This window comes from Moraxella oblonga NBRC 102422, assembly GCF_001598275.1.
GTDB lineage: Bacteria > Pseudomonadota > Gammaproteobacteria > Pseudomonadales > Moraxellaceae > Moraxella > Moraxella oblonga.
Genome location: NZ_BCYQ01000005.1, coordinates 1 through 115343 on the forward strand (window position 1 = coordinate 1; position 115343 = coordinate 115343).

Below are 115343 nucleotides of genomic sequence, written 5' to 3' on the forward strand. Positions count from 1 at the left end.
TGAAACAATCATTCTGTTTTTTATTAAACACAAAAAAACACCCCACACATCGCATGGGGGTGTTTTATCAACCAATCATAAGTTTACTTTAACAACAGTTTATTGATGCGTTTTAGATAACCTGCTGGGTCAGTCGGCTGTCCACCGTCTGCAATCAATGCTTGGTCAAAAATCACTTCTGCCAAATCATCAAAATCGCCAGTGCTTTCTAAACGGTTGATGAGTGGGTGCGTGGGGTTGATTTCTAGGATTGGCTTGACATCAGGCACAGGTTGCCCCATGGCTTTTAGCATTTGTGCCATTTGAGGGGTTAGCTCGCCATCACCCACAACTAGGCAGGCAGGAGAGTCCACCAGACGGCTGGTAACTCGCACATCTTTGGCTTTATTGCCCAATACGCCTTTTAGACGCTCAACCACAGGTTTAAATTGCTCTTCTTGTTTTTTAACTTCTTCTTTTTCACTTTCATCGGTCAAATCACCCAAATCCACCGCCCCTTTGGCGATGTTTTGTAGTGGCGTGTCATCAAATGAGGTCAAAAAGTTCATCGCCCATTCGTCCACTTTGGAAGTCATTAGAATAACTTCAATGCCTTTTTTGTTAAAAAGTTCAAGCTGTGGCGAGTTTTTGGCAGACACAAGGTTGTCAGCGGTTAGATAATAAATCGCTTTTTGACCTTCTTTCATGCGTGCTTTGTAGTCGGCAAAACCTGTGCTGACACTATCGTTTTGGCTTGTGGCATAGCGAAGTAGCTTGGCAATACGCTCTTGGTTGACTTGGTCTTCGCCCAAACCTTCTTTGATAACATCACCAAATTCACGATAAAAATCGGTAAATTTGGCTTGTTTGCTTTCGTCCTCAGAATTTGCCAAACTTGCCAAGAGTGTCAAAACACGGCGAGCATTGCCCTCACGAATGGATTTGACATCACGGCTTTCTTGCAAGATTTCACGGCTGACATTAAGTGGCAAATCTGCACTGTCAATCACGCCCTTGACAAAACGCAAATACATGGGCAGTAGCTGTTCGGCATCGTCCATGATAAAGACACGTTTGACGTAAAGTTTTAGCCCACGTTGATGTTCACGAGCATAGAGGTCAAAGGGGGCTTTTTTGGGAATGTACAAAAGTTGAGTGTACTGCACACGTCCCTCTACTCGGTTGTGCGTCCAAGTGAGTGGCTCATCAAAATCATAGCTGACTGTTTTGTAAAACTCGCTATACTCCTCATCGCCAATCTCACTTGGGCTACGAGTCCAAAGGGCGGATGCTTTGTTGATGGTTTCCCACTCATCGGTCAAAATCATCTCGCCGTTTGGTACAGGGGCGTTTTCGTCCTGCTCAACGTCCTCTTGCCAAACTTCTTTACGCATTTGGATAGGTAGACTGATGTGGTCGGAGTATTTTGAAACCAATGATTTGATTTTGTAGCGGTCAAGATAGCCATATTCACCCTCTTCACGCTCTACATATTCATCTTTTAGGTGAAGCGTGATGGTTGTGCCACGAGTAGCCTTGTCAATACTTTCAGTTGTAAATGACCCTGTACCATCTGATACCCAACGTACACCGCTATCGCTTGGCTCGCCTGCTTTACGGCTCTCAACACTGATTTTGTCCGCCACAATAAAGCCTGAATAAAAGCCTACGCCAAACTGTCCAATCAGATGACCGTCCTTTTTGTCAGCGTCCGACAGTTTGTCCAAAAAGGCTTTTGTGCCTGATTTGGCAATCGTACCTAGATTGTCAATCACGTCCGCCTCGTTCATGCCAATGCCATTGTCAGAAATGGTCAAGGTTTTGGCATCTTTATCAATCTCAATACGAATGGCAAGCGAGCCGTCATTTTCGTACAGGCTGTCGTCCGATGTCGCCAAAAAGCGTAATTTATCACACGCATCAGAGGCATTGGAAACCAGCTCACGGATAAAAATATCTGGGTTTGAGTACAAAGAATGAGTAACAAGGTGTAGAAGTTGATTAACTTCGGTTTCAAAGGTATGATTTTTTACGGTCATAAAAATATCCTGCTAATGAAAATTAACAGGATAAAAATAGGGATAAGGGCGAATTTTTCAAGGGTGAAAATTGTCCAAATTCAATCCATATCATTTAAGTTTGCACGTTGATACAGATGAACGCATCATATCCGCCAATTCATCATCAGCCGACAAGGTGGCAACAATGTTGCTTTGAAGGTAGCTGGTGATGACAGGAATGAACTCTTTGTAGTCCGCCTCATTGTGCTTAGTGGAGTCAATACTGCGACCAAACGACCTAAGGTCGCCCACACGCAACTCTTCAAACATTTCTTGACCGAGCGGTGTGTCAAAGAATTTATCCAAGAGTTGTTGCTCGCTTTTGTTTATACTACCCTCTATATGTGTTACCGCCAGTCTGTCCATGATGGGTTTAAGTGCATTGCCTACGCATTGTTGTTTTGTGGCATTTACATCCTCAAAACTTTCCTTAACAGCAACGGACACCGCTTGATTAAGCATCAACTTAGTAAAATCAGTGGTCGCCCCTGTATAGGCAAATGCTTGTGTGGACAAAAACAGGCACGCACCGAGCAGATACTTTTTCATGATAACTCCGACATGGAAAAATGTTTAAACCATCATAGCACAATCATGGGGGCGGTGCAATGTAAAACACCCCAAAACTCATTTGGGGTGTTTTTTGATAGGACATCAATTCAATTTTAATTTCTCAAAACCAAGTCGCCCATTATCCACCACAACAAAAATGGTATCGCCTGATACAAATTCGCCTGCAATAAGCTTTTGGGCAAAGAATGGGTAACAAGGTGTAGAAGTTGATTAACTTCGGTTTCACAGGTATGATTTTTTTACGGTTATAAAAATATCCTGCTAATGAAAATTAACAGGATAAAAATAGGGATAAGGGCGAATTTTTCAAGGGTAAAAATCACCCAACTTTTTTACCATTATTTATCACTAAAATCCATAAGTCCACAAGTTATGGTATACATCAACATATCCGACAGCAACTCCTTATCAGCCGATAAAGTAGCAACAACATCGCCCTTGCCATATTTTGGAAGAACCTCTTTATATTGGCGATAGTCTGCCTCATTGTATTTTTCAAGGTCAATACCGTCACCAAAATCATCAAGATTACCTGCACGCAACTCTTTAAACATCTCTTTACCAAGTGGCGTATCAAAAAAGTTATCCATCAGTTTTTGTTCGCTTTTGGTCAAAACCTTATCAACGTGTACAACTGCCAACCTGCCTAGTGTAGGTTTGAGTGCATCGCCCATACATTGCTGTTGTTTCGCATCTACACCATCAAAACTCTCTACAACGGAGGCTGTCATGGCTTGGTTAAACATCAGTTTGGTAAAGTCCACCGTCGCTCCTGTATAGGCGAACACTTGGGTAGACAAAAATAGACACGCACCCAGTAGATATTTTTTCATGATAGCTCCGACATGGTAAATTTTGAAACATCATAACACAATCATCAACATTGTGCAATGCAAAAACACCCCAAAACTCATTTGGGGTGTTTTTGATAGGACATCAATTCAATTTTAATTTCTCAAAACCAAGTCGCCCATTATCCACCACAACAGAAATGGTATCGCCTGATACAAATTCGCCTGCAATGAGCTTTTGGGCAAGGGGATTTTCAATCTCTTGTAAAATGGCTCTTTTGAGTGGTCTTGCTCCAAAGACAGGGTCATACCCCACCGACACCAGTTCACTCATCGCCTCATCTGATAGTACAAGGTCAAGCTCTTTTTCTTTGAGTCTGGCTCTTAGGCGGTCAAGCTGAATGCTGGCAATGCCTGCCATTTGTGCTTGCCCAAGTGGGTGAAAGACCACAATTTCATCAATGCGATTGATAAACTCTGGGCGAAAATGGGCATTAACCGATTCCATTACCGCTGATTTGATTTCATTGTATTCATCGCCTGCCATTTCAAAGATTTTATGACTGCCAAGATTTGAGGTCATAATAATCACTGTATTTTTAAAATCCACCACACGCCCCTGAGAGTCGGTTAGTCGCCCATCGTCCAAGACTTGTAGTAAGATATTAAAGACATCGGGGTGGGCTTTTTCCACTTCATCAAACAACACAACACTATAAGGCTTACGCCGTACGCTTTCGGTCAAAACTCCGCCTTCTTCATAACCGACATAACCAGGAGGTGCACCCACCAGACGGCTGACGCTGTGTTTTTCCATAAATTCACTCATATCAATGCGAACCATTGCGGTTTCATCATCAAATAAGAAACTTGCTAGGGCTTTGGTTAGCTCAGTTTTGCCAACCCCTGTTGGTCCAAGAAACAAGAACGAACCACTGGGGCGATTTGGGTCAGAAAGTCCTGCACGGCTACGGCGAACGGCATTGGCAACCGCCTTGAGTGCCTCATCTTGACCAACTACCCGATGGTGCAAAACGCTCTCCATCGCAAGTAGTTTTTCTTTTTCGCCTTGCATCATTTTGGCAACAGGAATGCCTGTGGCTGCCGAGACAACTTCGGCAATTTCATTGTCGGTTACTTTGTTTCTAAGTAATTTTGGCAAGCCTGTTTCATCGTGTTGTTCATCGGCAATCTTCTTTTGTAGTTCTGGAATAACACCATATTGTAGGCGACCTGCCTCAGCAAAATCACCCTCTCTTTGTGCCTTGTCCAAAGCAATGCGTGCCTTATCAAGTTCAACTTGGGCGGTTTTGGTGCCTTCTACTAGGGCTTTTTCGCTTTTCCAAATCTCCTCTAAGTCATTGTATTCACGGCTTAGTTCATCAATTTGGGCTTGTAGATGTTTTACTTGCGATTGTGAACCTGCATCGTCTTCTTTTTTGACCGTTTCTAACTGCATTTTTAATTGGATAATACGGCGGTCAAGTTTGTCAAGGCTTTCAGGCTTGCTATCTAGTTCCATTTTAATCCTAGATGCCGCCTCATCAATCAAATCAATGGCTTTATCGGGTAGTTTACGGTCGGTAATGTAGCGGTGCGACATTTTGGCGGCAGCGATGATGGCACTGTCAAGAATTTTGACACCGTGATGAAGTTCGTAGCGTTCCTTTAAACCACGCAAAATGGCAATGGTATCCTCCACGCTTGGCTCATCAACCAAAACCTTTTGAAAACGGCGTTCTAGTGCTGGGTCTTTTTCAATGTATTGGCGGTATTCATCAAGCGTGGTTGCCCCAACACAGCGTAACTCACCACGAGCAAGAGCGGGTTTTAGCATATTGCCTGCGTCCATTGCCCCTGATGTTTTGCCAGCACCAACCATTGTGTGCAATTCATCAATAAATAGGATAATGTTGCCATCTTGCTTGGCAAGGTCATTTAATACCCCTTTTAGCCGTTCTTCAAATTCGCCGTGGTATTTTGCCCCTGCAATAAGTGACCCCATATCCAAAGATAGGACTTCCTTATTTTTTAGGCTTTCTGGTACTTCGCCATTGATAATTCGTTGGGCAAGCCCTTCCACAATGGCGGTTTTTCCCACGCCTGGTTCACCGATGAGAACAGGGTTATTTTTGGTGCGTCTAGATAATACCTGTACAGTACGGCGAATCTCATCATCTCGTCCAATCACAGGGTCAAGTTTACCTTCACGGGCTCGTTCGGTCAAATTAATGGTATATTTTTCTAGGGCATTTCTAGTTTCTTCAGCATTTGCACTTTTCACGGTGTTGCCTCCTCTGATGTGGTTGATGATGGCTTGTAGTTTTTGGGTATTTAGCCCTGATTGTTCTAAAATGGTTTTGCTGTCGGCAGTTTGAGTTAGGGCAAATAATGCCCATTCACTTGCAACATAATCATCGCCTGCTTCGCTGGCAAATTTTTCGCTTAAATTTAAAACTTGCACCAAGTCAGGAGCAAGATTTGCCTGCCCTGTTGGTGTGGATAAGGTTGCCAGTGCCTCTAACTTTTTATCAAGTGCCATTTGTAAATTATGAAAATTTACCCCTGCTTGGGTAAGCATAGATTGCACGCTTTCATCATTAAGCATTACCGCCAGCAAATGCACAGCAAAAATGGCGGTGTTATTGCGACTCACGGCAAGAGATTGGGCGGATTGTAGGGTTTTTTGCAGTTTTTGGGTGTATTTGTCAAAGTTCATCACGTTCTCACTGTTTGATTTACTTGTCAAATATATGCTTGACAAATGCAAAATTTTCAATAACAAGTTTTCTGGCAAACCATTAAAATTTTATAAATTATTGATTTAAAATAAAATTTTTAAATTTTCAAAAAGATCTTGTAATTTTGATGGTTATTCCCATATAGAGTTCATGTATTAAATTGGTATGTTGCCCAATCAATACAAATAAAAATCATTATCTAAAATAGTTACTTTGACAGGAGACCCATCATGACTCGCCTCACCCTACACACCCTAGACACCGCCCCAGAAAAAGCCAAAGAGCGTGTAGAAGCTGTCCAAAAAGCCAATGGCTTTATCCCAAATCTCATTGGTGTACTTGCCAACTCACCACAAGCTCTTGAAATGTATCAAGAAGTAAGCAAAATGAACAGTAAAAACTCACTCACTCCTGAGGAGATTGAAGTGGTACAGATTACTGCTGCCGCCCACAATGGCTGTGATTTTTGTATTGCTGGACACACCAAGATTGCTGAAGCCCGCCTAAATATGTCGCCTGCGGTGGTAGAGGCATTACGCACTCGCACCAATATTGACGAAAACGCCAAATATCAAGCCTTAGCCCAGTTTACTATGGCACTCATTGACAAACGTGGTCAAGTGTCTGATGAAGAATTGAACGCCTTTAAATCAGCAGGTTACAACGACCAAAATGTCCTAGATGTTATCATGGGTGTGGCACTTGCCACCTTGTGCAACTATGCCAACACAGTGGCTAAGACCGACATCAATCCAGAACTTGCTCCTTTTGGACCAAATCGCTGATTGACTTGTGGGTCAATATCTGCTAGAATGGGCGAAATTGGGGATGTTCTGGCTTCGACGCTGGTAATGAAACTCAATGATGCATGTCAAGAGCGTATGTCTCTTGTAAATAAACATACATTTAAAATAGTCGCAAACGACGAAACTTACGCACTAGCAGCCTAAGGGCGCTTGGGTCGGCACAGATTGCCTTTGGTCTGGTTGCTCACCCCGATGCGAACGCACAAAGGATAGCATCTGTTAGCGTTGCGATGGCAGGTGCGAACTCTTAGCAAATCGTCCAAGCCTACCTGACTGTCGGTTCGGTGCGGATTAAAGCCATAGACAGATTCTAAGCATGTAGAGTCATGGGCGTAGTGCTGGCGGACGCGGGTTCAACTCCCGCCATCTCCACCACTTTATAACAATCACCAAAATTATCAGCAATTAAAGAACCCCTTGTAAATTAGAATTTATAAGGGGTTTTGCTTTGTCTAAATCATCAACGAACACCACGAACAATGACAACCAAACAAAATCACGCACAATCCACGTGTCCATTAACCTAAAAATTGGTACAAAATTCGCCATTAAATCGTAGGGGGCATAATTGCAATTGACCCCCACATCACAAATCGTACCAAATTTTAGTTCGTTGTGATAGATGGCTTACATCAAGCCATCTTTATCTTTGGCAAGCCCAAGTACCCAATTGAGCAAAATTGCTACAAAGGTTGCCGTGCCAATACCACCCAAATCAAATGAACCTATCATCAAGCCAAAATTACCAGTACCCAAAATCACGGTAATTGCTCCAACCATGAGATTTTTATTATCACTAAAATCCACGTTATTATCAATCCAAATTTTTGCCCCAGCAATGGTAATCAGACCAAACACCACAACAGAAGCTCCTGTCAGCACAGGTGTAGGAATGGTTTGGATTAATGCACCAAATTTTGGTGATAAACCCAAACAAATGGCAAATACACCCGCCACCACAAACACAAGCGTAGAATATACACGAGTGATTGCCATAACACCGATGTTTTCGCCATAAGTCGTCATGCCTGTACCGCCCACACCTGCCGATAGAGCGGTCGCTACACCGTCTGCCACAAATGCTTTGCCAAGTTGCGGGGTCAAATTTTCACCCGTCATTGCCCCTACCGCCTTGATGTGTCCTAAGTTTTCAGCAACAAGGATGAATGCCACAGGAGCAATAATAAGTATGGCGTTCACCTCAAAAATAGGCGTGTGAAAATTTGGCACACCAAACCAGCTTGCTTGTCTAATCACCCCAAAATCAATCGGCGTCCCAAGCTCCATACCATTAGCAACGATGGCATAAATCACATATGCCATCACAAGCCCCACAAGTAGCAGCAAGCGTTTTAAGAAACCCTTAGCAAATACTGCAATACCACTCATACATAGCACCGTAACAAGTGTCATGGCAAGCTCAAAAGGCTTACCTGCTACTGCCGACACCGTAACAGGGGCAAGATTTAACCCAATAATCATCACCACCGCACCTGTAACCACAGGAGGCATGAGCTTTTCAATCCAGCGAGTGCCTGTCCCCATGACAACAAAACCAATAAGTGCATAAACCACACCACAAGCGATGATACCACCCAACGCCACACCCAAATTAGGATTTGCCCCACTTCCTGTGGCGTGAGCGGTGGCAGCAGCAACCACACCGATAAATGCAAAGGACGACCCCAGATAGCTAGGCACTCGCCCACCTGTCATGACAAAAAATAAAATGGTACAAATCCCACTCATCATAATGGCAAGATTGGCATCAAACCCCATCAAAATAGGAGCAAGCACAGTCGCCCCAAACATTGCCAGTACGTGCTGAATGCCAAGCATGACGGTTTGGGCAGGGGGAAGGTATTCGTTCGTGGCGACAGGATGCGTGGCGATGTCGCCTTGATAGGGTTTGAATTTGGGGAAAAACGACATAACAACTCCGTTAAATTTCGCTATTTTGTTGGTTTAACTGTGAATGATTTGGACTGATATGAAAAATATCAAAATAGGCAATGGATATGCCCATGAGTGACATTGGAAAAAACACCAAAAACAACATCAACGCAAATAATGCCAAATAACCAGTGGCATATAACAGCACAAAGGAAATCACAAATTGTATCAATACATAAACTGTCAAAGGCGTGATGTTTTTTAGATAAGATTTAAAACTTAATCGCAAGGCAGGTTTAATTTTATAATTATCAAAAATTACCAGCAGGGGCATAAATAACGTTGCCATAATCACAGGTAAAAAGATGACCCAATAAATCGCCAACACCAAATAATTGTTGAGTAAATTGGTTAACGCAAAAGATGACCAATTGGTATTTAAATAAAAATAAACCTGCTCATAATGCGAAAACTTGACAAATAACATCATCAATCCTGTGATGACACCCCACAACATCAAGCCATACACGGCATAAATGACGGCGATGATAGCAAATAATAAGGTGAATGATTTGAGATTTTCTGACATGAATACCATGCCGTCCGCCATATCCACAGTGCGTGCGGTGTATTTTGCTTTGGCAATAAAAACCACGCTACCATAATAAATAAACAAAAAGTATGCCTGCACCACCAACGCCAATACTGGCAATACACTAAATGCCATTATCATGGCTAATAATACCACCACCCACCATAAAAAGGTGGATATTATCCACATAAATGGTTTTTGCCAAAACAATCCCCACGCCAATCTCACCCAATCAAAGGCATGGCGAATTGATAGGGAGTGATTGGGCGTGGTCAAATCGCTATTTGGCGTTTGGTAGGGATTATGTTCGTTCATTGGGTTCATTGATGATATAGTTAAAGTTAGCAATCATCACCGCGACAACATACCCAAATAAATCAGCTGCAACGGTGCGGTGACCACATCAGCCACAAAGGCAAAAGGCATTAATAAGGCTCGTTTGGCTTTATCGTCTCTTAGATGCGTGATGTAAATGGGATAAGTGCCTTTGACGGGTTGTAAGGTGGCGTTGGGCGGGGTGGTTTTATCATAAACTGCCACCGAAAATGTCATTTTACAACCACCATAGGGTTTAGGGAAGTCGGTGTAACAATAACGGTCTAATAACTCTTTTTCTTGGGCAGTAATGAGATTTTCTGGTTTATCATAAGAAAAATGAAAAAAGACATGATTATCTGTGGTATCGTGCCGATCATGGCGAACTGTAAACTCAATCGGCTTGGGCTTAAAATGCTTTAAATCCAGCACTTTGCCAATGTTGTTTAGATTATCCAGATTTTTGCCATCATCATAAGTATCATTGAGTTCATAAGTGTATTTATCACCCAAAATTACCATCAAATCACGTCTTGGCGTACCATCTGCCGAGACGTAATTTAACATATAACGCACGTGGTCGTGTTCGGTGGTTTTGATGCTTATGTTGGTTTTACTATTCACATGGGAAGTGACACAGCCTTGTAACATGAGTGCTGTCAAACCAAAGATACCAGCGATTTTAACCATATTCATGACATACTCCAATGAGATTTTATTTTCCACAAAAAAGCGACAATTAAACAATCATCGCTTTGTGATTTTATTGGGATTTTAAAGGGTTGGCAATTAACTCATGTTTGTTTAAAAGATAACACTCCTTTTTATGGGTGATTTTATCAGCATGAGACATAACTACAAACAACCAAAACATAAAAACCCTTTGCGTGTTGTGATTACAATTAAGATTAATTATTATTTATTGCAAGGTTCAAGATTAACTTTTGCAATGATACTATCATCACCATGAAAGGCTTTTTTGAGCCAATGGCAAGATTTTTCGTGGCTTTTTTCAAAGCGATAAGCACCCAATTTATAAGCATTACCCAACGCAATTTGAGCAGGTCTGTGGTCTAGCTCGGCTGATTTTAATAACCATTTTTCAGCTTCTTGGGGGCTGGTTTGAATCACCCCTTGCATGGGGGACGGCTCAATGTGCAACTGTCCTACTTGGTACATGGCGTCAGGATTGCCTTTTTGGGCAAGTTCCATAAGTTCATCAAAGGCTTTTTGTTGCACTTTGGCATTGCCTTTATTGTCCAAAATTTGCATGACGGCTTGATTGATGATTTCGGTTTGTTGCTCTGGCGATTGTGTGCCACACGCCACCAAAAATAGCGTGCAAGCCACCACCAAACTCATGCAACTTTTTTTCATGATTACCTCATTAAACCGTTTTTCTATTTAACAAGTCTTCTTCAGTCAGTCGCCACCGCCCCTTTTTTTTGCTTGCCGAGCGACCTGTTAAGGCACTATTGCCCAAAAGTTTGTGCATTGAATGGCTAGAATGGGCATGGCAAATGGCACACGCCAAGCCGTCCGATGCGTCCGCTTGTGGCACGACCGACAGCTCCAAAATACGGCACACCATCGCCGTTACTTGTTCTTTATCCGCTGCCCCATAACCACAGACGGCTTGTTTTATTTGGCGAGCGGTATATTCAGACACCGTCAAGCCCTGTGCGGTCAAAGATGCAATCGCTGCCCCACGAGCCTGCCCTAATTTTAAGGCACTGTCTGGATTGGTTGCCATGAACACCTGCTCAATGGCAGAATGTATCGGTTCATCATAGTATGTCTGATAATGCTGAACAATACGAGCAACACCCCCAAAAATTTGGCTAATTCGTATCGGCATATCCGCACCATCAGTGCGTATCGTACCTGCATCAATAAAAGTTAAACGGTCGCCAACAGCACGAATAATGCCATAGCCTGTCATACGAGAACCGGGGTCTATACCAATGATAAGCGTCATGTCAAAAAGGTGTTTGGGGTAGATAAATGTTAAAATTTGTTATTCATGCCTTTAAAAATTTGGCGTTCGCACAAACTTTTGGTATTATAAACCATTTTATGTTAAATTTCATCAGTTAAGTGTTTTGAGGAATGGTTATGGGCGTGGTTGTTGGTATCGCTTTGGTTTGGTTTATTATTGAAATGCTTGTGTGGTATCTGATTGCTCAATTTGTGAGTGGTTGGTTTGTGTTTATTTGGTTTGTTGTGGCGATTTTTATCGGACTTGCTCTCATCAAAAAATCCGCCAGCACCCTAAATCCTATGGCTCAACAAATGAAAGCCATGCAAAATGGCGTTATCCCCAACCCTGCCAATCAACCTGCAGAATCCGCCATCACAAAATCAGTGGCTATGGGCATTGCGGGCATTTTATTGCTCATACCCGGACTTTTGACAGACGTAGGGGCATTTTTGCTACTTCTTCCCGCCATTCAAAAAACACTAACCACCAAAGCCAAAAATTATGCCATGAAAAACCAAGACAAAATGATGGCAATGATGGCAAAACAAATGGGTGGTCAAAGCCCCTTTGGGGGAATGGGTGGACAAAATCCATTTGGGCAAAGTCCATTTGGACAAGGTGGTTTTGGCAAAAAAGGCACAACCATTGACACTACCGCCAAAATCAAATCCGCCAATGATGATTAACTATTGCAAAAACTGATTTGATGTAAGAGCCAACGTTTTGACGTTGGTTTTTTCATTTGGAAAATATATCTTATTCATCAAATAAATCAAAATTTCTCACTTTTTATCAAATTTAGGCTATAATAAGCGATTAAATTTGATTCATTAGGTGTATTTGTGGACATTGTACAGTATTTGCATGGCTTGGTTTCTCACCCTTTGGGCATTTCCAATGAAGATGTCAGTGCAGATTTATTAAAACAATACTACGCATTAAGCGTCATTCATATCGCAGAACATAACATTGACATCAAAGATAAAAAAAACCACAGCATTTTAAATGTCTGGGAAAAACAGACACTGCCATTGGCTAAACGATTGGCACGCAGTTTTCATATGGACGAAATGCAGACACTAACCTTGTTGCGCACAGTAACGCCACCTATGATGGTTGAATTAAATGGCGTGGTGGGTAATTTAGGTTTGTCCGAATTCTTAACACAGCATTTTCATCGCAGTCGCACGCATTTACCAGCGTGGTCATCGCAGTTTATTCGTGCTGATTTTATCAATCTTGATGAAATTATTGAAGTTGAAGAAACACCCTTCACCGAACCATCACCCGAACCTGCACAAGACAGTGATAACCCCATAGAACCCACCCCACACACTAAAAACCACACAGAGCCTGCCCCCAAGACCACCAAAAAAACTGCCAAACCTGTCAATAAACCCTTATGGATTGCAGGTGGGGTCGTGTCAGCATTGGCAGTGATTGGTGTGGGGATATGGCTTGCCCTATCGCCTACCGCCAATGACACGGTTACCTTAGAACCCAATATTGCCACACCCAATATTCAGCCATTGAGCGTTCCACGTGTTTCTATCACATCAGGAGATAATCACACATTGTACGCCTGTCAAGCCGAAGTCGGTAACGAAGACCTTCACAACCAACTTATGCAAATTTTACAAAAAAATTTCGGGCAAGTCAGTTGTATCATTGACATCAATAGTAATTTTGGCGTGTCTTTGGCAGGACTTGAACGCCTAGAAAGCATCATCGCCATGCTTAAAGCTGAACCATTTAGTAGTATTGAGATTGTTGGTGATGAGATTGTGGTCAATACACCCAATTCACAAGTGCTGACCCGTTTGGTAAATGACATTGCTTTGCTTGCACCCCAATTTAAAGTATCTGCCATGCCACCTTTGGATATAGGGGTTGCCACCAATCAAAGTCTAGAAAAAGCCACGCACGCCCTAAATGCTTTGGGCAACCCACCTGATGTGTATGACTTGGCACGAGCAATGAGTTTGCAAGTGCTTGATTTTAATGGTACAGACCAAGTTCCAGCACAAAACCATGCTGTTTTGGCTTTATCTGCCAAAAAATTAGCTCAAAACCCCAATGCCAAACTACTTATCATTTCCCATACAGACAACAACGGCACAGATCGTGCCACTAGCGTAAGTTTGGCACAAAATCAAGCCGAAGCGGTGCGTGCCTTTTTGATACAAAACGGCGTTAGCGACACCCAACTGGTTGCCAAAGGTGTGGGAGATGCTTTCCCAATTGCAGATAATGTGACGGCAGTGGGCAAATTTAAAAACCGCCGTACCGAATTTTTGGTCTACGATGAGTCAATTTTGCAAGCGTTGTCAGACAATCTGATTCCAGCTACCATGCCCCAAGACATGACAAATGTCGTAGCAAGTGGTGGTATGCCAAATAACGATGCCACCCCTGTTTATGTACCACCAATGGGGTCGGAAGCTGTCATGCCTACTGGCAACGCCATCACGCCAATGCCAGTACAGGGAATGCCTAATGCACAGACATATGCACCACCACCCCAACCTACCCAATTGGCTTCGCCCTACCCAAACGAAGTTGTCTACAACGCACCTGCCATCATGTCAGAAGTGGCACCACCTGCCATCACCATCACATCTGGCTCGTCATTGCCATCATCACCATCATCACCATCATCAGCCACGACATCTGTGGTTTCTGATGAGCTGTGGGAATTATCAAAACCTGTTCATGTTGAGACTGGCAAGGGGATTTCACATGAAATCATCGCAGAATAATAATGCTAACTTTACCAAAACACTCATGACGCTCGTGGCAATGGTGGTGATATCGGGACTTGTATGGCTTGGCATTCGCCAACTACAAACAGACGTAAAACCCGTTGCCAAACCTGTACCAAAGACGGTGCCTCATGAATAAAGTGGTGATATTCAACAAGCCCTACAACGTCCACAGTCAGTTTCGTAAAGACCATGATGAGATGGCAACGTTGGCGGATTTTTTTGATGATAAAAGTTTAAGAGTGGCAGGACGACTTGACAAAGACAGCGAGGGCTTACTCATCTTGACCGACAGCGGAGAGCTAAACCACGCTCTCACCACCCCTGCCCACAAAAAGGGTAAAATTGGCAAAACTTATCTGGTACAAGTAGAAAACACGCCCACGCAGATACAGCTTGATGCACTTCGGGCAGGCGTGCCACTCAAAGATGGCAAGACCTTACCTGCCAAAGTGAAACTGCTTGACACATTACCCATCACACTGTGGGAGCGACACCCACCCATCAGAGAACGCAAAAGCATTCCGACCGCTTGGCTATCCATCACCATTTTTGAAGGTAAAAACCGCCAAATTCGCCGTATGACTGCTCATGTGGGTTTGCCTTGTTTGAGGCTGATTCGTCATGCGGTGGGGACGTGTGTGCTTGGCGAGTTGGCGGTGGGGCAATCACGCACGCTACACCTAAATGACGAACAGACACGGCGAATTTTTGGGTTGTAGGGCATATCACAATTTAAGCCCACAAAAAAACCCTTTAATTGGTCATTAAAGGGTTTTTATTTTTACCAAATTTACCAAATATTTGATTTAACTTTGTTTTTCATGTTGGCATGATTATCCAACTTAAAAACTGGCTGATCCACACCTGCTTTGAGTTGTCCTGTATAATCCTTAATCATCACAAAAACATATTTGGATAACAGTACAATCACAACAATGTTGATAAACGCCATCACACCCATCGTAACATCACCCATATCCCAAACAATGGCAACTTTTGCCACCGCCCCAAAATACACAAAACCAAGCACCGCCATACGAAAGATGGTAAGAACGATGGGGTTATTTTTCAAAAATTGCATATTAGATTCAGCATAGGCATAGTTGCCAATGATGGTAGAGAACGCAAACAAAAACATCATGACCGCTAGAAAATACTGACCCCAATCACCGACGTGCATTTCTAAGGCTTTTTGGGTAAGCTGAATACCCGATAAATCACTGGTATTTTCTGGAAAAGTCGCCAGCAAAATCACAAAAGCTGTACAGGAGCAGACAATAATCGTATCTACAAACACCCCAAGCATTTGGATTATGCCTTGCTCCACAGGGTGCTTCACGTCCGCAGCAGCAGCAGCGTTGGGAGCAGAGCCTTGACCTGCTTCATTAGAATACAGACCACGTTTGATGCCTTGCATCATCGCCACCGACACCATAGAACCAAAAATACCGCCACCAACTGCTTCAAATTCAAAGGCCTTACTAAAAATAAGCCCAATCACACTTGGTACTTGTCCAATGTTAGTAACAATAACAAACAAAGCAATGGCGATATAAATGATTGCCATCACAGGCACAATCATTTCAGCGATTTTTGAGACACGAGCAATACCACCAAAGATAATGGGAGCACAGATGATAACCAAAAACGCCCCAACAATATGTTTATAAATCTGCCAATCTTGTTGGCAAGCATCATCTGCCCCTACACAACCAATCGCTGACTGCATCGCTTGGGTGATGGTGTTGGCTTGAATGGATTCATACACAAAACCAAAGCACACAATGAGTGAGATGGCAAAAACTGTACCAAGCCATTTTTGCCCAAGCCCTTGCTCAATATAGTAAGCAGGACCACCACGAAATTTACCCGTAACAGGATCTTTGATTTTAAAAAGTTGGGCAAGACTGGATTCGGCCAATGCCGAACACATACCAATCAGAGCAATCAGCCACATCCAAAAGACCGCCCCTGCCCCACCAATACCGATAGCAAGTGCCACACCGACGATGTTGCCCACACCGACACGGCTTGCCAGACCCGTTACAAAAGCCTGAAAGGCAGAAATACCTTCGCTTTCGTTATGTCCCTTGCGACTTGACAACATGACTTTAATACTGCGTCCAAACAGACGAAACTGGGCAAAGCCAGACATGATGGTAAAAAAGACACCCACAAAAATCAACACCCATAAAAGCACGTCCCAAAGTGGTGAACTTACCGCATTCACCACACAATGCAAATCATCAATCGTAGTGCTGGCGGACGCCACACAAGTAGAAAAATCTGACATTTTTATCACCTGTTTATTGTTAAAGTAATCAATGGTGGTACAATATAATTTTTACTTATATATTACCAACCAAATATTATATATTACTTTTTCATCATCTGATGATTTTTTTAACATAAATTTAATCATATAAATAAAAAACCGCCCTATTGAGCGGTTGATAAAAGCATTTGTTTAGACCTTGTCGGACGACATAGCGATAAAATGTCCCATTTTCTCACCTTTTACTTCCAGATACTCACTATTGTGCGGATTGACCCCCACAATCAGTGGCACTCGCTCCACGATGTCAATGCCCAATTCCTGTAACCCACTCACTTTATTGGGGTTATTGGTCAAAAGTTTGGCTTTTTTGATACCAACCGATTGTAACATCACCTCACACATCTCATAGGTACGAGCATCGGCTGGTAGCCCAAGTTTGAGGTTGGCTTCTAGGGTGTCGCACCCCTCATCTTGTAAGGCATAGGCACGGATTTTGTTCACCAGCCCAATGCCTCGTCCCTCTTGGCGAAGGTAGAGAATCGCCCCACAGCCGTGAGCGATGATTTGTTTCATTGCACTGTTTAATTGAGGGCCGCAGTCGCATTTTAATGAACCAAAAGCGTCTCCTGTCAGACACTCTGAATGAATGCGAATGAGTGGAATGACGTTGCTATCGTCACAAGGTAAGCCATGCGACAACAATATATGCTCCTGACCGTGTTCGTTTTCAAAGGCATGAATGACAAAATTGCCATGAGCGGTGGGTAGGTTGGCTTTGCTGATGAATTGATACAAAATTAACCCCAGAAATCCTAAATAGTGGAATATGAATTATTTGTGAATTAAATGGTGCTACTATGGCAAATTAAAAGGCTATCTTGTAAAATAAGCCACTTGCCAAAGTCTGACGGTTTATTATACCGTAAAATTTGTTATAACTTAACATAACTTTTCAAACACTACTTTTAAATAATTAAAACTTGGAACTAAGCCCCATGCCAACGCCCGTCCACACACCCAAAACATTTACCGCCCTACCCACCACTCGCCCACACACGCCCACGCTTGACCGTGTGGATTTGCCATCTGATTTAAAGACTCTAAGCCATGATGAGCTGTGCGTATTGGCGGACGAATTGCGTGAATTTTTGCTATATTCGGTAGGGCAATCTGGCGGTCATTTTGGGGCGAATTTGGGCGTGGTGGAGCTGACGGTTGCCTTGCACACCATTTATAACGCCCCTTATGATAAACTTGTCTGGGACGTCGGTCATCAGGCATACGCTCACAAGGCTTTGACAGGGCGTAAAGATAAGCTCACTAGCATTCGTAGTCGGGGTGGACTGACCGCCTTTCCTGAAAGAAGCGAGAGCGAGTACGACACTTTTGGCGTAGGGCATAGCTCCACATCTATCTCGGCAGGGCTTGGCATGAGTCTTGCCAGTCGTATCAAAGGTGAACATCGCAAAGTCGTGGCAATCATCGGTGATGGAGCGATGACAGGGGGTATGGCGTTTGAGGCGATGAATGATGCGGTGCAACAAAATGCTGATTTGACAGTGGTTTTAAATGACAATGACATGTCTATTTCGCAGGCCATTGGTGGATTTAGTCGTCATTTGGCAAAACTGTGGCAACGGGGGTTGGCATTTGACATTGATAAATATGGTAACATTCTTATGGTTAAGCGAGAAATCAGTGCTGATGACCGCCGTGTCCGCCACTATTTACACATGGCAACGGACGCTAAGGAAACCTTGGAGAAAATCCCTGCCAAACTTGGTACAAATCTTGTCCAAAACATCGGCAATCTTTTGGGCAAAAACGCTCCACCCATGCCCCTATCAGATAAAATTGCCGAAAAAGTGCACGACCACATTTTTCCTGACAATCTGTTTAAAGCAATCGGCTTTACCTATCTTGGACCTTTTGATGGGCATGATTTACCAAAACTTCTACAAGTTTTTGAGCGAGCCAAAAACCTAAGTGGGGCGGTACTGATTCATGTGCATACGGTCAAAGGCAAGGGCTTTTTGCCTGCCGAAAATGACCCCATCACCTATCACGCCATTGGCAAAATTCCAAAGACCACCACACCAAAAAGCGATAAACTGACACCCAAAAAATACTCCGATGTCTTTGGTGAGTGGCTTATGGATAAAGGTAATGACAAAGAGCTGGTTGCCATCACTCCTGCCATGTGCGAAGGCTCTGGCATGGTGGATTTTGCCAAAACTTATCCTACCAAATTTTTTGATGTAGCGATTGCCGAACAGCACGCCATCACTTTGGCAGGTGGCATGGCAACAGGTGGGCTAAAACCTGTGGTAGCAATTTACTCCACTTTTTTACAACGGGGTTATGACCAATTTGTCCATGATGTCGCCCTACAAAATTTGGACGTAACTTTTGCCATTGACCGAGCAGGGCTTGTGGGTGAGGACGGAGCAACGCACGCAGGGGTGTTTGACTTGGCATATATGCGTTGTATACCCAATGTCATTATTGCTACCCCATCAGATGAGCATGAGTGCTATCATCTATTGAACGCTTGTTATGAGTATCAAGGCACATCTGCCATTCGCTATCCACGAGGGGCAGGCGTGGGGCGTGAGATTATCAAAGATGATAAAAAATTCGCCATTGGTAAGGCCAATGTTGTTTGGCGGTCGGATAATTTTACCAATAAATCAGACAAAAAAGTGGCGGTTTTGGCATTTGGTACACGTCTACATGACGCTCTATCCGCCAGTCAAGAGTTCGCTCATACCACCCACACACCCATCACGGTGGTGGACATGAGATGGGTCAAACCGCTTGATACAGCATTGATAGATGAGCTTATTCACCAAAACATCACGCACATCATCACAGTAGAAGAACATCAGCTCATGGGTGGGGCAGGCTCTGCGGTGAATGAATATTTGGCAAGTCGTGGCATAACTTTACCGATTAAAAATCTTGGCATTAAGGACGAATTTATCGCTCACGGCTCGCACGCCGAGCAGTTAGCCGAATGTGGGCTTGATGAACAGGGGATTTTGGGGACTTTAACCAAATTTATCAATAAAAATCAGGAATGAATAATGATAAAAGTCTCTGCTTTATTGAGTTTGGCACTTTGTCTTGTGGCTTGTCAGCAAACCAATGATTTGTCTAAAACATCCAAACCTGACTATTGCCACCATATACAAAAAGTAGATTATAATCTGTACGAAGTACTAAAACTGGGTATGAATGGCGATTTTTCGGACATGGTGATTGCCAATCAGCCTTTATTGTCAAAAAATGCTTTTAAGAACATTGAACTTGTTAATGACCCCATCATCACTGAAAACATCAGCTTAAACATCAAAATCAAAGATGATGGCATCATTAGATCACAGCCTAGCACACCTTCTATTGCATTGGTGGTTGATGGCAAAAAAGTACAGTTTTTTAATGTGTACGATTATTTACTTGAAAAAGAAATGACATTGTCTTTTGCCAATAATGATTTGGCATTATCCACTTTTGAGCAATTAAAATTTGTAAATTGCCAACAGTAAACTGACTAAAAACCACGAAAAATCATGGTAATTTGCCCTTAATTTTTGTATAATGACGGATTATTTTGCACGATGAATGCAAAATCATTCTTTAATCAGTAAACGTTTGTAAGGTGTGTTATGGAACCTATGGTGGTGATTGCCTCTCAAGTGGCAAAAAGAGTCGGTCATGAGATTTTCAAAGCCCATGAAAACCGTCATCGCATTGATTTGGGCGTAGAATCCAAAGGGGTAGATGGTCTTGTTACCAAGATTGACCGTTATGCCGAAGAGCTGACCATTTCTTTGTTAAAAGAAAGTTATCCCAAACATTCATTTTTGGGCGAAGAATTTGGGCTCCAAGAAGGCAAGGGAGCAGATGCTGATTGGTGCTTTATCATTGACCCCCTAGACGGCACTCAAAATTTTGTGCATGGTTTTCCGCATTTTTGCGTTTCTATCGGCATTCAACACAAAGGCATCACACAGCATGGCGTGGTCTATGACCCTGTGCGTGATGAGTTGTTTACTGCCAGTCGTGGTCGTGGAGCAAGCCTAAACCAACGCCGTATCAATGTATCATCTCATACCAGCGTTGCGGACGGTTTATTTACCACAGGACACCCCTACGAACGTATGATTGATGGCGTACGTACCAGTTTTGCTCGTCAGCATTTTGCCAGCCTACAAGCCATTTGTGAAAATGGTGGGCAAGTTCGCCGTACAGGGTCAGCAGCCCTTGATTTGTGCCATGTTGCTTGTGGTCGTTTTGACGGCTATTTTGAAATGAGTATCAAACCGTGGGATATTTGTGCAGGTGAGCTGATTGTTACCGAAGCTCGTGGTGTGGTGGTAGACCACAAAGGTGGCAACAACGCCATGAATATTGGCTCAATTTTTGCCTGTAACCCCAAAATGCTAAAATCACTCATGCAAACCGTTATTCCTACTTGGGAAAACGTGCTGGGCTAAATCTTCAATTTTTTAGGATATTTATCATGAATAAAACCCTCCTCACCACCGCAGTTGTGGCAGTATTTGCACTCACAGGTTGCCAAACTACCGCTCAAAGTGCCAAACAAAGCACCACCTCAGTTGTCAAAAAAACCCAAACCACTCAACCTAAACAAGCCGTTCAAACTCAGGCAAAACAGCAAGTACAAACCCAAGCTGTACAAGCCCAAAGCCAAGCAGAAGCTTATCAAGCCGAACTTGCTAGAAAAATTGAACTGTCTAAACAACAAGCCCAAGCCGAGATTGAACGCAGAATGGCATTGGATAAACAAATGGCGGAGCAAGCCCATGCTCGTGTTGCCCAACAAGCTCAACAACACACCAATACCGCCCAAACTCAATATATGTACATGTGCAATATGGGTGCAACCGTCAAAGCGGTCTATGATTCAAACAACGACACCGCCAAACTCAACGTATATGCCCCAATTTTGAGCCTAAGTAATCAAGATCTCAATCTCAAACTTGCACCGTCTGGCTCAGGTTCGCTATACACCAACGGTAAATATGAATGGCACACCAAAGATGGTTTGGGTATATTTTCAGCCAAAGGTAGTCCACATCAGCTCAACTGCGAAGGCGATGTGATGCCATAAGCCACCACACAAGCATATTAAAAAAGCGTATGTCATCATACGCTTTTTTATTTACATCGCCTGTCCTTGTGCCAACTGACTCATCAGCGACCCCATCGCAAATATAAATACCACAATATACACACCCATCATGATAAAAAAGCGTTTCATGGTGGTTACTTGGTCATCATCCATTTCGTCCCGCTGACTAAAAAAGTAGCCAATTTGGACAAAGGGTGAAAAGAAAATCCCCAAAATCAAAAAGAGCGTATTGCTTGACATGATAATCAAGGATTTTACCCAATAAACCAACACTGCAATTGACACAATTGCCAAAAGTGTCATTATCAACATAAACATGTCTCCATGAGTGAACTGTTGTCATTATAAACAAAACATACTCATCGGTCAATGTATAATTTTACAAGATAGCAACAAAACGGTAAAATTTTTCACCCTGTTTTGCCTCATTTGCAAATCCGCATAACTTTTAATGAATTCATACCATAACGCTTGGTTATAAGTCAATGCCATATTAATAATTAATTTTACAAAATGTACAATGATGTAAAATCAATTTAATATAAACCCATAAATAAATTGTGAGTATATTTATTGGCTTACTTGCCTTGACTGAGTTCGCCCAAGTGCCAAGTCAAGCCGTTACCGCAAGCGAGCAAGTGCAAGCTAGCCAAACAAGTGGCGGAGCAACGACTGCCGACAGCTTAAAGCTAATGACATCACTTGAAAGCAAACGCCCTGACGAACCCATCAAACCCATCGCCATTCCCACCGTTGACAACCCAAAAGCGGTCGCACTTGGGCAAAAATTGTGGTTTGACACTCGCCTTTCTAAGTCTGTCGTGCAACTCCTGCCACAACCTAGCCATGGGCGGTACGGACAACATGACCACGTCCATCGGACACAAATGGGCAGAAGGTCCGATTAACTCACCCACCGTGCTAAACAGCGGTCTTGCCATCGCTCAGTTTTGGGACGGACGAGCCAAAAACTTACAAGAACAAGCAGGTGGCCCGATTGAAAACCCACTTGAAATGGCGTCCACCCACGAACATGTGGTGGCGGTGTTAAACAGCATTCCTGCCTATCAAGACAAGTTCAAATCGGCATTTAGCGACTATACGGACGCCATCACCATTGAGCAGGTTACCAAAGCATTGGCAAGTTTTGAAGATACGCTAGTTACGCCAAACAGTCGTTTTGATAAGTGGCTTGCTGGCGATGACAATGCCATTACCGAGCAAGAATTGCGTGGCTATCAGACCTTTAAAAGCTCAGGCTGTGTGGCGTGCCATAATGGCAAGCTGCTCGGCGGTGGCTCATTCCAAAAATTTGGCGTGTTTGAGTAATACACCACCAAAAATCTTGCCAAAGGTCGCTTTGCGGTAACGGGCAACCCTGATGACAAACTCAAATTTAAAGTGCCAACCCTGCGCAACATTGAGCTGACTTACCCCTACTTCCATGATGGTCAAGTCAATTCACTCGAAGAAGCGGTTAAAATCATGGGTAAAATTCAGCTCAACAAGGACTTTACCGATGAAGAACTTGCTGATGTGATGGCATTCTTAAAAACTTTGACAGGCGAACAGCCCAAATTCCAGCACCCAATCCTACCACCATCCAACCCCAACACCCCCAAACCCAATCCGTTTAGCAAGTCCTAAGGACGGACAACAAAAAAAGATAATCCTGTGGGGTTGTCTTTTTGTACAAAAGTTCACCAAATTAAATTTCCCACCCCCAAATTTTATGTTATGATATAGGGCGTGTTGAACCTTGATAACACTTTTTACAATTTGACAATATTATAGAAATAGATTTGTCGTTTTTGCATTAAAAATGGCTACCCGACCACTTAACGTAAAATTAAGATTGGTCTAAATTTCAGGCGATGAGTGGTCGGGTGTTTTTCATCGTCAAAAGCTTGTTTGATAGAATGACTATCAAACTTCACTTTTTCCTTGAAAAACGTGCGATTTTTCTCATTTTTAATGGCAAATACAAAAGTTCAACACACCCTAACAAAAAACTTGGAGCGTGGCAAATGGCGTTTTTGGTGATTGTGGTCATTATTTTGTCTCTAATGGTGTGGGGGCATAAAAGTCAGCTGAATGAGCTTAGTGAACAGCTTGATGAGTTGCAAAATGAATTAAGTCGCCTACGCAAAGAGCTGGACAAACAAAAACATACCAATCATGTTCAGTATCATAAAGACCTCATCAATGCCATTGGCAACAAACTTGACATGCCCTATGGCACGCCTGCCGAACCAACCACCCCACACCAATCACCCCAATCTTTACCCAAGCCATTATCCGAGTCATCGCTCGACTGGACTGCCACGCCTTTAAACCCCACAGCGAACAACGTCAGCGAAATTCCAACTCACACAACCACACAAACCGAGCAACCAACCGAGCCTCTCGTTGAGCAACCGCTCGAACAAACCGCACCTATTGCCACACAAACCCTACCCACCAATACAAAAGAAAATACAAAAGACCAAGCACGCCCCAATTTTAAGAAAAAAATCAAACCAAGCCACAATTCACACCACAATCCAAGCCCAATGTCCGCCATACAGCCTATGCTAGCGTGGTTTGGCAAGGGCAATCCGATTTTAAAAGTTGGCATTGCCCTGCTGTTTTTGGGCTTGGCGTTTTTATTAAAATTGGCAAGCCATTATATTGAGACCCCAATTTGGCTACGCTATTTGGCGGTGGGCGTATCAGGGCTTGTGGCGACAGGCGTGGGACTACGCCTAACCCAAAAACGCCGTGAGTATGGCTTGATTTTACAAGGCTTTGGCTTGGCGGTGATGTATTTGACCACTTTGGCATCGCTCAAACTGGCTCATCTGCTCTCGCCTACCACCGCCTTTGTGTTAATGGTGCTGGCGGTCGTTGCCAAAATCGCCCTTGCCGTGCGTCAAGATGCCAAAATCTTGGCACAAATCGCCCTAATTGGTGGCTTGGCAACACCCCTACTGACCGCCACAGGCAGTAACAATTATCTGGCATTATTTACTTATTTGGCGGTGCTTAATACAGGCATTGCCGTCATTGCCAACTGGCGGGCGTGGCGTAGTTTGAACGCCATTAGCGTGGTCGGGACTTTTGCCCTTGCCTTTTTGTGGCAAGGTGGGCTTGACGATGGGCAAAGGCTTGGGGCATGGTTTGCCAGCAGTGTGTTTGGCGTTTATCATTTGGTGTTGTATGGCTATATGGTGTGTGCGTACAGTCGCACTTGCACCAGCGAACAGTTGCCGTCCCTTGCCAATGACGCACCGCTTGCCGTGATTTTTGAGCATTATATTAAGTCGGGCTTGCAAGCGGGCAAGGTGGACGCAGGCGTGCTGTTTGGCAGTGCTTTTGCAGGCTTTTTGTTTTTGTACAATGCTGTAACGCTGTTGGGCGATAAGACGACAATGCTTGTGGCGTGGGGTTTGGCAGGGCTATATGCAGTGTTTGCTTTCATAACAAAAACCGATAAGGACAATGAGCCAACCCTTGCCTATGCCTTATGGCTGTTGGTGGGCTTGTTTGTGGCACTTGGTGTTGGGCTTGGTTTTGATGATAACTTGGCGATTGGGCTGTGGGCATTGCAAGGGGCGTTGGTTTATGCCTTTGGACTGCGTCAAAAAGCGGTGCAGGTGCGTTGTTTTGCCTTATTATTGTTTGTGTTAAGTGCGGTTTTGTGGTTTGGCGAATATCACGGCTCGTATGGCGAACACATTTTGGCAGGCAATGGCTATGGCTCGCTGTGGCAAGTGTTGGCAGGGTTTTTGGTCTATGGGCTGTGGAGCAATTGGCAAGGCGAAACCAACTCTGCTCACTGGGAAACGGGTGCCCAAAATACAGGCTTGGGCTTAACCCTAACGCACGCTCTGATTTTGCCAAGTTTGTGGTTTAATGAGCTTGTTACCACTTGGGTGCTGATTGTTGGACTTATCCTGCTTGGCGTGTGGGCGTATCGGACTTATCATAAAGTGGTGGCGGTGTTTGCCCCTGTTGCCTGTGCGTGGACTTTGATTTATGCCATTGATTTACTTAATAATATTGGCATTGTTAGCCTAAGTGCAGGGCTTGCCATACTGATTTTGGCAGGGGCGTTACACCTTAATCCACACCAAAACAAAAGCCCACACCAACACAAACCGTCATCTTTATTAACAAGCTCTGGCGTTTTGGTAATTTTATTTGGGTTAATCGGCTTAATGGCAGGCTTTGGCTCGCTTTTGGAAAATCGCATTATTGATAATAACTTGCATTTTGGTTGGTCTTTGTGGGCAAGTTTTGCCGTACTTACAGCCTTTATCAAACTTGCCAAAGTTGCCCTAAAACGCCATTGGCACGCCCTTGCCGTGATAAGTTTGGGCTTTGAGCCATTGATGGCATTAACCCTTATCAATGCGATTTTGGAAAGTTCAACCACGCTTGCCCTTGCCGCGCTTGGTGTGGCAAGTGCCATTTTGGGGGCGATAATCATTGCTAGCCAAGCACTACGCCCCTTATGGGTAAGCCGTGTACATTTTGCCAACCTTGCCATTGTACTGATGGTGGCAAGTCTAATGCTTGTCCAAAGTCCGCTGACTGCCCTTTCTCATCTGTGGGGCGTGGCAAGTTTGGCGGTGCTTGGGGCGGTTTTGTTCGTGCCGTATTTTGGGCGGTTTGATAAGGCATATGGACAATGGGACGTGCTGTCGTGCCTTAGCGTGGCAAGCGTTTGGCTGGTTGATGTGGCGGTTTCACAACCTGTGGCGATTGGTAGCAGGTTACCCCTTATCAATGCGGTGGATATGGTGCAGGTAGGCTTGGGAGCATTATTTATCAAGGCATTAAACACCCAAGCAATGAGCGTTTACCGCTCGCTCCTTATCAAAGCAGGGGCGGTGCTGGTGTGGCTTTGTGTCAGTGCGGTGGTGGTGCGGACTTGGCATTTTTATGGCGGTGTGGCGTGGGATTTTGGGGTGTTGTTTGGTGATTTTGGCATTCAGACCAGTTTGTCCCTGCTTTGGGCGGTGATGGGCATTGGGCTGATGATGGCAGGCACAAAACGACAGGCTCGCTCGCTGTGGGTGGTGGGTGTCAGTTTGATTGGCGTGGTGGTGGTCAAATTGTTTTTGGTTGATTTGGGTAACAGTGGGGGCGTGGCTCGCATTGTGTCGTTTATTGGTGTGGGGCTTGGGCTTTTATTGGTGGGGTGGTTTGCTCCTGTGCCACCAAAGGTTGATGATGAGAATGAATAGGTATTTGGGTTGGATTTTTAAAGTCCAACCCATTTTAACCTATGCAATAAAAAATACAAACAAATAAAGACAATAAAATAAAGTCATAAATACACAAGTTGCACCGTCCGACAATTTAGAAAAAGTTGCTTTAAATGAATGTCTTATCTGAATATCATAACTGTATTTAATATATAATAAAAATAACATATAAATGTTTAAGGAAATTAAAAATAAATAAATGCTTTTAAATTCATCATTATATTTTTTGATAAAATACGCTTTGTCTGTAATTGTATCTTTATGATGAATATGATAAGCCACACCAACGGCATTATACCCCAAAATTATTTGACGAAAATTGCGTCTGGGCGTGATGAATTCTACATAAATATTGTCTTGATAGCTGTCATAATGCGGGCAATTCCCTGCGTGAATAAAAGAACAAACAACCGCTTGTCCGCCCTTGTTGTTTTTTAATAACAATACCGAATCAGACCTTGTACGCACTGATTTGTATTCTGGAATATAATAACTGCCTTTTTGTAATTCTTGACTTTGAATGAGCTTGTTGGTATTTGGTATGGATAAATATTGCACCATAAAAACAAAATAAGAAATCCCAATGATTAAAGTTGTTTGGGCAATAAAACGATAATCTTTAAAAGCACCGCCTTTCTCATCTGAATTATTTTTTGATTGAATAAAGAGTACTAGGGGAAAGCCGACAAAACAGAGAGTCGCACTAGAAAAGTCCAAGCCCCAAAATACAGTAAACCCCAAAAATACCAATGAAAATAGTACTTTTTTGTTAAACAACTTTATGAAAAATTCATTCATTACTTTCCATGCTAAAATCAATGATGATATAAAATGATGATTTCTTAACAATTCAATCATCATTTGAGTCGTAAAATCATCATTCATTTTACGACTCTACGATTTATCTATTTATTTCTCTTTTTCTTTGTTATTCCTTAATCCACCCCCCATTTCGCCACACCAAAGCAAATTTTGTCGCCTTGCCGTCTTTTTCTGAACCGATATACTGCTCGGATGATTTACGAGACCAGCGGACGATGGTTGGGTTGCCGTCTGTGTCGGTTTCTGGGGCGGTCAGTAGGTAGTGAAATTTGGGGTCAAGCTCACCTTGTACGGTCTTTAACTCACTCACCTTTGGCGGACGAGTTTCACGCACTTTGGGGAATTTGCTGGCCGCCAAAAACAAGCCTGCCGCCCCCTCACGCAAGACAAAATGGTCGTCAAATTTGTTTGAACGCAAATGAGGCATAGAAATGGCGGTCATTCTAGGCGGAGCAGCCTCGCCATTTTTGAGAACTTTTCTGGTATTGTCGCATTTTTGGCAGGCAAAGTACGCCCCAAAACGACCTGTTTTTAACTCCATTTGCCCATCGCATTTGTCGCAGTCAATGGTTGGCACATCGGACTTGGTAGCACTATGAAATACCCCTTTTTCCAAAAGATAGCCATCGCAATCAGGGTTATTGCCACAAATATGCAATTTAAGCCCACCGTCCACGATATAGCCGTCCATTGCCGTGTGGCACTTAGGACAGCGTTTTTTGGTCAAAAGGTCGGCAATCTCATCGGTGGTGTCGTCCTCGTCTAAGTCTTTTAAGGCTTGATTGGCAAAGGCCTCCACCGCCATTAGGTTTTTGGTGCCTTTGCAACGCTCGGCAGGCGGTAGGTTGTAGCCTGTACAACCCAAAAACACCCCTGTACCACCTGTGCGAATCTGCATTGGACGACTGCATAAATCACAATGAATATCAGGCACATCGGTGGGGTCGTTGGGTTTCATACCGTCCTTGCCCTTTGCCTTATCCAATTTACCCTTAAAATCGCCATAAAATTCATCAAGCACTTTTTTGTAATTTTGCTCGCCATTGGCAACATTATCCAGCTTATCTTCCAAACTTGCCGTAAAGCTATAATCCATCAAATCAGGAAAACTCTGTGTCAAACGGTCGGTAACAATGTCGCCCATTTTCTCGGCAAATAGCCGTTTGTTTTCGGTGCGAACATAGCCACGCTCTTGAATGGTGGAGATGATGGAGGCATAAGTGGACGGTCGTCCAATGCCTCGTTTTTCAAGCTCTTTGACCAAACTTGCCTCGGTGTATCTGGCAGGTGGTTTGGTAAAATGCTGGCTTGGGTTTATGCCATCCACCACCAAAGTATCGCCCACCTTGACATCAGGCAGTATCACATCGTCCGACTTGGCAGGGGGGTTGACCTTGGTGTAGCCGTCAAAGACCATCACCCGCCCTTTTGCTTTTAACTCCACATCGCCTGATTTGACTGTGAGTGTGGCGGACTGGTATTGGGCAGGTGTCATTTGGCAGGCGACAAATTGTTTATAAATTAGCTCATACAGGCGTTTGGCGTCCTGTTCCACATCTTTTAAATCCTTTGCTTGCACCAGCACATTTGATGGGCGAATGGCTTCGTGGGCTTCTTGGGCATTTTGTTTGTTGCCATAGACATTGGGCGTTTTGGGCAAATATTTTTCGCCAAAGTTTGCCAAAATATACTCACGCACACTACCAACGGCATCGGCAGACAAAAAGGTGCTATCCGTACGCATATAGGTAATATGCCCTGCCTCGTACAGACGCTGGGCAAGGAGCATTGTTTTTTTGACATTAAAGCCAAGACGAGTGCTTGCCGACTGCTGTAAGGTAGAGGTAATAAAAGGGGCAGACGGCTTGGATTGGGTGGGCTTCTCGTCCCTGCCTGAGACAATAAAGGGGTTGTGATTTAAAATTTCAACAACCTTTAAGGTATCTGTTTCGTTTTTTAAATCAAACTCTTTGCCTGCTTGTTTGACCGCCTCCAAGCTAATGCCATCCTTAAAATTGGCGTGGTGCGTATCGGCAAAAATCTGCCAATATTCGGTTGGCACAAAGGCACGGATTTCTCGCTCTTTTTCCACCACAAGGCGAGTTGCCACCGACTGTACTCGCCCTGCCGACAAGCCCCTTGCCACCTTTGCCCAAAGTAGAGGCGAGACCATAAAGCCCACCACACGGTCAAGAAATCTGCGAGCTTGCTGGGCATTGACCCTATCCATATTAAGGTCTGATGGGTGTTTGAAGGCTTCGGTGATGGCGTTTTTGGTGATTTCATTAAAGACCACACGGCGGTATTTGCTATCCGCCCCCCCAATCACTTCACGCAAATGCCACGCAATCGCCTCCCCCTCACGGTCAAGGTCGGTTGCCAAATAGATGGTATCGGCATCTTTGGCAAGGGATTTTAATTCTTTGATGACTTTGGTTTTGTTGGGCAAAATCTCATAAACCGCCTGCCAGCCGTTTTCAGGATTAACCCCCATTCGTCGTACCAAAGACTGCCACGCCTTTTGTTCACGAGACAGTTTTACACCTGTATCCTTTGTTTTTTCTTTGTCCGTACCGCCCGCTGTTTGTGAAGAAGTAGGCAAATCACGAATATGTCCCACCGATGAACGCACGATATAATCCGAGCCTAAGTATTTATTGATGGTTTTGGCTTTGGCAGGGGATTCTACGATGACCAAAGATTTGCCTTTGGGGGCAATTTGATCGTCTGTGGTTTTGGTTTTTTTGGGGGATTTTGGGGTGGTTGCCATAGCTTGCTCTTCATAATCATAAAAATATTGGCGTAAAAATAGGGGGCAAAAGTGATTTTGTCAAGTATTTTTTTAAAAATTTTAAAAAATTTACCCCACCATTCACGCCATAAAATGCTTTTTGGGCAGATAACCAATCACAAACTCGTCCGCCATATCATCATCGCACGGCTGGATTTGTAGGGCGTATTTGGCTTTAAATTCATCATTTAAGACATCAGATACTTTGTGAATATCATCAACATCCACGCCATATTTATTGTCAATGTGCGACACAGCACGCCCACCTGCATCAAATTCTTGATAAAAGGCACTTTGTTTGGCAAGGCTTACCGCCCCTGCCAAATCGGACGCCACCACCAGCATTTTGTGATGAAATTCCTCAAATTCGCCTGCCTTGTAGCCACCCATATTGATGAAGTACAAATGTAGCCCATTATCCACAAAGTCCTCACGTTTTACCACACGGACAGCATACTCACCCACACGACAGACTTTGCGATAAGCATCAATGTGCCAAATATCCTTAACCTCAACCCACGCCTGCTCAAAATATGGTATGAGTTGTGCGACATTTTCACCAATACCAAAAAACACATCGTGCTGTTCAATCAAGCGACCTTTTGGTGTTGCACCCAGTTTTATCATATATAAATTCATGTTACTATCCTTTAAAAATAAAAAAAACCAAAACCGCCCCATGAGCGGTTTTAGCCATCAAATCAATCATTTACCTTTTAATCTGTCTTCCCAAAAAGTGGCGTTTTTAATGCCCAGCTTCACAGGATCAAATGTGTACTCCTTGACACCGGCACGACGCTGGTTTTCGTAGTCTTTTAGAGCATTCATGGTAGGTTTTAACATAAAGAACATGATAAGAATACCCACGATATTAAGCCATGCAGTCATACCTACGCCCACATCACCCATATCCCAAATATAACCTGCACTGTTAAGACTGCCATATACAACAACCGCCACAACGGTAAATTTGGGGATAAAGCTAGTAAGTTTTTGGGTGCTTAGACTCATACGGCGAGTTAGATAAGCAATGTTTACCTCCGCAATATAATAATAAGCAAGCACGGTGGTAAAAGCAAAAAAGAAAATAGCAATGGCAATAAAGTAGTTGCCAGATGTACCAAAAGTCTGCTCCAATGCCATTTGGGTAAAGGCAGGTGTGCCAATTTCGTTGATGGGGACACCTTCTGCATTGACATGGGGAATATTTTGAATGATAAAGGCATCTTTGTCTGTGAGCGTGCCTTTGACATTATAAGTACCCATCGTCAAAATCATAAAAGCAGTCGCCGAACAAACAAGTAAAGTATCCACATAAACGGAGAACGCTTGTACCAATCCTTGTTGGGCGGGGTGAGCCACTTCGGCAGCCCCAGCATGGTGTGGACCTGTACCTTGACCTGCTTCGTTGGAATACACGCCACGTTTGACCCCCCAACCAATCGCTGCACCAAAACCTGCCATGGGGTTCAAAATATCGCTCATAATCAGAGAAAATACCGCAGGCACTTTATCAATATTCATAATCATGACAAGCACAGCCAACAAGATATACCCCAATGCCATAAATGGCACGACAAACTCCGCCACACGAGCGATACGTTTGATACCACCAAACACAATCAGGGCGATACCAACAGAGATGATAGCCATTGTGATGACACGATATTCACCAACTTCCATGCTCAAAAAGTTCACAAGTTCGCCTTCGCCTGTAATGCGAGTAACTGCACTTACCACACCGTTAGCTTGCACACCGGGCAAGAAAATACCGCACGAGATAACCCCTGCCAACGCAAATAAAATGGCATACCACTTTTGACCCAAGCCTTTTTCAAAATAATAAGCAGGACCGCCACGGTATTGACCTGTGATGGGATCTTTTTCTTTATAAATTTGAGCAAGTGTACTCTCAACATAAGCGGTAGAAGCACCCAAAAATGCCACCACCCACATCCAAAACACCGCCGAAGGTCCGCCAAATCCAATGGCTGCTGCCACCCCTGCAATGTTACCCACACCGACACGGTTGGCAAGTGCCACCACAAAAGCCTGAAAGGATGAGATGCCGTCCGCACTTTTGACACCACTAAACATCAGCTTAATCATCTCACCCAGCAGTCGCACCTGCACAAAGCGAGTCATGATAGAATAAAAAAGTCCCGCCCCAAGACACAAATAAATGAGGGCAGGACTCCAAATTATTCCATTGAGTTGGTCAATCACATCTTTTAATGACATTAAATACTCCTTTTGCAATGGTTTATTTAAAAATTTTATCAATGCTTTTGCATTAATGTGTAAATTTTTTAAATCAAATGACCTAAATTTAAGGTTTATAATTTGCCATATTTTTAAAATAATTGCTACAAAAAATCACAATTTTCACAGATTTTTTGTGTTTTTGTGAGAAAAATATCCAAATGGTTGCAATTTTTGCCAAAAACTGCCATGATGATAGCCATTTTACAAAAAAATAGTTATTGAGAACACATCATGAAAAAAATCATCATTGCCATGTTGTTGGGCAGTACCTTGACATTATCAGGCTGTGGCTACAACCAACTCCAAGCCCTAGATGAGGATACCAATGCCAAATGGTCAGAAGTGGTAAACCAATACCAACGCCGTGCTGACCTTGTACCAAACCTTGTGGCGGTGGTAGAACGCTACGCCCAACACGAAAAAGAAGTGTTGACCGAAGTGGCAGAAGCTCGCTCAAAGGTGGGAAGCGTACAGCTCACGCCAGAAGCACTCAACGACCCCAACGCCATGAAAGCGTACAGCGAAGCCCAAGCAGGCATGACATCAGCATTATCACGATTAAAAATGGTCGTGGAAAACTACCCAGAGTTAAAAGCTGACACCATGTTCCAAGATTTGCAAGCTCAGCTTGAAGGCACAGAAAACCGCATTGCGGTGGCTCGTGGCGAGTACATCCAAAGCGTGCAAGGCTACAACACCACCGTCCGCCAATTCCCTACCAATCTGACCGCCAAAGTGTTTGGGTTACAAACCAAACCGAATTTTAATGTAGAAAACGAAAAAGCAATCAGCACCGCCCCAACCGTCAATTTTGGTAATAGCAAACAACCATGATGATGGGTTTAATCAAAAAAGGCGGTCGGATTTTTACCATACTTGGCTTGGGTGTGGTGATTGGGGTTGGCACGCCTGCGATGGCAGGTGAGCGTCTGGACGATACCACAATTAGCACACAAAACACACCCAACACCATTGCTCACGAGACGTTATCACTAAACAGTCCCATCATTGACAAGACAGGTATTTTAACTCACCGTGAAAAAGACCATTTAGAATCACAACTTCGCCAAATCTATGACGATAAACTGGCTCAAGTAGCAATCGTCATCGTCCCCACCACAGGTAGTGTGGATATTTTTGATTATGCCTATCAAATCGCCAAACGATGGCAGTTGGGCAGTAAAGAGGACGATGATGGCATTTTGGTGCTGGTCGCCCTTAATGACAGAAAAATCCAAATTTTGACAGGTTATGGCGTTGAGGGTGTGTTACCTGATGCGGTACTCAATCGCATCATTCGTGAAGACATCACCCCAAGTTTTAAAACAGGGGCATATGCACAAGGTCTGTCATCAGGAATCAGTCGCATTGACGAACGTCTACGAGCTGACCCACAAACGCTTGCCAAGATGGATAAACGCACAAGCAACACCCAAGATGAGTCCGAACCTGCCCTACCCTTTTTGATATTTTTTGGGATTGTGTTTGGCAACATTTTGATGTCCATGCTAGGACGTATGGTGGGGGCAACGCTTGCCACGATAGGCATAGGCGTGATTGGCAGTATGATGGGGCTTAGCCTACTATCCATCATGGTGGGCTGTGTGGCAGTGTGGCTATTTGTGATATTTGGCTTTGGTAAAAACACCCGCATCAGCACAGGGGGCGGCTCAATCTATGTCGGTGGCAGTCGCATTGACAGAAACTCTCATCGAGGCGGATTTGGCTCTGGAGGTTTTGGTGGTGGCGGAGGTTCCTTTGGTGGTGGTGGTGCAGGCGGTTCTTGGTGAGATTTCACACAACCCATTTAAAAAACACACCCAATTCTCAACTTGTATCAATGTTCAATCAAGGGGCAATCACCACCCACCCCAAACAACCATGATACAATCTATCAATCATCTTATCATTTTAAGTTGAGATTAGCAAAGCATGGATAATATTAGATAACTCATGATAACACACACTTCCCAAAAAAGCCTAGCCAGACTATGTCGCCAAATCCTATTTGTGCCGTTTTTACACAATCGCTGGCTTACGCCCACACTTCGCCAAGAGCTTGCTGACCACATCGCTAGGGCGGAGCGTGGTCATCGTGGCGAGATACGTCTGATTATTGAAAATCATCTACCCACAAACCTTGCCTATCACACCGACTGCCGTGAGCGAGCATTGAGGTTGTTTGGTGAATATGGTGTGTGGGATACTTCCCATAACACAGGGGTGCTGATTTATGTCAATCTGTGCGAACATGGACTTGAAATCATCGCCGACAGAGGCATAGACACTCATGTCTGTGATGAATGGCAATCACTGTGTCAAAACACGCTTGATACATTTAGACAAGGTGACATGGCACAGGGACTTATGTGGTTAATTGGTGAAATTGGGCGACTGCTCAACCATTATTTTCCCTGTGATGACATAAACGGCAATGAACTGCCCAACCAAATTATTCATTTAAAGTAGAATCACCATGAATGCAACACAATTATTTTTTGGATTAATTGGACTGTTTTTGGCATTATTTGGCATCGCTCTTGCCAAACCATATATGACCAAAAAGCCTACCAACATTCATACCTTTAAACAAACTTTAACCAAATTATTGCCCAGTCATGATTTACTGGTCAAAGATGGTACACCTTCTCGCATTATCATAAGTTTGGACGGCATTCAAAAAGCCATTATCATCATGGACAGACCCAGAGCTGATTATGTCATGGGTGGTTTACCGATTTTTACCACCAATAAACTTGGTAAGCTAACCGCCATCGCCCACAAAATAAAATCATTGGATCGCACCATTCATTAATTCAATCAAAACTTAAATACATTAAAAAAAATCAATCATAAAAGAATGCCATTATCACAACCAAATCACCATATCTTGGATAGATAACCAAAACGCCTAAAAACTCATAAAAAAACTTGACTTTATATGGCGTAACGTGAATAATATCCAGCGTGATTATAAAAATGCACAATCCATTTTGTTTTATTGATTGAATAAAACAATTGTTCATTTTAATTTCTATCATCGTTTTATTCGTAGTTTGATTGTTTATTTTTATTTGCATTAAATACCTTAAAAACGAGTACCAATCATGAAAATCCACAAATTGACAACCCTAGTAAGTTGCATTCTTGCAGGGGCTTTTTTGCTAAGTGCGTGCAGTCCACCAGCCCCACAGCAAGCTAACAGTATCCCCTACCCCACCGCCAATGTCGGCGTTAGTATCGCCAATACTACCAACCCATTTTTTAAAGCACTTTATGATACCTATGAATCACAAAGCCAAGCACAACCATCACTAACGCTTCACCTTGAAAGTGCGAACAATGACCAAGCCACCCAATACCGCCAATATGACACGATGATTGGTCAAGGAGCAAAGGCACTTGTCATTAACATTGCTGATGTTGCAGAAGGCGAAGCGGTAATCAACCGATATTGCGGTAAGGTGGGCTTGGTATTTGTAAACCGTAATCCAGGAGATAAAGCACTAGCCAAATGTGAAAAAGCCTATTTTGTAGATGGTGATGCCGTACAAGGCGGTACATTACAAGGATTAAAAGTGCTAGAACTTTGGAAAGAAAACCCATCTTGGGACAAAAATCATGATGGCAAAATCCAATTTGCCATGCTACAAGGCTTGGTCGGACACGCAGGGGCAGAAGCTCGTACAAAATGGTCAATCAGTACAATGGACAACTATCCCGTCATTGGTATTGATGTAGAGCAAATTTTTTCTGACCATGCCAACTTTGACAAAGAACAAGCTCGCACGATGGTAGCCAAATGGCTGACAGACCCCAATTTTGAGCAGGTAGAAGTGATTTTGGCAAACAACGACACAATGGCACTAGGAGCAAGCGAAGCCCTAAAACAAGCTGGCGTGAAGTTGCCCATTTTTGGCATTGATGCCACCGCCGAAGCATTAAATGCAGTTCAGTTAGGGGACTTAACCGCTACCGTCCTAAACGATGCCGCTGGTCAAGCCGAAGTGTCGCTACGCATGGCGTCCAACTTAGCTTCTGACAACGATGTCATGTCAGGTATTGACTATAAACTTGACCATAAAACCGTTAGAATTCCTTATCAAACGGTCAAATAATACCACAAAATCATGTTTTCTGACACAGGTACGTCTCACCAACTTTGGAAATTACCATGACAAACTCAACTCACAAGGAAAATGCAACCAAGCCCGAAGGTTTGGCAAAATATCGCTCGCTCATCATGTTGGCAACGAGCTTTTTTGGCTTGGTAACTTTACTATCTGGGGTAACATACTTCGCCTCACATAAACTTGCCAATGCCACCAAAGAGCTTGAAATCGCCTCCCAACAAACTGTGTTGGTACAACAAATGTCCAAAAATATGTTGGACCTAAACCTATATCTTGATGAAATCATCTCCCATCAAGCAAGTGATGAGCATGCCCATGACGCACATGGTACAGCACATACATTGCCACAAGGCACCATCTCGGTGGATTTGTTGCCCCAAACGGCGATTTATCAGTTAGAAGAACTCACCCAACAAACCCAAACTTTTACCAATGTATTAAATGCCCTAAAAGTGGGTGGTACAGTCAAGGACGCATCGGGTAGGGATGTAGAAATTCATGCTGTAACCGACCCTGCTCTCCAAAAAACTTTGGCTGAGATTGAAACCATCTGGACACCGTTTTTAGGTTTGTTAAACAACTTCTCCCAAGACACCAAACAAGGCGTGGTCAAAAAACGAACATCGGACTATTTGGTGGATTATTCACGGTTGTACAACTCATCTTTACAAGCCCAAACCATTGATTTTTCTAGTCGTCAGAACGATTTGATTCAGTTTGTGGCAAACCAGTTGCGTATTGGACAAATTGCAGGTATTGGCGTAGCCTTGCTCCTATTTTTAGCAATGGTATTTGGTTCGCTTCGCCGATTGGTAAATGCAGATAGAGAACTTGCCATCGCCCAAAAACAAACCGACAACATCATGAACACCGTAAACGAAGGCTTGTTCTTGATTGATAAAGACTTTGTCATTGCTGATACTTATTCCAAAAACCTAGAAACCATTTTGGCACAAAAACACATTGCAGGTTTAACTTTGTTTGAACTGCTCAAAAACATGATTAGCCATGACGATGTGGAAGCGTCCAAACTATTCATTGAACAGCTTTATAACTCATGGGTTGTTTCTGATTTGATTGAAGATTTAAACCCACTCAAACAAGTCAAACTTGCCTTTTTGGACGAAGATGGCAACCCTGTGGTAAAATATCTGTCGTTTAACTTTTTGCGAGTACACGACAACAACAACGAAGAAGTAGATGAGATTTTCGTGAGCGTGGTAGATGTTACCAAATCCGTCTTGCTTGAACACAGTCTTGAAAAAGAAAAAGAACAGCATGACCGCCAGATTGAGATGATTGGTCATATCCTAAACGTAGATGCCCAAACTCTAAACACCTTCATCGTCAACACCTATGAACGTGTTGAAGAAATGAACGAAATTCTTAAATCTGATGGGCAAATGCACAACAAAGCCCAATCTCTATTTAGAAAAATGCACAGCCTTAAAGGTGAAGCGTCTGCCATCAACATGGCAAGTTTTGTAAGTTTGGCAGAACAAGGCGAAGACAAACTCACCATCATTCGCAAACAAAGCACAGTTTCGGGTCAAGATTTCTTGGGTCTGACTGTGATTTTGGACAACATTTTGGATTTGAACCAATTTGTTGAAAGCCTTATCAAGCGTTTGCGTGCAGTCGCCCAAACCCAAGAAAATGCCGTCATCAACACCGCCAAAACGACTGACTGGGAACACTATTTTAGTGAATATGGCAAACAAATTGCCGACCGTCAGGGCAAACAAGTCAAAATCAATTTTACAGGTTTTGATGATATGCCACTTAGCGACAAAGCCACCAAATTCTGTCAAGATGTCGGCATTCAGTTATTAAAAAATGCCATCGTACATGGTATTGAAGCTCCCAATGACCGCTTGGCAATGAACAAAAGCGAAGTAGGCAACATTACTTTGATGTTGTCATCTATCGGCAACAAACTACGTTTTAGTATTTTAGATGATGGTGCTGGCATCAATCTGGATAAAATCCGAGATAAAGCCATTCAAATGAATTTATTAGATGCAGAAGAAGCCCAAAACGCTCCAGAAGAACAGCTATATGCCTTGATGTTTAGTTCTGGATTATCTACCGCTAGCAGTGTTAATGAAGATGCAGGTCGTGGTGTCGGCATGGATATTGTGCGTGATTGGGTAGATGGCATGAATGGCAACATCAACATAGAAAGCACCTTAGGGCTACGCACCAAAATCGTCGTTGATTTTGATGCCCAATAATTGTTAATTTGACAAACCCAAAACTTTTTTGGGTTTGTTTCTAATTTAGGAAAATAAATTATGTCTTATCGTTTAATGATTGTTGACGATTCAAACATCATTCGTAGTCGCATTGAGCGTTGTTTTGCAGGAACTAATATTGAGATTGTTGCTACTGCCAGCAATGGCGTTGATGCGGTACTCAAATTTGAAGAATATCAACCTGATTTCATCACAATGGACTTGACCATGCCCCAAATGGATGGTCTAGAATGTATCAAACGCATTGTTACCAAAGGTACAGGAGTGAGTATTTTGGTAGTATCAGCACTGTCTGACCGCATGACAGCTCTCCAAGCTCTCCAAGCAGGGGCAAGGGGCTTTATCTACAAACCATTTAATGACGAAGAACTCAAAATCGCCATGCAACGTCTGATTGATTTGACCACAAAAGCCAAAAAAAGCTAAAAACCAAAAAAAACCGCCCTTGATAGGCGGTTTTTTATCATAGATTATTTTGCCAAAGCATCTAGATATTTTTCGGCATCAAGTGCCGACATACAGCCTGTACCAGCTGAAGTGATGGCTTGACGATAAATATGGTCAGCCACATCGCCACACGCAAATACCCCTTCTACGCTCGTGGCAGTAGCATTGCCATCAAGTCCGCTTTTTACTACGATATAACCATCTTTCATGGCAAGCTGACCTGCAAAAATATCGGTGTTCGGTTTATGTCCAATCGCCACGAACATACCCATCACATCCAAGGTCTTTTGTCCGTTTGGCGTGTCAATCACCACACCTGTAACACCCATCTCATCGCCCACCACTTCAACAACAGTACTGTTCCATTCAATGCTGATATTGCCGTTTTTGACTTTTTCAAATAGCTTATCTTGCATGATTTTTTCGGCACGCAAGCTATCACGGCGATGAACAAGCGTAACGTGACTGGCAATGTTGGATAAATACAAGGCTTCTTCTACGGCAGTATTACCGCCACCAATGACGACTACTTTTCGGTTTTTGTAAAAAAAGCCATCACAGGTTGCACAGGCAGATACGCCACGCCCCATAAAGGCACTTTCACTTTCTAAGCCTAGATACTGAGCCGTTGCCCCTGTTGCAATAATCAGAGCATCACAGGTATAAGTTGCATTATCACCGATGAGTTTAAAGGGGCGACTGCTTAGGTCGGTAGTGTGAATGTGGTCGTAGATGAGTTTTGTACCAAAACGTTCGGCATGAGCTTTCATGTTTTCTACAAGCTCATTGCCTGTCAAACCTTCATGACCGCCCGTCCAATTATCAATCTCGGTAGTGGTGGTGAGCTGTCCGCCCACTTGTAACCCTGTAATGATGACAGGATTTAGGTTGGCACGAGAAGCGTACACGCCTGCTGAATAGCCAGCAGGTCCTGAACCCAAGATGATGAGCTTGTGATGAATGGTCATGATGTTACCTTAGTGTTTTAAAATTTTTCTTATAATAATGCCATTTTTTAAAATTACAAGCAAACAAGCGATAATCGCCCTTTTTCTTTGATAAAATCCCCATTATCCCCTATAATATAACCCCCAAAACAATCACCAAACATCATGAAGCAATCCAAAGACACTAGCCTACTTTTCAAAAAACTCCTAGAACACGACAACGTGGTGGAATTTATCAAAAAAATGCCCACCATCAAACAGCTTTTTTTTAGCGTACTTGGCTCAGTGTTGTTTGCTTTTTTATTTTTATCCCTACTCTCATACAACCCAGATGACCCTGCTTGGTCGCACATTGGTGGCACAGGCGAAATTACCAACATTGGCGGACGACTTGGTGCGTGGGTGGTAGATATTTTTCGGGTATTTTTTGGGTTTGGGGCTTGGTGGCTTGTCATCACCATTGGTTACGAAATCCTACGCCTATGGTGGCAAAGAGAGGTGTTAGCATGGCAACTTAGGTTTGTGGCTTATGGCGTGTTACTCATCTGTATTAGTACCATTTTGGCACAATTGGGGCGTGATGCACAGCAAGCCTTGTATTTTGGCGGTGTGGTTGGCTTTGAAATTTATAAATTCATCGTACCCATCTTAGGGTTTACAGCAACCGCCTTGCTCCTTATCCTACTGATGGTGGTGGTGGCGACATTTACTTTTCATATTCGCTGGAAATCACTATTTGGCAAACTGCTTGGTTGGCTTGACAACACTCAAAAACAAAAATCTACCCCCCAAGAAGAAGTGCCAGACACCCCCCAAGAAGACACACCGCTCTTTAATGTCGTGCAAACCCCCACAGACAGTATAGACACCGCACAGCCACAACAACACTCAGATTCGTTGGAAAACTTCCTGAACGATTCGGGCATTCGTAGTGATTTACTCAAAAAACAAGAACGTCTTGCCAAAGAAGAAGAACGCCGTCAAGAGCGTTTGGCAAAACGCCGTGCCAAAGAAGAACAAAAACAAGAAGAATCACAAAAGCAAGAACAACCCAAACAGACATCAAGAGCCAAATTTTTCACCACCATACTAGATACGGTTGCACCGTCAGAACCCAAACCATCGGCACCGCCACCACCTAGCCCGCCCAAAAGCCATGCCATGAGTACGCTAGAATACCGTCTAAGCCTGACACCCATTCCTGAGCTAACCTTGCTTGATGAGCCAGCACCCAGACGCTCGCCCTATACCGACAAAGAACTCATGCAGTTGTCTGAACTTTTGGAAATCAAACTTAAAGAATTTAACATTTCTGCTCGTGTCATGGATGCAACTGTCGGACCTGTAATCACACTGTTTGAAGTGGAGCTTGCTGCTGGCATAAAAGTCAGCCGTGTTACCAAAATTGCCGAAGACTTGGCACGCTCAATGTCCATGACCTCACTGCGTGTACTACCCATCATTGCAGGCAAACCCTACATTGGCATTGAAGTGCCAAACCGCCATCGCCAAATGGTGAGCTTGCTTGAAATCCTAGACACAGACGAATTTAACGACCCAAATCTAGCCATCAGCATGGCAATCGGCGTAGATATTAGCGGTCAGCCCATCATTGCTGACCTTGCCAAAGCCCCCCACCTGCTCGTGGCGGGCATGACAGGCTCTGGTAAATCAGTGGTGGTAAACTCATTTTTGATGTCAATGCTCCTAAAACGCTCGCCAGAGGAGTTAAAACTCATTCTTATCGACCCCAAACAGGTTGAGCTTGAACCTTATGCTGACATACCACACCTACTCACGCCCGTCATCACAGACATGACAGACGCTACCGCCAGTTTGACGTGGTGCGTTACCGAAATGGAACGTCGTTACGCTCTGCTTAGCAAGCTAAGAGTACGCAACATTGCAAGCTTTAACCAAAAAGTCATGGAAGCTGAACAAAACGGTGAACCTCTCACTGACCCCCTATGGCGTGCATCCGACCATGTAGGAGATACTCCACCCAAACTAAAACCACTACCATTCATCGTGGTCGTGGCAGATGAGTTTGCTGATATGCTCATGCAACTTGGCAAAACTGCCGAAGAACCCATCGTACGACTTGCCCAAAAAGCAAGGGCAGCAGGCATTCATCTTATCTTAGCCACCCAAAGACCTACCGCCAACGTGGTAACAGGACTCATCAAATCCAATATCCCATCTCGTGTGGCACTACAAGTCAAAACCGCCATTGACAGCCGTATCATCATAGAAGAATCAGGGGCAGACAACCTGTTGGGCAATGGCGACATGCTCTTTTTAGCTCCCGGCAAAAATAGTACCGAACGTTTGCAGGGGGCATTTGTCAGCGATGATGAGGTAAACCGTGTCTGTGATGCGTGGCGTGAGCGTGGCAAGCCCGATTATATAGATTTGTCCACCAGCTACACCTTTGAAGGTGAAGGCTCTGGCGATAGTGCCACAGGGGGAGATGATGAGTATTATAACCAAGCAGTCGCCTTTGTCATGGAAACTCGCAAAGTCTCCACATCCGCCATTCAACGCAAACTTTCTATCGGTTACAACCGTGCCGCTCGCATCGTGGACATGATGGAAGAAAACGGCATTGTTAGCCCAATGGACAACGGTGGCAAACGCCAATTATTGATATGAATATTGAGCTAATTGTCATTGTAGTGGTGGTTGCCCTTGCTGTGGGCAACTTCATTGGAGCAAAACCCAGACCACACGAAACACGGCTTGGGGATTTTAGGCTACTGGCTCGTAAGCTGGGTTTGTACCCCAAATTTACAAGCCCTGATTGGTTAGAACCCCAAAAAAGTCTGATACAATACACACTCATCAACGATGACTGGCGACTGGCAATGACATACTTTCGTGCCAAAGATGATGTGTGGCAAAGTGATATACCCCACCCCTTATCAGGTCAAGCCATCACCCTACCTGCCCAAATATTACCTCACGTCAAAGGCATGATGTTAAAATCCAACAGTATTAGCCTATATTGGCATGACGAAGCCTACATCAGAAGTTTTGGTGTACAAGCCAAAGATATCAACAATGCCAGCACCCAAGATTTGGTTGCCATAAAAGAGTATCTTACTCACATCGCCAACACCTCCAACCAACCATAAGAAGCGACCACCAAAAAGCCCCAACATGGGGCTTTTTATCAAATTATTCGGCTTTGGGAGTTTCACTTTCTGTGCTTGTAGGTGCAGGTTCTTCTTTGGCAGTGTCAGTCGCTTCGGCGGTTGCTTCTGCTGTATTTTCTGATGGCTCAGCAGGTTTGTCAGTAGCTTCGGCACTGTCAGTTTTGGTGGTGTCAACAGGAGCAGAGTCAGATGCACCTTCAGCGGCTGCGTTCTCTTCTGCTTTTGGTTTTTCAATCGCTTTTAGAGCCTCTTCAAGTTTTTGACCTGCCTCAGTAGCGGACACGGTTGCCACCTCATGATTGCCTGCAGGGCGTAAAAACCCAGAAATACCGATACCAAGAACTATCACAAGAAACGCAGTTATGCCAACCAATGCAAAAGCGATTTCTTTTTTTGGGTTATTTTGTGAAGCATCATGTGCCATAATTCACCTGTCGTCTTTGATGGGGATTAGAGTGTGTCTATTATATACCAATTTTTAGCTTTTGTGTAAATCCTTACATACAATAAGCATTATTTTTGTGTATTTTCTTGGCGATCTTGCACTCCCATCGCATCATAATGTATTTGTTTGGTACTGTCATAAGCACCTTGTTTGCGTGCAATAAAGCTAAGCAAAATCAACATCATACTGATAAACAAGATGGGATAATTCCCCATTCTCATAAAAGGTGTCGCCCCCACAAAGCTTGGTACATCATGACGCAATATAGCAGGCTCAAATTGGGGAGCTTGTTTGACAATTTTGCCCTTTTCATCAATAAATGCCGTAATCCCTGTATTGGTCGCTCGCATGAACCACCGCCCCATCTCAAGACTACGCATCTGCACCATTTGTAAATGTTGATGTGGACCTGTACTTGTACCAAACCATGCATCATTGGAGATGGTGAGTAAAAATTCGGTATTTTTGGCATTTTTGCGAGTAGTATTAGGATATGCCACTTCATAACAGATGGCAGAACCCATGTTTTTGCCTTTGACCATGAGCGGAACCTGTTTATCATCGCCACGACTAAAACTTGCCACATCTTGCATATTTGCCAAATTGGGCAAAATGTTGAGCATGCCCTCAAAAGGCACATATTCACCAAAGGGAACAAGGTGTTGTTTTTTATATAGACCGACTTGATTATTGCCAACCGCCATCACAGTGTTGTAAAAGTTGGGATATTCTTGTTTGGCAGGGTCAAAATTCTCACCATCACGATACGGAATGCCCGTTATCCAAGTACTACCCTTTTTCTTGGCCTCGCCATAAATCGCCCGCAAAAATCTATCCGCTTCGTCCTGAAACATCGGAATGGACGCTTCTGGCCACACCACCACGTCCTGACCCCATTCGGTGCGAGATAGGCTGGCGTAGATTTGGAGAGTCTCATAGCGAAATTCGGTAAGCCATTTCATCTCTTGGGGGATATTGCCTTGTATGAGTGATACGGATAAAGATTCGCCTGTGGGCTTTGTCCAGTTTGGATTGATTAAGTGTAGCACCACCCCCACAAAGAGCAATCCAGCACTAATGTACAAATAGTTGATTTTTTGGCGAATTACCTCCACCAAACTTGCCCCAAACAGCACCGCCAAAAAGCTCACCCCAAACACCCCCAAAACGGGTGCAAAACTGGCAAGCCACGCCACTTCGGTAAAGGCATAACCCACAAACAGCCAAGGAAACCCTGTCAAAAACCAAGTTTTCATCCATTCTTGGATAACCCATAATGACGCAAAGGCGAGTGGCTGGCGACCAATAAACCGCACAAACACCCATGCCATCACTGCATGAAAAAGCCCCATGATGAGTGCCAACACCCCAATCATAAGATAAGCCAGCCACGCAGGAATATTGCCATACTCATGAATGGACGTATAAAGCCAAAACGCCCCCACCAACCATACACCAAAACCATAAATTTCACCCACCCAAAATGCCCGCTTAGGACTGGCAAGCTGAATGAGTAACGCATACAATGCCATCGGAGACAAAATCGCCAACGCCCAAAATTTATAAGGTGCTAAGGCAAAACTAAAACACGCTCCTGCAATAAATGCCAACAACAAATGAACTCCAAACGGTAACTTTGGCTTGTTGGTGTTTTTTTTATTTTGGCGAGTGGCACGTTTGGCGATGTGTTTTGGCTTTTTGGGAATTGGCTTACTAATCATGTTGGTTGTCTTATTGGGTCAAGTTTGGCTTGCTTATTGTAACAAATTTTTGTCAAAAATGCTTGGGTGATTAAAACCCAAAATGTAGTTATCTACACTCTTTTGTCATTTAAATTGCCATTTTTCATGATCGTCATTACTCATATGACATAATGTTTACATTTGTTCATTTTATCTTATCGCATTTATAAGTAAGATTTGTTATAATATATTGGCATTCATTACCATTGAGATTTTATCATGACACAAGACCCACTCATCATCGCAGGACGCACCTTTTCATCACGCCTTTTGGTTGGAACAGGCAAATACCAAGATTTAACCCAAACCAAAGACGCCATCAGTGCTAGCGGTAGCCAAATCGTCACGGTTGCCATTCGCCGTACCAACATTGGTCAAAATCAAGGCGAGCCAAATCTACTAGACGTCATTTCTCCCAAAGAATACACCATTTTACCAAATACCGCAGGGTGCTTTGATGCTGATAGTGCCATTCGCACCTGCCAGCTCGCTCGTGAATTGCTTGATGGGCATAATCTGGTCAAACTTGAAGTTTTGGGTGATGAAAAAACACTCTACCCAAACGTAACTGCCACCCTAAAATCCGCCCAAGTTCTCATTGAGGACGGCTTTGATGTCATGGTATATACATCAGATGACCCCATAGTCGCCAAAGAGCTAGAAGACATGGGGTGTGTGGCGATTATGCCTTTGGGTAGCTTGATTGGTTCTGGGCTTGGACTGTTAAACCGCCACACCCTAAGCCTCATCATTGAACAAAGCAACGTGCCTGTACTTGTTGATGCAGGCGTTGGTACAGCGTCAGATGCCAGCATTGCTATGGAGCTTGGTTGTGATGGCGTGCTGATGAATTCAGCGATTGCTTATGCCAAAAACCCTGTACTTATGGCGTCAGCCATGAAAAATGCCGTCATCGCAGGTCGTCAGGCATTTTTGGCAGGTCGCATGCCCATGAGAAAAATGGCGGTGGCAAGCTCGCCCCAAACAGGCTATTTTTTCCAATAATCTTCAATTCATGACCACAAATGGCATTCACCATGCCATTTGTTTTTGTTCATCAACCCAACCTAAGGAAGAACCGTGCGAGCTTTATCTGCTGTTGACCATGTGCTTTTGTTACTAGAAAACCGCAAACAACCCATGAATGTGGGGGGATTGTGCATTTTTGAACTACCCAAAGACGCACCGCCCACTTTTTTGTACGACTTAGCCAAACAAGCCAAAACCAGCCCCATTAAGCCCACATTTCCTTTTAACCAAATTTTACACAAAATGGCATTTTGGCGTGCCAATGATGATTTTGACATTTCACACCATCTACGTCATATCGCTTTGCCCTATCCAGCCGACATCAAGGAACTGATGGCATATATTTCTCGTGAGCAAAGTCATTTGATGGATCGCAGTTGCCCCCTATGGGAATTTCATCTTATTGATGGATTAGCCCCCGAAAAAGAAGGTGCACCCCACAGATTTGCCATCTGGCTCAAAGTCCACCACGCCATGACTGACGGCATTTCTGCCATGCGACTTATCCAAATATCGTTATCCCCCAATCCAGATACACGCATGACCAAACCATTTTGGTCGTTATCAAACATCAACAAAAACCAATTTGAAGAATTAATCCCCAAGCACAAATCGCTCACCGCCATCATCAAAGAACAACTTGGTGGTGTCTATCCTGTGGGGCGTGAGATTTTAAAGGTTTTACAAAAAAAATGGCAAGGCGACCCCAATGTTGTCAGTACGTTTGACGCACCCAAATCCATCTTTAACCAACCCATTGGTAGCTCTCGCACCCTGCTGGCTCGTTCGTTTGACAAAAATCGCTTTGTACGTCTTGCCAAACACTTTGGTGCAACCACCAACGATGTCATTTTAGCGGTATGCTCTGGGGCATTGCGTCATTATCTCATCAGCCAAAACGCCCTACCCAAAAAACCACTCATCGCCTTCGTTCCTGTGTCGCTTCGCCGTGATAAAAGCGTCGCAGGCAACCAAATCTCTTTTTTACTCACCAATCTAGGCACACACCAAGCCACGCCCGAAGCTCGCCTTACCACCATCAAAAATAGCATTGATGATGGCAAACAACGCTTTGGCAGACTTAGCCAATCCCAAGTGGTCAGTTATAGTGCTTTAACATATGGGTGGGCAGGCATCAACCTAGCCACCGCCATTGCTCCAACCCGCCAAGCGTTCAACCTCATCATCTCAAACGTCCCTGCCGAAAAAAACCCCCTATACCTAAATGGTGCCAAACTCACCAACATTTACCCAGCTTCTGTACTTTTTGACGGTCAGGCATTAAACATCACATTTATCAACCATCTAAATACCATTGATTTTGGTATCGTTGCTTGCCCAACAACTTTGCCAAATATTGACACACTGCCCAACCTTATCAATGAAGAATTAGAAGTGTTTGAAAAGTTATTGAACGATAACCCCAAAACTTGACGCCATTAGACTTCCTAAAAACTTGGAATTGAGACAAATCATAGCACTTTGCCACTTTGTCGCGTATGTCATTCGTTTGTATTTTAAAAAATAATTACACCAACAGAACTAAAAACTGGTACAAAATCTGCTTTGGAAGCAAGGTGCGTACCACGCACCATTAAAGAGATTAAATAAAAATGGTGCGTAATACACCCCTTACGGTTTGCAACAATTTTTAGGTTCATTAGGTATAGATTATGTTAAATAAATTTTTATCATAAAAAAACGGCAACTTTTTTCGTTACCGTTTTTGATTGATTTAATCATCATTTGGGATTTTGCCGATGTCAATATCAGGATTTTTGACAAGGTGAATTACCGAAAAAATCAGACCACCCCAAATCAACACCATCGCAACCAACATCACAACCAATGCACTACTATTCACAGCATTTCTCCTTATTTATCTTCATGATGAGTGGGGTGTCCTTTGATTTTTGGCAAAATCAATGCCGATAACGCAAACAAAGCCACCACGCCCCAACCAAACACCAAAAGCGTGCCTGTGGTGTAGCCTTCGTAGTTTTCTTGCAACAACTTAACAAGTGCCAATACAAATGCCACAATCAAAGAAATAGGTGTAACTACGGTCAGCATGAATGTCCACATACCACCCAGTTTGACACTTGAAATGCGGTTGTTATGCTCAATAAGTCTTGGCAATAAACTGCGATGTATCCATGTAACCCAGATGATTGACAAAATTGCCCCTGCAACGATACCAATATTGTTGGAAAAATGATCAACAATATCCACCAATATTAATGCACTTTTGGTTGAGAATAAAGCGATGGAAACAACTGCACTGCCACCGCCAACAATGGTAACTGCTTTGTTTTTAGACCAACCAAATTTATCTTGCACCGCACCGATTGGCACTTGTAGGATACTTGCCATGGAGGTCACACCTGCCACAAAAAGTGAGGCGAAAAACAAAAAGCCCACTAAGTTGCCTGCACTGCCCATCGTAGAGATGATTTTGGGAAAGACCATAAAAGCAAGACCCGGCCCACCTGCTGCCACATCTTTGATACCAACACCTTGAGTATGAGCCATAAAGCCAATGGCAGAAAATATACCAATACCAGCAAGTAGCTCAAATGATGAGTTGGCAAAACCAACCACCAATCCAGAGCCTGTCAAATTGGCATTTTTATTAAGATAAGAAGCATAAGTTACCATGATACCAAAACCAATGGACATGGAAAAAAAGACGTGCCCATAGGCAGCAAGCCATACTTTGGCACTGGCAAGACCTGACCAATCGGGTTTAAAAAAGCTATCCAAGCCCAATGTTGCCCCTTCTAGTGAAACTGCTTTGACAACCATAACGCCAAACATGACGATAAGCAGAGGGATAAAGATTTTGTTGCACAGCTCTACGCCCTTTTTGATACCGCCATACATGATAAATAGCACAAGCACCCACACCACAACCAAACCAACAAACAGGTTTGGCAAGTAGGTAAATTCAACCGCACTTGCCATTTGCAGATACTGGTTTAAAAAGAAATCTTTTGGGTCATTGCCCCAAGATTGGTCAAGGGCAAATATGGTATAATTACCCGCCCATGACAATACAGACGCATAATAAATGCCAATCACAGTACACACTGCCACCTGCCACCAACCAATACCTTCGGCTGATTTTACAAGACGGCGGTAGGCAGTAGGCGGAGCACCTCTATACTTTTGCCCAACAATATAATCCAAAAAAAGAAGCGGAAAACCTGCTGTCAAAAGAGCAATCAAATAAGGCAAAAAGAACGCCCCACCACCATTTTCATAGGCAACATAAGGAAAACGCCAAATGTTACCCAAACCAACAGCCGACCCAATCGCCGCCAAGATAAAACCTGACCGAGCCGACCAACTTTCACGTTGTGCCATAAATATATCTCCTCAAATAATTGATTAGATAAACTGATTTAAATAACCAATTTCATTATTGTTTTGTTGTTAAACAACATCCATACCTACAAAATTTTAATCAGATGTAGGAATCAAACTGTAATTAAATACCAATGGGTTTTTAGCAAAATAAAATTTGGTAATCATCAATGGATAATGATATTTTTTGACTAAAATATCACATAAAATAGACTGTATAATATTTAAAAAAACAAATACTTATAATATGCCATAACAATCACATTAAACAAACCCAAAACATAAAAGTACGAACAAATGTCCGTACTTTTATCCCTCATATTGACATCATTTCATGCCCACAAAACCATAAACATGATACAACTCCACTTTTATCACTTAGGGCAGATAGCAACTTACCATAAATATCTTATCATATTTTGGGTTTGATAGGTTTGTGACTATTCGTTTTTGACATCGTCAAGTGCTATGTCAGGATTTTTTATCAAATGAATGACCGATAAAATCAGCCCACCCCAAATCAGCACCATCGCAATGAGCATGACAATCAACGCACTGCCGTTCATTTATTTTCTCCTTATTCGTCAAGTTCATGAGTTTGACCACCTTTGATTTTTGGCATAATCATCGCACTTAGGGCAAATGCCAAAATAAATCCACCACCCAACACGGTCAAAAGCCAAACAGGATAGCCCTCATAACCGTCTTTAAACAATCCGATTAATGATAAACCCAACGTGATGATGAGCGAAATGGGCATGACCAACGTGAGCATAAACGCCCAACCCTTGCCCAATTTGAAGCTAGAGATGTGATTGATGTGTGTGGTAAGTTTTGGCAAAATATCACGATGAACCCAAGTAACCCACACAAGCAAGGCAATCGCCCCTGCCACCACACCAATATTTAATGTAAAATGGTCAATAATATCCACAAAAGTAAGTGCATTATTGGTTGAAAATAACCCAATAGACACCACCGCACTAAAACCTGAAACAATCAGTACGGATTTGTTTTTTGACCAACCGAATTTATCTTGGCAAGCTGAAATGGGCACTTGCAAAATACTGGCAAGCGATGTTACCCCCGCCACAAATAGCGACCCAAAAAACAACACACCCACAATCGTACCAGCCTCACCCATCGTAGAGATGATTTTGGGAAAGACCATAAAAGCAAGACCTGGTCCACCTGCTGCCACATCTTTGATACCAACACCTTGAGTATGAGCCATAAAGCCAATGGCAGAAAATATGCCAATACCAGCAAGTAGTTCAAATGATGAATTGGCAAAACCAACCACCAATCCAGAGCCTGTCAAATTGGCATTTTTATTAAGATAAGAAGCATAAGTTACCATGATACCAAAACCGATGGACATGGAAAAGAAAATATGCCCATAAGCAGCAAGCCACACCTTAGGGTCAGCCATCAATGCCCAATTGGGGGTAAAAAACGCCTCAATCCCCATTGATGCACCTGACAAAGATACCGCTCTTGCAACCATCGCCCCAAACATCAACACCAAAAGCGGAATACAGATTTTGTTGGCAAGCTCAATGCCCTTTTTGATGCCCCCAAACATAATCAAAAACATCAATGCCCATACCACAATCAATGCCGTGAATAAATTGGGTGCAAAATTTAGGGTTATCTCACTTGAATGATGCAAAAAACCATTTAAAAAGAAATCCTTAGGGTCACTGCCCCATGCCTGACTAAAAGCAAAAACCATATAGCTTCCCGCCCATGACAGCACCGAACCATAAAAAATTCCCACCGCCATACAAACTGCCACATGCCACCAACCAATACTTTCAGAGGATTTGACCATACGCCGATAGGCGGTGGGTGGTGCTCCTTTATATTTTTGACCAATCACATAATCCAAAAATAGTAGCGGAAAACCTGCTGTTGCCAATGCAATCAAATAAGGGATAAAAAACGCCCCACCACCATTTTCATAGGCAACATAAGGAAAACGCCAAATGTTGCCCAAACCGACAGCCGAACCAACTGCCGCCAAGATAAACCCAGAACGTGCCGACCACGTTTCTCGCTGTGTACTCATCTCTTATCCTTGTTTATCATTTAGTTTAACCAATTAAGAACTGTTTTATCCAGATGTATTCATTACAAAAAATAGTCCAACACAAGGACATTTTAAAAAGTTCCATCAGTATAGTTTGATAGACTTACCCTAAAAAGTCAAGCAAATAAAATGAAATTAACCCATAACCAACCATTATGGGTTTTTATATGCCCAACTTTTATATTTGTCATTATCATTACAAAATAGGCATTTTTATTTATCGCCACGCCATCAACGTTTAGCTTGACCAAACATTGATAACCCAACCATTGCTAACGAATCAAACCACGTTTGCTATTTAGCAAAGAATCAATAAAAAGCTGAACTTTGGGCTCATCTGCCACCCATGAAGCCAACTCATCAATCACGTCTGCTTTGATTTTTCCTGAACGAAACACCAAATCATAAGCTTCATCAAGTTTGGCAATGGTTTCCTTGCTCCACCCTTTACGTTTCATACCTTCTTTATTTAAACCATGTACTTTGGCAGGGTTGCCCGACACAGTAGTAAAAGCACAAACATCTTTTAAAATAAGGCTAGCACCACCAATCATGGCATAATCATCAATGCGACAAAACTGATGCACGCCCGACTGTCCACCCACAATCACATAATTACCGATGTGGGCATGACCTGCCACACCGACATTGTTGGCAAGCACATTATAATCACCAATCATGCAATCATGGGCGATGTGGGTATTTACCATCAATAAATTATCATTGCCAATTTTGGTCAAGCCACCGCCATCTGCCGTCCCACGATGCAAGGTGCAAGATTCACGAATTTTATTGTTATCACCGATGTGCAAAAAACTCTCTTCGCCTTGATATTTTTTGTCTTGGGGGTCTTCGCCAATACTGGCAAATTGGTAAATTTCGTTATTTTTGCCAATTTTGGTATTTTTGCCCACAATAACATGTGAGCGTAAAACCGTACCTTCGTCAATTTCTACATTTTCGCCCACGATACAATACGCTCCAATGATTGCCGTATCAGCAATCATGGCGTTTTTATCAATAATAGCGGTTGGGTGAATGATTGCCATAATAACCCCTTATGCTACCTTTTGACGAGCAATCATAATTTGGGCACTACACGCCAATTTGTCATCTACATGGGCACTGCATTCAAATTTATAAATCTCACGTTTGGCGGTAACAAGCTTTGAGCGAATGACGAGCGTATCGCCTGTACTAACAAGCTTTTTAAAACGAACATTATCCACGCCTGCAAATAGGTATAAATAGCCATCTTCGCTAGACTGTCCTGCACTGACAAAACCCAAAATGCCAGAAAGCTGTGCCATCGCTTCCACCATCAAAACGCCGGGCATGACAGGATTGTCAGGAAAATGCCCATTAAAAAGCTCTTCGTTAATGGTGATGTTTTTGTAGCCTGTAATCCAGTTATCCGCCGAAACTGCCGTTACTCGGTCAATCAGCATAAAAGGATAGCGATGTGGCAAATAACGCTTAATGACATCATAATAAAAAGGCAAGGTCAAATTTTGTTCGCTAAGACGAGCGTGGTCTTCTTCGGTCATTAATGCTAAATCTATGGTGCTGTTCGTCATTGGAATTTCCTAAATGTAGACTTATAAACTAAATTAGACTAAAAAAGGTTTGTGGTATATGTCATGGTAAACAATTGTCATCAATATCCTTAATTTTCTAAAACCTGATATTGCTCGCAAGCCATGCTCTGATTGGCAAGTTTTTGCGTCCAATAAAACTCTTTTTGATAATCGCCATTATCATGATAATGATTTGCTACCAATGCTTGCAACCAACCACCCCCATCATTGACCCGCTTAATAAGTTCGTCAATGTCATGGGCAAAACTTGAAGCAGTCATAAACATTCCCAAAATCAAAATAAAAACTGTTTAGACATCATTACAACATCAATAGGCATTTTAATGCTTACCCAACTGGCGAAATTTGACCGTTGCCCTACGCCAGTCAGAGGTTGGCATTGCCACTGTGTCTGATGAATATGAGCCTGCTTTGTCAATGCTTTGGGCAACAAAAGTTCGCCCTGTCAGCGTTACACCATCTACAATCGTCAAATGTCCAGCAATGCCCACACCGCCACCAATGATACAATTTGACCCAATGTGTGTGCTACCTGCCACGCCCGTCATAGAAGCAATTGCTGTACCACGCCCAATGTGAACGTTATGAGCGATTTGGACAAGATTATCAATAATCACATCATCACCAATGATGGTATCGCCCACCGCTCCCCTATCCACACAAGTATTTGCCCCAATACGCACACGATTGCCAATCATCACACGTCCAAGCTGGTGGATTTTTTGCCAAGATATGCCGTCTGCCCCTACTTTTGGGGCAAAGCCAAAACCATCCGCCCCAATGCTAGCATGAGCATGAATCTGAACACCATCGCCCAACACACAATGATGATGAATGACCACATGACTGCCAATCTGACAATCATCGCCAATCTCCACAAATTCGCCAATCACCGCATATGCTCCAATTGAGGCATTTTTACCAATCTTGGCGGTGGAAGCAACGACGGCAGTTGGGTGGATTTGGAGGGTAGGTTGGTAGGCAAACAATCCACTCACAGACGCATATGCCAAATAAGCATCTTTGACAACGATGATGACTGTGTTTGGCAAATTTGGTAGTTCATGAGCAAACTGCTTAGAAATCAACACCACCCCCGCCTGCGTGTTTGCCAAGTCAGACAAGTAGCTAGCCTTTGACAAAAACGCCAAACTTTGCCCATCTGCCATCGCCAAATCCGCCACACAACTCACCAAGCAAGTTTTATCTGCCAAATCGGTTTTATTGATGATTGGTTGGCAATGCTCAATGGCATTGATAATTTGGGATAATTCAACCATTAAAATACGCTACCGATTTGGAATTGGAGTTTTTCGGTTTTATCGCCTTCTTTGGCATTAAGTGGCTTAGAATAGCTTAGTGAAATCGGACCAATAGGTGTGTACCACGTTGTACCAAAACCCACACTATAACGAAGCTCTTTATCTTGTTCAATGTAGGTTACGTTGTTGTTTGTCAAACCTAAGGTGGGTAGATTGACCGTTTCTTTATCCAAATTGGTCGTATCAAACACCTGCCCTGCATCAAAGAATAACACAGGACGCACCTGTTGAGCCCAATCGCCTTTGAACGGCACAGGCAAAATCAGCTCTGCCCCAAAAGTTGCTACTGCATTACCGCCAATCTCTTCGCCACGTGCAGTACGCTGACCATTTGCCAAATAGGTATAAGCCTGAGATTGAGGCCCTAGACTTGATGATTCAAAACCACGCACCGAGCCATAGCCCCCTGCATAGAAGTTTTCATAAAATGGTAGGTTATTACCATAACCTAGGCGAGCATGACCACGAAGCACCATACCCTTCCACAATGGATAGTAGGCATTAGCACGATAGACAACTTTTTGATAATTTTTATCACCAAGACCAAGCGTTACGTCCACGTTATGACTCACGCCCTTCGTAGGAAAAATCCCTCTATCAAGGCTAGAATAACTCCACCCCAATGTCGCACCATAAGTGGTGTATTTTTTATCAAAACTGACCGAATTGGTGGCATCAATGTTACCCTCATCATCAATCATCTCTTTGATGTTGGCAATGCCCATATATGGACCACCACGCACCTTGGTGCTATCAGCAAAAAAACCACCATTTAGACGCTGTTTTTCGTCAATGGGATAGCCATAGTTTAGACCCAAACCATAAGAATCTAGCACATAGTTTGAGATGTTTTTACTGTCATATTTGGTTTTACGATAATAGGCATTGGCACTTTGAGAGACGCCATTGACCGTAAAGAAGGGGTCAGTTACACCCAAACTATACACATCACGGGTTTCAGAGCGTGCAAATGAGGCATTGACACGGTTACCTGTACCCATAAAGTTGGATTGGGACAAATCCACTTGGAAAGTCATACCGCCACTTTGCGAATAACCTGCGGCAATGGTTGATGAGCCTGATGGTTGCTCTTCTACCTGATAGACCAAATCTACTTGGTCAGGACTGTTTGGCACAGGTCGCACTTCTACTTTAACATCTTTAAAAAACCCTGTTCGCATGAGACGTGCTTGGGAAAGTTGGATTTTTTGGTTAGATGTCAAAGCCCCTTCTAGCTGACGCATTTCACGGCGTAACACCTCATCTTTGGTTTTGTTGTTGCCAGAAAAGCTAATACGACGCACATATACAGGACGGGCAGGGTCAATATAATAGTCAATATCCACCGTCAAATTTTCATCATCAATGCGGTTGATAGGACGTATTTGGGCACGGTAATAACCATCATCGCCAAATTTATTGGCAATCTGTGCTGAACTTTCATCCAGTTGTTTTTGAGAATAAACCGTACCTGATTTGAATTTTATCAGCTCTTTTAGCTCTTCTGACTCATAGGTAGGCTCACCCAAAAACTGCACCTCACCAAATTTATATTGCTGACCTTCGGTGATGGTTGCCTCAATAAATGCCTTTTGTTTTTCATCATCAACATTCAAAGTGGCTTTATCCACATTGAATCTCACAAAACCGTTATTGAGGTATTTGGCTTTGACTGCTTCTAAGCTCGCATTCATCTTTTCTTGGGTGTAGCGGTCTCCTTTGGATAAGGGGTTAATTTTGTTATCTTTGATGATAAACTCATCTTTAAGTTCTTTGTCGCTAAAATGCTCATTGCCGATAAAATTGATGTCCACCACACGAGCAGGTTTACCCTCATCAAATTTGATGTCTAGTTTGACACGGTTGCCATCAAGCTCTGTCTGTGTAACTTCCACATCAATGTTGTAGTAGCCCTGCGAGATGTATTGATTTTCAAGCTCACCCTCAATCATCTGCACGGTGGATTGTTTTAGCACACTGCCTACTGCAAGTCCTGCTTGTTTTAGACCTTGCTCCAAACCGTCCTTTGGAATCAGACGATTGCCTTCAAACTTGACATCAGCAATCATCGGACGCTCGGTTACATAAAAAGTGATATTATTATTGTCAATCTTGGCTTGGACATTGGAGAATTGACCTGTTGCATATAAAGCACGGATACTGTTTGCCAACTCATCATCACCCACCAACTGCCCAGAAGTGATGGGTAAAACAGATTGCAAACTGTCTGGCGTAACACGCTGTAAACCCACCACATTGACAGAGTTTGCCACAACATCTTCTGCATAAGAGGTTGTTGCTGTCATGGCGGTTACCATAGATAACGTCAATGTTTTAAGACCAAAATTTGCCAAAGATTTGCTCATAACATTCTCAATTGTGATATTAATAAATTTAGTGGTGTAAGTTAAGCCAAAAAAGTGATTTTGGCAAGTAAAATTATCATTTTTTTGAAATTTTTATGCAAATTTTACCCAATTCTTACCAAAAACCGCTTTTAACCAAGTATTCGCAAAATATCGTTACCAGTCGCAAGCACCATGAAACCAAGCAGTAATAACATACCTACTTGCATGGCTTTTATTTGCCATTGTTTGTTGATGGGTTTTCCCACAAGCCATTCATAAGTATAAAACACCAAATGCCCACCATCAAGCACAGGAATGGGGAGCAAATTTAGCACCGCAAGCGATAGGCTAATCAGTCCTGCAGTAGATAAGGCTTGTAGCCAACCCATCTGTATGCTATCTTTTGACACTTCTGCTATCGTAATAGGTCCTGACAAGTTATCAATACCAATCAACCCAGAGAGCATTTTGCCCATGGCATTAAGCGTCATTACTGACAAGTCATAAGTTTTAACAAATGCTTTTGTGAAGGCTTCTTTTGGGGTGTGATGTACCGTCATCTTGTAATCGTCTGGTACGTCAAAGTTGACGCTTCTAGGGCCAACACCAATTTGTCCTATCGTACGACCGTTTGCCTTGACAGCTCGTGGCATGACCTTAACTTCTACATTTTCGCCATTTCGTACCACGCCAAATACAAGCATTTTTTCAGGATTGTTTTGTACTATCTGCGTCATAGATAACCAATCATCAATCACCCTGCCGTCAATATGAGTGATTTTATCACCCACCTTCAAGCCCATCAGCTCGCCTGCCCCACCTTTTGTCAATTTATCAATCACAGGCGGTACGATAGGACGATAAGGCAATACCCCAATTGCCGTCAAAGGGTCTTTGCCCTTATCCGCCCCTTGCATAAAATCCACAACTTCTATACTGTATTTGCCCTTGTCGGTACTGATATTAACCACACCGTTCTCACCCATGCGGTCAGCCAGTGCAAAATTGACATTTTCCCAAGTGTTAATAGGCTTGTCGTCAATGGCGATGATTTTTTCGCCCACCGTTAATGTGCTTTTGGCAACAGGCGTATCGGCAATGATGCGACCAATTCTGGTGTTAAGTTGTTCGCTTGGATTTAAAAAAATCACAAAAAACAGCCCAATGGCAATCAAAAAATTCATCACAGGCCCTGCGATGACGATGGCAATCTTTTTAAGTGGGTGAGCATTGTTAAAGGCCAAATGCTTCTCACTCTCGGCAACCTCGCCCTCTCGCTCGTCCAGCATTTTGACATAGCCACCCAAAGGCAGGGCGGATATGCGATAGTCAATGCCTGTTTTTTTGGAAGTCCAGCCAAAGAGGCGTGGACCCATTCCAATAGAATAAGTCAAAACCTTCACCCCGCACAAACGAGCAACAATATAATGCCCCCATTCGTGCAAAGCAACCAGCGGTGTCAAAACACAAACCGCCGCCAAAAACATAAGTAATCCGTTCATTTATTTGCCTGCTTGCTCTCTATGCTAATCTCTTTTGCCCACGCAAACAATTCTTCTAAATCATAATCGCCACTGTGTCCTTGTCCAAACGGCACAGCAAAATCCACCGTTTTACCCTGTGTGTTTTGCAGTTTTAATGCCAAAAGTGCAGGTATGGCAAGCGAGGTGTCTTTGTCATTTTGACCGTGGCGAATGCGGTAATGAATTGCTCCTGTGTCTTTGGAAACATAATTCATTGCATTCATCATTTTAACGCTATTATCGCTAACACGAGTGGCATTTGGGGCGGTGTTGTGTGTCATTGAAAATAAAGTAAAATGCTGATTATCGGTATGGGCATTGCCAAACAAATTATTCTCACCTGTACTTAAATCCACGCCATCAAATGCAGGAGTGACTTTTTGTCGTCCAATAAATTTGGCATAATCATCAAAATTGACACTCACAACCTTATTATTTTGTATTTTTAGCCAAGTTTGTTTGGATAAATCGGTGCCGTTATCAAGTGCCGTTTGGGCAGACTTTATCAATAAATGTTCAAGATGTGTTTTAAAAGTGCCATTGCCATTTTTATCAAGGCTTAATAATTCGCCATGGTGATTTTTTAAGTTTAAGCCATTGACATAGTTTGCAAATAAGGGTTTTAATTTATCCGATAATTGTATTTGTTCTTTTGTTTGCGTGCCTTTAATGAGTTTTCGCTCTACATTATAATCAAGCATTTGAATGCTCACTTTTTGATAATCATTCACGCCATTAAATTGCCATTCATACGCCATATCCGCATTTTCCAAATTGGTAATAGGGGAATATGCCGACACCGCAAAAATCTTATCACTTGCCTTTAATGCCCCAAGCTCATTTAAATACGCTTCATAATCGCTACTATTGCCACTTGCTCCCAAAAGTGCCGACAATGCTCCGCCTGCTGATGTGCCATTAGAGATGATTTTATTAGCATCGCCCATCATCGCCTTGTCATTGGCTTTTAAATAGCGTACTGCCGCCTTTAAATCCACAATCGCACTTGGGGCTTTGCCGATATAGTCGCCAGTTTCATTTTTGAGCGTGCGTCCTCTTGCACCAGCACTTGCTACCACAAAGCCTTTGGAGAGTGCCACCATTAGGCTGTTGGACTGATTGTTCCTTTTATTGATTTCTACCTTTTGGGCTTTGGCGGGCATATAACCGCCCACGCCATTGGGGAAAAAAATTGGGGCGGTGTCTTGATTAAAATCGTTGATGGTTTGGTTGTTAAAATAGCCTTCTGGAATATAAATATTCATCGTCTGATAGGCTTTATCCACAGGATTTGCCACATAAACGATATTTTCATAAGCACGATAAAAAATGGTCTGCCCACCCAATTCAAATGAGCGTTTTTCGCCTGTTAATTTAGAAAAATCCAAATGCTCTGGAATGGTATTTTGCTTCATTGTTTTTGTTTGATTGTCATCATTAGAAACGGCTGGTATTTGACAAGCGGTTAAAGTCATTAACAGTGCTGTGCTTAATAATCGTTTTTTCATAAAAAACCTCATTATTAAAAAATATTAACTCTTTTTGCCCTTTAAAGTCATCATCATCTCTTTCACCAATGGCGAAAATTGATTAAAAAATTCATTGTCACGATTTTCTAATACCACCTCGCCAAACATTTTTAATCCAATCAAAAAACGCGTTAAATCCTCTTGGTTTATCTCTGGGCGATTTTGTTTGACTTTTTGTAAAAGCATAAACAAATCATCGTGATTGGGGGCATTAAATGTAATGACTGATTTTCTATTTTATTGCCTTGTGGGTCGGCAATATGTTCTATACTCATATGGTATTGATGTTGTTTCATTATTTACCCTTTGTTGTCAAATTTGGTGATTAAATTTATCAATTGCAAGGTGCGTATAATGCACCGTTTTGGGATTGGTGCTTTTAATGGTGCGTGGCACCTGCTTACACCCAAAAACAAACTTGTAGCACTTTTTAAGTTGTTTGGGTATAAAATAATCTTTGGTGGTCAAAATTGTGTTTATCGTTTCTTAATTATTTTAAAATCAAATTTTCTCAATAGGCTGATACATTTTGGCAAATTTTAAAACATTGGGTGTATTTTCTATTGTCATTGGATAAACAACTGCACAACATACATTGCCATTTAAAATCGTACTCTCGAATGCCAAATGACAATTTAACAAACTTATTTTTTCAAATTCTTTTTGATTAACACTAACAACAACTTTACGAAAAGAGTTTTTTAACCAATCTTGATAGTCATCATTATTTTCTTGGCTTGAAAATTTTAAATGTGCTGACAAAACGGCGTGAGCCACCAAAGTTGGCACCATATAATTTGGCACACTGTCTAAAATAGCAATATACATTTTATACATTTTTTTATCCTGTCAAATATGATAAATCATCAATTGAGCAATTTTTCTAACCCTTTTATCCAAATCCAAAATATCCGCCAAATTCTCAAAACTTTTTGTTAATTCATTTGTCAATTCATCAACATTCAAACAGTTTTCTACAATACTGGCAATATCGGTTAATTTAATTTTGCCTTTTAAAAATGCCTCCACCGCCACTTCATTAGCCCCATTTAAAATAATGCACGCCCCATTGCCAAGTTTCATTGCTTGTTTGGCAAGGGCTAGGCAGGCAAACTTTTGTTCATCAGGTTTGATAAATTCCAATGCCGACATTTCAAAGAGATTTAATGGCTTAACCCCACTTTTGATTCTATTGGGATAAGCCAGTGCATAGCCAATCGGTGTTTTCATATCAGGTGTGCCACATTGTGCCAAAAACGAGCCGTCCACATACTCCACCATTGAATGCACCACACTTTGAGGGTGAATGACCACGCCCACATCGTCCACCCCCACACCAAACAGATGACAAGCCTCAATCAGCTCCAAGCCCTTATTCATCATCGTGTTGGAATCCACCGTAATTTTTGCCCCCATTGACCAGTTGGGGTGATTGACCGCCTGTGCGACACTTGCCGTACGCATTTGGTCATAAGATTTATGCAAAAACGCCCCACCGCTTGCGGTTAGCCAAAGTTTTTTTATGCCAAAATTTTCTTGATACATCAAGGTATTATCATCTTGTAGTGCCTTTGGCAAACATTGAAAAATGGCGTTATGCTCACTGTCAATGGGCAAAATGGTTGCCCCTGTCTCTTTGGCAGTTTTGATGACCAAATCGCCTGCCATCACAAGGGCTTCTTTGTTGGCAAGGAGCACTTTTTTGCCTGCTTGTACCGCCGATAAAGTGGAGCTAAGCCCTGCTCCGCCCACAATGGCACACACCACCGTATCAGCCTTGTCGTGCCGTGCAATAAAATCTAGCCCATCACTTACTTTTAAAATTTGGGTGGATAGCTTTAAGGCATTGATTTTGCTTTTAAATTCCTCAAAATAGGCATCGCCAATCACCGCAAATACTGGGTTAAATTCTTGACAAATGTCCAAAAGCTTTTGTACATTAGAAAAGCCAGAAACAGCAAATAAACGGTAACTGCCTGAATGCAGACGGATTAAATCAAGCGTGCTGGCACCGATAGAGCCTGTGGCACCTAGCAGAGTAATGGATTGGGGTTTGGGGGAAGTGGTCATTTTCACGATTTATTAAGATTGGAGGAATTGTAATACTTAGTCTCATTTGCCATTTATAATCATCAACAGCAAAAGAATAGGCGGTTAATTTAACACGCCTATCATATTACACCAAATCAATCATTGTATCAATGTGCGAGCAGAATTTTGAGTGATAAATCCATCAGGAAGACGCCCATTATCCGCCTGCCAACGAGCAAAGGCACGGCGAGTATTCGCCCCTGCGATGCCATCAGGTGTGCCTGTATTGTAGCCTTTTTGATTGAGGTTTTGTTGTAATCTTTTGATTTGTTCAGTAGATAAAGGTTTCTCTTGACGAGGCCAACCTGCCACAATACCGTCTTGGTGATTGATACGTTTGCCAAGCAGTGCTACACCCAACGCATAGTTGGTAGAGTTGTTATAAACTTTAATCACTTCAAAGTTTTGGGTAGTCAAAAGTGCAGGTCCGTTGATACCAGCAGGCAACCACAGTTCTGCCAAAGCTTGACCTGCCATATACTCACTACCCACTGGCGACACACCATAAGCACGCCATGTATCCAAGGGCAATCTTTGACCGATAAGCTGTGGGTTTAAATTGCTTGGTAAACGTACCTCATAATAAGCCTCCAAACCACGCACCCAACCGCTATTTGCCAGATAGTTGGCAGTTGACGACAACGCATCAGACACCATCCAAGGATTTTTACGTCCATCATTGTTGCCATCAACACCGTATTGTAGCCAAGTTGATGGGATAAATTGGGTATGCCCCATACCACCTGCCCACGAGCCTTTTAGCTCACTTCTGGCAACATCGTCTCGCTGAATCATCTGTGTCATAGCCAACAGTTCACCTTCGGCAAAGGCACGTCTACGACCATCATATGCCAAACTGGACAAGGCATCAACCAAATTCATGCTACCTGTACCAGCACCATAAGAGGACTCCAAGCCCCAAATCGCTACCACGATTTGCTTGGGTACACCATACTGCTGCTCTAGGCGACTTAGAAGCGATGGATACTCGCTCACCTGTTTTCTGCCTTGTGTGATGCGGTTGGTTGAGGCAGCACCCTCAATATACTCCCAAGGCATTTTAGAAAATTCGGCTTGTTTTTTATCCAAAGCAACCACTTGGCTATTTAGGCTTACCCCATTCATCAGGCGGTTGACGCTATCACTAGAATAGCCAGAGGCTATGGCACGGCGGATAAAGTCATTTTTCCATTCGTTAAAACTGCTGTATTGATGAGTCGGAACAGTTGATGCCTGCATAGGAGTGGTAGGCGTTGCCGTCATAGATGGCATTGCAATGGGGGTATGATAAGAGGTCGTTGTGTTAATGGTGGTACTAACAGGTTGGACTGGCATACCCGCCTGATTATGAATGATAACCACCGATGGATTTGGGTTATTGGCATTGATAACCCTAGTAGGCTGATTATTGGTTCTTGGAGCAGAACCGCACGACATCAAGACACCTGCCACTAATGCTGTCACACCTACGCGAAGTGCAGTATGTTGATATGGTTGACTCATATTAAATCCAAAAATTAAATAAATACTCAATTATACTACTTTTTAAATAAAAAATCAATTAACATTGACTAAACCCATGACCAACAAACACACTAGGAATGCGATTATCGGCATGGATAGCAAGTCCGCCCCGTGCCGTCTCTTTGTATTTATCCATCATATCAAGCCCTGTCTCTTTCATGGTCAAAATCACCTTATCAAGCGACACATGATGTATGCCATCACCACGCAAGGCAAGGCGAGCAGCGTTGATGGCTTTGACAGATGCCATTGCATTACGCTCAATACACGGCACCTGAACCAGTCCACCAATGGGATCACAGGTTAGACCAAGATTATGTTCAAGTCCGATTTCGGCAGCATTTAGGCATTGAGCCACCGTTCCACCCAGCACATGAGCCAATCCTGCTGCTGCCATTGCACAAGCAGAGCCAACCTCGCCTTGACAGCCCACTTCTGCCCCAGAAATAGAAGCATTCTGCTTGATTAACGCACCAATTGCCCCAGCCACAAGTAAAAATTCACGCACACCCTGATAGCTAAACGTTGGAATAAACCCACGATAATAATGAAGCACCGCAGGAATAATCCCTGCCGCTCCATTGGTGGGGGCAGTAACGACACGTCCACCTGAGGCATTTTGTTCATTGACGGCAAGAGCATATAGGTTCACCCAATCCATCGCCAAAAGCCCGCCATCTGATTTGCCATATTCTTTGGAGAGTTGGTCATATAGATTTTTGGCACGGCGTTTTACGCCAAGTCCCCCCGGCAAGATACCATCTTTTTGGCAACCTTCGGATACACACGCCTGCATGACTTCCCAAATTTCGTTGAGATATTCTTTAATCTCATCTTCTGTCCGAACCGCCAACTCATTTTTCATCATCAGCTCACTAATAGAGCACCCATGCGTTTGGCACAGTCTGGATAAATCGGTCGCCATTTCAAACGGATAAGGATAAGGCGAGGTTGTCTCTGTTTGAGTTTGTAAATTTTCCTTAATGCCAACATCATCTAACACAAAACCCCCACCCACCGAAAAATAAGTGCGAGTATGCGTTTTGCCATCTGCCAAAATCACTGTCAAGCTCATGGCGTTGGGGTGTTGAGGCAAGGTTACATCGCTGTACCACAAAATATCTGTTTTTTCATCAAAATCAATCAGATGACGACCACCCAAATTCATCTTTTTGTGATGATAAATGAGCGATAGATACTCATCAGTACGTGTCGTATCTATCGTGCGTGGCTCATGCCCCAAAAGCCCAAGCAGTACCGCCGTATCGGTGGCGTGTCCTTTGCCTGTGGCAGACAATGAACCATACAGAGCGATTTGGATTTTTTTAATACCGCCAAACTCACCTGCAAGCACTTCATCAAGATACACCAAAAATTGTCCGCTCGCCACCATAGGTCCAACCGTATGCGAACTTGATGGTCCAACACCGATTTTAAACATATCAAATACACTAATCATTTTTTAACACTCCACGTTTGTGCCTTTTTTGTTAATACACAACTTTGTACCGTCATGCAAATTGGCAATCCATGCTTTTCCTTGATAAAAAGTCAATGGCTCTTTGTATTTGGGTAAATGTTCACTGCCAAAATCAAACCCATCCACCTCAAACCGAAACGGCACGACCAAGTTACCCCCCACATCAATAAACCCCCATTTATCACCCTGTCGCACACCTGCCAACCCCTCGCTATATGGCTTGACCTCATCAAAGACATACCGAATCATCGGCACGCCATCGCCATCAACAAACCCCCATTTACCATCCACTTGTCTAGGAAACAACGCCATCTGAACAGTAGGTTTTGGCAAAGAGGTTTTGGTGTCAGTAGTTTTGGTGTTTGGCGTATACTGTGGCATGGCAGTGGGGGCAGAGGGCAGTTTTTGACCTGATTTATCAATAGCATACGTACCGCTTTTGGTAACGACTGTTGCACGACCACCAACAAAATCACTAATGGACGTGATGCTTTTATCGGCTTTGACGATGGTTTTGCCTGTCGTATCAATCACGCCAAACCCACCATTTTGACGCACCACAATCCGTCCCTCATGCACGCCCCTTGCCCACGCACCGCCGTTCATTGGCTGGTAATTAAAATTAACCACCACTTTACCTTTTTCGTTGATGTAGCCAACTTTACCGCCCTTTTTGACTGGCAACAATCCTGAGTGAAATTCACCACCCAATGCCCGCTCATAAGCGAACAAATCCGTCATTTTTTCACCCTTTTTATCAAGAAGAGCCACAGGTGCACCATCATCTTTGACCGCCAAATACACGCCTGCCCGAGCGGTGCAACTGACGTGTTTATAATAACTTTTGGGAATTTGGCAAGCATGGGCAAACACACTCACGCCCAAACCTGCCACCAATAATGTTAATTGCCGTGTTATTTTCATAAACTTTTATCAACCAATGTCAAATATTTATCATGTAGTATTGCCAACTGTGCATACAACGCCTCCAAATCTCCTGAATTATCCACCACATCATCGGCATAAGCAAGACGAGTTGCTCGGTCAATTTGGCGGCTGATGATGTCCAAAATCTGCTGTTGGCTTTGACCGTCTCGCTGACTGGCTCGCTTGATTTGAACATCAACAGGAACATCTACCACCAAAATCCGCTGACACAACGCCGTCAATCCCTTGTCTTCACCCTTAATACTCTCCAACAAAAGTGGTACGGATAATATCACATAAGGACTCTTTGTCTTTGATAACTCCTTGTGGATACCAGCACGAATGGCAGGGTGAGTGATGGCGTTTAGGCGTGCCACTGCATTTGGGTTATTAAAAATACGCCCACGCAATGCCACACGGTCAAGTTCACCACCAACCACAATATCTGCCCCAAAGGCTTTTTGCAATTCTGTCAAAATCGGTGAGCCTTTGGCAGTAATGGTTCGGCTAATCACATCAGCATCTACGATGTCAATACCTTGTGTGGCAAACCAGTTGCTCACCGCCGTTTTGCCACTACCAATACCGCCTGTCAGACCGATGATAAATTTGTGTAAAAATGGTTGCATGAAAAATTTGTCCGATATTTTGGCAAACTTTACGCCAAAAATTTTAGAAAATCAAGGCATAAATGATATAATGATAATTTTTAAATCAAGAATATCATGAAAGTATTAGGTTTAGAAACATCATGTGATGAAACAGGACTTGCTATTTATGACAGCACACTCAATGACGGCAAAGGGGGCGTACTCGCCCAAGTGCTATATAGCCAAGTGGAGTTGCATGCCACTTATGGTGGGGTTGTGCCAGAGCTTGCCAGCCGAGACCACATTCGCAAACTGACACCACTTTTGGACGAATTACTAAAACAGGCCAACATCACCAAAACAGACATCGATGCAGTCGCCTACACCAAAGGGCCGGGTTTGATTGGGGCACTCATGACAGGGGCGTTGTTTGGGCGGACACTTGCCTATGCCCTAGACGTGCCAGCGATAGGCGTACACCACATGGAAGGGCATTTGCTTGCACCACTTTTGGGTGATGACAACATTAATTTTCCTTTCGTGTGCCTTTTGGTGTCAGGGGGTCATACCATGCTTGTGCGTGCAGACGGTGTGGGGCAGTATGAGATTTTGGGAGAGAGCATTGATGATGCGGTAGGCGAATGTTTTGACAAAACTGCCAAAATGCTAGGATTGCCCTATCCTGGGGGACCAAATGTGGAAAAACTTGCCAAAAATGGCAACCCCCACGCCTACACCCTACCCCGCCCCCTACTCCATCAGGGCTTGGATTTTAGTTTTAGTGGCATGAAAACAGCAGTGCACAATCTCATCAAAGACACAGCAGGTTCGGACGATGACCCTACAGTGCGAGCAGATATTGCGTCTAGTTTTCAGTATGCGGTGGTGGACACCCTCACCAAAAAATGTATCAAAGCCCTAAAACAAACTGGGCTTAAAAAACTCATCATCGCAGGGGGCGTATCTGCCAACCTAGCCCTACGCACCCAATTGGAACAAGCATTACAAAAAGTCAACGCCCACGTTCACTATGCTCCCATACACCTATGTACGGATAATGGAGCGATGATAGCTTATGCAGGATTTTGTCGGCTCAACATGGGACAAACGGACGATTTGTCAGTGGCGTGCGTACCAAGATGGAGCATGGAGAGTCTGTAAATGACTAGGGGTTGGTGGATACCAGCCCCTGTTTATTAGTCTAAGTCATACGATATAAGGCTTTGTCTTTCAATGCGTGTTAATGTCTTAGTTTTTCTAAACCACCCTCAAACAACATGAGTTCCCATTGGCAGACTCATCGCCCAATCATTACGGCTCATCACCCAATTCTATACCCTCCAAACTCTCGGCACTCGCTTCACCTTGCCCAAAAAGTAGGTTTGACAAAATGCCTAGATATTTATCATCACTATTTTCTAAGGCTTTTTGCAACTTATCTTGATAATCAAACAAGTTGACGGTATTATCAGCAGTGGGGCGTTGTAGATGGGTTGGTAGTCGTTCAAAACTCATAGAATGATTGGGCAGAATCTGTGTAAATACATCAACCAATACTGGCTCATCATACGCCACTTTGGGACTACTTGGATAATAACGCTGATGAAGCCAAGCAATCTTGGTACCGTTTAGCCCATAATGTGTAACAGGCGTGTATTGACTTACTTTTTCATCTTTATCCTCTTGGCTAGCAAGTTCGTCTTGGTATGCCAAGGCTTGATTTTGCAAACTTGACATCAACATTGTCATAAAAAAACGACTGTTAAAGGTTGGTTTAACCTCTTTATCTTCCAAGGTGGTTTCGGTATTTTTGACGTGAATCACACTTTCACCATCAACAATCTCACGCTCCTCATGGTTGATGTCTTGGGGGGCAAGCATGGGATATTTTGCCACGATGGTGTGATACAAATTATCCTTAAAGACATAGTCGGCATACGCCTTGTCCTTAGGATTGCTTGTAATGGCAATGATGTGAGGCGTGTTTTTGATGAGTGTTTGCTTGTCGGTTGGTAAGTTATCAAAAAATGGCAACGCTGTCATGCCCTGACCAAAATTTTGGGCAGGTAGCACCATGAATCGCTCTTTTTGAGCCTCCTTTATCGCCATGATAAAATCTTTGGTAAAATTTTCTGGCAAACTGCCGTCATTGATGGGCAAAAATAGCCATTTATCTTTCCATTTATCACCCAACGTTTTATCCAACGCTTGACTGTTTGCCAACGCAAAATTATCCGCCCAAAAATAAACCCCGCCCGCATTCAAATCCACATAAACAGGCTGATTGATGTGTAGTTTGATGTTTTTGGCATGATAATTGGCACTTGGTAATGCGGTAATGACCCCCTTTAACGGCTCATAGCTACCCACCATAGAGATGGCGGTTGGTTTGATGAGGTATTCATGAACCAATGTGGCTTTTTTTGCATCTAGGGCGGTATGGTGAATGTCGTGTGCTTTGGTGTTGTTTTTCATGTCATGTACTGCTTGCATCACTTTTTCAAGTGTCTTGCCACTAACCCACGCATCATGGTCTTTACCCAAAGCAAAAATATCATCTTCGGCAATCAAGCTGTTTTGACATGCCAAAAACTCTTTTTTGATTTGTTTTTTTTGCTTGCTGTATTTATCATCATCAATATCACCATCATCAGCTTTGACCGTTTTTAGGAGTGCCACATAAGCCTCATCATGCGTGATGTTGCACTTTTCACTCATATCATCATAAGCCGACAGTTGTTCAGGCGTAGCATTTGCCAACACTTCACGGCGGATTTGGTTGGATACATAAACTTCTGTACGATAATCAAATGATGAACGCAATTGTGATTTTAGGGCTTCTTGCAAGATTTCTTTGGGTTGACCGTGTGGGCTGTGCTGAATTTGAGTAGACATCACAGGTGCAATATCAGAACTTTTGGTGGTGGCACACGCTGTCAATATCATCACACCAACCACCACACTTAAAGGTTTTAATAAAAATTTCATCTTGTATCCTTTTATATCTATACATCAATCGTTGGTTGTCGCTTCGTCATCATCGGATTCATACTCATACCAATCACGAGCTTCACGAGCCTTATTTTTTAGGCGTGTTTCTTCAATGGCATTTTTTGCCCATGTTGCACCATCAAATCTTGGCTTGGTAGCAAAAGTGTTGGCAAATTGGGTAGACAGTTCATGTTTATCAAATGCAGATTTGTCATAACGAACTTGACTGACCGTCTGCATACGCACACTTTGTATATTTTCATCAATGGTGTTTAAGTTTTGCATGGCAATGATGTTGCCTGTGGCATCCAAATACACATAGTTGATGTTATCCATGCTAAATGGGGCAATACCTTCAATGATTTGAAACAAACCACCCACATCGCCTATGCGATATGCCCCGCTCAATGTCGCAAAGTCATCAATGGCTTTTTTGATTTTGTCAGTTTGGGGCTGACCTTTTTTGACATTATTGGCTTTGTCAGATTTTTTGGCAATGGTGTCAGGATAATGCTCGGCATGATTATCCACATAGGTCTTTAAGTCTTGGGCAACTGTTTTAGCGACCGCTCCCAAAAATCTACCAAGTTCTTTTGAACCAAGTTCAATCTTGATTGCACGTTTTGCTCCCACGCTTTTGGCAAAATCATCACCACTGATATCAATGGGGGTAAATTTTTCATCAGGCAAACCTTCATAAGCCATCAATACACCACGCTGTATCGCCCCATAAATCACGTCCGTGGGGATTTTTTTGGCAATTTCATCAGGCAATTTAAATGCCATCTGTCCATGTGGCACATCTTTGGGCAATGGGGCGTGTTTGGGAGCAACCGCCGCCACGATGGGTAGTAGTGCAGATACATCAGCATTCATCACACCTGCCCCAAAGTCAAGCGACACAGGCAACTGTACCGACTGAACAGCAGTTGGCGATTCAAAATCATACGACCAAAGCACATCTAAACGCTTAGAGGCAGGATTGTGATGGCTTAGGTTTGTTAAAGTGGTGTGGTTGTACTGGTAGAGATTTTGGGCAATGACTTGTTCAGGCGTTTGTTTTAAATGGTCAAGCATCATCGCCACCATATTGCCACTTGACCCCATGATGGGAGGCAGGTCTATTTCTGACTCGTCATCTTTGCCTTCGTGTTTGTCATTCTTATCAGTATTTTTTAGTTCACGGTAGGCTTGTATCCACCCCGACAACCCACGATATTTTTTGTATTCATCTTCGTATTTTAATTCATAAGCCAACGATTCTTGTTCATCCTCACGCTCACGCATACCTTCAATATTAGTTACAGGTTTTGGCAATTCGTCTGTTTCTAACATCTCATGCAAATGCTCATCAATACAGGTTAAGCTATCAAAATGACTCTGTAAGAAAAACTGACCGTCCGTTCTATAACTTCTATCACCAGTCTGCTGAACATTGACCGCTTGCACTTTACATGCTTTGGTGCCAGCAATCATGTCCAACACTCGCTGATTAGTACCATTTTCAACATAAGAGCGTGGCTCTAAAACAACGCTATTTTTATAAACATCTGTACATAAACGATAGTTTTCATATACGATGTCATAGTGGTCATAATCATCGCCAGAGAGTGATTTTGGTATGCGAGTAGGCTTTAAAATGTCATTAATGCCTTTTTGGTAATGACTGACACACATTTGTAAATGTTTGATGTCGCTTTTTTGGTAGCCTTGTGCCTTTGTTGTCAATTCACGAACTTGTTTGTCAAAATCGGTTTGGCAATTTTTGATGTTTTGTTTGATTTTTTTGACTTTGGCGTTTTGGTCGGTGATGTTTGGGTTTTCTTTGATGAGTTCGTCAAGGTCATGAGAATTAGAACCGATACATTCTCTTGACTGAGTAGCCAATATGTCAATCTCATCAGAAATCTCTCCATATTCTTCACTCATGCCCACTTCACGGCTGACCGTGGCAACTATTTTGCCTGACTTTTCATCATCATAACGCAAATAAAGTTCGGCATTTTTATCCACTTCCACCCCATCTATCTTGGGGTACAAATAATCCCCTGCGGTGCGATAGGGTTCAAATAAGGGATTGCTTGCTGGGTTACGTTTGTACTCTGAGACTTTCATGGCACTCGTCCAAATACTCTCAGAATCTTTGTCCGCCCCTTCGTTTGACATGGGTAAGGCTTGATAATAAGATGTGGAGACGGCATAACGCTCCTTTGCCAAATGCGTTTCTAAGGCACGTACAAATTGTGTTTTTGCTCCATAGGATAATGATTGTTTGTTGTTGCTAAATAAGGCTTTTGCCCCAATCTCCGTCTGCCCCTGCTGTTGTGGTGCAACACTTTGACAAGCTGACAACATCGCAACCGACACAAGCAATACACACGGTTTTAAAGAAAATTTTGACATAACTTCCCCAGTCATTAAAATAAACATAACACATTACAATTATACACAATTTTAATCACGAAAAAATACTTTTTACGATAACTTTTTAATAAAAAACACCCAAGCGGTAAACTTGGGTGTTTTGGGTTGAAAGCGTATTATTTGATACGCATATCGCCTGTTTCTACAAAGCGTTGGTGCCAAGACAATGCTTCAAGCAAGATGTGTGGTGTATGTACACCGCCTGCTTTTTCGCTCACTGCCAATGCACGGTCATAGTAATCACGGAGCATATCACGATAATCTGGGTGTGAACAGTTTTCAATGATTAATTTTGCACGTTGTTTTGGTGATTTACCACGCAAATCTGCCATACCTTGTTCTGTTACAATAAACATCACATCATGTTCTGTATGGTCATGATGGCTGACCATTGGTACAATCGATGAAATTTTACCATCTTTGGCTGTTGATGGACTGACATAGAAAGAGAAGAAACCATTACGGGTAAAATCACCTGAACCACCAATACCGTTCATCATCTTAGTACCCATGACATGTGTTGAGTTCACATTGCCATAGATGTCAGCTTCAATCATCGCATTCATGCCGATAATGCCTAGACGGCGGATAATTTCTGGATTGTTACTAATTTCCATTGGACGTAAAATCAACTTATCACGCAAGAATTCGATATTGTCGTTAAAGCGTTGCAGAGCGTCTGGACTGAATGATAATGCAGTTGCTGATGCGTGTTTCATTTTGCCTGCCAAGATTAAGTCAAGCATACCATCTTGTAATACTTCAGTATAACCTGTTAAATCTTCAAAAGGAGCATCTAAAAGACCAGCCATGACCGCATTAGCAACATTACCCACGCCTGATTGCAATGGCAATAAGCTCTTCGGTAAACGACCTGCTTTTACTTCATGGTCTAAGAAATCGATGATTTGACTTGCGATACGTTTAGATGTGTCATCAGGGTCAGCAAACTTAGAGTTACGGTCGCCACCATTGGTTAAAACAATCGCAAGAATTTTATCTTCAGGGCATTCCATATAAGGTGAACCAATACGGTCAAACGCACCAACCAATGGAATTGGCTTACGATGTGGTGGTAAACCTACTTCACCATACACATCATGCATACCTTCTAAGCCTGCATTTTGAGCAGCGTTTACCTCAATGATGACTTTATCTGCATTTTTAATTGCTTCGACACCATGTCCGATGCCCATAGCAAAAATTAATTTACCATCTTCAGTAATACCTGCAGTTTCTACAATTGCAATATCAAATTTGCCATAGAAACCTTGACGCATTTGTTGTTCAACATGCGATAAGTGCATATCTTGATAAGCGGTATGACCTGCGTTAATACTATTACGCAACGTTGGGTCAGATTGGAAAGGTGAGCGGAATTTAATTGCTCCTGCTTCAGCCAAAACACCATCACACTCTGGAGCAGTTGATGCACCTGTAACCATGCCTATACCAAAACTTTCACCACGAGCATGAGCTGCTTTGGCTTTATTGGCAATAGCAGTAGGTAATGCTTTTGGATAACCTGCACCTGTAAAACCAGTAATAGCAAGGTTCATACCATCTTTAACAAACTCAGCTGCTTGTTCAGCAGTCATGACTTTTTCACGCAAAGAGGCGTGGCGGATACGTTCAATAGACATAATCATTCCTTAGTTTAAGATTTAGAGGAAAAACTTTGCAAAACCATTTTGCATAAGTGATAAGATTTTAACACCTATCTGACATAAAATAAATAGCAAATGCTAATTTTATCAATAAACAAAATCAAATTTTAACATCAAAACCAACCAAAACAAACCACACCTCAACAATACTCATATGTTGGGCTAAGCCACCCTTTATAAGTATAACAATATTTACAAAATAGAAATAATTTAGAAAAATAAGTCATTTGATATAAAAAAACACCCCAAATTGGGGTGTTAAAAATAACCACATCACCACTTACTCTCCACCGACAACACAAAATTGCGTCCTGCACCAGCGTATTGGGCAGGCAAGCCTTGATTGTGAGCGTTGCCAGAGGTGATTGAAGTCTGACGCAGTGCCTCCCAAGGGCTGTAACGATGATTTAGGGCATTATGCACGCCTGCTCTTAGGGTAAAATGCTCATTTGGGCGATAAAAGGCAGTTAAATCCAGCGTGTTCCAACCATTAGAAGTAATTTTGGTGGCTTTTTTCTCATACGATTTGCCGTTTGGCGATAGCACAAGTGTTGCCACTTCATTGCTGTCTTTGGCATCGCTGATAATCCAATCCGCTCCAACGCCCCATTTGTCATTATCAGCAGTATAATCAAGCCCAAACACATAACGAGTTGGCGAAATGGTATCCAAAAAGTAGCCAGATGCCCACACAAAATTGTCCTTGATTGCATTGGACTTGACATTGGTTCGTAAATAGCTAAATTTACCTGTCAAACCGTCTGGCATTTTATCCCAAAAAGAAGCAAAATACAATTTACCGCCAACTGTTACCCCCGTTAATCGCACATCTTGATAATTACGATAGCCCCACGATTGATAAGGCAAGGCTTGTCCTGATTGTGGGACATTTTTTAGGGTTAAATCAATCAAATCTTTATACCGATTGTCAAAATAACTGACATCCACATTGCCAAAATCGCCCTTGAACGACAAACCAATTTCTTGATTGAGTGCTTTTTCTGGACGAGCATTGGTGCGATAATGCTGATTGTCATTTTCGCCCTTAACCAAACCATCTAGGCGATAACCAAACAACTCCTTAAAACTTGGCACACGATAACCACTAGACGCACGATAGGCAACATCCAAATAGTCGGTAGGCTTAACCACAAGCCCTGTATGCCACGACCAATTGCCATAATCGCCCCCACCTGTCCAATCGTCATCGCTTTTAAAGGTGTGCTTATCATAGCGAACGCCCACACTGACATCTGCCAAAGAGCCAATATACATCGTGTCCTTGATATTGGCATACAGATTATGTCCTGTAATCAGACGGTCGCCACATTTTCGTGCCTCACCCACATAAGCCCCAAAATCACGGCACACATCCAGCTTGTCATAGCGGTTGGCGGTTTTATAAATGTCAATAAACCCCCCTTTGGGATTGGAAAAATATTTTTCTTCTTTAAAATCAGTGTGATAATACTCTTCCAACACATCGCCAATCCACAAATTAGACGAAAATTTGTCATAGCCTACCCCACCAGCAAGACGATGACGCACTTTGTCGCCATTTAGGGCTTTGGCAAAATCGGCTTTGAACAATTGGTGGTCTTCGGTGTAGCGTTTGCGGTTTTGCATCTGGGCAGAATTGGGTTTATCAAACCCTGCGGTGCAATGTTTGTCCACAATCGGATAAGGCGAGCAGTATTTTTCTAATTGCAAATGGTCAATGCTCACTTCTTGTTTGTCAAAACTTAGCCCAACTTCATCAAACACGCCTGCTTGTTTGTCATTTTTAAAACGATAAGACAACCCAAACCGCTCTTTTTGGTGCTGTTCATCAAAAAACTGGCTTTGTGTCCAATTTGCCCCAATGCCCTTATCGGTTATCAAGCCTTCTGCCAAATGTTGTCCACGATACACAAAAGGCGATTGTGCCAAATTACCCTGCCCCTTATTTGGCACAAGATGATAGGCGTGTTTGGTCATATCTTGGGTGTTGTACTGTTGGGTGGTTTTTTCAAAAACACCCTGCCAACGGTGCAAGCCAGATGTATAGCCCAATTTGGCAAAATATGAACCAGAAGTGTAGCCCATTGGGTCGCCCAAAACCCTTTTGTTGCCTGTATAATCTTTGGCGGAAACATTCTCTTTGACTGGGGTTAATTTTAATTTGGGTTTGGCACAAGGCAGCACGCTATTAACATCATTGGGGTCATAACTTGGGCATTCGTCCATCATCACAAATTGGCGTTTTGGGTCATCATCAGCCACGCCTGCCCACCGCCAAATTTCATAATTGGTCTTATAAATGTCCTTGTGCGGTGAAACCGCCTCTTTTTTGCGGTCGGTGTATTGGAATAAAGCATCAAATTTACCAAACCTTGCCCCTATCCCAACCGAATGTAGCCACTGTTTATCACGACTAGAATATGCCGATTTGTGCGTTAAACCAAGCGATTTGTCTTTATCCACAACATCATCAATGCTTTTGGTCATAAAGCTGACCGCCCCGCCCAATGCCCCAGAGCCCGATTCAGAACCACTTGCCCCTTGACTGATTTGCATACCACTGATATTTTCAATTTCAACTTCGTTAATCGCCCCAGAGCCTTCTCGCCCATCACCAAATTGGCGTTTTTGTACCAAATATGACTGGATTTGGTTAATACCATCCACACTAACCGCCACACGGTTTTTGTCCATTCCTCGAATGGTAAAACCAGCACTTGCCCCTCGTCCTTGCTCCACCACTGCCACACCGGGGGTATCCTTGACCAAATCTTTAACCGACATTACTTGATTTTCACGAATATCGTCCATTGTCTTGATGGTTTTGCCAAGCCCTGTACTTTCTTCGCTTTTTTTGTGTAGGCGTTTACCAATACCAATTTTCATCGCTTCCAATTGTACCGTAGGTGTTTCTGCTTGTTGGTTTATTTGGTCATTGGCAAAGGTGGGCGTTAATGCAGAAAAAATCATCACAAGACTAAGCGACAATGCCGTTGGGCGAAACATTTTACACCCAAAAGAAGTATGATTACCCATCATTTATCCCCCTCTTTTGTGCCATAAAATACCGCACCACCAACCACCTTTTTATCAGTGCCTTGCAAAGTATTTTCAAAACTAAATGCCCCACCCAAATGCTTGGCATCATCGCCATAAAATCCACCAGTCAAATTGGTGCTGACTGTTTGGGGTAAAATTTGCACATTTTGTTGTTGTCCTTTGTCAAGGTTAATGCCATCTGCTCGTGAAGTTGCCGTGCCTGTAAAACCATTACCGTGAATATTGGCATTGATAAGAAAGGCTGGTGTAAGACCGCTTTTTTCAATCAATTCACCTGATAGGCGTTTTTTACCAAAATCTACCACAAATGACGATTTACCATCGTATTTGCCATAACCTGCCTCGCTTTGGTAATGGTCGCCAATTTTGGCGTGCCAAGTCCCTGTGTAATTGACCTCGCCTTGTTTTGGCATTTTGTCAAGATTGGTTCGTTCGCCCAAAAGATACAAACTTTGTAAACTTTCATTGGCAGTAACGGGCGTGGTTTTGGGTGGTTTGGTTGGTAAAAATGCTTGCCAATTGGTCTGTACATTGACATCGTATTTATCGCCTTGTTTGACCAATTGGGTAATTTGCTCTGGCACTTCTTCGTTTTCGCTGTCGTCTTTGAGTGTATTAAGATAGTGTTCCAATTGGGCTTTGGCATTTGTTTTACCATCACCATCACTGTATCCTGCTAGGGCTTGGGTGATGATGTTCTCTTTTAGGCGAGCAATTTGACGGGTTTTGTTTTCGTCAATGGCATCAATGTATTGTAATACCAACTCATCAACTTTATCGGCTTGTGCTTCTTTTTGATTTTGCAATTTGGTTTTGGCTTTGGCAATCTGTTCTGGGGTGGGCGTATTTGAATTGTTGGCAGGTGCTGTTTTTTGAATAGACCCCAATCTAAGCACCCCATCAGCCGTCCCAAAACTTGTGATAACCGCTTTTTGTCCTGATGACAACTCTATGTTTTGACTGCCAACTTTATTGGCAGTCTCTGGCAACAGGTCAATGACCTTGCCATTGACCACCAACTGATTGACATTGGCAAAATTGGCAAGGGGCAGTATTTGGGCGATTTGTTTGGGGTTAATGTCTTTGTCTTGGGTAACTTCTACCAAAAGACCATCGTATTTTTTGTCAAGCACCGCAGGCGTGCCATCTTGTTTGCCTGCAAATACACCAAACAAAGAATTATCATCGCTCAAAAACTTACCAGCCAACTCTTGCCCATTGTCGCCAAAAAAGCCTCCTTCTAGGCGGTTGGTAGCGTGTTGGCTAAACAAATTAAAATTGGGGTCTGTGTTTTTGGCAACTGCTGACCCCACAAAACGATTGCCAGTAATGGTAGCACGAATGCCATAGCGGTCTAGGTAGGTTTCTGGCGTGGTAACGGTTGCTTTTTTCTTGGTGCTTAAAGTCCCTGTTAAGGTTTTTTGGTCAAAATCTGCTTCAAACACCGCCTTATGATTGCCCTGCCTTGGTGTGGTTTGACCAATCATCTGTTCAGAAAAACTGGTTGCCCCAATCTTGTCGCCAAAACGGTCGTCCATACCAAAACTATGCCCACCGCCAAGCCATTGTCCTGATGAGCTTTGGCTTCTTTTTCGTTTGACATCGCTGACAAAATCCCAATGCCCTGTATAAGTTGCCTTGCCTTTTAACAGTCCTGTTGTTGGCGTGTCGCCATAATAATACAAAAAGCCATCGCCCTTGACATAACGGGCAGCTTTACCATCTTTGGTCTGGCTAACCGTCTCATCAGGAAAAATCCCTGCAAACAACCACCCTGCTTTGACAAACTCATATTGGTCATCGCTTTGATACAGGGGCTTACCTTGATAAGTTTTGCTTAATTGTGCTTTTAAATCGGCAAGACTGTCCGCCCCCATTTCGCCCAAATGTTGGGGGTCAAGGGGGGTATGTTCTTCTACAAATACCCCTGCATTGGCATCATAAACCTGATTTCTTTTGGGAATGGGCATAAAACTGCCCTGCACCGCTTTGGTTAATGGGTCGCTTGGGTTGGTAGGAGGTGGCGTGGTAGGGGGTGTTTGGGTGGTAGGTATCACAGGAGCAACTTGTGAATGCCCATCAACGATTAAATTTGGGTTATTAAAACCGCCAGACCCGCACGCTGTCAATAACGTCAAAATCGCCATCGTCAATGGCAAGTATGTAAATTTGTAAGATGGATTTAAAGAACCAATCAACATAAACAATCCTTTTGAAATGTTAAGGGATTTTTAGCAAATGTTCTTTATTGTAATTCAAAAATATAATAAAAACAATAATTATTATCAATAATTGGTCTATACTAAAAACCAATAACTTTTTATTATATATTTCTATGATAAATATTATTGGTTAAATCAATCAATGCGTTCACCAGTTGCCCACCTTGCTCAACTGATTGATTTTTATTGGGCAGATTATCATTTTTATCCCAATAACGAAAAACAAGTGTTTAAATAAATCGTTTGCAATGCTAAGTGAAATCTCATTCCCAACTTAAAATCACATCTTATTGATTCAAGTTATGGTAAATTCTATTCAAAAACAAAGTTTTTTCGTGGTGAGCTTGTCAAGCCATGACAAAAAACCGTCTCACCCAAAGGCTTAGCTTAGGGCGAACGGTTTTTGTACCAGTTTTTAGATTCGGTTGGTATATTTGTTTTTAAGATGTAAGGGCGAATTGTCATTCGCCCCAAAATCAAAGAGTTGTAATTGAGATTGGCATAAGTTAAGATTGAGATGTACCTTATGCCTTTGATTGGATTTTAGGCGTACCAAACAACCCTAATCCATCTTAAATTGATGACTTTCTACTTGGGCAGGTGCATATTCATAAAAATGCTGATATGGTGCTTTTAGAGAAGGTAAATTCTCCACACGCAATACAGGGGCAGTGCCACCTGTTACCACACCTCTACCATCTTTGATAATCACCGCATGAATGCGACTGTTTGTAGGTAGTTGCCAAAATACCGAATTATGACTTTTTAACACAAGCACCACAGGTTTTTGGGTATTTGGTAGGGAGATGGGCAACGTACTATCACGATTTTCACTTTCATAAACCGATACCGATACGACATCATAAGCAGGACTATTAACCAGCTCTTTGGCTTTGTCATTGGGGTACTCATTCAGTTTGGGTTGGGGGTGCAAAGCAAACCCTACGGTGTGCCAATGATTGATATGTTCAACATCTAAGCGGTGCCTACCTTTGGAAATAAGCAAATCAAAACTGCCTTCTTGGGGCGTGCCATTTTCGCCATGCCGATGATAAAAGACTTCTTTGCCGTCCAAAAATACCCGCAACTGCGACCAACTCATGTCATATTGCATGGACATCATCGTATCTTTGGGAACGCTGATATATCCTGCCCAAGCTCCTGCAAATTTCTCGGCAGGAATGTCATGAAAGTCTTTATAAGGATATTTGATGCCAATGTGCGGTACATTTTCGGTGGCAATTGGCGTTGTCATATTATCACGGTTAAAATAATACGCCACAAAGCCCTTTTGGGGTATGTCCACCCCAAGTTGTGAGAGCCAACTTTTACCTGCATTTGTTGTATTTATGTTGTCATTGCTTATAAGGCTAGGAGCATTATTAGTAAAACTAGGAGATGCTTCACCGCCACAACGAGCCTTCGCATCCGCCAGCTCTTGTATGGCTTGGGTGTATAATGACTTGATGTTATCAAACGACTGCCAACCCGACTCTTGGCGATACCATAGTGTGGGTGATTGACCGTTTAGGGTTTGGGTAAAGGTGTTGATGTGCTGATAGCTACCTTCATCAGTAGAGCAATGTAACTGTGTTCCACCGATACAGTCGCAATTGGTTGCCCACCAGTCATCATCCCATTCTTGTGTCATGCGGTAAATCGGCACACCATCTACGCCCACAATTTGTCCGATGTTGCCAAAAGCAATGATGGCTTTAACCTTGACACCATCAGGGATAATATGAACATTTAACAAACTGGGTGAGGATAACACCAACACCTGTTCGCTCATGTCTGGCGATAGAGTGAGTGTGGTATGTGGCAGGGTATTGGTGGCAAGCGTTTGCTCTATTTTTTGCCCTGTGTTCAAATCAATACCAACACCCACGCTTTGCTCGTCAAGCGTGGCAAAAGTAATGACATCATCGCTGTTTAAACCAAGCTTTTGGGGCAATTCGTCAGGATTGACAATCTCATCTTTTGGCAAAAAGTTTAATACCGCCTCGCCTGCATGCCATTTGGGTTCATAACGGATTTCAATGGGGTATTTGCCTTTATCAAGTGATAACTGGGTAAAAGCGTTGTGCGACAACTTGATTTCTTGCCCATTGATTTTTAAAGAAGTAATGTCATCAGATTGGACAGCAAGTCCATCTTTTTGGGTATTTTTTAATTCGCCTTGCCATAAAATTCCCAAATTTTTACCCTCAATCCCTTTAAAATCATAAACATAACCAAATGCTACACCTGTGGTTTCGCCAAGTGGATAAAGCTCATTTGGCTTGTTAATATCATAATAAAAAACTTGGTAGGTGGGCTGGCTTGGCGACTTTTGACATGCCACCAAGCCAAACAAACTGATAAATAATAAAGTAAATAAATATTTAGGCATAAAAACGTCCTTGTTTGGTCAATGGGTGGATTATAGTCCCGCTTTTAAGCTTGCCATGATAAATTTATCCAAATCACCATTTAGCACGGCGGTGGTATTGGAAGTCTCAACACCAGTTCGCAAATCTTTAATGCGTGAATCATCAAGTACATAAGAACGGATTTGCGACCCCCAACCAATGTCGGATTTGCTATCCTCCAACGCTTGTTGTTTTTCCATACGTTTTTGCATTTCTAGCTCATAGAGTTTGGCACGGAGCATTTTCATGGCGGTATCTTTGTTGGCGTGCTGTGAGCGTTCGTTTTGGCACGCCACAACCACACCTGTGGGCCCGTGAGTGATACGCACGGCACTATCGGTGGTGTTTACATGCTGACCACCTGCCCCAGATGAGCGATAGGTATCAATCCGCAAATCAGCAGGATTAATATCAATCTCTACATTATCATCAATCTCGGGTGAGACAAATACCGCCGAAAATGACGTGTGGCGACCATTGTTGCTATCAAAGGGGGATTTGCGAACCAAACGATGCACCCCAATCTCTGTACGAAGCCAACCAAAAGCATAATCACCCTTGACCGAAATCGTGGCAGATTTGATACCAGCTACACCACCTTCACTCACCTCCAAAACTTCCGCCTTAAATCCATGAGCATCACACCAACGCAAATACATACGAAGGAGCATTTCTGACCAGTCTTGAGCTTCTGTACCGCCAGAGCCTGCCTGAATATCTAAATAGCAGTTATTAGCGTCCATTTCACCACTAAACATACGCTTAAATTCCAACTCTTCTACGCTTTTGGCAGCCTCATCAAGCTCAGCCTGCACATCAGCAAGCAAGCTCTCATCGCCCTCCTCTACCGCAAGTTCAAGCATGGCTAAGGCATCTTCAAGTTTGGCGGTCAAGCTGTCCACCACACCCACGATACCGTCTAGCACAGATTTTTCTTTGCTAATCTTAGTGGCAAGCTCAGGATTATTCCAAAGCTCAGGGTTTTCAAGCTCCAAGTTTACTTCTTCTAGGCGTTCTTTTTTACTTTCAACATCAAGATACTGCCAAAGCTCTTTGCCACGAGTTTGTAAATCTTTGATTTGTTCTTGGTAGGAGGCGATTTCCATGAGATGACCTGTGTATTTAAAAACTAAAAGCGATTATTATAGCAAATTTTTACCCCAAAAGCTAAGAAAAAACAAGCGTATACACAATCATTATTTGATTTATGAATGTTTTTTATTTATAATTGAATTTTTTTTATAAATATCACAGAGGTGTATTTAACTGTAATACGCCTTTTCTTTTTTAAGGAGCTAACGTGGAAATTACGTTAAATGGCTACTATACGCTGATTTTGGCAACCATTGTGTTACTTATCGGTCAGCTTTTGGTCAAAAAAATCAAATTTTTAGAAGAATTTAACATACCAGAACCTGTGGCAGGTGGTTTACTTGCGGCACTGATTGTTTATGTCCTAAACATCACACTTGGTTATACCTTTAACATTCAAACAGACTTACAAACCGCCTGTATGCTCATGTTTTTCTCATCAATCGGTCTGTCGGCAGATTTTAGTCGCCTTAAAGCAGGAGGTACACCACTTCTGATACTGACTGCTTTGGTTGGCGTGTTTGTGATTTTACAAAATGGCGTAGGCGTGGCATTAGCTTCTATGTTGGGGCTTGACCCTATCATGGGGTTGGCATTAGGCTCTATTCCATTGACAGGCGGTCATGGCACGGCAGGGGCTTGGGGACCTACCCTAGAAAATAGCTATGGCTTGACTGGGGCGACCACCGTAGGTATTGCAGCGGCAACTTATGGCTTGGTCGCTGGCGGTCTGATTGGTGGTCCTGTGGCAAAACGTTTGGTAAAAAAATTGGGCAGACAACCCATTGACAACCAAACCAATACTCAACCAGTCAATGACGATAACGATGCCAACAAAACCATGTTTGAAAAACATGACGGTGTCCGTCTCATCACCGCCACGTCTGTGATTGAGACGCTTGCTCTGTTTGCTGTATGTTTGGTAGCAGCTGACTATATGAGTGGTGTCGCCAAAGAAATTGAGTGGCTTGCCAAATTAAAAGTACCTACCTTCGTTTGGGCGCTTGGTACTGGTGTGATTTTACGTAACGTTTTGACCAACATTTTTAATTTTGAGATGTTTGACCGTGCCATTGATGTGTTTGGTAATGCTTCTTTGAGTCTATTTTTGGCGATGGCATTGATGTCCTTAAAATTATGGCAACTGGCTGACCTAGCTGGCCCGCTTGTGATTATCTTGGGTGTGCAGACTGTATTTATGATTGCTTTTGCCTATTTTGTTACATTTAGAGTCATGGGCAAAGACTATGATGCAGCCGTACTAGCAGCAGGGCATTGCGGTTTTGGTTTGGGAGCAACGCCCACCGCCGTTGCCAATATGCAATCCATCACCGACCGCTATGGTCCATCACACAAAGCCTTTTTAATCATTCCTATGGTTGGGGCATTCTTTGTGGATTTGATGAACGTCGCAATCTTACAAGGTTTTTTAACCCTCCCTTTCATGAAATAATCTTGATAACTCCCAACAAAAAGGCGTATGTTGATACGCCTTTTTTATTTTTTTAACATTCAAATCCGCCAATCCACCACTTGCCAGCCTTGCTCTGTGGCATGTGATTGCAAAATCTCATCAGGGCAAACACACACCGCTTCATCAGCAAAACTCAAAAGGGGCAAATCATTTTTAGAATCCGAATAAGCAATGAGTTTGTCAAAATGTATGCCTTTGTCATTTTGGGCCTTTATCCAGTTTTTTAGGTGAAAAATTTTACCATCTTTGAAATTGGGCAAATCTGCCACACGCCCTGTATAGGCATTATCCACCACTTCTAGGCGTGTCGCCAAAGTATGTGCATTATCAACACCAAACAACGAAGCAATCGGCACAACCACAAAATCGTTGGTAGCACTGATGACCACGACTGTATCACCTTGATTTTTATGAAAATTAATCCGCTCTACCGCCTTTGGTCGCATGGCAGGACGTATCCAAATGTCCAAATAATCATTGCGATAAGAGACAAGCTCGCTCATGGTTTTGGTTTTTAAAAAACTTGCCACAAATTCGTTATATTCCACCGCATCAAGCGTGCCTTTGATATAATCTTGGTAAAATTTATCATTCATAGACTTGTAAAACTCGCTATCCACAAGTCCACGCTCCACCAAAAACTGCCCCCAACTGTGGTCGCTATCCACGTTAAGCATGGTCATATCCAAATCAAATAACGCCAAATTTGCCATACAAATTTCCTCTAAATACATAAAAAGGAGCGTATTATCATACCCTCCCTCATCAATCAATGAAAGATATTTGTCAAAATCAAATACACCAACACACTAATCAGTGCTGATGCAGGTAATGTAACCACCCAAGCAAGTCCAATAGGCTTCATAAGTTTCCAGTTGGTGCTTTTATTAACCAAACCAATCCCAAGTACTGCACCTACAAGGATATGCGTGCTTGATACAGGAATGCCCAGACTTGATGCCACCATCACCACTGTCGCTGCCGACAATTCTGCCGAAAAACCAGAGGCAGGGTGCATTTCGGTCAGATTTGTGCCAACTGTCTGAATCACTTCTTTGCCAATAAACCACAACCCAACGATGAGCGACACACCAAAAGTTACCATCACAGGGGCAGGAACAGTGGCTTGTGCCTCAATCGCATTATATTTAATAACGTCCATAATCGCCACAAAAGGACCTACGGCGTTGGCAATGTCGTTTGAACCATGAGAGAATGCAAAAGCACAGGCAGTAAAGACCTGCATCCAGCTGAACATGATGAAAGTCGCCTTGCCCAAATCCTCCTTGTGTTTGCCACGAATGGTTTTGGTATAAATAAAGGCAGTTAGCCACACCATCGCCCCAATCATACCCATCACCAATGCCGAATGAAGTGTGGAGAGATTTAGCCCCGTGTTTTGCAAACCCTTAAAAACCACCATCGCTGTCATCACCACCGCCCCTAAGGCTGCAATGAGTGGCACCCATGTTTTTAGGGCTTTTAAGGTATCTAGGTTATCACGTCTATTTTCAAGCTCATGAAGTTTTTTATAATAATCAGTTTCAAGCTCATCAGCACTGTCCACCTCTTTGTAGATTTCTTGGTCTCTTAGCAAGGCGTTAGTGTAGTTTAATTTTTCTTCTTCTTGAAGGTTTTCAAAATGGGCTTTTTGTTGGGCTTTTAGGGCTTTTTTCTCAGCTTTTAGGGCTTTGACTTTGATTTCCATGTCATCGTTATAGGCTAAGATATTTTTCTTAACAAGCCCATAAATCGCATAAGACAACGCCCCACCAAGCACAGGTGAGATGACCCAACTTATCGCAATCTCGCCAATTTTTGACCATTTCACCGTTTCAAAAGCAAACTGTACTCCACCCACATTAATACCTAGCAAAATTGACGAACCCACAATACCACCAACGATGGCATGGGTAGTTGAAACAGGCAAACCCTTTTTGGTGGCAAACAACAACCAAAACGCTGCCGCCGCTAGGGCTGACAACATCAGATAAATAAACTGGTTGGGTAAGACGTTTAAGCCATCCATATCCACAATACCACTTCTAATCGTATCTGTAACGGCAGCCCCAGCCAACACCGCCCCCGACACTTCAAAAATCGCTGCCACCGCCAACGCTTGGGTAACGGTGAGCGTCCCTGCTCCCACAGATGTACCAAAAGAGTTGGCAACGTCATTGCCACCAATGTTAAACGCCATAAATATACCAAAAAATGACGCTACAAGAAATAACGCCATCTGTTGATGATTGGTATAATCAAGCCCCCACATCACAAAATAAATGCTCATACCCAACATGAGTAGAGCGAAACCAACATTTGCAATCATAGGGGTTGTTTGTTTTGCTTGGGTCATAAATCCGCCGTTTGCTAAACTTTAAGGATGAAAGTGGATGTTATCATCCTGATAAACTAAGATAACTTACGCCTTCGGTTGATTAAAACGCAAAAAAACCGTTGCCCTAGACAAATAGAGCTAACGGTTTTATGGTATCTTTTTATCATGGAGATGCAATCATAGAAATAATAACTAATCATATTTTAGCACACTTCTTGTTATGATTTAAACCAATTTGTAACAAAACATCATTAACGATATTAAACTTGACTTTTGGTACAACTGTCGCCATAATTAACGACTGTTCTATTTATGTTTATTAAAAGAAATCATTATGTCACAAATCCAAATCCTTGTTGATACCCTACTTGAATACAAAGACCTACCCCACCACACCAATCCTGAATTAAAGCAGATTTTACACAAAATCCAAACTTGGCAAAAACACCGCCTAAAACGCACTCATCAAGACCTGTTTGACGAAGAAAAAACCACGCTATTAACTCATTATTTGGTTGAAAAAATTTATAGCGATGATGCGTTTAGTGAGCTTGCTGACCAACTTTTGGTGGCAGGTGAAAATGCCCTAAATGGCTCAGGCAAACTTGAAAAACTCATTCCCCAAAACGCCCTAGAAGCAGGTGTCATGGGCGTACAAGTTGCCGTAGAAAATGTCAAATTGGACTTGGCATTGGCACAAATTTTATACGAACAGCAAAGATACGAACCCATCGATGGCACAATCATGAGCATGCTTTACAAAACAGCCAATGCCAAATCTGTCCGCCTTGAACAGGTTCAAAAAATCGCCTATGTTTGTGAACAATCCCACAAATATTTCACATCATTTATTCTACAAAACGCTTTTAAACTTGCCAAAGGCGTGGCATACCATAACGGCTATCAGCCTTTATATGATTTTATTGGTGAAGGTCTACATGCCATGAAGCCGCTAAAAAAGATTGAAGATTTTGTTGAGCCGTTCATGGAAGCCGAAATCGCCATCATTCACAAAATTCACGATGCCCAGCCACAACCCGAGACAAAATTATGATACCCCAACACCTAATTGACCTTGCCACCACCTACCTAACAGAACGTACCGCACAGCCTATTACCCTAAATGCTGATGTGTTGGTATATCGTTGGGTGGGTGGCAAAAACGGCACACTGGCACCTGTTGATGTATCACATTCGGTGAGTTTTGATGATTTGCTTGGCATTGACACCCAAAAAGAAAGGCTCATCACCAACACCCGTCAGTTCATCGCACGCCTACCTGCCAACCATGTATTGATGACTGGCACACGAGGTGCTGGCAAATCATCACTGATTCGGGCATTGCTTGCCACTTTTGCAAATGATGGACTGCGTATTATTGAGATGGCACGAGATGATTTGCAATACCTAAGCCGTGTCCGCCACGCCATAAAACAAGCAAATAATAACTGTCGTTATATCATCTACTGCGATGATTTGGCATTTAATGCCCAAGACGAAAATTACCGCACCCTAAAAAGTATACTGGACGGAGCAACCGACAGTGAGCAAGCCAATTTGTTGATTTATGCAACCAGCAACCGCCGACATCTACTCCCCCAACTGATGAAAGACAACGTCAATATCTACAACGGACAAACAGACGAAGTCAATCCTTATGAAACCATTGATGAAAGCGTTTCGCTCTCCGATCGCTTTGGGATTTGGTTGTCTTTTCACCCCATGAGTCAATCTGTATATCTAGACATAGTCGCACACCATCTTGGTAAGCATGGCGTGGTTTATGATGACACCGTACAAACAAAAGCATTGCAATGGGCAGGCACTCGTGGTGGACGCTCTGGACGTGTGGCTTACCAATTTAGCCAAGATTGGGTAGGACAAACTCAGCTTAACGCCAAGCATCAACTCACGCAATAGTAAATTTTACCCAAAGCAAAAAGACTTGCCAAAAGCAAGTCTTTTTTAAATGGTAGGCCCAGCAGGACTTGAACCTGCGACCAAAGGATTATGAGTCCTCTGCTCTAACCAACTGAGCTATGAGCCCGAATGTTGCGTATTATACTTGATATTTTGGTTGAAGTAAAGTGGCAAATTCATCACACAAACCCTTTTACCACTTTTAACGCCCAAAATACATTTATGATTTTGGCAAATATGACTCTTTTAATATTGGAGTCAATTTATCATAGGGCACGGTCAATTCAATAAAACCTTGTGCATATGCCCCCATTTCATAAGGCGAATACACCAACACCAAACCTTCTTTATTAAAATAAAAATTCTCCGCCAATTTAAACGACCACATGTCTTCGTATTCTTGAATATCTTCTTCTGTGGTGATTTCCAATTCTTTTGCCAAATAGTCTTTAAAAGCCCTATGATACAACTCATGAAATTCACTTGTTTTTTCGTTTCTAATCACATCATGCAACTGGATTTGACTTTGTAAATCCATGTCAAAAATCAAATAATTAACATCTTGTACCCCATGAGCCCCACCCATGTACATATCATTATAAATAGCAATTTGTGTCAAATGATTAAATGTAGGGAGCATTTCTGGCTTTGTATGCCACACATAGCCCATGCCAGATATAGCCTCTTCACCATTTTCTTTGGCAATCTCTTTCATTTCGTTGATAAATTCTAAATTTTCATTTACAAATTCATCAATCGTCTTTTTAAATTTGATTAATTTTGAACCATCATCATTGGTAATCGCCTTATTAACTATTTGCTCTATCCACGCAGGTTCGATTTTGACAAGTTCAACCTCAATTTGAGTACAAGGGCTATATTCCTCATTTTTGTTTTTGTCAAAATCACACGCATCTTTCATCGCCTGTGGCAATTCATATTTAAAGGGTACAGTAGAAAACTTAACCTTAGCGTCTGTATTACTCGTTGTTTGTTGGGTAGATGGTGTGGGGTTGTTTGACAAAGAGCTTGTATTTTCGTTACAAGCAATTAACATCATTGTTATTGATAACACCGTTGTCAACATTGTCATTTTATTTGCCATAGCTTTCTCCACAAAACCAATATTATCTATACTTAATTCACATCAAAATCATACAAAAACCATTTACCCCAAGCTAAGCCTTTGGGTGAAACAGTTTTTCGTTATGGTCTGATAGGCTTACCACGAACAAAAAACCTTTGTTTGTTTTTGAATAGAATTTACTATAACACACCAACTGCCACACCGCCCCTTGATACTTATCAAAACACCCATATTGGGAAAATTTTTATCACAAATAAAAAAATATCATTGATTAATGATAAACGCCAATAACATTTAGTATGGTTGAGCAACATATGTGATTAGCATTTTATTATAATCAAAACAATCAATCATTACAATCAATTTTTATCAAATAAATCTTAAAATCATTTTGTCTATTTATGCTATAATCAACCATGATTTTATGCCATATTTACAAAAATACAATGACAACCAAAAAACCTTCTCAACCAAAAAACAACCAATCCAAATTGGCAATCGCCAAAACTGCTGACACACCGCCATCTCGTCCAATGAATGCCGATAATCGCTTAAAATTTTTTGAAAAATTAAGCCAACACATCAAAGACCCTGTTACCGAACTTAATTATTCTAATGAATTTGAATTACTCATCGCTGTCATGCTCTCTGCCCAAGCCACTGATAAAAGTGTAAACATCGCCACTGCTCGCCTATTTCCAGTTGCCAACACCCCACAGGCGATATTGGCGTTGGGCGTGGACGGATTAAAATCCTATATTAACTCCATCGGGCTTTATAATTCTAAGGCAACCAATGTCATCAAAACCTGTCAAGACCTATTGGATAAACATGGTGGGCAAGTACCTCGTACCAGAGCCGAGTTAGAAGCATTGGCAGGTGTTGGGCGAAAAACCGCCAATGTGGTGTTAAATACCGCTTTTGGCGAGCCTGTGATGGCGGTGGATACTCATATTTTTCGGGTGGGCAATCGCACAGGGCTTGCCACAGGTAAAACGGTGCTGGCGGTAGAAAATGCCCTAATGAAACGCATTCCTAGTCAATATTTGGTGGACGCTCATCATTATTTGATTTTGCATGGTCGTTATACTTGTATGGCAAGAAGTCCAAAATGCGGTGCGTGCGTGGTATTTGATGAATGTATGTTTAAAGATAAAGAAAAATGGGCGGATTTATGATTGGTGTATGACAAAATCATAAACATCAAAAAACTGTAAAAATAATACAAAATCCACCATTAGGCATAGGATGAATTGCAATTCGCTCTGCAACACGTCAAATTTTAGGTTTGGCAAATAATACCCAAAGACAACTCCAAATTCATAAACAATAATACTCACAAATAAAAACCAATATCCTAATGAATATTGGTTTTTATTTTTACCAAATCAGTTGGATTGCCACACCGACAACACCCCATTGGCGGTTTGAGTATATAAGCGATCATCAATGACATACAGACTGGTTAACTGTCCTTTGGTTTCGCTACGACTAACAATTTTACCTGCACTATCAAACAGATGAATCACCCCGTCCAAATCACCTACCGCCACATAATCCCCAATGGCAACAGGGTTGGTGAGTTTGCGATATTTTAACTCATTATTTTCCCATACCTTTTGACCGCTCATGGCATCAAACGCCACAACATCACCGACCACACTCACCCCAAAGAGCAAACCTCCTTGCATGGCAAGGCTTTTGGTACTCGCAAGTTCAGCGGTAAACATCAGTCGTCCACGACTCATGTCAAAACCCGCTAACTGTCCGCTATAACTTGGCACATACAAATAACGTCCCATAATGAGTGGTGTACCATCAACATCGCTCATGCGATTGACTTGGCTTGCCCCTGTCGCAAATCCGATACGACGAGTCCAAAGCGGTGAACCTGAACGTGGATTAATAGCATGAATACGTCCGTCTGCCGTCCCAAAAATCGCTGTCTGATTATCCAAACTCAAAGGCTTGGCAGTACCACGCACACTCACCTCTGGGTTTTGGGTACTAAATTGCCAAACCTGTTCGCCATTTTGCAAATCTAATCCATACAAAATGCCATCGTTGGCAGAAATAATCACCCTACCATTGCCCACCAACGCAGGGGCAAGCGATGAACTGGGTAAGAATTTTTGCCAAAGGATTTGTCCGTTTGCGACATCAATCGCCACCACCTGCCCTGTGCGAGTACCCACGACCGCCACGTCATCATTTGCTCCTACACCACTGGTGATAGGGCTACCAATATCAACCGACCATATGGCTTGATTGCCCTGATAGGCACTTACCACGCCCGAACGACTACCTGCGATAACTGTGCCATTCACAACTGCCACTTGTAGGTCAATCACATCTTTTTTATTTACGCCCTTTTTTAGACTTTTGGACTCTGGCAAAGACACACTAAACACAGGACTTAGCACCGATATGGGTTGCTCTAATTTGGTTAATGAAGCAGGCTTGGTATTGACCTTTTCACTTTTACCAAAACTTTTGATGGATTGACAACCTGTCAAAGCTGTTGCCAAAAGTGTGCACATCAAAATGGTTTTTGTCATTCTCATAGGATTACTCTTGCTTGTCAGACATGGTGTCTGTATTTTGTGTAGGCTTCGTCTCATCAGTAGTTGACTCGCCCTGCTTGGTCGCCACAGGGGCAGAGGTCGCAGATTCTGCCACCACGACATTCTTAGGTTTGATGGGTGTCGGATTCATGCCAAGCGACTGCATTTTTAAGCTCAACAATGAACGCTCCGTACCACGCTCTGTCAGGGCTTGCCATGCCAAATCATAGGCTTTTTTGGCATCCTCCGTCTCATTTTTAGCCACATAAATATCCCCCAAAAGCTCTTGGCGAGATGGCTCAAACGCCTTTGGCATTGCACCATTGGCAAGGCTTAATGCGTTATTCACATCGCCACTTGCCAGCATCGCTTGGGCAAGGCGTAATGTGGTAATGGCAGACAAACCTTCATCATCAAGGTTGATGGTTTGAGCTTTTTTAAGTGTGTCTGTCGCCCCAGCATAGTCTCCCCCGTCCGTCTGCTGACGAGCCTTTATCATGAGTGCTTGCCATGCGTAGGCGGTTTCACCATGTGTCGCCACCAATTTGTCAATATCAGCAAATAATTCTTCTTGCTCTTTGGCAAGTTCGGCTTTGGCAGTATCATCAACTGCTGTTTGTTGCTTGGCGATGATACCATCATTTTTTTCACCAATCAACGTATAGCTGTCGGCGGCAACTGTATCCACTTTGGCATAGTTTTTTTGATAAAACTGCCAACCAAAAAAACCTGCCAACGCCAATACCGCCACCATCACGATGTTACCACCGTGCTGTTTTAGGGCATTTAACGCTTGCTTGTCGGTCATGTTTGAATTGTTTTGTGTCATGTTATTTACTTATCAAAGTTAAACTCATTCATGGAGGCGGTTACTTGCTCACCAGTGTGCATATTTTTGACGCTGATGGTGTCATTGGCAACTTCATCTTGCCCAATAATCACCGTGTATTTTGCCCCTGATTTATCCGCCTTTTTCATTTGCGATTTTAGGCTGGTTGCCGATGCCATTTTGACACGCAAAGTTGGATTATTTAGGCGTAGCTGATGGGCATAGAGTACAGCATTCATATACACATCTTCACTGGCAACCACAAACACATCACAGTCTGCCTTTGCCTCAATCGGATTGACCGCCTCGATAAGCAACATCAAACGCTCCACCCCCATCGCAAAGCCCACCGCAGGCTCACTCTGTTCTGCCTTGCCCTTAACAATGCCAACCAGCCCATCATAACGCCCACCACCGCACACGGTCGCTTGCGAGCCTAGTTTGTCAGTAACCCATTCAAAGACGGTTTTGTTATAATAGTCAAGCCCACGCACGAGTTTTTCGTTAATCTCAAAATCAATGCCCAACGTGTGCAGATAATTTTGCACTTGCTCAAAATGCAAACGACTCTCCTCACCCAAAAAGTCGGATAACTTGGGTGCTCCCAAAAGAATGGCTTGGGTTTGCTCATCTTTGCTGTCCAGCACTCGCAAAGGATTGGTACTGACACGGCGTTGGCTGTCATCGTCAAGCCCATCAAAGTGGGCGGTCAGATATTCAACCAGTGCATTTTTGTATGCCAAGCGTTCGTGTGCTTCACCTAAGGTGTTGAGCTGTAAAGTAACATGCTCATCAATGCCAAGCCTTCTCCACATCATCGCCGTCATCGCAATCAGCTCAGCATCGGCATCAGGCAAAGCACTGCCAAAGCTCTCCACTCCAAGCTGGGTAAACTGGCGATAACGCCCTTTTTGGGGGCGTTCATAGCGAAACATATTGCCAAGATACCACAGTTTTGGGGTATCGCCACGAGTTAAATTATGCTCCACCACCGCACGCACACACCCTGCTGTGCCTTCTGGGCGTAGGGTAAATGAGCTCTCACCCTCGTCCTTGCCTGTGTTTTGATTGCCATGTACCACACCAAACATCTCTTTTTCAACAATGTCGGTCGCCTCGCCAACACCACGGGCAAACAGCTCGGTTTGCTCAACCAATGGCAGACGGATTTGACTAAATCCATAGCCATCAAGCACTTGGGTCAAAATATGCTCCACCGCTCGCCACTTGGCGGTCTCGGTGGGCAAAATATCATTAAAGCCACGAATGGCGGTCAATTTACTCATAATCATTCTCGTGTTACTAACTTTATTGCACGCCCACACAATCTTTTAATCGCCGATTGGCAAGCTCATAAAACGCATCAAATACAGCCTCTTTATTTTGCTCTTTGGCATCTGGTTTTGATAACAGCACAGCAACCGCTTGAGCGACTTTTTTATCCAAATTTAATGCTTTGATTTTGGCTAATTTATCTTTGGTATCTGACGACATGACTTCTTTGACAGGATAAAAATTATCCGCCGTTAAATAATCACTTTTTGGATATTGCACTTCCAAATTATCCAAAATCAAAAGCTCATCAGCCGTCAAATAACCTTGCAAATGACGCTTGGCAAGGGCATTCATCGGCTCATTCGGTGCTAAAATGCACGCTTTTTTATTGGGCGATAGCATTGTTAAACTATCACCTTGTATCATACCCACCACAAAACCCATATACTCTTCGCCAAGTCGTTTGGCATACGCCCCAGATTGACCGTTTTGATTTTGACTGATTTGATTTTGACTTATAGATGATTGACTATGATTGGTACTTAGACCGCTACACGCTGTTAATAAGGCGATGGTTAAAGCGGTAAATACTTGGGTAAATCTGTTCATTATCATTTCTCTATCTAAAACACTACTTATTTAGCCAAACTGGGTGCGAGTCTTTTTAATTCATCATTGCTTAATTTACTAATTTGTGTTCTTAATATTCGCAATGACACAGCATTTTTAAACAATTTGCTTTGCCAATTTGGGCAAATTCAAAAGGCTGATTTTCATCATCAAACAATTTTCTTTAAATATTCATTCAATTCATCATTGGATAAACCCTAAAATGCGTCATACGCACCATTCAAGATTTACACTTCTATTGGTGCGTGATACGCACCTTACTATTAAATCAAAAGGCTGTTATTTTTACCAAACATTATCCGCCAGATTTCCAGCTTAACAGCCATTGCAAAGGGCTGGTGATAATATCGCCAATAACCGCCACAGGTAATAACATTACTGTTTTGCCTTTGGAGTTTTTGCTCCCACAGTATAAAACTCTATCATTCTGCTTGGTGCTGAAATTGCAGGATACACAGTTTTTGCAAAAGTTTTTTCAATCGGTATCATTTTAAATTCACTGCGAATAAAAAACTCTTCACGATTTTTATAAGGCATATCCAATCGCTCTAACTTTTGCATATATTCATCAGAACGCTCATTTGTATGATAAACTGCACCAACTTGTTGCAAAATCATTTTTTCTTTATCGGATAAGGCATTTACCCCTTTAAGGTAAACCAAATCCATAGTACCTTCATAATATCCTTGTTCCGATAAACTTATATCACTCACAGCTTTTATTGTTAAATGCGTCAAATCCAACTCATCTAAAATCATTGCCAAATCTTTTTTGCCATTAAGCAAATAATCATTGGTATTACCTACAAAAATCAATGCATTCGGATAACCATCAATCACGGTCGCAGGTTTGGCAATGGCGATAATATTATCATTAAATAATACTTCTCTGACATTTTTTTGACCGCTGTGCATCACAGACTTAGTGGCATTAAATGTACACCCTGTAACACCAACCATTGTCGCAAAACTTAGGCAGATTGCAATTGCCAATTTTTTCATCATTAATCCTTTTTTAAACAATTTGCTTTGCCAATTTGGACAAATTCAAAAGGCTGATTTTCATCATAGATTACTTCATCAAACCCATTTGAAAAAAATAACATCGCCCACCTTAAATTCATATCCACGAATGATTAACGCTTATTTGTTATCGTCCCAATGCGTCGTGATACACACCTTGCCATTGGTTTATTATTCAATAGAAATTTGACATTCTACCAATTTGTTTAAAGAATATTGAACCATTAGTTGCTTATATTCATCATCTAAGTGATTTAAATCATGCAAAAGAGAAAGTGCTTCTTCTATTGCTTTTAAATCTCTTGCTTTAGCAATTAATATTTCGATTTCCTGATTACCTTCAATAATACCAACTAAATCCGACACGGGCATTACACCATCTAACATCAAATCAGAAGCAACACCATAAGGGCTATTAAAAAGACTATTTAGGGAAATATTTTGCTCTTTTGTTAGGTTTTTATCCAACAATTCTTTAACCATATTTTTAATGGTGTCATTTTCATCTTTCATAAAACATTGTTTTTCCACAGCAGTCATTTTAACCTGTGAACCAACTTCAACAGCAGAAACCAAAGATAATAAAATTTTTTTACCAAAAATATGGCTGGGTGTTATTTTTTTAGATGTTATGATTTGATTGTTTTTTGCAACTGCTTTGGATATTTTGTTTTCAGCCATAGCTGGTGTTAATGTTACACCCCAAAGCATTGATAAACAACTAATAAATAATCCACATAACAATCTTTTCATCGTTAATCCTTATTGAGCCACCCTAATAATCTCATTGGCTCTTTTCTCTGCCAATGCTTTGGCTTTTTCTCGCACCATTGCCTCAATTTCGTCCACCAATTTATTGGTGTCAATCAGATGACTTTTATCGCCATTTTTATACACCAGTGAATTAGGGCTTGCCCCCACCACACCAATATCGGCTTCTTTTGCCTCGCCCGGTCCATTGACTTTACAACCAATCACCGACACATCCATCGGCTCACGAATGTCCTCTAATCGTGCTTCAAGCTCGGTCATTACCTTAATGACATTAAACTCTTGACGGCTACAAGACGGGCAAGCGATAAAATTCACGCCATTAGAGCGAATACCAAGCGACTTTAAAATATCAAAGCCAATTTTAATCTCTTCTTCTGGCTGGGCTGCCAGCGAAATTCGCATTGTATCGCCAATACCTTCTAAGAGCAATCCACCCAAGGCAATAGCGGACTTGACCGTACCAGTACGATACACGCCAGCTTCGGTTACACCCAAATGCAAGGGACAATCCACCTGTGCTGAAATGAGCCGATAAGCGTCCATTGTCAAAAAGACATTAGATGCCTTGACCGAAATTTTATAATCAAAAAAGTTATGACGGTCTAAGATATCAATATGACGCATTGCTGATTCTAACATCGCCTGCCCTGTTGGTTCGCCATATTTTTTTTGTAAATCTTTTTCTAGTGAGCCTGCATTGACCCCAATACGAATGGGTAAGCCGTGATGTTTAGCACAGGCGATGACCTCTTTAACTTTTTGTTCATTGCCGATGTTGCCAGGATTGATACGCAAGCAGTCCGCCCCTACTTCGGCGACCGCCAAAGCGATTTTATAATCAAAATGAATATCAGCAATGAGCGGAATATTGACCTGTTTACGAATTTCACCAAAGGCTTTAACACTCTCCATCGTGGGGGTAGAAACACGCATCAAATCTGCCCCTGCATCGACGCACCGCTGTATTTGAGCGACCGTTGCCGCCACATCGCAAGTTTCGGTATTGGTCATTGACTGCACGCTAATGGGAGCATCGCCACCGATGGCGACATTGCCCACCATAATTTTACGAGTGGGACGGCGAGTGATGGGGGTGTGATGATTTGACACAAAAATTCCTAATGTAAAAGATTATTGTAAACTAAACATGGCTCGTCCGTTTTTGGTGTATTCACCCAAACGCACTGGCTTTTGGTTAAAACTCAAATCCACTTGGGCAGGATTATCAATCTCCACTGTCAATGGCACATTACCTTTAAGTTGATAACCGCCACGAGATTGCAGACCTTGCATAAGTACATTGCCATTTTTATCAGTAATTTTGATACTGACATCGCCTTTTGACCAAATATCCACCACACCTGTATCAGAAATAGCCACATCATTTACTTGATTGGTGTTGTTGCCAGCGATATTAATCGCCGAACCAGAACCACCAATAGAAGCACCTTGTGCTTGCTCGGCTGGGGTGAGTACTTGGCTACTTGTGGTAAAATCAGGTTCTTCTTTTTTGCTGGTGGCCGTATTGATGATTTTCAATAAAATAAACCCAAACACCACCAAGCCAATCACACCCGCAACAAGCCACAGATTGATACGCATGAGCGAACGACCACGCACCACTGTTCCCATTGGCGTCAGTGGCGAGACAACCTCTTTTTGACGCATATTATCAGGATAACTTCTCTCAAATAGGCGAGCGATTTCTTCACCGTCCAACCCTACAAATTTGGCATAGTTTACCAAAAAGCCACGAGCGTAGATAAACTGGGGCAAAGCAGAGAAATTCTCTTCCTCAAAAGCCTGAATATAACGCTTTAAAATATTCAATTCTTCTGCAACTTTCTCCACCGAATAGCCACGAGCCTTTCTTGCCTCTACCAATCGGCGACCAAAGCCATCGGGTGATGTTTTTAATTCATTATTGTTGCTCACTTTTTGGGTACTCCCACAGGATTATTAAGCCAAGTTTTCAATTTTTTTGCCTCATCGCTCAAAGGATATTGGGAAAGTAATAGCGTAGAAAGTGTCTGACGCTCTTGCGGATTATTTTGTAGCACACTCAACCGTATTCCCTGATAAGCAAGGCGAGCTGGCATAGATTCACCAGAAGCTTGCCAAAGTGCTTTTAAACCATCATAGTAAGTTTTGGCTTGAAGCGTGCGTTTTTGGTCAATGGTAATATCAATCAGTTCAATCCTTGCCACCACTGTATCTGGGTTGATTTCCAATGCACGTTTAAAGGCATCTTCGGCAAGTTTGATTTGTCCTATTTTTAGATAGGTACGTCCTAGATTTTCCAGTGCAGATGCCCTACCTTCATAGCCCAATGTATTACCAACAAGGCTAAACTGCTCGATGGCTTCTTTATGACGACCCATTTCTGACAAATACACACCGTAGTTATTGCGTGCTTGCATGAATTTTGGATCCATCGCAATCGCTCGGCGAAAATAGGTATCTGCCTTTTGTAGGTTGGCTGACCCACCTTCTAGTCTAAGCAAATTCCCCATCATGTCATAGGCAGGCGCATAGCGGTTGTCGGACTTAAAGGCGATTTCAAGCTGTTTATGAGCTTCGTCCAATTTACGCTCTTGGATATATTGGGCTGCCATCGCCGTCCGTACACGAGCCAACTCTGTTTTGTCAGCTGAACCACGCTCATTTGGTGCAACACCTTGATAAGTACCGCTGATTCTTTGACTTTTTTGGGTTACTTGACAACCCACCAACACGGTAATGGTAGCTAACATTAAAGCCATCTTTTTCATGATTTCACCACATCAATCCAATAAATAACCCATTCTAACAATTATCTAAAAATTTGCCAACTCTTTCTCATAGATAACAACAAATTTGTAACATTTGTTTTGTATCATCAGCCACCGACATTCTGCCGTTTTGCCACGCTCTGTTGCCATTTAGCCGCTCGTCTGGTTCTGTCTGCCACCTGCCCCACCAGTTGCCCACAAGCGGCATCAATGTCATCGCCCCTTGTTTGGCGTACGGTGCAAACAAAGCCTGCTTGATTTAAGATGGCACTAAAAGCGTGAATACGATTGTTGCTAGACCGCTGGTAAGGGGCGTGTGGAAATGGGTTAAAGGGGATTAGGTTAATTTTGCTTGGCAAATCCTTTAACAAAGCCACAAGCTGATGAGCGTGTTCGTCCGTATCATTGACCCCATTTAGCATTACATATTCAATAGTAATATGCTTTTTGTGGCGTGGGTTTTCATCATAGACATAGGCTTTGGCAGCACGGATAAGCTCGCTAAGCGGGTATTTTTTGTTGATTGGCACAAGCTCATTGCGAAGCTCGTCATTGGGGGCGTGCAAACTGATTGCCAACGCCACATCAATGTCTTTGGCAAGCTCGTACATTTTTGGCACAATGCCAGAAGTAGAAAGGGTAACACGGCGTTTGGATAGCCCATAGGCATTGTCATCAAGCATAAGGCTCATACTGGCAACGACAGGCTCATAATTTAAGAGCGGTTCTCCCATTCCCATCATCACCACATTGGTGACCATATTTTTGTACTCTTCTGGCGACACCCCTTCATTATAAGAGGCGTTGGCAACCCAAAGCTGACCGATGATTTCACTTGGGGTTAAGTCTCGTTCAAAGCCTTGTTTACCTGTACTACAAAATGAACAATCCAAAGCACAGCCAACTTGTGATGAAATACACAAAGTTTTTCGCCCAAATTCCTTAGAATCCTCAGCAGGAATCAGCACCGTTTCAACAAGCGAACCACCTGCCACTTCAAAGACCCATTTTCTTGTACCATCTTCACTAAACTGCTTAAACTTAACCTTAGGTGGCACAACGCACGCCTTGTCGCTCAATGTCGCTTGCAGTTTTTTGGATAAATTGGTCATCTGATAAAAGTCGGTTACGCCAAACTGATAAATCCATTTCATCACTTGGGTGGCACGAAACTTTTTTTCGCCCAAACTTTCAAAAAAGGCTTCCAATTGCTCTTTGGATAGTCCCAAAAGGTTGGTTTTATTGGCAAATTGGTCTTGCTTGCCGTCATCGGTCGGACAAAAAGTGGCAACAACAGGGATTTTTTGGGCGGTTGGCATAGGATTTTTATAAAAACAAAATTAACCGCTTATTATACAAAAAATTTTTAGGGAAGTCCAAACAAAACGCACACTTACAAAAGCACAGCAATCAACCTACCATAAATGCTTAATTAACATTGCAAGCCCTGCCACCACTGACCCACAAAACATCACAAGCCCCACTTCCCATTCAAACAATGCTAAAATACCCAAACTCAAAAACAGCAAACACAATAAAAATAACACACCAATTACAATTCTTTGCATCAAGATTTGTCCATTTTCCAATTTCTCCATATAATCATCGTTATAATCATCAATCAAATCAAGGCGAATGTCTCTATAATATTTGGCAGTTTGATAAGGCACATACATCATCATAATTGCCAACATAAGCATAGGCAACCAAACCACAAACCCAATCCAACTTTGCTTAAACAAAACAACCACACCAAGCATTATACAAACCGCCAATAAAATCATTCCAAGAATATAAATAATCAATCCTTGTGCGTCATAATCGTCATATTTAACGCTGGTATTGGTTTTTGGTTTGGATTGTTCTAATAAGAATTCATCTAACTCATCATCACTAACTTCCACCAAATAGGAAACGGCTCGTTGATGCATCACATAAAAATAAACCATAGGTAATACATAAATTAAAAAGGCAAAAAACCAATCTTTACGATTTTTATTCCTAACTTCTTGATAATATTTTAACTCTTTATCAAAATCATAGACAACAATCGGCGGATTATCTTTTACTACAATTTCATAAACCCTTTTGTTGTCATAATAAACTGTTGCCATTTTGCCTTTGTGTTGATAAATATCACTACAAGTAGAATAATAATTATCCGAACAAACAAAGTACATTCCATTGATAAGTAAAAAGTAAGCCCCGCCTTTTGTTCCTTTTGCATAATGAGCGGTTTCTGGTACAATGCCTGTGGTTGTTTCTAGTTGTGATTTGTACAATGGTAATGGCTTTGAAAATAAATCACTACTTGTTACAAAAAATACCAACATCATCAATGGCATTATAAATATGTGGAAAATATCTTTTCTAACTACTTTTTTATCTTGAACTTTTTCATTATTTGAAAAAAGATAAACACCAAGTAATGATATCAAGCTTAGCAAAGTTGCAATAAAAACAATACCCCCATTTGTCAAAAAACACCCCAAAACAAATGCCAATGCCAAATAAATCAACATCAAATGATAAAATTGCTTGGGTGTGGGGTTGGTGAAAAAACTATGGTTATCAGTCATCATAACAACTTTTTGGTTGTGGGGCTTATGGTATTATAAATAATTGGCAACCTATTGTAAAATTGACGTTTTTTTAAAATTAACAACAAAGCATACTCCTTGATACTCACATACCAGCCATCGCCCCACCCCACCAACTAAGTTTACAAACTTTCACAAATTTCACTACCATCCGTTGCAAAAATTTGTTGCAATATGAGCAATTTTGGCACATTGTACAAGCGTGTATAAAGATTGCCGACCACTCCCATCAAATTTAAGGTGCGAGCAATAGACATCAAACAAATTCGTGAACTCATTGAGTCCGTAGGTTGGGTTGAGTTTACAAAACCCAACAAAATCAAAGGTTAAATTTAAAGGGGCTGACGTAGATTAGCAACTATGCTATACTGCAAATATGAAGATAACCCATTGTAAAATAAGTAAAAAAGTACAGTTAAAACTACTTGAATTTTTCGTTGCAGAAGTTACTGCAAGAACATCAGCAGATTTGCTTGGTATTCAGTATAATACAGCCATATTATTTTACCACAAAATTAGACTTGTGATAGAGCACAATCTTAATCTTGAAGCCAAAGAACTCTTTGATGGCGAAATTGAGCTTGATGAAAGCTACTTTGGTGGTATTCGCAAGGGCAAGCGTGGTCGTGGTGCAGGTGGCAAAACAGCTGTTTTTGGTCTTTTAAAGCGTAATGGTAGGGTTTATACCGTTGTTGTTAAAGATGCTAAATCAGATACATTGATGCCCATCATCACAAGCAAAGTCAAACCTGACAGTATTGTTTATACAGACAGTTACAAAAGCTACAATGCTCTTGATGTGAGTAATTTTAAGCATTTTAGGATTAACCATTCCAAAGAATTTGCACAAGACCACAACCACATCAACGGTATTGAAAATTTTTGGTCGCAAGCCAAGCGTGTTTTAAGAAAATACAACGGCATTGACAAGAAAAACTTTCATCTTTTTATCAAAGAATGTGAGTTTAGATTTAACTATGGTACACCATCACAAAAGCTGAAAACCTTGAGAAAATGGTGTGGAATTTGAACCTTATCTACGTCAGCCCCAATTTAAATGTTGGGTTTTATAGTCTCAACTTAACCTACTTGTTACCAAACCATTACCAAAAAAAACGGTATATCCCCCACACCTTATCACACAAACCCCACCAAATTACCACTCATTCATAAAAAAACGGCCACCCACAGGTGGTCGTTTTTTCGTCATATGCAAGATTAGCGAGTACGTGGGAAAATCTCGTCCGCACCGAAGAAGTAAGCGATTTCACGCTCAGCAGATGCCACAGAGTCAGAACCGTGTGCGGCATTTTCATCAATACTTACCGCAAAGTCGGCACGGATGGTGCCTTTTTCGGCTTGGGCTGGGTTGGTCGCACCCAAGATGTCACGGTGGGCAAGTACTGCATTTTCGCCTTCTAGTACAGACACCACCACAGGACCTGAGGTCATGAATGCAACTAGGTCAGCAAAAAAGCCACGCTCTTTATGCTCAGCATAAAAACCTTCGGCTTCGGCTTGGGTTAGGTGCTTATATTTGATAGCAACAGGTTTTAGACCTGCTTTTTCAAAGCGAGCAATGATGTCGCCGATGTGATTTTTGCCAACTGCGTCTGGTTTGATGATAGATAAAGTACGCTCAATAGCCATGATATTTCCTAAAATAAATAAAAGTCAGATAAAAAATGATTTTATATCATATAAAATCTCTCAAATCATAGCAATTTTTTGTTATTTTATCAAGGGCATGCCCAATAAAAACTGCTATAATAACCCAAAAATCCCAACAATAACATCAGTAACTTTAATGCCAACAATTTTTATTTTATGCATCTTATCATCATTGATACTCATTGGTGGTTGTGATAATAAACCAAACTTAAAAAATACACCTTGCACCGCCCTAACTACACCTTTTGCACATACACGCTGTGTCGCTGACAATGCTGATGGTCTGTCATTGCACTGGCAAAGCAATGACAAGTCCACCCTATATACCTTTGAGCGGTTGATTGCCACGCAAGGTGATGTAACTTTTGCAATGAATGCTGGTATGTATGACCAAGCATTTGCCCCCATTGGTTACACCGCCATCAATGGCAACATCATAAAACCACTCAATACCAATGATGGTGAGGGTAATTTTCATTTGATGCCAAACGGTGTCTTTTGGTGGAATCATGAGGGTACATTTGTGGATACCACGCCTGCATTTGCTAACAAACTGGCACAAGGTATAAAGCCCACCTATGCTACCCAATCAGGACCCATGCTTGTTATTGATGGGCAAATTCACCCCAGATTTGACCCAAAAAGCACTTCTTACAAAATCAGAAATGGTGTCGGCGTGGATTGCACTGACAAACGCACGCATTTCATCATCAGTGATGAAGCTGTCAATTTTTATCAATTTGCCAATGTGTTTAAGCAGGATTTGGGTTGCCAAAACGCCTTGTTTTTGGACGGTGGGATTGCGTCCGCCCTCTATGCCAAGAACCTAAACCGCCATGACAAACTCAACATGGCGGTCATGGTTGCATTTAAGGATAATCAATAATAACAACACATCACTTAATCAACCACACTTCACGCTCGTTTTGTGGTTGAATGGGGCGGGCGTTGTCACCGTGCATTTTTGACAACGCACCAATCTGCTTGCTGTCAGCGTGAATGGGTGTAGTTTTAACAAACCATTGCACCCCTTCGGTACAAGGTGGCTCTGCCAAAGAACCATTATAGGCATAGACACTATCATCTTTGGGCAATAATGCATCAACATCAAAATCCCTTAGCACACCATTGGTGGCAAGCTGTGGAGGCAACCCAGAAATCACCCGATCAACATTAGCATTATGTTTGCCGATATTGACAAGCACACTCACCACCGCCAGATAGCCCTGTGCATTTTGATGAACAAATTGAATTTCCATTGGATAATGGGCACTCATTACTGTGTGTTCACTAGGTGTGTGATAATGAAATTGTATCAAGCTGTATGGCACACCATTGATATAAAGTTTGCTGTTTCTTTGTCCAGCCACCTCAAAAACCATCGTGTGTCCATTATTTCTTACCAAAAAATCCTGTGGTTTATAACTGTCAATCAATGATAACTTACCCGTATCACCCATGAGATTGGCAATACGAGTGATATTGATGGGGGATTGTTCTTTGCCGATACGGCACAATTTATTTGCTTCTAACTCTCCCCACAGTTCGGGACGATCATAACTCCAACCCTCTTCGTAAGCACGCTCAACCGTCAAATGGTTGTCGTTGGCATAAGCCATTGATGTAACACTTAGTGCCACAAGTGCTAGGGTGATTTGTTTTAGTTGGCGGATTTTTTGTTGATACATGGCAACTCCATAATAAATTCACAATCCTAACAGTATACACCAAATACACCGATATGCCCACAATATTACCAAATGAAACAAAACTATTAAGATTTGTAATCATAGCTTGGTAATATCATGGGCATGGTTTTATTTGATTTGCTTCTTGCCATCAAACATCAGTCGTGCTGTTTCTAAAATATACGCTTCGCTCTCTGGCAATTTGGGGCGTTCATGTTCTTTCATCAAACTGCGTTCTTCGGCAAGAGCATCAATACTGGCTTGATAAGTTGCCCAGTCAGTATAGGGTTTTTCACCTGTGGCTTGACGACGAGCATTTTCAGCCATGAGCGTTTTTTGTTCAATCATGGTATTTTTGGCACGGCGTTTGTCAATGTTCACATCTACAGGTTTTTTATCATCATCCAAAGCTCGAATGGCGTTAAGCTCCAACAAGTATTTAAACTGTGGGTCGCTCTCTTGGCGAGATTTAGAACTGGCAATCAACCCATCAATCAAAGATTTGCTGTATTTGCCCTCAACTTTATATTCGGTTGGTTTGATGGTGTCCCATTCTAGGGGGTTTTTATATTCACGCTCACCAAACTCAATACCCTCATAGATGTTTACAAGCTCCACATCAGGAACAACACCCTTATTTTGGGTACTTCCGCCATTAATGCGGTAAAACTTACGCTGGGTAAGCGTGGCTGAACCTAATGCCAAATCATCACGCTGAGTCTGGGCAGAACCCTTGCCTGTCGTGGTATTACCCACCACCAGTCCACGCCCATAGTCTTGAATGGCTGCCGAGAAAATCTCAGATGCTGACGCTGAACCTAGATTGATAAGTACCGCCATATCGCCTGTGTAAAGCTGTTTACCGCCATCACCATCTTCAAATACTTGGACGTTGCCACGGTTATCACGAATCTGAACAAGAGGACCTTCTTTGATAAACAACCCTAGCATTTTGACAACTTCATCAAGTGAGCCACCTGGATTGTTGCGTAAATCCACCACCAAGCCATCAATATTTTGTTCGTTTAGGGCTTTGATGGCTTTTTCAGTATCCATACTCACCGAACGATAGTCATTGATGTCTGCACCACTACGGCGAGCTTTGAAGTTAAGATAAAAGCTAGGAATCTCAATCACACCCACACGCTTTATGCCACCTTCATAGGGTAACTCCACCACACGGTGATGAACGCCAGCATCTTCTTGGGCGATAACATCACGCACGATGGTTACAGTTCGAGCCGAGCTGTCAGGGGCGTTGGGTTGTTTGATTTTGATGGTTACAGACGTGCCTTTTGCCCCACGAATGAGTGCCACAATCTCACGAGTGGTATAACCCACTGTATCCACCATCTGACCATTCTCTTGGGCAACTCCCAAAATCAAATCATTAGCTTTGACTTGACCTGTTTTTTGGGCAGGACCACCATCAACAAGACTCACAATGCGAATATAGTCGGGATTTTTGCGGTCAGGTCTGATGGATACGCCAATGCCTTCTAGTTGCAAATTGGTTTGGATTTGCATTTCGTTGGCTTGCACAGGGGCATAATAATTACTGTGTGGATCATAGGCAAGCATAGCATTATTTAGCACGCTTTCCATGATTTCGTCATTTTTTAGGCGAGCAAGTTGTTGTTGTTGGCGGTTTAGACGGTTTAGCAAAATCTGACTGGGTGTACGCTCATCACCCTTGACCAAATCTTGACCACGAGCAAGTTCTGGGTTGTCCAAAAAAGCCTTATCTTTGGCTTGGTCATTTTCTTGACCAAGTGTGATACCAATCAGTGTATAGGTGATTTGGTTGTGCCAATATTTGAGCTGTTCATCTTTACTGGCAAAACGTGGCTCTTTTTCACGGTCAAGAATGATGCTTTGGTTGGTTTTTAAGTTTACATTTGTACCGAGCAAGGTTTTGGCTGTATTATAATACTCATTCATGCGAGTACGATAACGCTCAAACACCTCAATCCCTGCACTCAAATCACCCCGTTTTAGGCGTTCTGCATAACTGTCGGCATATTTGGCATTGAGTTCATCAATGTCAGACTGCAAAAAAATGGTACGGTTAGGGTCAAGGGCATCGTAGTACATACTTAGCACTTTTTTGCCCATCTCTTTGTCCAACGGTTGGTCAAGATAATGAGCCTTATCAAGGAGTAGTGCCACTTGACGAGTGGTTACTTTTTGTTCGGTGGTAGGTTCAAAGCCCACTTTGTCAGAAGCAGTCGCGACAGTTGCGACACCTTGTGTAAAAAAGAAACCAGCAACAGCAATGGCGACACTTGATAATAAAAATTGTGGTTTAGACATGATATTCCCTAAAAAGCTAAGAAAACCCGCCTATATTAGCACATTACACCTTACTTGTGTGATTGTTTTTTGTGAGTGTACAAATGAGATTGACACATTTTGGCAAAATCATGGCATAATAAGCAACACTTTTGACAAATGAGTAATAAAAAAATGGCAACTGGTATCATCATGGCAGACGTGGACGGTTTGACACTGACCGAAGACGACAAATTATTTTTGACAAATGAAGGCTTGGGGGGCATTATCTTGTTTAAAAGAAATGTGGCAAACCCTGCCCAAGTACGACAGCTAACCGACCACATACGAGCAATCAACCCCACACTCATCATCTCTGCCGACCAAGAAGGCGGACGAGTAGCACGTTTTCGCGATGGCTTTACGCCCTTGCCTGCCATGGGGAATCTTGGCAAAATCTATGATAAAAATCAAGAGCTTGCCCTATCGCTTGCCTACGATACAGGTTATTTGATGGCGTGCGAAGTACTGGCGGTGGGTGTGGATATTAGCTTTGCTCCTGTGCTTGACATTGATGGGTGTAGTCTTGTGATTGGCGACCGTGCTTTTCATGCTGATGTCAATGTGGTAACTGCATTATCATCACGATTGATAGATGGCATGAATGAGGCTGGCATGAAAGCCACAGGCAAACATTTCCCCGGTCATGGCTCTATCGCCCCTGATTCGCATATAGCAGATGCAGTTGATGAGCGGACACTTGATGAGATTTGGGATTGTGATTTGGTAAGTTTTAGAAACAACCTATCCAAACTCTCCGCACTCATGCCCGCCCATGTGATTTTTAGCCAAATTGATGACAAACCTGCTGGTTTTTCAAAAATATGGCTACAAGAGATTTTAAGAAATCAGTTGGGCTATGATGGCGTGCTGTTTTCGGACGATTTATCCATGAAAGCTGCTCATGTCGCAGGGGACGTAACTGCTCGTGTGCAGTCTGCCATTGAGGCTGGGTGCGACATGGCATTGGTCTGCAATAGTCGTGATGACGCTGTGCGTGCGGTGGAATTTGCCAACACTCTGCCAAACACCCCAAACCGCTTTGCCAAGATGAAAAGCGTCATTCCTACATGGCTTGGGGATTTGGAGACAACCTGTCAAATATTCCCCCATTATCAAACCGCCAAAACCAATGTGTTAAATGCCTTTTTTACCCAAAAATCCGCAAGTGATGAAAAAGACCCCACTCATTATATTTAAATGCACCGTTTGGGAGTCTGCTCTTTATTCAAAGACGTTTGACATCGCCACATCGCCTGCTCACCTTGCACGTGATAAATGGTGAGTGTGCGACCATTTAGATACCGCACAGGGTACATCGCCCCAGAGACGGTTGCCACCACTGCACAATCTGTATTGGCATAATCAAGCCTATCAACTACCTGCATACTCACCTTTTGATTGTCAATGGTAACAGGTAGGTTGGTGGGGCATTGTCCTGTTTTTTCATAAATGAGAGCAATCCGTTTTTGAATGGCGGTAACAGATTGATAACTTTCAAAAATCACCTGCTTTTCTTGACGTATGGCAATCATTGGTACAAATTGCACCACAATGATAGCAAGCAACACCCCAAAAATCCCAAATGCTCCTGCCATACCAAACAGACTGGTTTGTCCGTGTTTGATAAGATGGCCTTTTTGGGCATCTTTATCACTTGGATAAAACGCCACCGCATCAGCTATCTCACGGCGTGCCATGCGATAATAATAAGCATCTGCCCAACGTGCCACCATACCCGCCCAAAATAGCCACACCGCCCCACCTATGGCAACACGCACATACATCTGGTGAGCGTCTGGCAATTTACCAATGAACAAAAATTCACAAATTGCCAAAATAATGACGATATTTAACTTAATAAATGACCAACCAGCAATACAATAAACCATACAATCTAGGTAGCGTTTTCGGTACATCAACCAACCAAAAGTTGTCAAAAATGCTGACCAATTCCAACGAGCGTGCAGTTTGCCCACCTTGTCAAATTCACCAAACCGCTTTAAATAATACGCTTGCGAACGATGACCGATAAACCATTTATCCAGTTGCACCCTCTCAGTCTCTGATAGCTGTGGCAAATAAAATGGTGGTGGCGTAGTATCTTCTAAAAAGGGTAAACGAAACATGATAATTTTGTATTTTTCATTTATAATAATGGCTATTTTACGCTTTTTAGAGCAAATATACCATGACAAATTCCACAAACACCCCCAAATCCCCCTTAGCCCCAATCGGAGGCGACCGCCAAACTCCTGACATCTCACCCGAAGTTATCAGCCAAGAAGTCCAAAACCTTGCTCGCACGCCTGCCGAATATAGCCATGCCATTGCCACTTTTATGAGACGGCGAACCCACCTAAGCCAATATGCCCAAACCGCCCTAACCGACCCCGCCTTTGCACCCTACATCATCAATCATGGTCAAAATTTGGGCAGATTGGGCGATGTCTCAAACATCAAGGATTTACGTAGTTATTTTTCCGACACGCCCAATGACACAAACGCCCCTTTGACATTAGAAATCGGCTTTGGTATGGGCGACAGTCTCATTGAAATGGCAAAAGCTGACCCCACTCGCAACTTTGTAGGCATTGAAGTTCACGAACCGGGCATTGGGCGTTGTGCTTATCTTGCTCACGAAATGGGCTTAACCAACCTAAAAGTACTCAACGGCGATGCCATTGCTCTTTTAAAAAATTTACCCAACGAACACATAGACACAATTCAGCTTTATTTTCCTGACCCATGGCAAAAAAAACGTCATTATAAACGTCGTTTTGTTACCACCGAACGCATGACTTTGGTGGCGGACAAATTAAAAGTAGGTGGCATTTTTCATAGTGCAACTGACTGGGAACACTATGCGTTATGGATGCTTGAAGTGTTAGACCATATGGAACAGTTTGACAACCTATCAGGCAAGGGCAATTTTGCACCCCGCCCCAATTTTCGTCCTGCCACCAAATTTGAAAAACGGGGTGTGGATTATGGGCGTGCCTCTTGGGATTTGTTGTATCAAAAGGTATAAAAGGTTATTGAACAATCTAAAAACCGCTTTTTTTGGCGGTTTTTATTAAAATTTTATAAAAATATTGAATATATTGATTTTTCATGTAAAAATAACCCCATCAACCCAATAATAAAAAAAATCTTAACTTTCTTTATTGGTTTTTAAACATCAACTTATTTACCACCCTTTTTATGCCTTGCAATATCTAATTACAGAAAAATTATTAAAAAATTATTGCATTTTGTTAAAAAATTAGGTAAATTTGTCAAAATTTTGTTGTGGTTATACTTATTATATTATATATTGGGTTGATTATGAAACGCATTACCCTTAATACATCATCATCTGGTTTAGAGTACCTACACAACGTACCGCACCGCGTTGAGACGATACCCCTACATCTTCTTATTAACAACGTAGATTTTATTGACGGACAAAACATCAACCCCGATTCTTTTCGCAAAATCATCTCTGTCGCCCCAAATACGATTGCTAAAACATCGCCTGCTACCGAAGAGGAGGTAACACGGATTTTTGAAAATTTGGTCAAACGTGGCTACCAAGAAGTTTTTGTTTGTACATTATCTGCCAAATTTAGTAAAAGTTATGACATTTTGCAAAAGGTCAAACAAAACTTTTCACACATCATGGATATTTATATTTATGACACTCGCACACTCAATCTGGGGGAAAGTGCGTTAGCATACGAAGCAGACTGCCTTATGCAAGAAGGTTGGGCAATGGATGACATTGCCCACCACTTAGATGATTTGCGTAGCCGTCATTTGTTTATCTTTACGCTTAGCGATTTAAGCTACATCATTCGCAACAAAAAACTCTCTACCACGTCAGGATTTTTTGCCAACTTATTCAACATCAAGCCCATCATGCACATCAACCATGACGGCTACATCACACCTTATAAAAAAGTACGAGGATTTGAGCAAACACTACACAAAATGGTAGAACTTGTGGGCGAAACGGTAGGCAACAACGAAACCTACTTCTATGTGGCAGATGGCGGTGTCAAAGACCTACAAGAGATGTTTATTAGAGTTCTTGATGAGGGTTTTGGACTAAAAAATCCACCACTCATTCCCATTTCTACCATTTCTTTGGCAAACCATGGACCACAAGGTATTGGCATGGGGGCATTTTATGGTAAACTACCTCGAATCATACAACACCTACAACAATAACCTACCAACCGCCATTACCAAATGGCGGTTTTTTGTACCAACAAAACGTTACTATTTTTTACATAATGATAAAGTTTTCCCCAAAAGCTGTGGATAACTGTGCCAATTTTTACCATTTTTATCATAAAAAACCTTACAACATCAGGCTTTGATGATGATTGGTTAATTTTTATACAATTTAAAAAATAACCACAAAACCCACCTCTCACTTTTCCCCAAAAGCTGTGGATAACCTTGTGGATAACTTAGATTTTTCTTGATGAAAGTGTGAAATTACAAGGCTTTGATGATGATTGATTATTTTTTATACAATAAAAATTTATATTTAAAATCAATGAGTTGTATAAAAATAAAAAACCACTTTTTAATGTATTGATACCAAAAGAACGCCAAAATACAATAAGGTCATACAAAAGAGCTTTAAACATGATACCAACAAGCAACCATTTGTCGGGGCGAGTTACAATTTTCCCCAAGATTGTATCAAACTTTTGATTTGGTTAGCACACCCCCATTTGTCAGGAAAAATTTACCTTGCATGAAAAATCTCCCAACCTGAACAGTTGAGAGATTTTAACATTAAGCATATGCAGATGAGCTTACATCATTCCGCCCATGCCACCCATACCACCACCCATTGGCATGGCAGGTTCATCTTTTGGAATGTCAGTAATCATCACTTCGGTAGTTAGCATAAGACCTGCAACCGAAGAAGCGTGTTCAAGTGCCGAACGGGTGACTTTGGCAGGGTCTAGGATACCCATTTCTAGCATGTCACCATACTCGCCTGTGGCGGCGTTGTAGCCATAGTTGCCTGTGCCTGATTTGACTTGATTGACCACCACAGAGGCTTCATCACCTGCGTTGGTTACGATTTGGCGAAGTGGTGCTTCGATGGCACGGCGTAAAATGCTAATGCCTGCGTTTTGGTCGTCATTATCGCCTTTGAGGTTTTCTAGAACAGATAATGCACGCACAAGAGCAACGCCACCCCCCGGCACGATACCCTCTTCTACCGCCGCACGAGTGGCGTGTAGAGCATCATCAACACGGTCTTTCTTCTCTTTCATTTCGGTTTCGGTGGCAGCACCGACTTTAATCACCGCCACACCGCCAGAAAGTTTGGCAACACGTTCTTGGAGTTTTTCTTTGTCATAATCGCTGGTTGATTCCTCAATTTGACGTTTGATGGCTTCCACACGGCTGTCAATCTGAGCTTTGTCACCAGCACCATCAACAATCACAGTATTTTCTTTACCGACAGTGATTTTCTTGGCAGTACCTAGATGTTCAATGTTAGCAGTTTCAAGAGATAGACCCACTTCTTCGGAAATCACCACACCACCTGTCAAGATGGCGATGTCTTGGAGCATGGCTTTACGGCGATCACCAAAACCAGGAGCCTTGACTGCACAAGTTTTTAGACCACCACGCAAGTTGTTAACCACAAGCGTTGCCAATGCTTCATTTTCCACATCTTCGGCGATGATGAGTAGTGGGCGTGAGGTTTGCATGATTTGCTCTAATAGTGGCAAGATTTCACGGATATTAGAAATCTTTTTATCCACAAGCAGGATAAATGGATTGTCAAATTCACAAGTAAGGCTGTCTTGCTTGTTGGCAAAATAGGGGCTGATATAGCCACGGTCAAACTGCATACCCTCTACCACTTCTAGGGTGTCTTCAAAACCTGAACCCTCTTCTACCGTGATGACACCTTGTTTGCCGACTTTTTGCATGGCTTGACTGATAAGCTCACCGATTTTGGCATCTGAATTGGCAGAGATTGAGCCAACTTGGGCAATGGCTTTAAAGTCATCAGCAGGGGTAGACAAGGCGTGGATTTGCTCCACAACTGCACGGGTTGCTTTATCAATACCACGTTTTAGATCCATTGGGTTCATGCCTGCGGCGACTGTTTTCATACCTTCAACCAAAATGGCTTGGGCAAGTACAGTAGCGGTCGTTGTGCCGTCACCTGCCACATCGTTGGTTTTGCTTGCCACTTCACGCACAAGCGATGCACCCATGTTTTCAAATTTGTCTTCTAATTCAATCTCTTTGGCAACTGACACACCATCTTTGGTAATGGTGGGTGCACCAAAAGATTTGTCAATCACAACATTGCGACCCTTTGGACCTAGGGTAACTTTGACAGCGTTGGCTAGGATATTTACGCCATCAATCATTTTTTCACGGGCGGATACGCCAAATTTGACATCTTTTGCCATTGTTTTTCTCTCTTAAATTGTTTAACTTATAAAACTTGATTAAAAACCGTTCGTGGTGAACTTGTCGAACCATTGAACGGTTTTTTCCTTCACCCTTCGACAAACTCAGGGCGAACGAAAAACCTAATTATTCAAGTACACCCAAAACATCACTTTCTTTCATGATGAGTAGCTCTTCGCCATCAACTTTGACAGTTTGACCTGCATATTGACCAAACAGTACTTTATCGCCCACTTTCACATCTAGGGGACGCACGCCATTATCGGTAATCTGACCTTTGCCGACGGCGATGATTTCGCCTTGTTGGGGTTTTTCTTGGGCAGAACCAGGCAAAATGATACCGCCAGCCGTTTTTTGCTCTTCTTCGGTACGGCGAACCACGATACGGTCATGTAAAGGACGAATTGACATAGATTTCTCCATCAAAATGATAAAAACTTGGCTAGAAAATG

Annotated in this window: 97 protein-coding genes, 1 tRNA gene, 1 other RNA gene and 1 pseudogene; 35 read left to right on the top strand and 65 right to left on the bottom strand. The window is 42.6% G+C overall.

Annotated elements, in window-relative coordinates:
* Window positions 1-83: 83 nt before the first annotated feature.
* From htpG to clpB, 4 genes are all read right to left on the bottom strand, one after another.
* A complete protein-coding gene (gene htpG, locus MOB01S_RS00920; protein ID WP_066800245.1) occupies window positions 84-2018 on the bottom strand; it encodes a molecular chaperone HtpG in 1935 nt (644 codons plus the stop codon).
* Between the two features lie 90 nt (window positions 2019-2108).
* The gene (locus MOB01S_RS00925) at window positions 2109-2588 is read right to left on the bottom strand and encodes a hypothetical protein (protein WP_066800247.1); all 480 of its coding nucleotides are present in this window, start codon (window positions 2586-2588) and stop codon (window positions 2109-2111) included.
* A gap of 362 nt (window positions 2589-2950) precedes the next feature.
* Complete coding sequence (locus MOB01S_RS00930; protein ID WP_066800249.1) at window positions 2951-3445, bottom strand: hypothetical protein; 495 nt, start codon at window positions 3443-3445, stop codon at window positions 2951-2953.
* 103 nt (window positions 3446-3548) lie between these two features.
* Window positions 3549-6122 (bottom strand): ATP-dependent chaperone ClpB, encoded by a 2574-nt coding sequence (gene clpB, locus MOB01S_RS00935; protein WP_066800254.1) that lies wholly within the window; start codon window positions 6120-6122, stop codon window positions 3549-3551.
* 252 nt (window positions 6123-6374) lie between these two features.
* On the opposite strand from clpB, the gene MOB01S_RS00940 reads away from it, so the two are divergent.
* The gene (locus MOB01S_RS00940) at window positions 6375-6929 is read left to right on the top strand and encodes a carboxymuconolactone decarboxylase family protein (protein ID WP_066800257.1); all 555 of its coding nucleotides are present in this window, start codon (window positions 6375-6377) and stop codon (window positions 6927-6929) included.
* 39 nt (window positions 6930-6968) lie between these two features.
* Window positions 6969-7325: a transfer-messenger RNA gene (gene ssrA / locus MOB01S_RS00945) on the top strand.
* A gap of 252 nt (window positions 7326-7577) precedes the next feature.
* On the opposite strand, the gene MOB01S_RS00950 is transcribed toward ssrA, so the two are convergent.
* The 5 genes from MOB01S_RS00950 to ruvC form a co-directional block, all read right to left on the bottom strand.
* The gene (locus MOB01S_RS00950) at window positions 7578-8882 is read right to left on the bottom strand and encodes a solute carrier family 23 protein (protein ID WP_066800259.1); all 1305 of its coding nucleotides are present in this window, start codon (window positions 8880-8882) and stop codon (window positions 7578-7580) included.
* A 10-nt stretch (window positions 8883-8892) separates the two neighbouring features.
* Window positions 8893-9750, bottom strand: coding sequence for a hypothetical protein (locus MOB01S_RS00955; protein WP_066800261.1), 858 nt, complete (start codon window positions 9748-9750; stop codon window positions 8893-8895).
* Between the two features lie 36 nt (window positions 9751-9786).
* Complete coding sequence (locus MOB01S_RS00960) at window positions 9787-10446, bottom strand: hypothetical protein (protein ID WP_066800265.1); 660 nt, start codon at window positions 10444-10446, stop codon at window positions 9787-9789.
* A 219-nt stretch (window positions 10447-10665) separates the two neighbouring features.
* Window positions 10666-11127 (bottom strand): tetratricopeptide repeat protein, encoded by a 462-nt coding sequence (locus tag MOB01S_RS00965; protein ID WP_066800267.1) that lies wholly within the window; start codon window positions 11125-11127, stop codon window positions 10666-10668.
* A 10-nt stretch (window positions 11128-11137) separates the two neighbouring features.
* Window positions 11138-11728, bottom strand: a complete 591-nt coding sequence (ruvC, locus tag MOB01S_RS00970; protein WP_066800269.1) for a crossover junction endodeoxyribonuclease RuvC — start codon at window positions 11726-11728, stop codon at window positions 11138-11140.
* 137 nt (window positions 11729-11865) lie between these two features.
* Between ruvC and MOB01S_RS00975 the strand changes: the two genes are divergently transcribed.
* From MOB01S_RS00975 to MOB01S_RS00985, 4 genes are all read left to right on the top strand, one after another.
* On the top strand, window positions 11866-12417 hold the full coding sequence (locus tag MOB01S_RS00975; protein WP_066800272.1) for an FxsA family protein: 552 nt from the start codon (window positions 11866-11868) through the stop codon (window positions 12415-12417).
* A 156-nt stretch (window positions 12418-12573) separates the two neighbouring features.
* Window positions 12574-14490: an OmpA family protein gene (locus MOB01S_RS00980; protein WP_066800275.1), complete on the top strand. Its 1917-nt coding sequence runs from the start codon at window positions 12574-12576 to the stop codon at window positions 14488-14490.
* Window positions 14471-14632, top strand: a complete 162-nt coding sequence (locus tag MOB01S_RS12280) for a hypothetical protein (protein ID WP_157073855.1) — start codon at window positions 14471-14473, stop codon at window positions 14630-14632. The genes MOB01S_RS00980 and MOB01S_RS12280 overlap by 20 nt, the downstream gene beginning before the upstream one ends.
* Complete coding sequence (locus MOB01S_RS00985) at window positions 14625-15215, top strand: pseudouridine synthase (RefSeq protein WP_066800278.1); 591 nt, start codon at window positions 14625-14627, stop codon at window positions 15213-15215. Before MOB01S_RS12280 ends, MOB01S_RS00985 begins: the two co-directional genes overlap by 8 nt.
* Window positions 15216-15286: 71 nt before the next feature.
* On the opposite strand, the gene MOB01S_RS00990 is transcribed toward MOB01S_RS00985, so the two are convergent.
* Together MOB01S_RS00990 and ribA are read right to left on the bottom strand one after the other, a co-directional pair.
* Entirely contained in the window at window positions 15287-16789 is a 1503-nt protein-coding gene (locus MOB01S_RS00990) for an alanine/glycine:cation symporter family protein (protein ID WP_066800281.1), read from the bottom strand.
* A gap of 174 nt (window positions 16790-16963) precedes the next feature.
* Complete coding sequence (gene ribA, locus MOB01S_RS00995) at window positions 16964-17569, bottom strand: GTP cyclohydrolase II (RefSeq protein ID WP_084349559.1); 606 nt, start codon at window positions 17567-17569, stop codon at window positions 16964-16966.
* A 200-nt stretch (window positions 17570-17769) separates the two neighbouring features.
* On the opposite strand from ribA, the gene dxs reads away from it, so the two are divergent.
* From dxs to MOB01S_RS12530, 4 genes are all read left to right on the top strand, one after another.
* Window positions 17770-19857 (top strand): 1-deoxy-D-xylulose-5-phosphate synthase, encoded by a 2088-nt coding sequence (gene dxs / locus MOB01S_RS01000; RefSeq protein WP_066800286.1) that lies wholly within the window; start codon window positions 17770-17772, stop codon window positions 19855-19857.
* Between the two features lie 3 nt (window positions 19858-19860).
* On the top strand, window positions 19861-20322 hold the full coding sequence (locus MOB01S_RS01005; protein ID WP_066800288.1) for a hypothetical protein: 462 nt from the start codon (window positions 19861-19863) through the stop codon (window positions 20320-20322).
* A gap of 120 nt (window positions 20323-20442) precedes the next feature.
* On the top strand, window positions 20443-21273 hold the full coding sequence (locus MOB01S_RS01010) for an inositol monophosphatase family protein (RefSeq protein ID WP_066800290.1): 831 nt from the start codon (window positions 20443-20445) through the stop codon (window positions 21271-21273).
* Between the two features lie 26 nt (window positions 21274-21299).
* Complete coding sequence (locus tag MOB01S_RS12530; protein WP_066800293.1) at window positions 21300-21911, top strand: MliC family protein; 612 nt, start codon at window positions 21300-21302, stop codon at window positions 21909-21911.
* A 51-nt stretch (window positions 21912-21962) separates the two neighbouring features.
* Here MOB01S_RS12530 and MOB01S_RS01020 read toward each other — a convergent pair whose 3' ends face one another.
* Window positions 21963-22244, bottom strand: a complete 282-nt coding sequence (locus MOB01S_RS01020) for a hypothetical protein (RefSeq protein WP_066800296.1) — start codon at window positions 22242-22244, stop codon at window positions 21963-21965.
* Window positions 22245-22492: 248 nt separating this feature from the next.
* Here MOB01S_RS01020 and MOB01S_RS12750 point away from each other — a divergent pair, with 248 nt between their 5' ends.
* From MOB01S_RS12750 to MOB01S_RS01030, 4 genes are all read left to right on the top strand, one after another.
* Window positions 22493-22840, top strand: a complete 348-nt coding sequence (locus MOB01S_RS12750) for a hypothetical protein (protein WP_245639969.1) — start codon at window positions 22493-22495, stop codon at window positions 22838-22840.
* Window positions 22728-23261: a cytochrome-c peroxidase gene (locus MOB01S_RS12755; protein ID WP_245639970.1), complete on the top strand. Its 534-nt coding sequence runs from the start codon at window positions 22728-22730 to the stop codon at window positions 23259-23261. Before MOB01S_RS12750 ends, MOB01S_RS12755 begins: the two co-directional genes overlap by 113 nt.
* Window positions 23262-23333: 72 nt before the next feature.
* Complete coding sequence (locus MOB01S_RS12760; protein WP_245639971.1) at window positions 23334-23579, top strand: c-type cytochrome; 246 nt, start codon at window positions 23334-23336, stop codon at window positions 23577-23579.
* A gap of 272 nt (window positions 23580-23851) precedes the next feature.
* Complete coding sequence (locus MOB01S_RS01030; protein ID WP_169798104.1) at window positions 23852-27163, top strand: DUF2339 domain-containing protein; 3312 nt, start codon at window positions 23852-23854, stop codon at window positions 27161-27163.
* 39 nt (window positions 27164-27202) lie between these two features.
* Here MOB01S_RS01030 and MOB01S_RS01035 read toward each other — a convergent pair whose 3' ends face one another.
* From MOB01S_RS01035 to MOB01S_RS01050, 4 genes are all read right to left on the bottom strand, one after another.
* Window positions 27203-28069 carry a hypothetical protein gene (locus MOB01S_RS01035; RefSeq protein WP_169798105.1) on the bottom strand — a complete coding sequence of 289 codons (867 nt, stop codon included), beginning with the start codon at window positions 28067-28069 and terminating at the stop codon, window positions 27203-27205.
* 43 nt (window positions 28070-28112) lie between these two features.
* Window positions 28113-30776 (bottom strand): type I DNA topoisomerase, encoded by a 2664-nt coding sequence (gene topA / locus MOB01S_RS01040; RefSeq protein WP_066800303.1) that lies wholly within the window; start codon window positions 30774-30776, stop codon window positions 28113-28115.
* A 102-nt stretch (window positions 30777-30878) separates the two neighbouring features.
* Complete coding sequence (locus MOB01S_RS01045) at window positions 30879-31436, bottom strand: DUF1543 domain-containing protein (protein ID WP_218016056.1); 558 nt, start codon at window positions 31434-31436, stop codon at window positions 30879-30881.
* A 66-nt stretch (window positions 31437-31502) separates the two neighbouring features.
* Window positions 31503-33038, bottom strand: a complete 1536-nt coding sequence (locus MOB01S_RS01050; RefSeq protein WP_066800308.1) for an alanine/glycine:cation symporter family protein — start codon at window positions 33036-33038, stop codon at window positions 31503-31505.
* A gap of 255 nt (window positions 33039-33293) precedes the next feature.
* Between MOB01S_RS01050 and MOB01S_RS01055 the strand changes: the two genes are divergently transcribed.
* The 7 genes from MOB01S_RS01055 (at window position 33294) to MOB01S_RS01090 (ending at window position 39876) form a co-directional block, all read left to right on the top strand.
* Window positions 33294-33896, top strand: coding sequence for a LemA family protein (locus MOB01S_RS01055; protein ID WP_066800319.1), 603 nt, complete (start codon window positions 33294-33296; stop codon window positions 33894-33896).
* Complete coding sequence (locus MOB01S_RS01060) at window positions 33893-34852, top strand: TPM domain-containing protein (protein ID WP_066800321.1); 960 nt, start codon at window positions 33893-33895, stop codon at window positions 34850-34852. Before MOB01S_RS01055 ends, MOB01S_RS01060 begins: the two co-directional genes overlap by 4 nt.
* A 163-nt stretch (window positions 34853-35015) precedes the next feature.
* Window positions 35016-35531 (top strand): TPM domain-containing protein, encoded by a 516-nt coding sequence (locus MOB01S_RS01065; RefSeq protein ID WP_066800323.1) that lies wholly within the window; start codon window positions 35016-35018, stop codon window positions 35529-35531.
* Window positions 35532-35538: 7 nt separating this feature from the next.
* Complete coding sequence (locus MOB01S_RS01070; RefSeq protein WP_066800326.1) at window positions 35539-35877, top strand: hypothetical protein; 339 nt, start codon at window positions 35539-35541, stop codon at window positions 35875-35877.
* A 292-nt stretch (window positions 35878-36169) separates the two neighbouring features.
* Window positions 36170-37180: a galactose ABC transporter substrate-binding protein gene (locus tag MOB01S_RS01080; RefSeq protein WP_066800332.1), complete on the top strand. Its 1011-nt coding sequence runs from the start codon at window positions 36170-36172 to the stop codon at window positions 37178-37180.
* Window positions 37181-37236: 56 nt separating this feature from the next.
* Window positions 37237-39429: an ATP-binding protein gene (locus MOB01S_RS01085; RefSeq protein WP_066800335.1), complete on the top strand. Its 2193-nt coding sequence runs from the start codon at window positions 37237-37239 to the stop codon at window positions 39427-39429.
* A 60-nt stretch (window positions 39430-39489) separates the two neighbouring features.
* Entirely contained in the window at window positions 39490-39876 is a 387-nt protein-coding gene (locus MOB01S_RS01090; RefSeq protein WP_066800338.1) for a response regulator, read from the top strand.
* Between the two features lie 44 nt (window positions 39877-39920).
* Here the strand turns inward: MOB01S_RS01090 and trxB are convergent, their stop codons facing one another.
* Window positions 39921-40865, bottom strand: a complete 945-nt coding sequence (trxB, locus tag MOB01S_RS01095) for a thioredoxin-disulfide reductase (RefSeq protein ID WP_066800342.1) — start codon at window positions 40863-40865, stop codon at window positions 39921-39923.
* A 261-nt stretch (window positions 40866-41126) separates the two neighbouring features.
* On the opposite strand from trxB, the pseudogene MOB01S_RS01100 reads away from it, so the two are divergent.
* Both MOB01S_RS01100 and MOB01S_RS01105 read left to right on the top strand, forming a co-directional pair.
* A pseudogene (locus MOB01S_RS01100) lies at window positions 41127-43496 on the top strand (DNA translocase FtsK); the annotation flags it as partial.
* On the top strand, window positions 43493-43978 hold the full coding sequence (locus tag MOB01S_RS01105; protein ID WP_066800347.1) for a hypothetical protein: 486 nt from the start codon (window positions 43493-43495) through the stop codon (window positions 43976-43978). The pseudogene MOB01S_RS01100 and the gene MOB01S_RS01105, both read left to right, overlap by 4 nt.
* Window positions 43979-44021: 43 nt before the next feature.
* Here the strand turns inward: MOB01S_RS01105 and MOB01S_RS01110 are convergent, their stop codons facing one another.
* Window positions 44022-44423 carry a hypothetical protein gene (locus MOB01S_RS01110; protein ID WP_066800349.1) on the bottom strand — a complete coding sequence of 134 codons (402 nt, stop codon included), beginning with the start codon at window positions 44421-44423 and terminating at the stop codon, window positions 44022-44024.
* 89 nt (window positions 44424-44512) lie between these two features.
* Window positions 44513-46165: an apolipoprotein N-acyltransferase gene (lnt, locus tag MOB01S_RS01115; RefSeq protein WP_084349560.1), complete on the bottom strand. Its 1653-nt coding sequence runs from the start codon at window positions 46163-46165 to the stop codon at window positions 44513-44515.
* A gap of 240 nt (window positions 46166-46405) precedes the next feature.
* On the opposite strand from lnt, the gene MOB01S_RS01120 reads away from it, so the two are divergent.
* Entirely contained in the window at window positions 46406-47191 is a 786-nt protein-coding gene (locus MOB01S_RS01120) for a thiazole synthase (RefSeq protein ID WP_066800351.1), read from the top strand.
* Window positions 47192-47266: 75 nt separating this feature from the next.
* The gene (locus MOB01S_RS01125) at window positions 47267-48649 is read left to right on the top strand and encodes a WS/DGAT/MGAT family O-acyltransferase (protein WP_066800353.1); all 1383 of its coding nucleotides are present in this window, start codon (window positions 47267-47269) and stop codon (window positions 48647-48649) included.
* Window positions 48650-48950: 301 nt separating this feature from the next.
* On the opposite strand, the gene MOB01S_RS12115 is transcribed toward MOB01S_RS01125, so the two are convergent.
* The 18 genes from MOB01S_RS12115 to coaE form a co-directional block, all read right to left on the bottom strand.
* Window positions 48951-49079: a methionine/alanine import family NSS transporter small subunit gene (locus MOB01S_RS12115; protein ID WP_084349561.1), complete on the bottom strand. Its 129-nt coding sequence runs from the start codon at window positions 49077-49079 to the stop codon at window positions 48951-48953.
* Between the two features lie 11 nt (window positions 49080-49090).
* Window positions 49091-50581, bottom strand: a complete 1491-nt coding sequence (locus tag MOB01S_RS01130) for a sodium-dependent transporter (protein WP_066800355.1) — start codon at window positions 50579-50581, stop codon at window positions 49091-49093.
* A gap of 440 nt (window positions 50582-51021) precedes the next feature.
* Window positions 51022-51147, bottom strand: coding sequence for a methionine/alanine import family NSS transporter small subunit (locus MOB01S_RS12120; RefSeq protein WP_084349562.1), 126 nt, complete (start codon window positions 51145-51147; stop codon window positions 51022-51024).
* An 11-nt stretch (window positions 51148-51158) separates the two neighbouring features.
* Window positions 51159-52652, bottom strand: a complete 1494-nt coding sequence (locus MOB01S_RS01135; protein ID WP_066800358.1) for a sodium-dependent transporter — start codon at window positions 52650-52652, stop codon at window positions 51159-51161.
* Between the two features lie 293 nt (window positions 52653-52945).
* Window positions 52946-53722: an acyl-ACP--UDP-N-acetylglucosamine O-acyltransferase gene (gene lpxA, locus MOB01S_RS01140; RefSeq protein ID WP_066800360.1), complete on the bottom strand. Its 777-nt coding sequence runs from the start codon at window positions 53720-53722 to the stop codon at window positions 52946-52948.
* A 9-nt stretch (window positions 53723-53731) separates the two neighbouring features.
* Window positions 53732-54250, bottom strand: coding sequence for a 3-hydroxyacyl-ACP dehydratase FabZ (gene fabZ / locus MOB01S_RS01145; protein ID WP_066800363.1), 519 nt, complete (start codon window positions 54248-54250; stop codon window positions 53732-53734).
* An 89-nt stretch (window positions 54251-54339) separates the two neighbouring features.
* Window positions 54340-54531, bottom strand: a complete 192-nt coding sequence (locus MOB01S_RS01150; RefSeq protein WP_066800370.1) for a hypothetical protein — start codon at window positions 54529-54531, stop codon at window positions 54340-54342.
* Window positions 54532-54591: 60 nt separating this feature from the next.
* Window positions 54592-55551, bottom strand: coding sequence for a UDP-3-O-(3-hydroxymyristoyl)glucosamine N-acyltransferase (lpxD, locus tag MOB01S_RS01155; protein WP_066800373.1), 960 nt, complete (start codon window positions 55549-55551; stop codon window positions 54592-54594).
* Window positions 55551-57959, bottom strand: coding sequence for an outer membrane protein assembly factor BamA (gene bamA, locus MOB01S_RS01160; RefSeq protein WP_066800376.1), 2409 nt, complete (start codon window positions 57957-57959; stop codon window positions 55551-55553). Before bamA ends, lpxD begins: the two co-directional genes overlap by 1 nt.
* Window positions 57960-58090: 131 nt before the next feature.
* Window positions 58091-59443: an RIP metalloprotease RseP gene (gene rseP / locus MOB01S_RS01165; RefSeq protein ID WP_066800379.1), complete on the bottom strand. Its 1353-nt coding sequence runs from the start codon at window positions 59441-59443 to the stop codon at window positions 58091-58093.
* Window positions 59440-60972: a subtype B tannase gene (locus MOB01S_RS01170; protein WP_084349563.1), complete on the bottom strand. Its 1533-nt coding sequence runs from the start codon at window positions 60970-60972 to the stop codon at window positions 59440-59442. The genes rseP and MOB01S_RS01170 overlap by 4 nt, the downstream gene beginning before the upstream one ends.
* Before the next feature lie 24 nt (window positions 60973-60996).
* A complete protein-coding gene (locus MOB01S_RS01175; protein ID WP_281177216.1) occupies window positions 60997-61215 on the bottom strand; it encodes a DUF3861 family protein in 219 nt (72 codons plus the stop codon).
* Between the two features lie 279 nt (window positions 61216-61494).
* Window positions 61495-61830 carry a hypothetical protein gene (locus MOB01S_RS01180; RefSeq protein WP_066800388.1) on the bottom strand — a complete coding sequence of 112 codons (336 nt, stop codon included), beginning with the start codon at window positions 61828-61830 and terminating at the stop codon, window positions 61495-61497.
* 12 nt (window positions 61831-61842) lie between these two features.
* A complete protein-coding gene (gene dxr, locus MOB01S_RS01185) occupies window positions 61843-63063 on the bottom strand; it encodes a 1-deoxy-D-xylulose-5-phosphate reductoisomerase (protein WP_066800390.1) in 1221 nt (406 codons plus the stop codon).
* A 120-nt stretch (window positions 63064-63183) separates the two neighbouring features.
* Window positions 63184-64587, bottom strand: a complete 1404-nt coding sequence (locus tag MOB01S_RS01190) for a lytic murein transglycosylase (RefSeq protein WP_066800392.1) — start codon at window positions 64585-64587, stop codon at window positions 63184-63186.
* A gap of 58 nt (window positions 64588-64645) precedes the next feature.
* Window positions 64646-66067, bottom strand: a complete 1422-nt coding sequence (locus MOB01S_RS01195; protein ID WP_066800394.1) for an L-serine ammonia-lyase — start codon at window positions 66065-66067, stop codon at window positions 64646-64648.
* A 3-nt stretch (window positions 66068-66070) separates the two neighbouring features.
* Complete coding sequence (locus MOB01S_RS01200) at window positions 66071-67012, bottom strand: WG repeat-containing protein (protein ID WP_066800396.1); 942 nt, start codon at window positions 67010-67012, stop codon at window positions 66071-66073.
* Entirely contained in the window at window positions 67009-67644 is a 636-nt protein-coding gene (gene coaE, locus MOB01S_RS01205; protein WP_066800399.1) for a dephospho-CoA kinase, read from the bottom strand. Before coaE ends, MOB01S_RS01200 begins: the two co-directional genes overlap by 4 nt.
* 96 nt (window positions 67645-67740) lie before the next feature.
* Here coaE and tsaD point away from each other — a divergent pair, with 96 nt between their 5' ends.
* Window positions 67741-68766, top strand: a complete 1026-nt coding sequence (tsaD, locus tag MOB01S_RS01210; protein WP_066800402.1) for a tRNA (adenosine(37)-N6)-threonylcarbamoyltransferase complex transferase subunit TsaD — start codon at window positions 67741-67743, stop codon at window positions 68764-68766.
* Window positions 68767-68916: 150 nt separating this feature from the next.
* On the opposite strand, the gene MOB01S_RS01215 is transcribed toward tsaD, so the two are convergent.
* From MOB01S_RS01215 to prfB, 7 genes are all read right to left on the bottom strand, one after another.
* A complete protein-coding gene (locus MOB01S_RS01215) occupies window positions 68917-70593 on the bottom strand; it encodes a hypothetical protein (protein ID WP_066800405.1) in 1677 nt (558 codons plus the stop codon).
* 24 nt (window positions 70594-70617) lie between these two features.
* On the bottom strand, window positions 70618-72999 hold the full coding sequence (locus MOB01S_RS01220) for a hypothetical protein (RefSeq protein WP_066800408.1): 2382 nt from the start codon (window positions 72997-72999) through the stop codon (window positions 70618-70620).
* A 137-nt stretch (window positions 73000-73136) separates the two neighbouring features.
* Window positions 73137-74663: a succinyl-CoA:acetate CoA-transferase ScpC gene (scpC, locus tag MOB01S_RS01225; protein WP_174521828.1), complete on the bottom strand. Its 1527-nt coding sequence runs from the start codon at window positions 74661-74663 to the stop codon at window positions 73137-73139.
* A 297-nt stretch (window positions 74664-74960) separates the two neighbouring features.
* Entirely contained in the window at window positions 74961-77726 is a 2766-nt protein-coding gene (locus MOB01S_RS01230) for a lactoferrin/transferrin family TonB-dependent receptor (protein WP_084349564.1), read from the bottom strand.
* Window positions 77723-79948, bottom strand: a complete 2226-nt coding sequence (locus MOB01S_RS01235; RefSeq protein ID WP_066800417.1) for a transferrin-binding protein-like solute binding protein — start codon at window positions 79946-79948, stop codon at window positions 77723-77725. Before MOB01S_RS01235 ends, MOB01S_RS01230 begins: the two co-directional genes overlap by 4 nt.
* A gap of 583 nt (window positions 79949-80531) precedes the next feature.
* Window positions 80532-82361, bottom strand: a complete 1830-nt coding sequence (locus MOB01S_RS01240; RefSeq protein ID WP_066800420.1) for a hypothetical protein — start codon at window positions 82359-82361, stop codon at window positions 80532-80534.
* Window positions 82362-82391: 30 nt separating this feature from the next.
* On the bottom strand, window positions 82392-83486 hold the full coding sequence (gene prfB / locus MOB01S_RS01245) for a peptide chain release factor 2 (protein ID WP_084349565.1): 1095 nt from the start codon (window positions 83484-83486) through the stop codon (window positions 82392-82394).
* Window positions 83487-83680: 194 nt separating this feature from the next.
* On the opposite strand from prfB, the gene gltS reads away from it, so the two are divergent.
* Window positions 83681-84925, top strand: a complete 1245-nt coding sequence (gene gltS / locus MOB01S_RS01250) for a sodium/glutamate symporter (protein ID WP_066800423.1) — start codon at window positions 83681-83683, stop codon at window positions 84923-84925.
* Window positions 84926-84984: 59 nt separating this feature from the next.
* Here gltS and MOB01S_RS01255 read toward each other — a convergent pair whose 3' ends face one another.
* The gene (locus MOB01S_RS01255; protein WP_066800426.1) at window positions 84985-85659 is read right to left on the bottom strand and encodes an HAD family hydrolase; all 675 of its coding nucleotides are present in this window, start codon (window positions 85657-85659) and stop codon (window positions 84985-84987) included.
* A gap of 56 nt (window positions 85660-85715) precedes the next feature.
* Complete coding sequence (locus MOB01S_RS01260; protein WP_066800429.1) at window positions 85716-87302, bottom strand: inorganic phosphate transporter; 1587 nt, start codon at window positions 87300-87302, stop codon at window positions 85716-85718.
* Window positions 87303-87618: 316 nt separating this feature from the next.
* On the opposite strand from MOB01S_RS01260, the gene MOB01S_RS01265 reads away from it, so the two are divergent.
* Together MOB01S_RS01265 and MOB01S_RS01270 are read left to right on the top strand one after the other, a co-directional pair.
* Window positions 87619-88338, top strand: a complete 720-nt coding sequence (locus MOB01S_RS01265) for an FFLEELY motif protein (RefSeq protein ID WP_066800434.1) — start codon at window positions 87619-87621, stop codon at window positions 88336-88338.
* Window positions 88332-89204, top strand: coding sequence for an ATP-binding protein (locus MOB01S_RS01270; protein ID WP_066800437.1), 873 nt, complete (start codon window positions 88332-88334; stop codon window positions 89202-89204). Before MOB01S_RS01265 ends, MOB01S_RS01270 begins: the two co-directional genes overlap by 7 nt.
* Before the next feature lie 50 nt (window positions 89205-89254).
* Here the strand turns inward: MOB01S_RS01270 and MOB01S_RS01275 are convergent.
* Together MOB01S_RS01275 and MOB01S_RS01280 are read right to left on the bottom strand one after the other, a co-directional pair.
* Window positions 89255-89331: transfer RNA gene (locus tag MOB01S_RS01275), tRNA-Ile, on the bottom strand.
* Between the two features lie 93 nt (window positions 89332-89424).
* The gene (locus MOB01S_RS01280; RefSeq protein ID WP_169798107.1) at window positions 89425-90297 is read right to left on the bottom strand and encodes an RsiV family protein; all 873 of its coding nucleotides are present in this window, start codon (window positions 90295-90297) and stop codon (window positions 89425-89427) included.
* A gap of 527 nt (window positions 90298-90824) precedes the next feature.
* On the opposite strand from MOB01S_RS01280, the gene nth reads away from it, so the two are divergent.
* Window positions 90825-91469 (top strand): endonuclease III, encoded by a 645-nt coding sequence (gene nth / locus MOB01S_RS01285; RefSeq protein WP_066800554.1) that lies wholly within the window; start codon window positions 90825-90827, stop codon window positions 91467-91469.
* 210 nt (window positions 91470-91679) lie between these two features.
* Here the strand turns inward: nth and bamB are convergent, their stop codons facing one another.
* The 11 genes from bamB to MOB01S_RS01340 all read right to left on the bottom strand — a co-directional run bounded on the left by bamB (window position 91680) and on the right by MOB01S_RS01340 (window position 102439).
* The gene (gene bamB / locus MOB01S_RS01290; RefSeq protein WP_169798108.1) at window positions 91680-92849 is read right to left on the bottom strand and encodes an outer membrane protein assembly factor BamB; all 1170 of its coding nucleotides are present in this window, start codon (window positions 92847-92849) and stop codon (window positions 91680-91682) included.
* Between the two features lie 10 nt (window positions 92850-92859).
* Complete coding sequence (locus MOB01S_RS01295) at window positions 92860-93684, bottom strand: YfgM family protein (protein WP_084349566.1); 825 nt, start codon at window positions 93682-93684, stop codon at window positions 92860-92862.
* A 5-nt stretch (window positions 93685-93689) separates the two neighbouring features.
* Complete coding sequence (gene hisS / locus MOB01S_RS01300) at window positions 93690-94970, bottom strand: histidine--tRNA ligase (protein WP_066800443.1); 1281 nt, start codon at window positions 94968-94970, stop codon at window positions 93690-93692.
* A 22-nt stretch (window positions 94971-94992) separates the two neighbouring features.
* Complete coding sequence (locus MOB01S_RS01305; protein ID WP_066800446.1) at window positions 94993-95568, bottom strand: hypothetical protein; 576 nt, start codon at window positions 95566-95568, stop codon at window positions 94993-94995.
* Between the two features lie 396 nt (window positions 95569-95964).
* Window positions 95965-96591 carry a YidX family protein gene (locus MOB01S_RS01310; RefSeq protein ID WP_066800449.1) on the bottom strand — a complete coding sequence of 209 codons (627 nt, stop codon included), beginning with the start codon at window positions 96589-96591 and terminating at the stop codon, window positions 95965-95967.
* 192 nt (window positions 96592-96783) lie between these two features.
* Complete coding sequence (locus tag MOB01S_RS01315) at window positions 96784-97365, bottom strand: hypothetical protein (protein WP_066800453.1); 582 nt, start codon at window positions 97363-97365, stop codon at window positions 96784-96786.
* Between the two features lie 9 nt (window positions 97366-97374).
* Window positions 97375-98496 (bottom strand): flavodoxin-dependent (E)-4-hydroxy-3-methylbut-2-enyl-diphosphate synthase, encoded by a 1122-nt coding sequence (gene ispG / locus MOB01S_RS01320; RefSeq protein WP_084349567.1) that lies wholly within the window; start codon window positions 98494-98496, stop codon window positions 97375-97377.
* A gap of 21 nt (window positions 98497-98517) precedes the next feature.
* Window positions 98518-99321 (bottom strand): helix-turn-helix domain-containing protein, encoded by an 804-nt coding sequence (locus tag MOB01S_RS01325; RefSeq protein WP_066800455.1) that lies wholly within the window; start codon window positions 99319-99321, stop codon window positions 98518-98520.
* Window positions 99318-100157, bottom strand: a complete 840-nt coding sequence (locus MOB01S_RS01330) for a tetratricopeptide repeat protein (protein ID WP_066800458.1) — start codon at window positions 100155-100157, stop codon at window positions 99318-99320. The genes MOB01S_RS01325 and MOB01S_RS01330 overlap by 4 nt, the downstream gene beginning before the upstream one ends.
* Window positions 100158-100264: 107 nt before the next feature.
* Window positions 100265-101476 carry a dual-specificity RNA methyltransferase RlmN gene (gene rlmN / locus MOB01S_RS01335; protein ID WP_066800460.1) on the bottom strand — a complete coding sequence of 404 codons (1212 nt, stop codon included), beginning with the start codon at window positions 101474-101476 and terminating at the stop codon, window positions 100265-100267.
* A 96-nt stretch (window positions 101477-101572) separates the two neighbouring features.
* Window positions 101573-102439, bottom strand: a complete 867-nt coding sequence (locus MOB01S_RS01340) for a hypothetical protein (protein WP_157073857.1) — start codon at window positions 102437-102439, stop codon at window positions 101573-101575.
* A 694-nt stretch (window positions 102440-103133) separates the two neighbouring features.
* On the opposite strand from MOB01S_RS01340, the gene MOB01S_RS01345 reads away from it, so the two are divergent.
* Window positions 103134-103787 (top strand): IS1595 family transposase, encoded by a 654-nt coding sequence (locus MOB01S_RS01345; RefSeq protein ID WP_066800466.1) that lies wholly within the window; start codon window positions 103134-103136, stop codon window positions 103785-103787.
* Between the two features lie 188 nt (window positions 103788-103975).
* Here the strand turns inward: MOB01S_RS01345 and ndk are convergent, their stop codons facing one another.
* Entirely contained in the window at window positions 103976-104407 is a 432-nt protein-coding gene (gene ndk, locus MOB01S_RS01350) for a nucleoside-diphosphate kinase (protein ID WP_066800469.1), read from the bottom strand.
* Between the two features lie 157 nt (window positions 104408-104564).
* Here ndk and MOB01S_RS01355 point away from each other — a divergent pair, with 157 nt between their 5' ends.
* Window positions 104565-105314, top strand: a complete 750-nt coding sequence (locus tag MOB01S_RS01355) for a phosphodiester glycosidase family protein (RefSeq protein WP_084349569.1) — start codon at window positions 104565-104567, stop codon at window positions 105312-105314.
* Between the two features lie 10 nt (window positions 105315-105324).
* Here MOB01S_RS01355 and MOB01S_RS01360 read toward each other — a convergent pair whose 3' ends face one another.
* Together MOB01S_RS01360 and MOB01S_RS01365 are read right to left on the bottom strand one after the other, a co-directional pair.
* Window positions 105325-106116, bottom strand: coding sequence for a carbonic anhydrase (locus MOB01S_RS01360; RefSeq protein WP_066800475.1), 792 nt, complete (start codon window positions 106114-106116; stop codon window positions 105325-105327).
* 129 nt (window positions 106117-106245) lie between these two features.
* Window positions 106246-108429: a carboxy terminal-processing peptidase gene (locus MOB01S_RS01365; RefSeq protein WP_066800478.1), complete on the bottom strand. Its 2184-nt coding sequence runs from the start codon at window positions 108427-108429 to the stop codon at window positions 106246-106248.
* Window positions 108430-108582: 153 nt separating this feature from the next.
* Between MOB01S_RS01365 and nagZ the strand changes: the two genes are divergently transcribed.
* Window positions 108583-109647, top strand: a complete 1065-nt coding sequence (gene nagZ, locus MOB01S_RS01370) for a beta-N-acetylhexosaminidase (protein ID WP_066800560.1) — start codon at window positions 108583-108585, stop codon at window positions 109645-109647.
* Here nagZ and MOB01S_RS01375 read toward each other — a convergent pair.
* The gene (locus tag MOB01S_RS01375) at window positions 109644-110576 is read right to left on the bottom strand and encodes a DUF2628 domain-containing protein (protein WP_066800482.1); all 933 of its coding nucleotides are present in this window, start codon (window positions 110574-110576) and stop codon (window positions 109644-109646) included. The two genes, nagZ and MOB01S_RS01375, sit on opposite strands and share 4 nt — an antisense overlap.
* Window positions 110577-110638: 62 nt before the next feature.
* Between MOB01S_RS01375 and trmB the strand changes: the two genes are divergently transcribed.
* A complete protein-coding gene (gene trmB / locus MOB01S_RS01380) occupies window positions 110639-111478 on the top strand; it encodes a tRNA (guanosine(46)-N7)-methyltransferase TrmB (protein WP_066800485.1) in 840 nt (279 codons plus the stop codon).
* 296 nt (window positions 111479-111774) lie between these two features.
* Window positions 111775-112659, top strand: a complete 885-nt coding sequence (locus MOB01S_RS01385; protein ID WP_066800487.1) for a DegV family protein — start codon at window positions 111775-111777, stop codon at window positions 112657-112659.
* A gap of 599 nt (window positions 112660-113258) precedes the next feature.
* Here the strand turns inward: MOB01S_RS01385 and groL are convergent.
* Together groL and MOB01S_RS01400 are read right to left on the bottom strand one after the other, a co-directional pair.
* Window positions 113259-114890 carry a chaperonin GroEL gene (gene groL, locus MOB01S_RS01395; RefSeq protein ID WP_066800491.1) on the bottom strand — a complete coding sequence of 544 codons (1632 nt, stop codon included), beginning with the start codon at window positions 114888-114890 and terminating at the stop codon, window positions 113259-113261.
* A gap of 127 nt (window positions 114891-115017) precedes the next feature.
* The gene (locus MOB01S_RS01400; RefSeq protein WP_066800493.1) at window positions 115018-115302 is read right to left on the bottom strand and encodes a co-chaperone GroES; all 285 of its coding nucleotides are present in this window, start codon (window positions 115300-115302) and stop codon (window positions 115018-115020) included.
* Window positions 115303-115343: the final 41 nt, after the last annotated feature.

Coding starts and splice junctions, on each gene's coding strand:
- MOB01S_RS01030 (WP_169798104.1), top strand. CDS start 23,852: ATGACTATCAAACTTCACTTTTTCCTTGAAAAACGTGCGATTTTTCTC.
- MOB01S_RS00955 (WP_066800261.1), bottom strand. CDS start 9,750: ATGAACGAACATAATCCCTACCAAACGCCAAATAGCGATTTGACCACG.
- htpG (WP_066800245.1), bottom strand. CDS start 2,018: ATGACCGTAAAAAATCATACCTTTGAAACCGAAGTTAATCAACTTCTA.
- MOB01S_RS01305 (WP_066800446.1), bottom strand. CDS start 95,568: ATGAACAGATTTACCCAAGTATTTACCGCTTTAACCATCGCCTTATTA.
- MOB01S_RS01180 (WP_066800388.1), bottom strand. CDS start 61,830: ATGTATAAAATGTATATTGCTATTTTAGACAGTGTGCCAAATTATATG.
- dxs (WP_066800286.1), top strand. CDS start 17,770: ATGCCAACGCCCGTCCACACACCCAAAACATTTACCGCCCTACCCACC.
- MOB01S_RS01215 (WP_066800405.1), bottom strand. CDS start 70,593: ATGAAATTTTTATTAAAACCTTTAAGTGTGGTGGTTGGTGTGATGATA.
- MOB01S_RS01360 (WP_066800475.1), bottom strand. CDS start 106,116: ATGTATCAACAAAAAATCCGCCAACTAAAACAAATCACCCTAGCACTT.
- MOB01S_RS01385 (WP_066800487.1), top strand. CDS start 111,775: ATGAAACGCATTACCCTTAATACATCATCATCTGGTTTAGAGTACCTA.
- MOB01S_RS01010 (WP_066800290.1), top strand. CDS start 20,443: ATGGAACCTATGGTGGTGATTGCCTCTCAAGTGGCAAAAAGAGTCGGT.
- lpxD (WP_066800373.1), bottom strand. CDS start 55,551: ATGGTTGAATTATCCCAAATTATCAATGCCATTGAGCATTGCCAACCA.
- MOB01S_RS01035 (WP_169798105.1), bottom strand. CDS start 28,069: ATGAATGATGATTTTACGACTCAAATGATGATTGAATTGTTAAGAAAT.
- lnt (WP_084349560.1), bottom strand. CDS start 46,165: ATGATTAGTAAGCCAATTCCCAAAAAGCCAAAACACATCGCCAAACGT.
- hisS (WP_066800443.1), bottom strand. CDS start 94,970: ATGAGTAAATTGACCGCCATTCGTGGCTTTAATGATATTTTGCCCACC.
- lpxA (WP_066800360.1), bottom strand. CDS start 53,722: ATGGCAATCATTCACCCAACCGCTATTATTGATAAAAACGCCATGATT.
- trxB (WP_066800342.1), bottom strand. CDS start 40,865: ATGACCATTCATCACAAGCTCATCATCTTGGGTTCAGGACCTGCTGGC.
- scpC (WP_174521828.1), bottom strand. CDS start 74,663: ATGTCTATTGAACGTATCCGCCACGCCTCTTTGCGTGAAAAAGTCATG.
- MOB01S_RS00965 (WP_066800267.1), bottom strand. CDS start 11,127: ATGAAAAAAAGTTGCATGAGTTTGGTGGTGGCTTGCACGCTATTTTTG.
- nagZ (WP_066800560.1), top strand. CDS start 108,583: ATGGCAACTGGTATCATCATGGCAGACGTGGACGGTTTGACACTGACC.
- MOB01S_RS00985 (WP_066800278.1), top strand. CDS start 14,625: ATGAATAAAGTGGTGATATTCAACAAGCCCTACAACGTCCACAGTCAG.
- MOB01S_RS01065 (WP_066800323.1), top strand. CDS start 35,016: ATGATAACACACACTTCCCAAAAAAGCCTAGCCAGACTATGTCGCCAA.
- MOB01S_RS00925 (WP_066800247.1), bottom strand. CDS start 2,588: ATGAAAAAGTATCTGCTCGGTGCGTGCCTGTTTTTGTCCACACAAGCA.
- MOB01S_RS01295 (WP_084349566.1), bottom strand. CDS start 93,684: ATGACACAAAACAATTCAAACATGACCGACAAGCAAGCGTTAAATGCC.
- MOB01S_RS12280 (WP_157073855.1), top strand. CDS start 14,471: ATGAAATCATCGCAGAATAATAATGCTAACTTTACCAAAACACTCATG.
- MOB01S_RS01265 (WP_066800434.1), top strand. CDS start 87,619: ATGTCACAAATCCAAATCCTTGTTGATACCCTACTTGAATACAAAGAC.
- MOB01S_RS01135 (WP_066800358.1), bottom strand. CDS start 52,652: ATGAGTACACAGCGAGAAACGTGGTCGGCACGTTCTGGGTTTATCTTG.
- MOB01S_RS00975 (WP_066800272.1), top strand. CDS start 11,866: ATGGGCGTGGTTGTTGGTATCGCTTTGGTTTGGTTTATTATTGAAATG.
- MOB01S_RS00940 (WP_066800257.1), top strand. CDS start 6,375: ATGACTCGCCTCACCCTACACACCCTAGACACCGCCCCAGAAAAAGCC.
- MOB01S_RS01120 (WP_066800351.1), top strand. CDS start 46,406: ATGACACAAGACCCACTCATCATCGCAGGACGCACCTTTTCATCACGC.
- prfB (WP_084349565.1), bottom strand. CDS start 83,486: ATGGAAATCGCCTCCTACCAAGAACAAATCAAAGATTTACAAACTCGT.
- MOB01S_RS01260 (WP_066800429.1), bottom strand. CDS start 87,302: ATGACCCAAGCAAAACAAACAACCCCTATGATTGCAAATGTTGGTTTC.
- MOB01S_RS01050 (WP_066800308.1), bottom strand. CDS start 33,038: ATGTCATTAAAAGATGTGATTGACCAACTCAATGGAATAATTTGGAGT.
- MOB01S_RS00930 (WP_066800249.1), bottom strand. CDS start 3,445: ATGAAAAAATATCTACTGGGTGCGTGTCTATTTTTGTCTACCCAAGTG.
- MOB01S_RS01240 (WP_066800420.1), bottom strand. CDS start 82,361: ATGCCTAAATATTTATTTACTTTATTATTTATCAGTTTGTTTGGCTTG.
- MOB01S_RS01255 (WP_066800426.1), bottom strand. CDS start 85,659: ATGGCAAATTTGGCGTTATTTGATTTGGATATGACCATGCTTAACGTG.
- tsaD (WP_066800402.1), top strand. CDS start 67,741: ATGAAAGTATTAGGTTTAGAAACATCATGTGATGAAACAGGACTTGCT.
- MOB01S_RS01365 (WP_066800478.1), bottom strand. CDS start 108,429: ATGTCTAAACCACAATTTTTATTATCAAGTGTCGCCATTGCTGTTGCT.
- MOB01S_RS00990 (WP_066800281.1), bottom strand. CDS start 16,789: ATGTCAGATTTTTCTACTTGTGTGGCGTCCGCCAGCACTACGATTGAT.
- MOB01S_RS01055 (WP_066800319.1), top strand. CDS start 33,294: ATGAAAAAAATCATCATTGCCATGTTGTTGGGCAGTACCTTGACATTA.
- MOB01S_RS01195 (WP_066800394.1), bottom strand. CDS start 66,067: ATGATTAGTGTATTTGATATGTTTAAAATCGGTGTTGGACCATCAAGT.
- fabZ (WP_066800363.1), bottom strand. CDS start 54,250: ATGACGAACAGCACCATAGATTTAGCATTAATGACCGAAGAAGACCAC.
- groL (WP_066800491.1), bottom strand. CDS start 114,890: ATGGCAAAAGATGTCAAATTTGGCGTATCCGCCCGTGAAAAAATGATT.
- MOB01S_RS01200 (WP_066800396.1), bottom strand. CDS start 67,012: ATGAAAATAACACGGCAATTAACATTATTGGTGGCAGGTTTGGGCGTG.
- rlmN (WP_066800460.1), bottom strand. CDS start 101,476: ATGCCAACCGCCCAAAAAATCCCTGTTGTTGCCACTTTTTGTCCGACC.
- MOB01S_RS01230 (WP_084349564.1), bottom strand. CDS start 77,726: ATGATGGGTAATCATACTTCTTTTGGGTGTAAAATGTTTCGCCCAACG.
- MOB01S_RS01110 (WP_066800349.1), bottom strand. CDS start 44,423: ATGGCACATGATGCTTCACAAAATAACCCAAAAAAAGAAATCGCTTTT.
- MOB01S_RS01280 (WP_169798107.1), bottom strand. CDS start 90,297: ATGACAATGTTGACAACGGTGTTATCAATAACAATGATGTTAATTGCT.
- MOB01S_RS00960 (WP_066800265.1), bottom strand. CDS start 10,446: ATGAATATGGTTAAAATCGCTGGTATCTTTGGTTTGACAGCACTCATG.
- MOB01S_RS01235 (WP_066800417.1), bottom strand. CDS start 79,948: ATGTTGATTGGTTCTTTAAATCCATCTTACAAATTTACATACTTGCCA.
- clpB (WP_066800254.1), bottom strand. CDS start 6,122: ATGAACTTTGACAAATACACCCAAAAACTGCAAAAAACCCTACAATCC.
- ruvC (WP_066800269.1), bottom strand. CDS start 11,728: ATGACGCTTATCATTGGTATAGACCCCGGTTCTCGTATGACAGGCTAT.
- MOB01S_RS01355 (WP_084349569.1), top strand. CDS start 104,565: ATGCCAACAATTTTTATTTTATGCATCTTATCATCATTGATACTCATT.
- MOB01S_RS01400 (WP_066800493.1), bottom strand. CDS start 115,302: ATGTCAATTCGTCCTTTACATGACCGTATCGTGGTTCGCCGTACCGAA.
- MOB01S_RS01150 (WP_066800370.1), bottom strand. CDS start 54,531: ATGACTGCTTCAAGTTTTGCCCATGACATTGACGAACTTATTAAGCGG.
- MOB01S_RS01060 (WP_066800321.1), top strand. CDS start 33,893: ATGATGATGGGTTTAATCAAAAAAGGCGGTCGGATTTTTACCATACTT.
- MOB01S_RS12530 (WP_066800293.1), top strand. CDS start 21,300: ATGAATAAAACCCTCCTCACCACCGCAGTTGTGGCAGTATTTGCACTC.
- bamA (WP_066800376.1), bottom strand. CDS start 57,959: ATGAGCAAATCTTTGGCAAATTTTGGTCTTAAAACATTGACGTTATCT.
- MOB01S_RS01220 (WP_066800408.1), bottom strand. CDS start 72,999: ATGTCAAAATTTTCTTTAAAACCGTGTGTATTGCTTGTGTCGGTTGCG.
- MOB01S_RS12120 (WP_084349562.1), bottom strand. CDS start 51,147: ATGAACGGCAGTGCGTTGATTGTCATGCTCATTGCGATGGTGCTGATT.
- bamB (WP_169798108.1), bottom strand. CDS start 92,849: ATGACAAAAACCATTTTGATGTGCACACTTTTGGCAACAGCTTTGACA.
- MOB01S_RS01080 (WP_066800332.1), top strand. CDS start 36,170: ATGAAAATCCACAAATTGACAACCCTAGTAAGTTGCATTCTTGCAGGG.
- rseP (WP_066800379.1), bottom strand. CDS start 59,443: ATGAACGGATTACTTATGTTTTTGGCGGCGGTTTGTGTTTTGACACCG.
- MOB01S_RS01045 (WP_218016056.1), bottom strand. CDS start 31,436: ATGAATTTATATATGATAAAACTGGGTGCAACACCAAAAGGTCGCTTG.
- nth (WP_066800554.1), top strand. CDS start 90,825: ATGAATGCCGATAATCGCTTAAAATTTTTTGAAAAATTAAGCCAACAC.
- MOB01S_RS01345 (WP_066800466.1), top strand. CDS start 103,134: ATGAAGATAACCCATTGTAAAATAAGTAAAAAAGTACAGTTAAAACTA.
- MOB01S_RS01090 (WP_066800338.1), top strand. CDS start 39,490: ATGTCTTATCGTTTAATGATTGTTGACGATTCAAACATCATTCGTAGT.
- MOB01S_RS01005 (WP_066800288.1), top strand. CDS start 19,861: ATGATAAAAGTCTCTGCTTTATTGAGTTTGGCACTTTGTCTTGTGGCT.
- MOB01S_RS01170 (WP_084349563.1), bottom strand. CDS start 60,972: ATGAAAAAACGATTATTAAGCACAGCACTGTTAATGACTTTAACCGCT.
- MOB01S_RS01190 (WP_066800392.1), bottom strand. CDS start 64,587: ATGAGTCAACCATATCAACATACTGCACTTCGCGTAGGTGTGACAGCA.
- MOB01S_RS01070 (WP_066800326.1), top strand. CDS start 35,539: ATGAATGCAACACAATTATTTTTTGGATTAATTGGACTGTTTTTGGCA.
- MOB01S_RS01020 (WP_066800296.1), bottom strand. CDS start 22,244: ATGTTGATAATGACACTTTTGGCAATTGTGTCAATTGCAGTGTTGGTT.
- MOB01S_RS01105 (WP_066800347.1), top strand. CDS start 43,493: ATGAATATTGAGCTAATTGTCATTGTAGTGGTGGTTGCCCTTGCTGTG.
- ndk (WP_066800469.1), bottom strand. CDS start 104,407: ATGGCTATTGAGCGTACTTTATCTATCATCAAACCAGACGCAGTTGGC.
- trmB (WP_066800485.1), top strand. CDS start 110,639: ATGACAAATTCCACAAACACCCCCAAATCCCCCTTAGCCCCAATCGGA.
- MOB01S_RS01330 (WP_066800458.1), bottom strand. CDS start 100,157: ATGAAAAAGATGGCTTTAATGTTAGCTACCATTACCGTGTTGGTGGGT.
- topA (WP_066800303.1), bottom strand. CDS start 30,776: ATGGCAACCACCCCAAAATCCCCCAAAAAAACCAAAACCACAGACGAT.
- MOB01S_RS01315 (WP_066800453.1), bottom strand. CDS start 97,365: ATGAAAAGATTGTTATGTGGATTATTTATTAGTTGTTTATCAATGCTT.
- MOB01S_RS01130 (WP_066800355.1), bottom strand. CDS start 50,581: ATGGCACAACGTGAAAGTTGGTCGGCTCGGTCAGGTTTTATCTTGGCG.
- coaE (WP_066800399.1), bottom strand. CDS start 67,644: ATGCAACCATTTTTACACAAATTTATCATCGGTCTGACAGGCGGTATT.
- MOB01S_RS01375 (WP_066800482.1), bottom strand. CDS start 110,576: ATGTTTCGTTTACCCTTTTTAGAAGATACTACGCCACCACCATTTTAT.
- MOB01S_RS01085 (WP_066800335.1), top strand. CDS start 37,237: ATGACAAACTCAACTCACAAGGAAAATGCAACCAAGCCCGAAGGTTTG.
- MOB01S_RS01310 (WP_066800449.1), bottom strand. CDS start 96,591: ATGAAAAAATTGGCAATTGCAATCTGCCTAAGTTTTGCGACAATGGTT.
- dxr (WP_066800390.1), bottom strand. CDS start 63,063: ATGACCACTTCCCCCAAACCCCAATCCATTACTCTGCTAGGTGCCACA.
- MOB01S_RS00950 (WP_066800259.1), bottom strand. CDS start 8,882: ATGTCGTTTTTCCCCAAATTCAAACCCTATCAAGGCGACATCGCCACG.